The organism is Pseudomonas sp. LBUM1671 (genome assembly GCF_059695685.1).
Genome location: NZ_CP166782.1, coordinates 4,399,113 through 4,514,455 on the forward strand (window position 1 = coordinate 4,399,113; position 115,343 = coordinate 4,514,455).

Here is a 115,343-nt window from a genome sequence, read left to right on the forward strand (position 1 = left end):
GCGGCCAGCACGTCCAGCCAACTGGCCAATCCGCTGTTTTCGTAGGCAAACAGTGAGATCAGTTGAGCGTTCGGTGCGCGATCGATCCCCAGGCCTTGCAGGAATTCGCGCTGGGCTTCGGGGTTTTGCTGAAACTGCTGGCGACGTTCAAGCAATCCGTTTTCGCGCAGCAAGCCACCCGTGCCTTTCTGGAACCCCGGAAAGAAGAAGTACTTCTGCACGCTCTTGTACTTCACCGATGGCAAACCGTGACAGCCGATCACCCAGTCTTCGGCGCTCAGGTAGTCGAGGTTCATCCACAGCGGCGGCTTTTCCCGCGAGGCCATGGCGTCCATGTAGGCGCTCGGCAACTGGCAGGCGAACGCGGCGATCACCACATCAGCCGCTTCAGCGGGTTGCCATTCGGTGGGCCACTGACACACCTCCACACCCTGCTGCCATTGCTGCGTGGCGCTGATGTCGATTTCCGGACAGATGCGTTCGAAGGCCCGCAGGTCATCGACCCACAAGCGCACCTCCACGGCATGCTCGGCCACCAGTTGTCGGGCCAGGCGCCAGGTCACACCGATGTCGCCAAAGTTGTCGACCACGGTGCAAAAAATATCCCAGCGGGTTTTCACTTGAGGCATTTCAGGCATTCCAGGCTCCCGTTGGCAAAGGCGCCGATTGTCCGCATAAATTACCTCGTGCAGAAGAGCCGACGGCGATTAATCTTCGTGCGACAATCGCCACTCGCCCGCGACCACCCGCCAGGAGGCAGCCATGCCCTACCGTCCCAACCCGCGCCGTCCGTTGCCGATTCAGCTCAATGCGCTGCAATTGACCGGCAGCATTGCCCTCGGTCTGTGGCTTGGATTCCTCGCAATCGCGCTGACTTGCTGGCTCGCCTCGCGCCTGCTGTTCAGCGAGCAACTCGCGCCAGTCGCCGCCGCGGTAGAGCAACTGGCCAAGCCGCCGGTGGTGGTGCAACCGGTGCCGGACATCCCGCCGCAGAGCCCACTGTTCGAACAGTATGAAGAGAACCTGCGCAAGAACGAGCAGCAGCAACGCATGGATCAGGCCCGCAGCAGCGGCCGCAATCTGTCCAATCCGAAATGCCAGTTCTGGCTGCAACAGGACAAGACCGCGCCGAGCGAAAAAAGCCGCGCCAACGTTCTGCAATTCTGCGACTGACCATGAAGCTCTCTATGCACAAGCCAGCCGTCCACCAACTGATTATCGACAAGCTTCGGGTCGATCTCGACATCGCCGAGCGTGCCGCGCAAACCGCTTACGAAACCGCGACCCACGAAGAAAACATCGCCGAAAACAAGTACGACACCCTAGGCCTGGAGGCGTCTTATCTGGCTGCCGGACAGGCCAAACGCGTGGAAGAAATCAGGCAGTCACTGACGTTGTGCCAGAACCTGACCTTGCGTCCTTATGACGAACAACGCGGGATCGAAGTCGGCGCCCTGCTCGGCCTGGAAGACGAAAAGGGGCGTGAGCAATGGCTGTTCCTGGCCCCTGACGCGGCGGGCCTGAAAGTCGACATGGTCGGGCAGATGATCACTGTCATCACCCCTCGCTCACCGCTGGGCAAAAGCCTGCTGGGCAAGTTCGAAGGGGACGAAGTGGAGATTCTGGTGGCGGGCGCTCGGCAACAGTTTGCTGTCACCGAGGTGATTTAAGCAGATTAATGGACCGGCAGTTCGACGCCGTCGAACAGCTCTTCCAGTTCCTGCTTGTTGTGGCACTGAATGGCCTTGGCCATGACTTCGCGGGTCAGGTGCGGCGCGAACTTCTCGATGAAATCGCACATGAAACCACGCAGGAAAGTGCCGCGACGGAAACCGATTTTAGTGATGCTGGATTCGAACAAGTCGCTGGCGTCGAGCATCACGAGGTCGCTGTCGAGTTTGGCGTCGACGGCCATTTTCGCCACGATGCCCACGCCCAGACCCAGGCGAACGTAAGTCTTGATCACGTCGGCGTCGGCGGCGGTGAACACCACTTTCGGTGTCAGGCCGCGATGGCTGAAGGCTTCGTCGAGTTTTGAACGACCGGTAAAACCGAACACGTACGTCACGATCGGGTATTCGGCCAGGGCTTCCAGGGACAGCTTCGACAGCTTGGTCAGCGGGTGGCCCTGAGGCACGACCACGCAACGGTTCCAGCGGTAGCACGGCATCATCACCAGGTCACCGAACAGTTCCAGCGCTTCGGTGGCGATGGCGAAATCCACGGTGCCGTCTGCGGCCATTTCGGCGATTTGCATCGGCGAACCCTGATGCATGTGCAGGGCAACGTCCGGGTATTGCTTGATGAAATTGCTGATCACTGGTGGCAACGCATAACGTGCCTGAGTGTGCGTGGTGGCGATCGACAGGGTGCCTTTCTTCTCGTTGGAGAATTCCTGGGCGATCTGCTTGATGCTTTCAACCTTGCGCAGGATCTCGCCGGCGGTGGTGATGATGCGCTCGCCGGCCGGAGTGACGCGGGTCAGGTGCTTGCCGCTGCGGGCAAAAACCTCGACGCCCAATTCGTCTTCCAGCAGACGGATCTGCTTGCTGATGCCCGGTTGCGAGGTGTAAAGGCTTTGGGCTGTAGCGGAAACGTTGAGGTCGTGGTGCGCCACTTCCCAGATGTAGCGCAGTTGTTGAAGCTTCATATGAATCCCTCAAAGCAAGGTAGACGCCACGGGCATCAGCGACGGTATATAACTATATTAATGGCTTGAAGAATAAATCTAGAACTTTTTTGTCAAATTGCCACTATTCGCTTTCTAGCGATCCCCTTGGCGACGACGTTCAACGAGTGGCACCAGATAAACCGGCACCCGAGACAGTTGCAACACCCGCGCAGCGGTCCTGCCCAGAGGCGTTTCCGCGCCAGCACCATGGCTATGACTACCTACGATCAACAAATCCACGGAGAGTTTCTGCGCCTGGTCGAGAATCACCTGCGATGGGTCACCCTGCAGCACTCGCACCGCTTTGATCCGCTCCAGATCCTGCTCCCCTTCATCCCCCAACTCTTCACGAAAGCTGTCGAGCACCCGCTGCTCGATATTGGCGATCACCGTGCTCAGGCCCTGACTGTGAAACTCGTTCAAGGCCTGCTCATCGAGGTAACTCTGCAGCACTGATTCGGCAAACAATCCCATGGGCTCAACGGCGTGTACCACATACAAGTCGGCATTGAATGTCCGCGCCAGCGCCAAGGCATGCTGCATCACCAACGGTGCATACAGACCGAGGTCAGTGGCATACAGCATCGAATGAATCATATGACCTCCTCGCGTGCCAACATGGCGGAGATTTGATTCAGCTTAGCAGTGCCTTGGCGAGTACGACGGCCCGCGTAACGCGTTGAACCGCGGGCTTAAACCTTTTGCTCGTTGCTTATGCCGTGGGGCACGTGGCCGGTGGCGACCACCTCGCGGGCCAGCTCGCAATGACCGGCCTGATCGTCGAAAAACACGTCGGCGGCAAACGCTTCGAGGAATGCCGACTTGGTCAGGCCACCCAGAAACAGCGACTCGTCCAGACGAATGTCCCATTCGCGCAACGTGCGGATCACCCGTTCATGGGCCGGCGCCGACCGTGCCGTCACCAGGGCGGTGCGGATCGGACAGGCGTCATCAGGAAACTCGCGCTGCAACAGATTGAGGGCGGCGAGAAAACCTTTGAACGGTCCACCGCGCAAAGGCTCGCGAGCCGATTCGCGCTCGCTGGCCTGAAACGCTTCCAGGCCGCCGGACTGATAGATCCGCTCGGACTCGTCGGAAAACAGCACGGCATCACCGTCGAAGGCGATGCGCAATTCATCGCTGGCCGCACGGCTGGCACCGCCCGAAAGAATGGTCGCTGCAGCGAACCCGGCATCCAGCGCGCTGCGCACGTCTTCGGCGTGGGTGGAGAGAAACAGGTCGCAGCCAAAGGCCTTGAGGTACGGATAGGGACTGCGACCGCCGACAAACGCCGCGCGGGAAATCGCCAGGCCATAGTGATCAATCGAGTTGAATACGCGCAGGCCGGTGTCGGCGCTGTTGCGCGACACCAGGATCACCTCGACCCGGGCGCGTCCAAGACTGGCATTAAGGTTCAGGAGTTTTTGCACCAACGGAAACGCATCCCCGGGCTCGAGGATTTCGTCTTCGTGTTCAATTTGATATTGCCGGTAGGCCTCGACGCCGCTCGACAGATAGACCTTGTGACTTTCGCTCAGGTCGAACAGCGCTCGCGACGAAATCGCCAGCACCAGTTTGTCGTCAATCGTCTTTGCCATGCCCTTCCCCCTCAGGTTGATCGACTCACGTGTTGCGTCGATCGATAAAGCTCAAGCTGCGATACAAGGCTTCGATTCGCGGCAATTCGCATCCCGCCGTTTTTGCCGCCGCCAGCGGTCGCGCATAAATCGCCTGGAGTTCCAGCGGTCGTTTGTGCAGGAAATCGTGGTACATGCTCGGCCAATAGTCGGGCATTTTCTCGGTCATCATGAACAAAAAGTCCGCGTAACCGGCCGGCATTTCGTGACCGCAAGCCTTGGCGCCCTGAACCACTTCGGCCATCAAGGCCTTGATCAGTTCCCGGCTGTCGGCATCGGCCATCAACGGCGTGGTGCCCGCGCCAAGCAGTACCGACAGGCCGTTGTAAGGGATATTCCAGACCAGTTTCTGCCAGCGCGCCTGATGCAGGTTCGGCATGGCCTGTGAGTCGATGCCGGCGCGGCGGAACAACTCGGCGCCCTCCTCGACAATCGCCATGCGCGCCTGTTCATCGGTGACGGGGCCACTGTGGTAGCCGACATTCACTGCGCCAAGGGCCTGATGAATGATCGCCCCCGGACCGGTGCGATGGACGCAAATCAGGCAGAGCCCGCCGAGCAGGTGCAGCGTATCCGGGAGCAAGGCTCGCAGACTGTCTTCGACATCCAGGCCATTTTGCAGGAGCAAGACTTTGGCATTCGGCGCGGCGGCTTGAAGGATAGCGGGCGCCAGGTCTGCGTTGCTGGTGGTTTTCGCACCGACCAGCAACCAGTCGCAAGGCGGCATGTCTTCGGCCGACGAATAGGCCTGGACCGGATTCAATGTCAGCGCACCGTGTACCGCGCTGTCGACTTGCAACCCGCGTTCGGCGACCGCTGCAAATTCACTGCGCAACAAAAAGTGAACATCGAAACCGGCACGCGCCAGCATCACCCCGTAGAAACCGCCGATCGCGCCGGTTCCGATAATACCGATTGTCGGTTTGGCAACTGCCTCCATCATGGCAACTCCTCTGCATCACGACTGAGCGCCCGGCGCACGGCTTCATTGAGCCCGGTGCTGGTCAGGCGCGACTGTACTGGTCCGAAGAACTCACCGTCGCGCACCACAAACAGCGCCGGCAAATGGAAAACCTGATAACGCTCGACCAACCCGCCATTGTCCCCGGCATCGATCCAGCACAGCCGGTCGATCGCCAGTTCGAGTCGCGGCAATTGCTCCCGGGCAAACCGGCAACTGGCGCAGCCGACACTGGTAAAAATCACCAGCGACACACCGCTCATCGCCAGCAGCCGTTGGTCGGCGTCGAAATCGGTCAGTTCCGATTCGACCACTATACTGGGGGAAACAATGTCAGATGGCCGACACATGGAGTCCGTGTTCATGGGACGTTTTTTACCTCACCCTGACGATGTGCCCGTCGAATTAACGTTGCTCAAGCATGAGTGCATTTCGCGGCAACGGCTGCACACTATCAGCCTCGGCGGCATGGCTTGCAATTACCACCGCGCCTGGCGCCACGGTACGGCGCTGGAAGTGCGCATGCCAACCCTGAATCCCGATTTGCGCTACCTGGGTTATGTAGCCTGGTGCCTGCGACGCAAGCATGGGTATCTGGTGGGCATTGCGTTCGTCGACGAACAGATGCTGTTCAGTGCGCGAATGGGCGAACAGGTCTGCCAGATCGAGCGTTATTGCCGCCTGCGTGACGCACACGATGACCTGCAGGATATTCAGGCCCTGGCCCTCGACTGGGTCCAGCAGCATGCCGACGAGTTCTCCCACGACACGGTTCGCAAGGCATTTGCACAGCCAGCATTGGGTTAGGCGACGCTCTCAATTAGTGAGAAAGCCCCTAAAACCGGTGTCTGCCCATTGTCGAGCAGGCGCTTAACGCGCTAAGGTTCGGCTCCCCGACGCGCTTAATTTGCTGTGCTCCGCCGCGCGGGTTCGCTGGCGGCCGGCACCCGTGACCTGACGAGTAAACGATGGCTGATTTACCGATCAACGACCTAAACGTCGCCTCCAACGAGACCCTGATCACTCCCGATCAGCTCAAGCGTGATATCCCTCTGAGCGACGCTGCCCTGCGCACCGTCACCAAGGGTCGCGAAGTCATTCGCAACATTCTTGATGGCACCGACCACCGCCTGTTCGTCGTGATCGGGCCTTGCTCGATCCACGACATCAAGGCAGCCCACGAATACGCCGAGCGCCTGAAAGTGCTCGCCGCAGAAGTGTCCGATACCCTGTATCTGGTCATGCGCGTGTATTTCGAGAAGCCACGCACCACCGTCGGCTGGAAAGGCTTGATCAACGACCCGTACCTGGATGACTCCTTCAAGATTCAGGACGGTCTGCACATCGGTCGTCAGTTGCTGCTGGACCTGGCCGAGATGGGCCTGCCGACCGCCACTGAAGCCCTTGATCCGATCTCCCCGCAATACTTGCAGGACCTGATCAGCTGGTCGGCCATCGGCGCGCGCACCACCGAATCCCAGACTCACCGTGAAATGGCGTCCGGCCTGTCTTCAGCCGTCGGCTTCAAGAACGGCACCGATGGCGGCCTGACGGTGGCGATCAACGCCCTACAGTCGGTTTCCAGCCCGCACCGTTTCCTGGGTATCAACCAGGAAGGTGGCGTGTCGATCGTTACCACCAAGGGCAATGCCTACGGTCACGTGGTACTGCGCGGCGGCAACGGCAAGCCGAACTATGATTCGGTCAGCGTCGCACTCTGCGAGCAAGCGCTGAACAAGGCGAAGATCAAGCCGAACATCATGGTCGATTGCAGCCACGCCAACTCCAACAAGGACCCGGCCCTGCAACCGCTGGTGATGGAGAACGTCGCCAACCAGATCCTCGAAGGCAACCAGTCGATCATCGGCCTGATGGTCGAAAGTCACCTGAACTGGGGCTGCCAGGCCATCCCGAAAGACCTCGCCGACCTGCAATACGGCGTGTCGATCACCGATGCCTGCATCGATTGGTCTGCGACCGAAAACACCTTGCGCAGCATGCACGCCAAGCTCAAGGATGTGCTGCCGAAGCGCGCTCGCACCTGATCACGTTTCGCCGCACACAAAAACGCCGGGCTTAACCCGGCGTTTTTTTGTGTTCGTATTTTGCGGTTACTGGCTCAGCTTGGCAGCATGCCGCTGGTGACGCTCCATGTAGCGCTCGACGTAAGAGCACGATGGAATGACGGTGTAACCCATTTCTTCAGCGTACTGCAGCGCCTGCTCGGTCAATGCCGCCGCGATGCCGCGACCACGCAACGCGTTAGGCACGAAGGTGCGATAGATATCCAGGGTCTGTTTCCCAAGATCCATATAGGTCAGGTAGGCACGATGACCGTCCACACTGGTCTCGAACTGATGACCAGCCTGGTCATGGTGGATGGACAACGCCTCGCTCATCACTACTCCTCGCGGGTCTTGAATTCTGACCCCTACCTTACCGATGTTTTTCCGGCGAAGGAACATCTACGCCACCCCGTGCCTGAACGGACACCGAGAAGAACTGCACCGATCTCGCGCAACCGGACACCCTCAAATAGTAGGCACCATTGGCAGAAATGCTCAAGATACGCTCGTCATCGGACTCAGGTGGCGGGTGCTGCTCCGGGTGACGCAGGGACGGCTCGACCGGAGATATCCGCGGGTCGATAGCCTGTACATTGCCGGATGTTGAGACTTAAGACGAACGCGCGCTCTTAAAGTCACCATCAAGATGGATAAAGATTATGAGAGCCGCTGCGCAAAATCCGAACAAAAGTATGGACGAATCCATATAGGCAGACTTTAGCCAAGAATGAGAAAAACAGCGCTGAGTGCACGGAACTTTTTTTCGGCGGATCGCTCATCTCGGGCCTCCCAGCTGGATATTTTTTAAACAATGCAGTTAAAAGTTGCTCGAAAAAGAATCAACGCCTACAATTTTTTTTGCTTCTTGCTACACGTCAGTTTACTTACTAGAAGTAATGGGTAGTATGTACGCCGGCTATTTCCTCACTCTGAGGAGACAGCTACTTAATAGAAAGTCCTTGAAGGGGAACACGATGAACAACGTTCTGAAATTCTCTGCTCTGGCTCTGGCCGCAGTTCTGGCTACCGGTTGCAGCAGCGTATCGAAAGAAACCGAAGCACGTCTGACTGCTACTGAAGACGCAGCTGCTCGCTCCCAGGCTCGTGCAGACGAAGCTTACCGTAAAGCTGATGAAGCTCTGGCTGCTGCTCAAAAAGCACAACAGACTGCTGACGAAGCTAACGAGCGTGCTCTGCGCATGCTGGAAAAAGCTAGCCGCAAGTAATAGTCCTTCGGGATTGTTATCAAGCCGACCCATTTATGGGTCGGCTTTTTTATTGCCTGATATTTCCTGCCGGCAATAAAAAACCCACCGGCGCGGCCTGCGTCGGCGGGTTCTTTTCAAGCCTTACTGCAGCGGGTCAATCGGTGCAGTTGTCACCATCGGCGCGGAAGTGTTTGGTACTCCGATTTCCACCGGCAGGCCATCTTCAGCGGCAACCACGTCGCGGACCACGTCCCAGTTCATGCGCAGGTTATTGGTGATGTCCTCGCGCTTGAGCATCGCGTTGATCACAGCGGTGTGCTTGTCGACCACAGAAGGGTTGCCCTTGTCGTCCAGCGGCGTGTGCGCTTCCAGGTACACCTTGCCGCCACTGACGCCGAACTTGTACGGATCGCTGAGGATGCGTACCGAGGTACCGACCGGCACCATGCCCGCCATTTCCAGCACGTTGTTGTTGAACATGCGGAAGCAGCCGTGGCTGGTGCGCATGCCGATGCCGAACTTCTTGTTCGAGCCGTGGATCAGGTAGCCCGGCGTACCCAGGGTGAACTTGAACGGCCCCAGCGGGTTATCCGGGCCGGCCGGCACGACGTTCGGCAGCGGATCGCCATCAGCGGCGTGCTCGGCCTTGATCGACGCTGGAGGGGTCCAGGTCGGGTTCGGCGTCTTGGCAATGATGCTGGTGTGGGCAATCGGCGAGCCCCAGCCTTCACGACCGATACCCAGCGGGAAGGTGTAGACCACGTTCCGGCCTTTCGGGAAGTAGTAGAGGCGGTATTCAGCCAGGTTGATGACGATGCCTTCACGCGGGCCCGGCGGCAGGATGAAGCGCGTCGGCAGGACGATCTCGGTACCAGCGCCCGGCAACCATGGATCGACGCCAGGGTTGGCCGCGACCATTTCCGAATAGCCCAGATCGTAAGTGGTGCCGAGGTCGGCGAAGGTGTCTTCGTACTTGGCCTTGATTACTTGCACCTGGCCGACGATGTCTTCACCGGGCGGTGGCAGGGGCAGCTCCAGTGCGGCTACGGGGCCCGCCATACAAAGGGCGGCAAGAGACAGGCAGCGGGTAACGGCAGGAAAACGCGGCAACATCCGGAAAATCCTTCGCATGATCGACAAGGGTATAAAAACGCGATTGTACACCGGCATCCGGAATTTCGGGGAGTTGGCCGATAGCAAGCTATCTTTGCCGCTTTACAGCTCGAACCGCAACTCTGGCCAGATCGGCGAGGTGCCGCGTTTCTGCGATTCGAGGATGGCCCGGCACAGCGAACACAGGCGCTGGTCCTGGAATACCCGACGGTCGACACTCGACCAGCGCGGTTGCGCGGGCAGCAGACTGCCGCACAAGGTTCGGTCGGCCGAGCCGCCCAGCTCCAGCTGACGAGTCACCAGATGCACCCGCACTTCCTGGCAGGCGAACAGATCCAGCTGTTCGTCAGGCTCGATCAGTTGGTAGGCAAAAAGGGACCAGGCAGGACGCGGCATCGGGGGCTCCAAATCGGGGGCGCCACCTTAGCCGAAACACCGCCGCTAGAAAAGCGTCAAAGCAGCGGTTTCAGTGTCGGCCAGACATTTTCCAGCAACTTGTCCTGAGCGCCCGCAGCCGGGTGCAATCCGTCGGCCTGCATCAGGTCTGGATGACCGCCCACGCCGTCGAGAAAAAACGGTACCAGCGGGATGTTTTTCTCGTTGGCGAGTGTGCTGTAGACCTTCGCAAAGGCCTCGGTATAGCGAACGCCATAGTTGGGTGGCAGCTGCATGCCAAGCAAAAGCACCTTGGCGCCACTGTTCCTGGAGCTGTCGATCATCGACGCAAGGTTTTGTTGCAAATTAGCTGGGGGCATTCCGCGCAGGCCGTCGTTGCCGCCCAACTCAAGGATTACCAGCTCCGGCTTATGCTCTGCAAGCAGCGCGGGCAGGCGCGCCTGGCCTCCGGCGCTGGTGTCGCCACTGATGGAAGCGTTGACCACCTTATCGTCGAAACCTTCGCGCTTGAGCCGTTGCTCAAGCAACGACACCCACCCCAAGCGGGTATCCAGGCCGAAACCGGCGCTGATACTATCGCCAACGATCAGGACTGTTCCCGCCGCTGCGTTCTGGGCCATGCACATCAAGGCCAGGCCAGCACTCAAAAACCACACTCGCATCGGATTCTCCATGGGCGCAAGCATTCTCACCGCGAAGAACCTCAGCAAAGTGGTTCCCAGCGCGGAAGGTGAACTGACTATCCTGCACGAACTCAGCCTGGAACTGAACAAGGGTGACAGCCTGGCCATCGTCGGTGCCTCCGGTTCCGGCAAATCCACCCTCCTCGGCCTGCTCGCCGGCCTTGACCTGCCGAGCAGCGGTGAAGTCACCCTCGCCGGCCAGGACCTGAGCAATCTCGATGAAGACCAGCGCGCGCGCATTCGGGCCGAGCATGTGGGTTTTGTGTTTCAGTCCTTTCAACTGCTCGACAGCCTCAACGCGCTGGAAAACGTCATGCTGCCGCTGGAACTCGACGGCCGCAAAGACGCCCGCGAACGGGCCACTCAATTGCTCCAGCGGGTTGGCCTGGGCCAGCGCCTGACCCACTCGCCGCGCCAGCTCTCCGGTGGTGAACAGCAGCGCGTAGCAATTGCCCGTGCGTTTGCCGCAGAACCCGATGTGCTGTTCGCTGACGAACCCACCGGCAACCTCGACAGCCACACCGGCGAACGCATCAGTGACTTGCTGTTCGAACTCAACCAGGAACGCGGCACGACCCTGGTGCTGGTGACCCACGACGAACGCCTGGCACATCGCTGCCGGCGCCTGATCCGCCTTGAAGCCGGCCTGCTGGTCGCCCCTCTGGAGCCTTGATGGCACGCCTGCCGCTGTTGCGCCTGTTCAGCCTTGCCATCCGCCAACTCCTGCGCGACGCCCGTGCCGGTGAGCTGCGGGTGTTGTTCTTCGCCCTGGTGGTCGCCGTGGCGGCGAGTACCGCCATCGGCTACTTCGGTGCCCGCCTGAATGGCGCCATGATGCTGCGCGCCACCGAGTTTCTCGGTGCTGACTTGTTGCTCGAAGGCAGTTCACCGGCACGCCCCGAACAGATCAGAAGTGGGACGGAGCTGGGACTCGAACACGCTCAAGTGGTTGAGTTCTCCAGTGTCATCGCCACCGACAACGGCATTCAACTGTCCAGCATCAAGGCGGCCGACGACGTTTATCCGCTGCGTGGCGAACTGAAAAGCGCCCCGGCGCCCTTCGCACCGGAGGAAGCCGGTGGCGGACCGAAACCCGGTGAAGCCTGGGTTGAAGCGCGACTGCTGACCGCGCTAGACCTGAAGATCGGCGACAGCATCGATGTCGGCCTGCGCACCCTGAAACTGGCGCGGGTCCTGACCTACGAACCGGACCGTGCCGGCAATTTCTACAGCCTGACGCCGCGGGTGCTGATCAACCTCAGCGACCTCGCCGCGACCGGCGTGGTGCAACCCGGCAGCCGGGTCAGTTACCGTGAACTCTGGCGTGGTAAAGCCGAGGCGCTGGAAACCTACCGTCAACTGATCAAGCCCGGCCTCGCCGCCAACCAGCGTATACAGGATGCCCGCGACGGCAACCGGCAGATCGGCGGCGCGCTGGGCAAGGCCGAGCGTTACTTGAACATGGCCAGTCTGGTCGCGGTTCTGCTGTCCGGCGTGGCCGTGGCGTTGTCGGCGACGCGCTTCGCCACCCGCCGCTTCGACGCCAGTGCCTTGCTGCGCTGCCTGGGTCTGTCGCGCCGGGAAACCATGGTGCTGTTCAGTTTGCAGCTGACGGTACTCGGCCTGCTCGCCAGCCTTGGCGGCGCCCTCCTCGGCTGGCTCGCACAGCTTGGATTGTTCGCGCTGCTGCATGATTTGTTGCCGACCGATGTGCCACCGGGCGGTCTGTTTCCCGCCATCGCCGGGATCGGCACCGGGCTGGTGGCCTTGGCCGGTTTTGCCCTGCCGCCGCTGGCGGCACTCGGTCGAGTGCCACCGCTGCGGGTTCTGCGTCGGGACATGCTACCGATTCCGTCCAGCACCTGGATGGTCTACGGCGCCGCGTTGGGCGCCCTCGGCCTGATCATGTGGCGCCTGAGCCTCGACCTGCTGCTGACCTTCGCCCTGCTCGGCGGCGGCGTGATCGCGGCGGTCATACTCGGCGGCCTGCTGTTGCTGCTGCTCAAAAGCCTGCGTCGGATGCTGGCGCGCGCCTCGTTGCCCTGGCGCCTTGGGCTGGGCCAATTGCTGCGCCATCCTCTGGCGGCAGCGGGACAAGCCCTGGCCTTCGGTCTGATCCTGTTGTCCATGGCGCTGATCGCATTGTTGCGCGGTGAGTTGCTCGACACTTGGCAGAACCAATTGCCGAAAAACGCGCCGAACTATTTCGCTCTGAATATCCTGCCCGCCGACAAACAAGCCTTCACCGATCGCCTGATCGAACTCTCGGCCCAATCGGCGCCGCTGTACCCCGTAGTGCCCGGACGACTGATCAGCATCAACGGCGAGCCGGTGCAGGAGATCGTCAGCAAGGATTCGGCGGGTGACCGGGCGATCCAGCGCGACCTGAGCCTGACCTGGGCAGCGGACCTGCCGGCGGGCAACAAACTGACGGCGGGCAACTGGTGGAGCGAACAGCCAGCCGATGAGATTCCCGGCGTGTCGGTGGAAGGCAAGGTTGCTGAAAGCCTGAAGCTCAAGCTCGGCGATCACATGGTCTTTACCGTCGGCGGGGCTAATCGCGAAGCGAAAGTCACCAGCTTGCGGGAGATCAACTGGGACAACTTCCAGCCGAACTTCTTCATGATTTTCCAGCCTGGGACGTTGAAGGATTTGCCGGCGACCTACCTGACCAGTTTCTATCTGGCGGCGGGTCACGATCAGCAGATTGTCGACCTGTCCCGGTCGTTCCCGGCGGTGACCATCCTGCAAGTCGAAGCCTTGTTGGAGCAGCTGCGCAGCATCCTCGCTCAAGTCACTTTGGCGGTGGAATATGTGCTGTTGTTTGTCTTGGCGGCGGGGATGGCGGTGTTGTTCTCGGGCTTGCAGGCGACCCTCGATGAACGCATTCGCCAAGGAGCGCTACTGCGCGCACTGGGGGCCGAACGGCAGTTGCTGGTCAAGGCACGGCGGATCGAGTTCGGCTTGCTCGGCGCGGTCAGCGGGTTGTTGGCGGCGTTGGGTTCGGAGTTGGTGAGCCTGGTGCTTTACCGCTACGCCTTCGACCTGCCGTGGCATCCGCATCCGTGGCTTTTGGTGTTGCCGTTGATTGGCGCGGTGCTGATCGGCGGCGCCGGCGTGTTCGGTACCCGTCGTGCGCTGAACGCCAGCCCGCTGACAGTGTTGCGCGAGGGTTGATAGACTCAAGGCCTTTCCCTCACAAGAAGTTGCCATGAGCCGTTATCGCCCTCCCCGCACCGCTGGCACCGCGCTGATCACTCCTGAAGGTGAAGCGCGGATGCGGGCCGAGTTCCATGAGCTCTGGCATGTCCGTCGGCCTCAGGTCACGCAATCTGTCAGCGAGGCGGCGGCACAGGGTGATCGCTCGGAAAACGCCGAGTACACCTACGGCAAAAAGATGCTGCGCGAAATCGACAGTCGCGTGCGCTTTCTCACCAAGCGGCTCGAAGCGCTGAAAGTTGTCAGCGAAAAACCCAGCGACCCGAACAAGGTTTACTTCGGCGCCTGGGTCACCATCGAAGATGAAGACGGCAAAGAATCACGCTACCGCATCGTCGGGCCGGATGAGCTGGATTTGAAACTGGGACTGATCAGCATCGACTCGCCGCTCGCCCGGGCGCTCATTGGCAAGGCGCTGGACGCCGAGGTTCGGGTCCAGACACCGACCGGTGAGCAGTGCGTGTATATCGTGGCGATCGAGTATCTCTAAAGCCTCAGCGGCGCGTAATCAAACCTTGCCGGGCAACCCGGGTCAGTTGCTTGATTACTTCCGGCGCGTCTTCAACGCTGGGCGATTGAATGACGGCCAGATCAAAACTGTCGCTGGCAAATCGCGCCAGTGATTCACCGTCTTCGACAAACTGGATCAGGAACGCTGCGGGGCCGCCAGTACGACGTGGCCAGCCATCGAGATAACGCAGGAGCGTCGGCTGATGTTTTCCGCCAAGCAGGATTTTTGGATTGCGCTGGGTGAGGTGTGCCGTAATCGGCGCGGGGCGTACAACGGGGCTTAGTGCATTCATTGGGTCGTGTCTCTGCCTCAAAAGTCTGCATGGCAGGTGAGAGGCAACACCGAACCAGCGCTTTAGCGGTATTTCGAAGCCTGTTTCAAGCTTCTATCGGCAACTGGATGAGTCACCTGGCGCCCCGCAAGTAGCTGTTTAAATCGGCGCATGAGCAGCATCCTAGAGAAGCTGACCGGACAGTGTCAAGAATGACGCGCAACAAAAAAGGCCCGCGCAATGCGGGCCTTTTCGTTGAGCCAGAGCGGTCAGTCGGCGATCGCGCGGTCTACCGACAGTTTGCCGGCACCTTCGATCAGTACCGCAATGCTGCCGCCGAGCAAGGCCAGGGCGAACTCATAACCGTTATTGGACATGAACAGACCGTGGCTGATGTGTACGGTGAAAATGGCGACCAGCGAAAGGAAGGCCAGCCCCAGTGCTGCCGGGCGTGCCAGCAGACCGATGATCAGTGCCAGACCGCCGAAGAACTCGGTACCACCGGACAGAATCGCCATCAGGTGACCCGGTGCCAGACCCAGGCTTTCCATGTACTGCGCGGTGCCGGCAATGCCGTAACCACCAAACATGCCGAAAAGTTTCTGCGCGCCGTGAGCAGCGAAGATAATGCCGACGAAGATCCGCAGAACGGTCAAGCCGTAGCCAGCGCGGGTAAACAGTACCTTGTTGATCAGTGAGCTCATGCTGTGTCATCCATTGTGATTGTGTGTTGGTTGGCCGCTATATTAATCGATAAAACCAATGTTAAAAGCGCAATTTTTGCGACATAACAATCAGTTTAGTCGATCATTTGCGTGAGGCTACTTTCTGCCCCTGGGGCTCCAACGACTCCCTTTCACGATCGAACGCCAGGTAATACTTGTTCACGCTATTAACATAGCTGACGGCGCCCATTCCCACCTGCTCCATGGCAATGCGTTCGACCTGGAAGAACCACTGATTGGGATTCAAGCCACGCCGCCGGGCTTCGGCGCGCATGCCCTGGACCCGTTCCGGCCCCATGTTGTAGGCCGCCAGCACGAACGCCATGCGCTCGCGCTCGTTGAGTTTGGGACTGGCGAAGAACTTGCGACGGATCATCGCCAGGTACTTGGCACCGGCCTGCACATTGGCGTCGAGGTTCTGAATGTTGTTGACCCCGACGCGCTGGGCTGCGGACGGGGTGATCTGCATCAGCCCGGTGGGGCCGCTGCCGCTACGGGCGTTGGGTTGCAACGCCGACTCCTTGAAAGCCAGTGCCGCCAGGTTCAGCCAGTCCATGCCTTGGGCATCCGCGTGCTTTTGCAGCACCGGGCGAAGTTTTTCCAGACGCTGCCGATCAGCCTTGGCCAAGGGATAGTGCACTTGATACAGACGGCGATAGATGCGCAGAAACGCTGCGTCCTGGTCCGACGGTTTCTTGTAGGTGGTCAGGAAACGATCGATGCTTGCGCGCAACATCGAGGCATCGCGGCGCACGAACCAGAACTCTTCGCCCGGGTCGCTGATCGCCAGTTGCTTGTCGAAGCGCAACTTGGGCAGGATCTTGCCCCAGCGCTCGGCAATCGGCTGCTCGACGATGGTCAGGTGAAAGATCCCGCCCTGGACCATTTCCAAAACGTCTTCGACCGCCAGACTGGGGTCGACCCATTCGATTTTCACCGGCGCCAGTTTGTGCAGGGCGAGCTTTGAATTGATCTGACTGACCGCGTCGCCGGCGGCACTGCCGGTGGGCAACGCCAGGGTTTTACCCGAGAGTTGTTCGACTCGGGTGTAACGGCGTTCTCCCTTGATGCCGACCAGCACCAAGGGGATGTTGCTGGCAATCGGTTCGCTGCTGCTGACCGCGTGGCCCGGTTGCAAGTCGAGCAACTCCCCCGGCGCGACCAGGTCACCCTCCCCGCGCTGCAAGGCACCAAGCAGTTGATCCTTGGCCTTGGGAATGATCTTGAGGGTGATTTCCTGTCCGTCACGGGCGTGACCGTTGAGGTATTGCTCGAAGGCGCGCAGGCGGTGGTATTCGACGCCGATGGCCTGGCCCTGGACTTCGCCGGAGCTGTTGCGGCTCTGGTTGACCAGCACCCGCAACACACGACTGCTGCGAATCTCCGCCAGGTCACGGACCTTGGCCGCCGGCACGGCTTGCAGCGGGCCGGCCAGACGTGCGACCGCCGGCATCGGCAGCAACAACGAACAGCACAGCAGTAGCAACATCGAGGGACGTGTCATCCACTCTCCGGAAAGAATACTGGGCCGACCTCACGAATTTTCATGACATCGAACGACAGAAACAGAGCGCCTTTGAGCGCTGACAAAGTGCGAAAGACTGGCACAGTGATGGCACCTTGACCACCCCGGCGTGTCTTGCGGCATCAAGAGACAGCTTTAACTCGTTGTAGTTCTTGGCTTTTCTTATAAATCTACAGCTCTGATATGCTTTCCGGCCTTTGGTCCGAGGTAGCACCATGCAACTCATCGATATCGGCGTCAACCTGACCAACCCCAGTTTTGGTGATAAACACCAGGCCGTACTCGATCGCGCGTATACCGCGGGGGTCTGCCAACTCGTCCTGACCGGCACCAGTGTCGAAGGCAGCGAACAGGCGCTGGAACTGTGCCGGCAGCTGGACGAAACGGCTCAGCGGCTGTTCGCTACCGCAGGCATTCACCCTCATTCGGCCAGCGACTGGAACGCCGACAGCGCCCGGCAACTGCGCAGTTTGCTCAAGGAACCCAACGTTGTAGCCGTGGGTGAATGCGGGCTGGATTTCAATCGCGATTTCTCGCCACGCCCCCAGCAGGAAAAAGTCCTTGAGGAGCACCTGGCGCTGGCGGTCGATCTGCAGTTGCCGGTGTTCCTCCACGAGCGCGATGCCAGTCAGCGACTGCTGGAAATCCTCCGTGATTACCGCGACCAGCTGCCGGCTGCGGTGGTGCATTGCTTCACAGGGGAAAAGAAGGCGCTGTTCAGTTACCTCGATCTGGATTTGCACATCGGCATCACCGGCTGGATCTGCGACGAGCGCCGGGGCACGCACCTGCATCCGTTGGTGAAGGAGATCAAGCGCGGGCGCTTGATGCTGGAGAGCGATGCGCCGTACCTTCTGCCGCGCAGCTTGCGGCCCAAGCCGAAGAACGGTCGCAACGAACCCGCGTATTTGACTGAAGTGCTGCGCGAAGTGGCGTTGCATCGAGGCGAAACGGAAGAGGATCTGGCTGCCCACACCACCGCCTGCGCTCGCGCGTTCTACGGCCTGCCCTCCATCCCCCAGTAACCACAAATCCCCTGTGGGAGCGGGCTTGCTCGCGAAAGCGACGAATCAGTCGACATCTACATTGACTGTTCCACCGCCTTCGCGAGCAAGCCCACACACATTGGATGTGTGTGTGTGTGGTCCTTTGACCCACATCAAGTCCAGAATCCCTGCATAGCGGCACAATGCTGGCACCTTGCCAATGCTGTTTCCGCTATCAGAGAAAACCTCCATGGGTGCCTGGCTTAGCAATATCTCGCTGAAATACAAATTCTGGGCGGTCAATGCGGTCGCCTTTTTCACCACCCTCTTGCTGGTGCTGTACGCCGTGCAGCTTGAACAACAAGCTCGCAGCCACGCGGCTCAAGCATCGGCTCAGGCGCAGGCTCGCTTGCTCAATGCCTGGCCTGACGGGCAGCCGCTGCCCAAGGCCGAAAACCTGCTGACTTTCAGTCGCGGCCAGGCGCCGTTGCTGAACGAGCAGCCGGTGCTGGAACTGGCCGATGCCCATGGCTGGGTCGAAATCAATTCAATGCCGCTGTTCGGCGACAACCCGTTGATGGGCGCCGAGGTGCTTTCTCGTCCCGACGGTCAGCAGGTCGCGGTGATCGCTCATGGACCGAGCCTGAGCCAGGTGTTCGGCGAACGCTTCACCCATTACGCGGTGGCGGTGTTCATCCTGATGCTGGCGATGCTGGGCGCTTCGCAGTTGTTGATCCGCTTCCTGCTGAGTCAGCTCAACACCCTGAAAGACGTGATGCTTCACGTCGAGAAAACCGGCGACCTGTCAGCCCGTGTGCCGTTGGCCTGCAAAGACGAAGTCGGGCAAATGGCCAATGCCTTCAATGCGATGCAGGCCGGTTACCAGCGGGTGGTCAACACTGTCGCCAGCACTGCCCGGCAACTGGATGATGGCGCGGCGCGACTGGCCTCGAGCATGAACGAGGTGCGTCACGGCATGCTCGGCCAGCAAAGCGAAACCGATCAGGCCGCCACGGCGATCAACGAAATGACCGCCACCGTCTATCACATCGCCCAGCACGCCGGCGCCACCCGCGACCTTTCGCAAACCGCTGACACCTTGGCCGGCAGCGGGCAGGAAGTGGTCAGTCGGGTGCAGAAGTCCATCGCCGGGTTGTCCAGCGGCGTGCAGCAGACGGCCGAGATGATTCAGCGTCTGGCCGAGGACAGTCAGAAAATCAACGGCGTGGTCGGCGTGATTCACAGCATTGCCGAGCAGACCAATCTGCTGGCGCTGAATGCCGCGATTGAAGCAGCACGGGCGGGCGAAATGGGTCGCGGTTTTGCGGTGGTCGCCGATGAAGTGCGCAACCTGGCCAAGCGTGTGCAAACCTCGACCGACGAGATCACCATCATGGTCTCGGCGTTGCAGGCAGGGACCCGCGACGCGGTGGACTTCATGCAGGAAAGCTCGTTCAAGGCCGACGACTGCGTACAACAGGCCCAGGAAGCTGGCACAGCGTTGGCGCATATCACCAGCGCAGTGGCGCAGATGCGCGAAAGCAATACGCAGATTGCGGTAGCGGCCGAGCAGCAGAGTCAGGTGGCGGAAGAGATGAACCGGGCGGTGGTGAGTATTCGGGACGTGACCGAGAACACGGTTCAGCAGACGGTGGATTCGGCGACCACCAGTAATGAGCTGGCGGCGTTGGCTGGGGAATTGAACAAGGCGATAGGGCAGCTCAAGCTTTGAAGGCCCCTTCGCGAGCAAGCCCGCTCCCACAGGATTAGCGCTATTCCGACATTTGCACATTACCTGTGGGAGCGGGCTGCTCGCGAAGGCGTCAGTCCAGCCAACATCAATATCCCGCATGGCCGCTATCACTCCGATAGCCAACCTTGATTCGCCGCCCTCATAAGCCAAGCCTATTCTTCAATCATGTGTTCAACATGGATCGAGGATCAGCATCATGGGCAAACGTCATCCCAACCTACCCGCCTGGCAATGGCGAGCCTACCCGGGCAATCACCAGCACCCGACCAATCTGGTGTTGCACCTGATTGCCGTGCCGCTGTTCATCGTGGCGTTTCTGTTGATTGTTTCCGGGGTGTTCGGCCTGAACTTCGCGAACTTCGCCATCGGTGTCATAGGCGTGATCGCCGCGCTGGGCTTGCAGCGCCACGGCCACAGCCTGGAGGCGCAAGCCTCCGAGCCGTTCAGTGATCGTAAAGATGCGCTGTCACGCTTGCTGGTCGAGCAGTTCCTGACCTTCCCGCGGTTCTTCCTTAGTGGCGGCTGGTGGCGCGCCTGGCGGGAACGCCACCGTCGTCACTGATCAGGCGAAAATCGTTACCGTCTGCCGGCTCATGGCGATCAACTGACCGTCCGCGCGCCACAGTTTCGCCGCTGCGTGACCGTAGCCGTCGGCGCCATGCTCGATTTCAACCAGGTATTTACACCAGTCCAGCGTGCTTAACTCAAGCAACGGCTGGACGAATTCGATGGTCCAGGTGAGTGTGCTGCCCATCGCGGGTTTGCTCAGGTGCGGCAACAGGGCCGGTGGCCAGGCGTCCACCAGCGCCAGAATATGCGACTCGCTGACCGCCTCTTCCTTCACGTCCCCACGCAAACGCACCCAGCCGCCCATCTCGCGGGATTTGTTGCCGGTGAACGGCAGACCGCCGACACTCCAGCGCATCGCCAGATGCTGCATGAACTCCGGGAGCACGCCTTTGATGTACGGCAGTTCCTGGCACTGCTCCCAATGTTTCATTTCAGGTGCGGGCTCGGCCGCAACCGCGACTTCGGAAGGTCGCGAGGCACCGAAGCTGCCCTGGATCAACGTCACCACTTGCCCCTTCTGCATCGCCCGGCCCAGCACCTGGCTGACGGCTTTGCCTTCGCGCAGCACATCAACCTCAAAACTGACCGGCACTTCGGGTTCAACCGGCCCGACAAAGGTGATCGCCAGCGAACGCACCGGCCGATCCGCCGGGACTTTTGCGCGCATGGCTTCGTATTGCAACGCGGCCACCAGGCCACCGAAACTGGCACGCCCTTGCGCCCATTCGGCCGGGATAGACAGCTCCAGCGGCTGGCTGCGGACGGCGTCGAGCAGATCGGAAAAGCGCATGAAAACCTCGGAGCGGAAAAGGATGGAGGGATGTTAACCAGACGGCGAGGACGGCACAGCGCTTATTCCGGCCAAAGAAACTGACAGATAGGCCGTGCAGGGCTGGAACACATGATTCCATGTTCAACCCCCATCCCTGTGGGAGCGAGCTTGCTCGCGATAGGGCCGTGACATTCAACATTGATGTTGGCTGTCATGCCGTCATCGCGAGCAAGCTCGCTCCCACAGGGATTTGCGGTGGGTTCAGGATTTGAAGCAGGCAGCGCTGAGTTTGTCGAGGACGCGGTCGGCGCGTTCTTCGGCCTTGGCCATGGTGGTTTTCCAGACGGCGACACAAGGTTGCAGATCGGATTCCTGTTCAGCCTTGGCCAGCCATTGAAAACAGTCATGCCATTCACCCAGGGCACCTTGCGCAGACTTCAAGCGCGGCATCGTCGCTTCAGGTAATCGATCCAGTTCGGGATAGGCGTCGATGCCATAGCGCACGCGCTTGATCAGCAAGCGCAAGCGATGGCGATCGTGGGCAGGATCGTGCAAAGCCTGATCGAGTTTTTTCCATTGTTTGGCCAGACGCTTTTCGACGCGTTTACGCAAGCCCTTGAGCAAACCCTGACGCTGGGAGGCACGGAGAAAACGCGGAAAGGCGTCGAGGATCATCAACAACTGCGTCACCTCGGGGCTTGCTGCCACCGCCGGATACGCCGCAGCCATCTGTGCCATGCGTCGTTGCGCCGCCTCGGGTTGATCGTGCTTGAGCAGGTACGCCGCGAGCACCTCGCGATCACGCAACGGCGTGGTCAGGTCGCCCACCCGGGACGCCGCTGTTTCCAGCTGCTCGACGCCGGGAAGCCCACGCAACGGCCTCAATAGACTGCGCAAACGGCGAACCGTAGTGCGCAGGTCGTGCAAGGCTTCCGGATCGGTGCGCGCACTCAAACGCGCCTGGCACGCCAGCAGACGAACTTCCAGACCCAGAACATGAGCCACCAACCGATTAACCAAGGCAGACATCGTTTGCTCCCTGAAGCGAATTTCCTTTAGCCTAGATCATGCCTCAACGACCAGCGCGTGACTCACGAATATAGAAGCGCGCCTTCTCGGCCTTCTTGGTGCAGCCTTCAAAGCCTTCGAATTGCTGCTGGGTCTTGGCCGCGGTCAACAGCGACAGGGCCTTGGAGTAGCTGACGGTGCCGGCGAAACCTTCGGCCTTGGCCAGGTCCAGTTCATGCCACGCAGCATCGAGGTTGCTACCGCAGCTGTCACGGTAAGCGGTTTTGCCAGCACAACCGGCGAGTGCCAGGGCAATCAAGGGCACACAGATCCAGGCTTTCATCACTCACACCTCAAGAATAGGTAAACAGTCGTGCAGGTAAGACGGTCTGGCACGTGAAAAGTGCCTTGGCCCGCCGCGCAAACTTTATCGCTCGCGAGAATACCCATGTGCCGCCATGGAGTGTCGAAAAAACGACGTGTTCGCCCCACCGAGCGACCTTTGCGATTGAAGCGCGCCCCTTGATGGGTGCATTGTTGAACCTTGTCAGACGAGGGCGATTCATGAAAAAGCGTGTCGCACTGGTGCTGGGCTCAGGCGGGGCCCGGGGCTATGCCCATATCGGTGTCATTGAAGAAATCGAACGGCGCGGCTACGACATCGCCTGCATCGCGGGCTGCTCGATGGGCGCCGTGGTCGGCGGGATCTACGCCGCCGGAAAACTGGACGATTATCGCGACTGGATCGAAAGCCTGGACTACCTTGATGTCTTGCGTCTGGTGGACGTCAGTTTTCGCTTGGGCGCGATTCGCGGGGAGAAGGTGTTCGGGCAGATCCGCAAGATCGTCGGCGAGATCAACATCGAAGACCTGCGCATCCCTTACACAGCCGTGGCCACCGACCTGACCAACCAGCAGGAAATCTGGTTCCAGGAAGGTTGTTTGCACCAGGCCATGCGCGCCTCGGCGGCAATTCCCAGCCTGTTCACCCCGGTGATGCAGGGCAATCGCATGCTGGTGGATGGCGGCATTCTCAACCCTTTGCCGATCGTGCCCGTGGTGTCGAGCCATTGCGACCTGATCATCGCGGTCAACCTCAACTCCACCAACCAGCGCCACTATCAACTGCCGGTGATTCAGCGGCCGCCTGCGTTCAAGACCCGGTTCGACAGCCTGATCAACTCTCTGGGTTCAAAATTGCCGTTCCGGCGCAAACAGGCGGAACAATTGCTGCTGCTGGAAAAGGAAGCCTTGATGGCCGAAGCGGCCGATATCAACCCCTGGATCGAATCCGCCGAACCCGAAGCCCAGCAACCGGCGGCCGCCCCCGAACGCGAAGGCGCGCCAAAGTCAGCCACCGGCTCGTTCATCATCGACAACGTCGGGCCGGCGTCCTTGCTGGACCTGATCAACCAGAGTTTCGAGGTGATGCAGACGTCGTTGGCGCAGTACAAGATTGCCGGGTATCCGCCGGACATCCTGATCAACGTGCCGAAACGGGTTTGCCGGTTTTTCGAGTTTTACAAGGCGCCGGAGTTGATCGCTCTGGGGCGGGAGATTGCGCGGGATACGCTGGATCGGTATGAGAGTGAGCAGAATCGGGATTCTTGAAGTTCTCGAGGGGATGTGAAGGCCCCTTCGCGAGCAAGCCCGCTCCCACATTGGAGTGCATTCCCCTGTGGGAGCGGGCTTGCTCGCGAAGAGGCCGGCACTTTCAACACAAAAACTAGAGGCCGCCCTCACTCAACAACCGATACCCCACCCCCGCTTCGGTGACGATAAATCTGGGCTGAGTCGGATCATCCGCCAGCTTCTGCCGCAAATGCCCCACCACAATCCGCAGATAGTGACTGTCCTCGGTATGGGTCGGCCCCCAGATATCTTTCAGCAACTGCTGCTGCGTGATCACCCGCCCGGGATGCCGGGCCAGTTGCGCCAGCACCGCATACTCCTTGCGGGTCAACGCGACTTCGGTGCCGTCGAGCAATACCCGGCGATAGGCCAGGTCGACGGTCAACGGGCCGAACGTCAACGCCGCTTGCTGAGCCTCGCCAACCGGCGCCTGACGCAACAAGGCCCGCACCCGGGCAAGGAATTCCTGAATACCGAACGGTTTGGTCACGTAGTCGTTGGCCCCGCCATCGAGCGCTTCAACCTTCTGCCCTTCACTGGCACGCACCGACAGCACCAGCACCGGCACCGTCGACCATTCGCGAAACTCGCGCAGCACTTGCTGGCCGTCCATGTCTGGCAGGCCGAGGTCGAGCACCAGCAAGTCGGGTTTGTTCAACGCCGCCTGGGCCAGGCCTTCGTTGCCGGTGCCGGCCTCGAGCACTTTGTAGCCTTGGGAAGCGAGGCTGATACGCAGGAATTTGCGGATTTGCGGTTCGTCGTCGATGACCAAAATGGTTGCGGTCTGGCTCATGGTTTCCGGTCGCGGCATGGAGATGTCCAAAGGGTATCAGGCTTCACTTTCAAAACCCGGTTGTTCCTGCAATGGCAAGTGCAGCGTGATGCAGGTGCCGCGCCCTTCGATGCCGTCGGCGACGCTGATCCGACCGCCGTGGGCACCGACCATACCCTGACAAATCGCCAGCCCCAACCCCGTGCCCTGCCCACCCCGATCACCGCGGGCGGCGGTGTAGAACATGTCGAAAATCTTCGCCCGCTCCTCCTCCGGAATTCCCGGCCCTTCGTCGCAGACCGAGAAAAACAGTTCGCTGTCGTCGGCCCCGGCGCGCAATTGCAGTCGACCGTGGGGCGGAGAAAAGCGCGCGGCGTTTTCCAGCACGTTGACCAGTGCCTGTTCGATCAGCGCGGCATGCACGTACAGCAGCGGTAATTCGGCCGGCACTTCGGTACTGACCTGCAATGGCGACAGCACCGCGCGCAGACGGTTGAGTGAGCTGCCGACGATGTCGGCCGGCGACACCCAGTCCCGCGCCAGCTTCAACGCGCCGTGACCGAGGCGGGTCATGTCCAGGAGGTTTTGAATGTAACGGTCGAGGCGCTCGGCTTCATCGCGGGTGCCTTCGAGCAGTTCGCGGCGATCCTCCAGCGGGATGGCTTCGCCGAGGGCCAGCAGGCTGTCGATACTGCCGCGCATGGAGGTCAGCGGCGTGCGCAAATCGTGGGACACCGACGCCAGCAAGGCACTGCGCAATTGCTCGGTTTCGCCATGCAGGCGCGCCGCTTCCAGGTCTTCGGCCAGTTGCGCACGGGCCAAGGCCTGGGCCAGCGGCTGACTCAGCGCCGTCAACAGACGCCGACGCTGACCGCTCAAGGTCTGGCCTTCCTTGGCGCACACGCCAAGCAACGCCAACGGTCCGTCTTCCACCGATAACGGCCACCACCACCAACGCCCGAACGGCAGCGTGCCGGTGCCCGCGCCCGCCGGCTGGTCGTGTTGCCAGGCCCAATCGGCGGCGGCACGCTCGGCTTCGGAAAACTCCAGCGGGCCACCGGTCTCGACCTTCCAGCCGCCTTGGCCGTCGTGATTGAGCAGGCACAGTTGCAGATCGCTCCAGCCGTTGAGGTGCTGGGCTGCGGCGCTGACCACGGCCTGGCGATCGGTGGCGGCGGTGAGTTTGCGCGACAAATCGAGCAGTTCGGTGGTCTCTTCCTGGGTGTCGCGCAGCGCCTGCAATTGCCGCCGTTGCCGCGCCGCGAGGTTACCGGTGAGGGCTGCCATCAGCAGGAAGAACAGTAAGGTCAGCACGTCTTCTTCGCGCTGGATACTGAAGGAGAAATTCGGCGGAATGAACAGAAAGTCATAGGTCAGGAACGACAGCGCCGCACAGGCCAGCGCCGGGCCGAGGCTGCTGCGCACCGCCACCAGCAACACGGCGGCGAGGAACACCAGCGAGATATTCGGCAGCGGCAAGACACTCGCCACTGCCCAGGCCAAGGCCGTGGCCAAAACGGTTGCTACCACCGCCAACGCGTAATCGAACCAGACCAGCGAATGCGCCGAACGCTGACGCGGCTGATCCTGTTCCTGATCGCTGTCGAGGACGTTGATTTCCAGCCCGCGCGCATCGCGCAGCAAGCGTGACGCCAGACCGCCACCAAACAACCGCCGACGCAAACGCTGGCGCGACTGACCGACCAACACCAGACTCGCGCGGCGTTCGGCGGCGTGCTGGATCAGGGTTTTCGCCACCTCGCCGGCACGCAGCAACACCACTTCGCCGCCAAGACGTTCGGCCAGTTGCTGGGCACTTTGCAGGCGCAGGCGCGATTGCTCGTCGCGCACGCTGCCGTTGTCCACGTGCACCAGGCTCCACGGCAAATGACGACGTTGGGCGACGCGACTGGCGTGACGCACCAGACGCTCGGCCTGGGCATCACCATCAATGCCGACCAGCAGCCGACCGCGCACGGCGGGCGCCGCTTGGCCGAGCTGGCGATAACCCTGGGTCAGGTCATCGTCAACCTGCGCAGCGGCGGTTTGCATCGCCAGTTCGCGCAGGGCGGTGAGGTTGGTCTGAGTGAAAAAGGCATCGATAGCCGCGCGCGCTTGCTCCGGCACATAGACCTTGCCGTCGCGCAGACGCTCAAGCAGTTCGCGCGGCGGCAGGTCGATCAGCAGCAGTTCGTAGGCTTCTTGCAGCACCCAGTCCGGCAGGGTTTCGCGAACCTGCACGCCGGTGATCCCGCGCACTTGATCGTTGAGGCTTTCGAGGTGCTGGACGTTAACCGTGGTGAAGACGTCGATGCCGGCGGCGAGCAGTTCCTGGATGTCTTGCCAGCGTTTGGCGTGACGGCTGCCAGGAGCGTTGGTGTGAGCCAGTTCGTCCACCAACACCAATTTCGGCTTGGCCGCGAGCAGGCCGTCGAGGTCCATTTCTTCGAGCATCACTCCACGGTATTCCGAGCGCACCAACGGCTGTTGCGGCAAGCCGCCGAGCAGCGCTTCGGTCTCGGCGCGGCCGTGGGTTTCGACCACCCCGGCGATGACTTTCACGCCTTGGCGCAATTGGGTGTGGGCCGCTTGCAGCATGGCGTAGGTCTTGCCGACACCGGGCGCGGCACCGAGAAAAACCTTGAGCCGGCCACGGCCATCGCGGGGCAGGTCTGCTAACAGCGCGTCGGCGCGGCCGGAGTCACTCATGCTTGAAGCTCACTTTATTCAGATGTTGATGTGGTGATTATTCTGCCGCCATCGCTAGCAGGCTAGCTCCCACATTGAAATACAAACCCCTGTGGGAGCTAGCCTGCTAGCGAATGGCGGCGCCACCGATCTACAGGTTATCCAGCGCCATGTTCAACGCCAGCACATTAACCACTGGCGGGCCAACGAGCGGCTGTTCGATATGCGCATCCATCAATTGCTGAAGCGTAGACACCGGCAGATTACGCGCTGCCGCAACACGCGCCAGTTGATAGGCAATCGCCGCTGGTGGCAAGTGCGGATCGAGGCCGCTGCCGGAAGTGGTCACCATCGCCAAGGGCACTGGACCCTGGCCGGGCACCAGCAGTTTGTTGGCATCGTCAATCACCCGAGTCGCGAGCGCCGGGTTGCTTGGTGAAAGGTTGCTGGCGCTGCTCGATACGGTGGCAAACGCACCGGCGGATGGTCGAGGGTGGAACCAGGCGTCACCGACGAAATCCTGGGCTATCAGCGACGAGCCGCGGACCTTGCCGTCGGCGTCACGCACCAGACTGCCATTGGCTTGATCCGGGAACGCGACCTGGGCAACACCGGTGACGACCAAGGGGTAAGCGACGCCGGTGATCAGGGTCATCAGCACGAGCAGGCTCAGGGCCGGACGTATCATTGTGGACATTTCAGAATCCTCGAAATTGGAGAAGTAGTGGGGTGTCAGGGAAATCCACCCCTCACCCCAGCCCTCTCCCCATGGGGGAGAGGGGAAAGGGAGCCAATCTTTGTGCTGTTCAAAATCTGAGTTCGACTCGGTTTTTCAGGTCGATGTAGCTCCAAGAACACCTCGATCAGTCCCCTCTACCCCTTGGGGAGAGGGTTAGGGTGAGGGGTCGATTTCAGCCTCAAACCAAATGCAACGCCGTCAACAGCATGTCGATCGCCTTGATCCCCACGAACGGCACCAGTAACCCGCCCAGTCCGTAGATCAGCAGATTACGGCGTAGCAACGCCGCCGCACTCGCCGCCTGCACCCGCACCCCACGCAGCGCCAGCGGAATCAGCACCACAATGATCAAGGCGTTGAACACGATCGCCGACAGAATCGCGCTCTGCGGACTGGCCAGATGCATGACGTTCAGCACACCCAATTGCGGGTAGATAGAGGCGAACAACGCCGGCAGGATCGCGAAGTATTTGGCCACGTCGTTGGCGATGGAAAACGTCGTCAGCGCACCACGGGTCACCAGCAATTCCTTACCGATCTGCACCACGTCCAGCAACTTGGTCGGGTCGCTGTCGAGGTCGACCATGTTCGCCGCCTCGCGCGCGGCTTGCGTGCCATCGTTCATCGCCATGCCCACGTCTGCCTGGGCCAGGGCCGGGGCGTCGTTGGCGCCGTCGCCGCACATGGCAACCAGGCGGCCGTCGTTCTGTTCGTGGCGAATACGCGCCAGCTTTTTCTCTGGCGTGGCTTCGGCCAGCACGTCATCGACGCCCGCTTCGGCGGCAATCGCCGCAGCGGTCAGCGGATTGTCGCCAGTCACCATGACCGTGCGGATCCCCAGTTTGCGCAGCTCGGCGAAACGCTCGCGGATGCCGGGCTTGACCACGTCCTTGAGGTGAATCACGCCGAGCAATTTACCCTCGGCACACACCAGCAAGGGTGTGCCGCCGCTCTGGGCGATCTTGTCGATTTCCCGGGACAGGGCCGGTGCCAGATCAGCGCGTTTCAGGCCGACGAACGCCAGCAGCGAATCGACCGCGCCTTTGCGATACACGCGCCCTTGATAGTCGACGCCGGACAAGCGGGTTTCGGCGCTGAACGGCACAGCGGTCAACACGTCAGCGGAAGGCTCAGGTTGCGGGTGAATCCCACGCAGGTATTCGACGATGGACTTGCCTTCGGCGGTGTCATCGGCCAGCGACGCGAACAACGCACCTTCGGCCAGCTCCTTCGCGGTCACGCCAGGCGCTGCATAAACAGCGGTGCAGCGACGGTTACCGAAAGTGATGGTGCCGGTCTTGTCCAGCAGCAGGACGTGTACGTCCCCCGCCGCTTCCACGGCGCGACCGGATTTGGCAATGACGTTCAGACGCACCAGACGGTCCATCCCGGCGATACCGATGGCGGACAGCAAGCCGCCAATGGTGGTCGGAATCAGCGTGACCAACAACGCCACCAGGAACACCAGCGGCAGGCTGCCGTTGGCGAAGTGGGCGAACGGTTGCAGGGTGACGACCACCAGCAGGAAGATCAGGGTCAGGCCGATCAGCAGGATGTCGAGCGCCACTTCGTTCGGGGTTTTCTGGCGTTTGGCGCCTTCGACCAGGGCGATCATGCGGTCCAGTGTCGATTCGCCCGGGTTGGCGGTGATCTTCACCAACAGCCAGTCAGAGACCAGGCGGGTGTTGCCGGTGACGGCCGAACGGTCGCCGCCGGACTCACGAATCACTGGCGCGGATTCGCCGGTGATCGCCGCTTCGTTGACCGCTGCGATACCTTCAATCACCTCACCGTCACCGGGGATCATTTCCCCGGCTTCGACGCGCACCACATCGCCCTTGCGCAGGCTGGTGGCGGGCACCACTTGAAAGGTACCGTTGCTGGTTTTGCGGCGGGCGCTCAAGCCTTCGCTGCCGGCCTTGAGGCTGTCGGCACGGGCCTTGCCGCGACCTTCGGCCAGGGCTTCGGCGAAGTTGGCGAAGAGCACGGTGAACCACAACCACAGCGCAATTTGCGCAGCGACGAAGGTCGGCACGGTGCTGTCGGGAATGAAGCACAGCACGGTGGTCAGGATCGCGGTCAGTTCGACCACCAGCATCACCGGCGCACGCTGCAATTGCCGTGGGTCGAGCTTGACGAAAGCTTGCACCAGCGCCGGGCGCCACAGGGCCGAGATCGCGGTTTTTGGCTGTTCCGTCGCCTTGACGGCCGCCGGTTTATTTACAGGCATATTCATCATTGACTCCTTAGAAGCCCATGCTCAGGTGTTCAGCGATAGGACCCAGCGCCAACGCCGGCAGGAAGGTCAAACCACCCACCAACAAGATGGTCACGGTCAGCAGGACCACGAACATCGGACCATGGGTCGGAAAGCTGTTCTGGCCGATTGGTGCGGTTTTCTTCATCGCAAGGCTGCCGGCCAACGCCAACACCGGAAGGATGTAACCGAAGCGACCGATCAACATGCCCAGTCCCAGCATCAGGTTGTGGAACGCTGTGTTGGCACCGAAGCCGCCGAAGGCCGAACCGTTGTTGGCACCGGCCGAGGTGTAGGCGTACAGCAACTGGCTGAAACCGTGGGCACCGGGGTTGCTCACCGCCGCTACCGGACCGGGCAGGCTCGCGGCAATCGCGCCAAGCACCAGCACGCCGAGCGGCATCACCAGCAAGGTCACCACCAGCAACTGGACTTCCCTGGCTTGCAGTTTCTTGCCGAGGTATTCCGGCGTGCGGCCGATCATCAGGCCGGCTAGGAACACCGCGATCAACACGTTAAGCAACATGCCGTAGAGCCCGGCACCGACGCCGCCGAAGATCACTTCGCCAACCATCATGTTGACCAATGCGACCATGCCACTGAGCGGGTTGAGGCTGTCGTGCATGCCGTTGACCGAACCATTGGACGCCGCCGTGGTGGTCACCGACCACAGCACGGTGGCGGTGGTGCCGAAGCGCGCTTCCTTGCCTTCCAGCGGCGCGGTCTGTTCGACGGCGACATTGTTCAGGGTCGGATTGGGTTGGTATTCAGCCCACAACGAGGTCGCGCCGCCGATCAGGAACAGCGCCAGCATGCAGGCGATGATCGCGCGACTCTGACGCAGGTCTTTCACGTAGTGGCCGAAGGTGAACACCAGCGCGGCCGGGATCAGAATGATCGAGCCAACTTCAAACAAGTTGCTCCACGCCGTCGGGTTCTCGAACGGGTGCGCCGAGTTGACGCCGAAGAAGCCACCGCCGTTGGTGCCCAGTTGTTTGATCGCAATCTGGCTGGCAGCCGGACCGAGCGGGATCACCTGATCGACGCCTTGCATCGTCACGGCATTCACGTACTGCGCGAAGGTTTGCGGCACACCCTGCCAGACCAGGTACAGCGCCAGCAGCAGGCACAGCGGCAACAGGCCGTAGAGGGTGGCGCGGGTCATGTCGACCCAGAAGTTGCCCAGGGTCTTGGTCGATTTGCGACCGATACCGCGACACAGCGCAACCAATACCGCCAGGCCGGTGGCGGCGCTGACGAAGTTCTGCACAGTGAGGCCGACCATCTGGCTCAGGTAGCTCAGCGAGGCTTCACCGCTGTAGGCCTGCCAGTTGGTGTTGGTCATGAAGCTGACGGCGGTGTTGAACGCCAATGTCCACTCTTGACCCGGCAGGTTCTGCGGATTGAGCGGCAGGTGATCCTGAAACATCAGAATTGTGAACAACAGCAAAAAGCCCGCAAGGTTGAAGGCGAGTAAGGCCAGGGTGTATTTCTGCCAGCTCTGTTCGGCCTGCGGATCAACGCCGGCCACCCGATAACAACCACGTTCGACCGGTCCGAGGATCGGCGAAAGCCAGGTGCGCTGGCCTTCCATGACCTTGTAGTAGAACCGCCCAAGGAACGGTGCCGGGATCAGCACCACGGCGAAGAAGGCCAGGATCAGCCAATAGTCATAACTGTGCATAGCCGCTCCTAGTTCCGGTCCGCGCGCAACAGCGCAACCAACAGATAAATGAACAGCCCCACTGCCAATAGCAGTGACACCCCGTCCAGAACGCTCATGGAAGTTCTCCGTGTTACGGCGTATTGCCGCGTGTGGAGTCATTGTCGGCAGGGTGGCTGTAAAGGAACGAGACCGAGGGTGTTGGCTGTGCATAAAGAAAGCGTAAAGAGTGGGTTTATGCGGGCGTTACAGTCAGCGTTTTGGGGTGTCTGGGCGGGCCTCTTCGCGAGCAAGCCCGCTCCCACAGGGGAATGCATTCTAAATGTGGGAGCGGGCTTGCTCGCGAAGGCGGCATAACAGGCAACAACGCCCCTAACTGATGCACAAAATCCGCCCATTGCGCAGCGAACATCCCCGATACGACACCTTTTTACGCTTTACGACTGCCATCACAACACTGGCACGCCCACTGCAAACGCCCTCCCCGAAGCTGTCCAAACCGTTCAGGGAGCAAACGCATGAACACACAACTCAAACCCACGCTGGGCACGTTGCACCTGTGGGGCATTGCGGTCGGGCTGGTGATTTCCGGTGAGTATTTCGGCTGGAGTTACGGCTGGGGCGTGGCCGGGACACTCGGGTTCCTGGTGACCTCGTTCATGGTCGCCACGATGTACACCTGCTTTATCTTCAGTTTCACCGAGCTGACGACGGCTATTCCCCATGCCGGCGGCCCCTTTGCCTACAGCCGCCGCGCCTTTGGCGAAAAAGGCGGATTGATCGCCGGGCTGGCGACGCTGATCGAGTTCGTCTTCGCCCCGCCGGCGATTGCCTTGGCTATCGGTGCTTACCTGAATGTGCAATTCCCCGCCCTCGACCCGAAACACGCAGCGGTCGGCGCCTACATCGTGTTCATGGGCCTGAACATTCTCGGCGTGAAACTGGCCGCGACCTTCGAGTTGGTTGTCTGCGTATTGGCCGTGGCGGAACTTCTGGTGTTCATGGGCGTGGTCGCGCCGGCGTTCAGCTTCAGCAACTTTGCCCTGAATGGCTGGGCCGGCTCCGATGTGTTCGGGGCACCAGCGATTGCCGGGATGTTCGCGGCGATTCCATTCGCCATCTGGTTCTTTCTCGCCATCGAGGGCGCAGCGATGGCGGCCGAAGAAGCCAAGGACCCGAAACGTACGATCCCGAAGGCCTACATCAGCGGCATTTTGACCCTGGTATTGCTGGCCATGGGCGTGATGTTCTTCGCCGGCGGCGTCGGCGACTGGCGCACCCTGTCGAACATCAACGACCCGCTGCCACAGGCCATGAAAACCGTGGTCGGCGAAAGCTCGGGCTGGTTGCACATGCTGGTGTGGATCGGCCTGTTCGGCCTGGTGGCGAGTTTCCACGGAATCATCCTCGGCTACTCGCGGCAGTTCTTCGCCCTCGCCCGCGCCGGTTACCTGCCGGCGTCGCTGGCCAAACTGTCGCGCTTCCACACACCCCATCGGGCGATCATTGCCGGCGGCGTAATCGGTATCGCGGCGATCTACAGCGATGGTTTGATCAATCTCGGTGGCATGACGCTGACCGCGGCGATGATCACCATGGCGGTGTTCGGCGCAATCGTGATGTACATCATGAGCATGCTCAGCCTGTTCAAGCTGCGTAAGACCGAGCCGAACCTAGAGCGCACCTTCCGCGCACCGTGTTATCCGTTGGTGCCGATGATTGCGTTGGTTCTGGCGATGGTGTGCCTGGTGGCGATGGCCTGGTTCAACACCTTGATCGGGTTGATCTTCGTCGGCTTCATGGCGGTGGGTTTCGTGTACTTCATGCTCACGGCGCAATTGCGTGCCGATGCGCCGGCAGACGCGATGTTGACCGGCCTGTAATCAGCCAAGTGCGGCAGTCATATCAGGCATAGAATTGAACCACTGCGAAATGAAATCGCTCAAAGTGGTATGCACGATCGATTGGCGAAACCCGCCAATCGGCCTGCCCTCAAGGAGAGCCCTATGCCCTGGTATGCCTGGTTGATTCTGGTCGTTGCAATCGGCTCGATCGTTGGTGGATTGATGATGCTGCGTGATACCGCCAACAAGGTCGAACTGACCGAAGAGCAACGTAAACGCGTCGCTGAACGCAACGCGGAAGCGGACGCCAAGGATGCGCAGGACCGCTAAAAAACTGCTGAACAGCTTCTGTAGGAGCGAGGCTTGCCCGCGAAGGCGATCTCAGGGACGCCTTCGCGGGCAAGCCTCGCTCCTACGTCCGATTATTTTTCCCAGTCGGCCTTGGCGATATGCAAGCCATGCAGCCCTTTGTACGCCGCACGTTCGGGCTGGCTCCAGCCCTCGAGCAACGCATCCTCCAACCGATAAATCTCCACCCCCAGCGGGCGACAGACGCTCAGCGGATCCTGCGCATCCGGTCCCCACATCGCCAGCGAGAGATCCCCTCCCGGACAGGTCGACAGCGCACACAGCAAATCGATCTCGGCAAAGAACTCCAGGTAATCGCCCTTCTGCGCCGGACAGGCTTTCATGAAATACATGTCGTCATGGTTCAGGCCGGTGCACTGAAAAATGTTCAGCACGTCATGCACGTCGAACTCAGTCAGGCCATGAGGCAACACGGCGCGCGTCAGGTTGGAGTGGCAGTGATGATGAAAATCCTCGCCGGTGAGCATTTTGTTTACGTAGGGATCGCAGCGAGTGCCGAGCAAATCGTGCAAGCGCCCGCCATGTTCGTCGATGCCGTAACCGGCCAGGCTGTCGTCGGTGATGGTCACCAGCGGCCGCAAGAAAGGCAGGTTCGACCAGAGCCGGTCATGGGTGCTGACATGGGCGCCCTGCAACTGCCGGGTGCGCGCCGCCCACAGACGCTCGCGCGGGTCGTTGGCATTCCAGACATTGAAGTCGCCCACTTGCGGGCCGACCGGCGTGGTCACGCGAAACACATGCCCGGCCGGCACGTTCCACGCGCGCCCGGTACGGATCGGCACCTCAAATGACTCGATCAGCGTCCGGCCGTCCTTGTTGTCGCGGATCCGTTCATAGAAGGCTTTGTCCACCTGCAAGGCCGAGCCTTTGCTGACTTGATAGGCCGCCGGATAGTCTTTGTACATGGCACAAATCCTCAATCAGTGATGGGGTGTTGGGGCAAGCATTTGCAACAGAAGGTGTTCAGAGTCATCGAGATAAACACTCATGGCGTCTGCAGCGGCGCGCTTGTCGCCCTCGACGAGGAAGTCATGGATCTGCCGGTCGCGAGCCAGCCAGGGCGCCTGGAAACGTGATTCATCCGGCGCATTGCAGAACGCCAGGCGCAGTTGCGCGACAACGTTGGTGAAAAACTCATCGAACAACGGGCTGCGCAGCAACCCGACGATGTGTTGATGAAACGCCAGACTGTGGGAGCCAACGGCGCGCCAGTCCTCGCGTTCCCGGGCCAGCTCGGTGGCCTCCAGCGCCTCGAGCATCCGGCCGGACTGATCGTCGCTTGGCGGTTGGCTCACGCTGATGGCCTGCAACTCCAGAGTGCGCCGAACTTTGAACAGATCCCGTACGTCATCGATGCCCAGCCTGCGCACCATCACACCCTTGTTGCGCACGTAACGGGTCAGACCGTCCTGGCCCAGACGGTGCAACGCTTCACGAATGGTGTTGCGGGAAGCGTTGTAGGCCGACACCAGATCGTTCTCTACCAGCGCCATGCCAGGCAGCAGGCGACCGCCAATGATGTCGGCGCGTAACTCCAATGTGATGTGATCGGCCAGGGACAGTCCGCTGTGCATGCTCATCGCCTCGTGATTGTTCAACAATCGTCAGCTGACAAGTAATCACTATTCGTGCCAGATGATTCGATGCGGCAGGACGAAGTTGGACGCATCTGCATGCTTTTTAGAAGTAGAAGTACAGTCACCATCCCATTTTCATTGGTTAAGATGGCGCATTGTTGCGGAGATTCCAGATGCGTTACTCGCAGGACCATAAAGCCCAGACCCATCAACGCATCATCAAGGAAGCCTCAGCGCGATTTCGCCGTGACGGTATTGGCGCGACCGGCTTGCAACCTCTGATGAAAGCATTGGGCTTGACCCACGGCGGTTTCTACTCGCATTTCAAGTCCAAGGACGAACTGGTGGAAAAAGCCCTGCAGGCTGCCGCCGATCAGTGCGACGCTACCTGTGCCGAGCTTTTCGCTCAGGATCGCCCTCTGGAAACGTTCATCGATACCTATCTGTCCGAATGGCACCAGACTTCACCTGATGAGGGTTGCCCTCTTCCGACGATGTCCTCGGAGCTGGGTTTGCGCGGACAACCCAGCCCGACCTCAGACGTGGTGCTCAATTCAAGGCTTGAACAAGTGCAAGGCACGCTTGAAGGCGAAGATGCCGCCGACCGCAGCATCTTCATCATGTCCGCACTGGTCGGGGCGTTGTTGCTGTCGCGCAGTGTCGAGAACCCGGAGCTGGCGCAGCGGATTCTCGACGTGACACGCGAGTTTCTCAAACAACCCCTGGTCTAATCCTGCCAGCGCTTGAACAATACGCTGGCATTGACCCCACCGAACCCGAAGCCATTGGACAGCGCGTACTCGATGGCCATCGGCCGCGCCTGACCGTGGACGATGTCCACACCTTGCGCCGCCGGATCCGGGTTTTCGAAATTGAGAGTGGGTGGCACGATCTGATCGCGGATCGCCAACAGCGTGAAGATTGCCTCAATCCCGCCCGCCGCGCCCAGTAAATGCCCGGTGGCGGATTTGGTCGACGTCACCGCAATCTTGTTGTCGGAACCGAACAATGACTTGATGGCGGCCAATTCACCAAGGTCCCCGACCGGCGTCGAGGTGGCGTGAGCGTTGAGATGCTGCACCTGTGCGGCAGAAATGCCCGCCTGGGCCAAGGCCAGCGACATTGCCCGACGCGCACCGCTGCCATCTTCGGGGCCGGCAGTCAGGTGATAGGCGTCGGCGCTGGTGCCGTATCCGACCAGTTCGGCCAAGGGTTGAGCGCCGCGGGCAAGGGCATGTTCCAGTGATTCGATCACCAGAAGACCCGCGCCCTCGCCCATCACAAAGCCATCCCGGCCACTGTCGAACGGCCGTGAGGCGCGCTCCGGGGTGTCGTTGTATCCGCTGGACAAGGCACGCGCCGCCGCGAACCCGGCGAGACTGACTCGATCGATCGCCGCCTCCGCGCCACCGCACACAGCAATATCCGCCTCGCCACAACGAATCAGCCGCGCCGCGTCACCAATCGCCTGAACCCCGGCCGCGCACGCCGTCACCGGCGCACCCAGCGGCCCTTTGAAACCATGCTGGATCGACACATGACCGGCCGCGAGGTTGACCAGAAAGGAAGGAATCGTGAAGGGCGACAAACGTCGCGGGCCGCGGCTGTCGGTGGTGCGGACCGCATCGGCAATCGCGCCAAAACCACCCACGCCCGAGCCGATAATCGTCGCGGTGCGCTCTTGGGTCTTGGCGTCCAGCGCTTGCCAGCCGGCCTGCTCCAGCGCCTGGCGCGCAGCCTCCATGGCAAACATAATGAAGCGGTCCATTTTTTTCTGCTCTTTGGGCGGTGTCGCCCGATCCGGGTCAAAACCCGCTTCGGGATCTTCCGTCATGGAGAGCACCGCGCCGCCGACCTTGGCCGGCAGATCGGCGACCACTTCATCAGGCAAATTACGCAGCCCGGAGCGCCCGGCCAGCAGACGCTCCCAGACCGCCTCAATACCGCTACCCAGCGGAGACACCAGGCCCATACCCGTTACAACCACTCGACGATCACTCATACCGCAATTACCTCAAGCCGATTAAGGGCGCCTCACTTGTAGCGCGTGGCGGCCGTACTTTTCGAAAGATTCGGGGCCATGACCAGGCGGGCTTTTACAAAGTCGTCCCAGTCGGAGGCGTTCGGTAACGAGGGAATGGTGATCAGCTCACCCTGGTCCAGACCGGACAATGCTGCGTCCACCATCTCCCCGGCTTCCATGACCATATCCGCAGGAATCTGAGTCGCGTCAATACCGGAGCGCTCCCAGATTTCAGTGCGTGTTACGCCTGGCAACACGGCCTGGACCTTGACACCGGTGCCGTCCAGTTCGGCATTCAACGACTGAGTCAGACTTAACACATAAGCCTTGCTTGCGCTGTACGTCGCATTGAATCGCTCAGGAAACAACGCCACCACCGAGGCAATGTTGATGATCGTGCCACGGCCTGCCTTGGCAAAACTGGCGGCGGCTGCCGATGCCAGGCGTGTGACGGTGGTGACGTTGAGCTGAATCAGTTTTTCCATTTGGTCCATGTCGGAATTGGCCAACAGACCATCGGCGGCAACACCGGCGTTGTTCAGCAGCAGGCTGATACTCGAGTCACTGCGCAGACGCTGTTCAATCTTCAGAACGTCATCTTTTTGTGTGAGGTCTGCCTTCAGTACTTCGACCTGGACACCATGCTCGGCGCGCAAATTGCTCGCCGCTGCCTGCAAGCGTTCCTCGTCGCGAGCGACCAGCAACAGATCGAAACCTCGGGCAGCCAACCGCTCGGCGTAAATGGCGCCGATTCCGGAGGAGGCTCCGGTGACGAGGGCGGTTCCTTGGGTCTGGACAGAATTCATGAGCGTGCTCCTCGGGGAATGCATTTGGAAGATGAGCGCCTGAGCGCTTCGGCTGGTCGAGAAATTATTATAGGCATAATTTTCAGGCAATATGATAGTCGTAATTTTTCATATGCCGACCGAAGGCATGACACTGCCCTTTACGCCAAAATGAAAAAAAAGGCCGGTCAATGACCGGCCTCTTCGGCGTTGATCTAAAAGCTTAGTTCACTTCCAGCTTATCGCGGTTCTTATCCAGGATCGCTTTGCCTATCCCCTTCACTTCCAGCAACTCGTCCACGGACGAAAACGGTCCATTACTGTCACGATAAGCAACAATCGCCTTGGCTTTGGCCTCCCCAATACCGGATAGCTCACGCTGCAGCGTCGGTGCATCAGCTCCATTGAGGTCGACTTTGCCAGACAGCGCCTTAGGCGCGACTTCCAGCACCATAGGTGCGTTGCCAGCCTCCGGCTTTGCCGCAGGCGCGGCGATGGCGGCAATAGAGGCGCTAGTCAGCAGGGCGAAAACCAGAGAGTAGAAATAGCCAGTACGCATAAATGAAGCTCCATAACATCGATTGAGAAAGCAGCTTTTCCGAAGCTGCTCTCCAAACTTAGGCGATGTGGTGGAGCTGTCAAAAGTGTGTCTGTTGCAGGATGTGAAACAATCAGGGTTCGAGGCGACGTTGCTGGTAGATCCAGTCGACGATTTCGCCATCGGGGCTGTAACCGCTGACGGTTTCGCGCAGGAGCTGGCGAACGCGCGAGTAGTCGTCCTGTTCAACGGCGACCAGCAATTCCGTCAAGCGCCCCTTCAGAACGTCCCAAACGAGGTGATCTTCATTCGCGCTCATGATCATTGGATGCTGGGTGGCCGATACGTTGTCACCGATCAGCAACTCCTCATAGAGTTTTTCTCCTGGACGCAATCCAGTGAACTCGATGGAAATGTCACCGTGTGGATTCTTGTCTGAACGAATGCTCAAGCCGGACAAATGAATCATCTTCTCCGCAAGTTCGACGATCTTGACCGGTTCGCCCATGTCCAGAACAAACACATCGCCGCCCTGGCCCATGGAACCCGCCTGGATTACCAATTGCGCCGCTTCAGGGATGGTCATGAAATAGCGGGTGATCTTCGGATGGGTAACCGTTAGAGGGCCGCCCGATTTGATCTGGTTGTGGAAAAGCGGAATTACGGAACCTGAAGAACCCAATACATTGCCAAAACGAACCATCGTAAAACGAGTTTTGTTGACGCGTGAGACGTTCGCTTTGTCGCCAAACAGTACGGGCGCAATCTCGCGGCTGAGCGCTTGAAGCGTCAACTCGGCGAGACGCTTGGTGCTGCCCATTACATTGGTTGGGCGGACCGCCTTGTCGGTAGAGATCAGCACGAAATTAGCGACCCCCATCTGTAAAGCCGCCTGTGCCGTGTTAAGCGTCCCGATGACGTTATTCAAGACGCCTTCAGCAATATTGTGCTCGACCATAGGCACATGCTTGTAAGCGGCTGCGTGGTAGACAGTGTCGACACGCCAGGTTTTCATCACGTCCAGGAGTTTGTCCTTATGACGGATAGACCCGAGAATCGGCAATAGCTGTACAGCTGACGATTCCCGACAGCTACGTTGCTCGAGTTCGGACAGAATACTGTAGAGATTGAACTCACTGTGCTCGAACAAAATCAGCGTAGTGGGTTCCAGAGCAAAAATCTGCCGACACAGTTCCGACCCGATTGAACCGCCCGCGCCTGTGACCATTACGGTTTTGCCGCGGATACAGCGCTCAAGCAACTCAGGTTGCGCAGGCACTGAGTCGCGCCCGAGCAGGTCGGCGATGTCAACTTCCCGAATATCCTCGACCTTGACGCGGCCGCTGGCCAAATCCGTAAAGTTGGGCACGCTACGCACGTGAAGCGGAAACCTTTCCAGCACATTAAGAATTTCCCGGCGACGAGCGCGGGTCGAGGACGGCAGCGCAAGAAGGATTTCCTGCGCACCGGTGACGTCGATCATCTGCTGGATGTGCTTGGGTTTGTAGACGTGCAAGCCGGAGATGGAACGATCAGCAATGCTGGAGTCGTCGTCGATGAACGCCACCGGCCGCATGACACGCCCCATGCGCAATGCAGCAACCAGTTGGTTACCCGCCACACCGGCGCCGTAGATGGCGACTTTGGTCAAACCGTCATCGCGGTTGGTAAAAGGCACATGTTGGGCCGCCGTGAACCAGTCGCCCATGAAATACTGGCGCATGCAGAGGCGCAGGCCGCCAATGATCACTAGGCTCAACCACCAATAGTTGAAAATGACGGACCGCGGAACGACAGCCTCGTGATTGCTATACCAGTAGACAACCAAAGCTAGGATGAGCGATGAGAGGCTGACAGCCTTGATAATGGCAACGAGCGCATCGTTACCAAAATAACGCATTACGGCACGGTACATGCCGAATCGTATGAACAAGGGAATCGCGACAAGTGGAGCGCAAACAAATAGCCATATATGAATTTTGAAAGGATTGATCATCTCGTCAATACCCAAGCGCACGATGAATGCCATCCACAGCGCTATCCAAACGAGAATCACGTCCGTGAAAACTTGGATCAATCGCTTCTGCCGACGCGGAAGCCCTAGCAAAAACATCCTCAGCCTATCCATATAGCCTTGCCCCAAAGTACCCTACTCCCTTGCCTGAACTCATTGAAGTTCATTGTACGTAGGTAGTCATCGTCATAACAGAAAAAATCTGCTTTTGCGGGTGTCGCTGCCAGCATTTCTGAGCCGCAGCAGGCAAATCCCGGCGAGATCGGCTTGCACTGCATCAATCTTCCGACAGGCGCCGCAGGGACAGGTTCCCGCGCGGATCCATTGCCCGACAGAGTGAATCGTTCGCGGCATTTACAACAGGCGGGGTTGCGATGCTGGAAAAAAAATGGAAGCGCTGCATGTTTTCTAGGAAACTACGCCGATCAACCTTGTATGGATCGAACGAAACATGAGTGAGCCCAAAGACTATTTCGTGCACTCCCACGCCCTGTGCGAATCTTCCAACATAGGCAAAGGCTCTCGAATCTGGGCTTTTACACACGTGTTGCCGCAAGCGAAAATTGGTCAGGATTGCAACGTATGCGATCACGTTTTCATCGAGAACGATGTCGTCATTGGCGACAGGGTAACGATTAAATGTGGCGTTCAAATCTGGGACGGGATTTCCATCGCGGATGACGTGTTCATCGGCCCTAACGCCACCTTTACCAACGATAGATTTCCAAGAAGCAAAGTCTATCCTGACAGCTTCGATAGAACCGTCATCGGCAAAGGTGCGTCTTTAGGCGCCAACTGCACCATCCTTCCCGGCATCACCATTGGTGAAAATGCAATGATCGGTGCTGGCGCGGTGGTCACTCGCTCTGTACCTGCCAACGTTACCGTTGTAGGCAATCCGGCAAGAATTCTGAAATCCCACGAATAACAAAACGTTTGGCGGCAATGCGCAGAAGATCGCGCATCGCCGCCCAGTGCTTATTTCAGTGGAGGGAAAGATGCTGCAACCTGGTCCTTCGCCCGCTTCTGCAACAATACCGCCACAGCGATAAAGCCCAGCGCCAGGATCAAGCCGATTTGATAAACGGTCATGGACATCCATGGCCCGTGTCGGCCGAAATAAAATTGCCACTGGTAGCTTTGAAAACTCAATCCGGCTGTCGCTGCCATTCCCACATAGCCCTTGATCCACAAAGACGGTGCGAACACTACGGCCGAAATCACAAGGCACCACACTCGTGTCAACCAGGCGAAGTCTGAAACGGCAAAAATAAGGACCGCGATTGGCAGGACACCGATCCACTGCCGGGTTTCAGACCCATAAGCCAGCAACGGCAGGAAGGCAAAGCAGATAACGATTAATGCCTTGGGGATCGAGTGTCGCCCCCCGAACGCCCAGGCCAGGCAAGCAAATATGGCTAGTAAGGTAACCGGCCCGAAACTGATGAAGTGGGCAATGATCGGTTTAAATGGAGCAGCAAGCGACTGATAAAACAGATAGTCGAGTAGCGGCGGTCCATTGAAGCCACCGCTCCAGTCAATACAAGTCTTGATCAGAATTGCGGACGCAACAAAGGACAAACCTGCCGCAAAAAGGCCGCTGAAGCTTATCGAGCGCCAAGTGACGGGATCCAGTAACAACCTGACACCCAGCCAGATAATCAACAACAACGAAACCAGCATCGCGGTGACCGACAACAGTATCATGTCGAGGCTGGCGGTTTTGCCGATAACGCTGGCGGCGTGCGAAACCACGGCTGATAGCGGCACTTTATAAATCATGAACAGCATCACAGCAGAAGCTGGCAAAGCAACCAATGCAAATAACCAAAGTGACAGCTTAGACCTGACAAGCCTGCTTTCTGCCGTCAAAGAATGTTCATGAGGGAACGTGGCCAGTATCAAGGGAATCAGAAACAGGCCAGGCATTAACCACGTGAAATAGGCACAAAAAGCGTACACAGCCCAACGATATGAACGAACCCAGCACCACAAACAGATGCAAACCATGGCTAACGCCACGTTATCGCTGAGGATCGGATAGAACATCGGCATGCACAAAAACACCCAACTGCAGGTCAATATCGCTACGGATATTGTGGCAACCGATTTTTTAACGTTGAGCCTTAACATGGTGTCGTGGAGCAATGCTGCGCCTACCGACAGCATGACGACGTTAAGGAAAAGCTGAATCCAGATCAATCCGGCCTTGGACACGCCCAAAGCGGATGCCAATATCAGAGGCAAGAATCCCGACATACGAACAGACCGGTAAGGGTCATCCAGAATAGGATTTCCCTGGCCCAGGGTTTGGATATATTGAACATAAAGTCCACCGTCCCACCCTGCACCGTCGCCGACTGGCACAAAGCCAACCACCAGATGGACCAGCAGAAGCAAACCTGCAACTGCCAATCCGTTAATTATAGAAACCCTGTTCAAGTTATCGCTCCAGGCAATTTATATTTTCCGAGTAAATATCTTTCTCGAAAGTAAAAAGTTAACAGGAACCATCAATACGATAGCTACAAGCAAAGCTAATCGCTCGTCCACACCAAGCTGGACAACGAGGATCCAAAGCACGCTACTCGTCAACAGATACTGGACGACATATACAAGCGGAAACAACAAAAGCGATCGTAAACCACGATGACTTCTAAAAACCACCATCCTGTTCAGGTAATACGCTAAAACCACACCTAGACAATAAGAAATCGTATAACTAATCTGATAAGAGAAGAAAACCAACAGCAACAGATATAGCAAATACGTGACTAGCGTATTAAAACCACCGGATAGCAGAAACCGCCCGAATACGCCTGAGCCAACTATCAACTTATGCACCACCGCCTTCCATACGCAACTTTATGTGCGCCAGAAACTCTTCATAGCTTGTCACATAATCTTCGTTATCGTAATGATCAGAAGCCAGCACTAACAGTACCGCATCCGAAGAATACTTATATTGACAGCCCCACGTCATGGGCGGGATATGAATCCCCATGTTGGCTTTATCCAATATGAATTCTTCCTTGTTTACCCCATCATCGGCAGTCACATGGATGGTGCCTTTCGCTGCTATGAGAAATTGATGGCATCGAAAGTGAGCATGATCACCGCGCACGCCATCCTCAGGAACACCGTAAACAAGAAAATAGCGCGAAACCAAGAAGGGCACGGTACGACCGAATTCACCCACCGACAAACTACCCCGTGGATCATTGACCTCGGGCAATTTATGCAGCGTAACACCCGCTACCGTAGTCTGCTGTACATCCAAGTCACTCATGTCCTTCTCCAAATTTATCAACTCGCATGGGGATCGCAAGCGGCCTGTTTTTTGTATTTTCGTACGTACGCCATGCGTATGACCCAACAACCCCCAAGCCCATCAGGTTCAAGCTACCCAGCAAAGTGATCATCAGCATGGTTACGGCATAACCAGGAACGGTAATATCACCTTCAAGTTTCGCCAGAACAACAACCATCCCGAACAACAATGCCAAAATTGACCCTGCTGCGCCTACGCGTATCAACAGACGTATTGGCAAATCAGTGAAAGCGAATACGCTGTCCATCATGTAATTTATTTTCTTGCGCAACGTCCAGGCAGACACGCCATGCTCTCGTTTTTGGCGCGTGTACTTTACCGTAGTCCGTCGAAATCCCAGCCAGAAAATTTGCGCAATCAGCGAGCTATGCCGCTCCTCGAGCGTCAGTAACATGTCACGAAAAGGCTTGTTGCAGGCGAACATATCGACGCCCCCAAGCGGTATTTCAGGCACCACGTAGCGACGATACAGTCCCCAGAACGTTTTTGAAGCCATTCGGCTGAGAAGCGGATCGTCTCGCCCTTCGCGAACGCCCACAACGACGTCAACGTCCTGGGTCATCAGGACGGAATTCATCTCAAATACCAGTTCGGGTGGTTCTTGCAGATCCGCGGCCATGACCGCAAATCGTTGGCCCGAGCCGAACTGGAAGCCGGTGCGGATCGCCATGAACGATCCGAAATTTCGAGACAGTAGAATCAACTGGGAGCGAAAAGCTCTCTTGGGCAGATCGAGCCTTAAAAGCTCATAACAGTTATCTGGACTGCCATCGACGACAAAAACAACCTCCAGGTCGTTTTTCAAACGATCGTTCAGCTGGTCAACTGCCGACAGTAACTGCGGAATTGAACCTTCATTGCGATAAACGGGAATAACCAAGGTCAGCAAAACAGACGCCCCTAAAAATGACAGAAAGCCCTGAAAAGGGGCGAAGATATAAGACCTACACTAACACTTTTTTTCGTGCCTTTGAGGTGCCAGTGGACAGTGCAACCGCCTTGGAAATCGACCTTTCTCACGCCCACGCAATAAGGTTCGACTGCAATTAGCTGGCACTATCGATAGCGCTGAGGATCAGCGAACCTCCAAATCCCCGGCGCGAAATTTTAATGCCAGCAACACCAAAGGTACATACGCGATCAGCAGCCCTATTAATCCTTCCAGCTTGCCTTCGACGACCAGCCAGGCAATTGGAAACAACCATGCAATGTTAAGAGCACCTGTCGCCAACGTCACCGGTAGATGCCTTTTGTACTGGCGGGAAGCAAATTGGTAGGCATGGCTGCGATGAGCTTCGTATACCTTGTCACCTCTCACCAGCCGACGGATCAGCGTAACAGTGGCATCAACGATGAAGACACCCAGGAGGATCAACCACCCCCAGAACAAATTCGTCGATACCCATGCCGACTGCAGTGCCAGTATGCCTAGGGTAACGCCAAGAAAACCGCTACCAGCATCACCCATAAAAATCTTCGCCGGAGGAAAATTCCAGCAAAGAAAACCTAGTACGGAACATGCGAGCAATAACGGCGCCGCTGTGGAGATGCCGTCCTGCAGCCAGTACAAAACAGCGGCACCAACGCAAACCGTAACGGCCTCAACACTGGCGATTCCATCGATGCCGTCCATGAAGTTGTAAAGATTCAGCATCCAGACAAGAAACATGGCTGCCACGGCGTAGCCGAATACTCCTAAGTCAATCGTTGCTCCGAAAATAGAAATGGGCGCGAGTCCACCTATCCAGTACAAAGCCCAAAACGCTGCGAAAAAGTGTCCCAAGAGACGCCATCTGGCGGCGATATGCCCATGATCATCAAGAAAGCCAAGGATCGCTACCGCTGCACCGGCCCCAAGCAACGCCAGGGAATCGCTGAATGAAATCATCTCCAGGACATTCATGACCACGACAGCTGCAATAAAGCTCAACACAATGGCAACACCGCCACCTCGTGGGGTCGGTATCGTATGGGAACTACGGGCATTAGGAACATCGATCAAGCTACGAGACAACGCGTACCAACGAAATACCCAGGTCAGGCCAAAAGAAGAAATTGCAATGACCAGCAAAAATAACCACAACATGAAGAATGCTCCCTACTCGGACTTCGCCGATTTTAAACTACGTGCTTCACTGGACATTTTGTAGTCATGAGCCGCTTTAAGGAGCTCTTCACGTGACGAAAATGGCGGCGTCCAATCCAGGCAGGCTCGTGCTTTAGTCGAGTTCAATACAAATGAACCGCATAACTGCGTCAGCAGCGCGCTCTTACCCAGAATCTTACTTAGCGTGAACATTACTGAAACTGGAAAGTAAAACAGCCGCGACTTACGTCCCATTCCTGAAGCCAGCCCCCGAATAATTTCAGGCAGTGACAGATCGTCTCCATCCGAAACCAGGAATAACTGCCCGCGAGCACCAGGATGGACTGCACACGTCTTCAGGAAATCAGTAAGATTATTCAGCGAAATCATACTTCTTTTATTGTTGACCCCGGAAAAAGGTAATGGCACGCCGAGATCGACAAGTTTTAGCAATCGCTGAAAATTGCCAGGTGCGTTCCCTGCATACACCAAGGGAGGGCGCACTATGACCAACTCCATTGTGCTTTCACTTGATGTGTATCGTTCGACGAGCCCAAGTTCCGCTTGATACTTGGATACCGCATAATCCTTTACCGGGTTGACTTCCGAAAGCTCGTCGACGGGAGTTGCACCGGTTTCGACGCCATTCACACCTATAGAACTGACAAAAACAAAACGCTTGACCCCAGCCTTCGCCGCGGATGACGCCAGTTCGAGCGTAAGCCGCCTGTTAACATTGAGCATGGCCTCCAAATTATTGGACGCCTGCCCAAACTGATGCGCACGCCCAGCCAAATGAATGACGACATCAATCCCCTCCAGCATTTTGAGGATAAAGGTCTCGTCGTCCAACGCCCCATAACAGCACTCATATTCGCCGGCACCCGAAGACGTCTGCCGCATCACTGCGCGTACAGAAAACCCACTGGCTTGGAGATCCAGACATAAAGCTCGACCGATAAATCCGCTGGCCCCAGTTACCAGTATCTTCATTTTGAGTTCACCGAATTGATAATCTCTTCGACCCAGCCTACCAGACTATATTTGCGGTAAACCTGAGGTTCAACTTGCTTGTAAGGCTTGTCAAAAAATGCGAGTGGAATACTCGGGGCAGCGCGATCAATAACGCAGATATTTTCTTCATTATAAAAGTCATACGATTTTACGCTCGAATTGGTTGTCACCAATTTCTTGCGCGCGCCCAATGTTTCCAAAGTCCGCATTGTGAGACCGGTCTGATGAGGATGCTCAATATCAAGTATGACTTTAGATAGATTAAATACGCGCTGGACTTCGGACTTGGAAATCGAATCAAATTGAAAATCGTTGCGCTTGGCCTTTCGGAATGAAGTGTTCGTCAACCGATATAACCAGTAAACCCAATTAGCTTGCAAAAAGAGATACCAATATCTTTTTACGGACGCACCCAACTGACGATCAATTTTCTTAACTATAGAAAACCGATCAGTATGCGCGGTACCAATGAAGCTTATATCAAATTCGGCATCTACTTGCTCAGTCGCCTCGAATCCCTTGGAAAAGAAAAGAGGCCGAAAATGTACGCCAAATTTCTGAGCATCATTTTTATCGAAAGAAAACACACTATCAAAAAACTCCAGATTATCTACCGTGTGCTGTCGATTTGAAAACGAATCCCACATATAAAGAATAAACTTCGCAGAGGGAAACTGTTGACGCCAACCCCTGAGAGTCTCTTTAGAAAGGGTTTGGCCATTCACTACAAACACATAGTCAAACTCAGCGCTAATCGATTCGAGTCTTTGTTTGTAATAACGATCCGCCGCACCAATCACCCATTCACGTCGTGCACGAGTGAGCGCTTTGAGAAACGCCGAATTAAACGGACGATCTAAAAGGAAAGTAACCTCCGCTCCCTGTCGCTCCAGTTCTCCTTTGATTTCATTCTCGTAACCAAAAAAGATCGGAGCAACGTATAACACTTTCTTGTTTTCAAGCAGATCATTCACGACTACATCGTCCGTTCTTTAACAATTTTTGCAGGCATACCGGCCACAATGACATCGCCAGGAACACTCATCAGCAACACGGAATTCGCGCCGACTGTTACGTTATTGCCCAAAACCAGCCCTCCCAGAATTTTTGCTCCCGCGCCAATAACAACGTTATCACCGACGACGGGCCTGTGATCGCTATCATAGGTAAAATCCAGGTCCTTGGCGCCGAGCGTCACGCCTTGATAGATGATTGCATTGCTGCCGATGCTCACCGCCCCGATCACTGTTCCCTGGGTATGAGGGAAAAACAACCCGGGACCAATCTTGCACACGACGGCAATCTCAATGCCGAATATGGTGAAATTCAGCAATGAAAAAAATCGAGCCAGGACTCTCAAGCCTTTAGCATTGGATTTAAAGGCGAGTCGATAAAGCAGCACGGGGGCGAATCGTGGCGAAAACATGCTCAAGACGAGTTTCAATTTTGATGCGACGGGAGGCGCATTGAATAGAGCTCTCTGTCGCTCTAAATCCGCTCGCAGTAAAGCTCTCAACCCGGTGTCGTGCTGCTCCATAGACATAATCCTTAATTCATCAATTTACGGGCGCGCAACTCTTGATTCGCTTTTTCGAGCTGATCTTCAGGTAGAGGCTGCGCAAGAACCCACTCCGCAAATCGCTTCAAGCCTTCCTTTAACGACACTTTTGGGTAGATGCCCAACAAATTATTAAGGCGCGTAACATCTGCGTAATTATGACGAATGTCACCCACCCGGAACTGGCCTGTTACAGTTACATTAGGTTCTTTGCCGAATGCCCGGGTCAGCTCCTCCGCAACCTCCTTGACAGAAGTCGCAATACCGCTACCCACGTTCACCACGGTATTTGGCGATTTTTCGACAAGCAAGCCAGCCAGCAAAGCATCAGTGACGTCATCAACGTGCACAAAATCCCGACTTTCCAACCCGTCTTCAAAAAGTGGAAGTACGCTATCGCGGCGTATCTTAGTGGAAAAAATGGACAATATGCCGGTGTAGGGGTTGTTTAGCGACTGACGCTCGCCATACACATTCTGCAAACGGAAAATCGTGTAATCAATACCCATCGACTGACACCCAATACGAACCAGATCCTCTTGCGCATATTTAGTAGCCGCATAAAACGAGGACGGCGCAATCAGGTCTGTCTCCGATGTAGGCACTAGCTGCAGCGGAGCGCCAGTTGAAGGGCACAATGGCTCCCACATCGACTGGCTCAAAGCCTCTGCCGAACGCGCTAGAGGTGAAACTCGCTGGTTGGTGACGGGATTGATATAGGCACCTTCACCGTAAACCGATCGGCTAGAGGAAAGCACAATTCGCGCGACGTGATGGTTCGGCAGTTTACCCAACACATCAAACATCAACGCAGTCCCTTGCGAATTCACCTCATTATAACGGGCAATCTCATACATCGATTGGCCGGTGCCTGTCTCGGCAGCCAGGTGGACGATACCGTCGATACCGTCCAGCGCCCTTACCCAGTCTTCTCTGGATGTGACACTTCCCCGGATAAATTCAACACCGTCAAGACTGAGCCAATCGAGATCAGCGGGGACTTGGCCATGCACCTGAACAGTCAAAGGATCAAGAATCCTGACAGTGTGATTGGTGCTAAGCAACTTTGGAACAAGGTGTGAACCTATGAATCCTGCGCCGCCGGTGATGAGAATTTTTTTCATGATGGTACCTTTAGAAATCGACAGTGAAACAGCTTCCTACGCTCGTATCCCACCTACACACTGAATTATGCGCCTTGCGTCGCGTCCTTTGTTTGATGGATGAGCCGCAGATTTGCAAAAACATAAAGCGAAAAACAAATGAACAACTGAAACAGCGTGGGAAGCAAGAAAAACATGTCGTAGAATATTGAAAAAACCAGAATCTGGAAAGCAACCGAATAAGCAAAAATCCCCCAAGGCTTGCCCTTTAGCGACGCATTGTAAATGCAGCAACACACCAACTGGATCACGGCAACGAAGATAAAACCGCCCATTGCACCCACATCCGACACGAAGCCGGCATAAATGGTTGAGGTATTCAAATTTCGATCAACGAACGTAAACAGGTCGTTTCTGGCATCCAGACCAAAAAAATCTTTTACTATCGATGGCAACATGTTGGACATTGAGTACGAAAACGACCAAGCCGGCGTTACGATATCGATATTATGAAAGAAATTACTTAATCCGGCGGTCAAGTAGACATAAAACCAAAGAAAGCCGCTGGGCAGAGCATCGAAAACCGCTGCTGACCTACCGGAAACCAGATATGAAAACGGGTTCGATGTTTGCCGCATATCTCCCAAATAGCCGAACACGACGACAACCGAGAGTGCCACTACCACCAGGCTTAATATCTTTTTATAAGAGACCTTGGTCAGCAAAAGAGAGACACATACAATCTGGATCAATCCACTTAGCAGAATCCCACGCCCTAACATGAGCACGGGCCAAAGCAACAACAGCGCGATAAAAAACGCTATCCATTTTGACTTGGTTTTAATTGAAAGATAAGTTGCCATAGACAAAATTTGCAAATAACAGGCATTCATCACACCATGGAGTGATGGCACGCCAAATTCCGTATACAACTTATTGATACCGACAAGTCGCCAATAAAGAGGTACACCACCAGAATAATAAATTTCGAAAACGGTTCCCACCACCCATATAGCAATTAGCATACGAAAAAAACGACGGACTACCTTAATATTGAACTCTGTCCGCTCCAGACTAATTGGCTCCGATTTTTTTCGACTCTTTAACAACACATACAGTAAAAAAATACTTACCATATTCATCAATATAACCATTAATCCCACCACTGACGGGGTGACCAAATTACTGGTCAACCCAAAAAAATACAGTAGCAGGACCAAAGACCACATGGATATATAAACAAATGCGGGATTTAGCATAATTATACGTTCCGCTTTATAGCATTCTTCAGCTTGGGAAGAAGCTCGGAAACAAACTTAAAGACCAAGGAAATACTCAACACTTTAAACATGACATTGGTCAGAAATTTCTTTTTACCGGACGAGTACTTCAAAAACGAGGGATGGAGAGCGTCTACATTTGCTTTATTTTTTTTGACCACTTGCCGGAAGAGTTCACCCAAGAGATAACGGTAACCTCCCTGTTGACATGCCTCATGAAGAAGCGGATCACCTGGATAGCGTTGCGAAATAACATCCAATGTCAACAAAGATTCGGCGAGTAGTTCAAAGGTTCTGTCACTCGCACCCAAGCCATGTTTACGATACTTTCCATATACGCCTGGAAGTTCGCGAACTTCACCACGTAGCGCAACTTCGATATTGAAGATCCAATCCGAGACCATAGGAATGAGAGGATCGAAACCATGTGCTGGACATGCGGTACGTCTCACCATTACAGACGACGCACCGGGTATCCCGCCCTTGGCGATCAAATCGTAAGCATTATGGATCTTTTCTTTTTCGGTCGTGTTGGTTCGGAAAATAATCGTCCCGTCAGCATGATTGAAGATATCAACGGGATGGTAGGAAAGAACTACTTTCGGATCCTCAAACTGTGCCACCTGAGCGGTTATTTTTCCAGGCAGAAATAGATCATCGCCACCAAGGATCGCCACCAGATCACCAGTACAAGCAAAAAAAGCAGCGTTTGAGTTACCGGTGATCCCGATATTTCTTTCATTCAGAACGGGTACTACCGTATCAGGGTACCTGCGTTGGAAATCTAATATAACGTCCCGCGTTCCATCGGTCGACGCATCGTCAGCAACGACAATTTCAAGATTTTTATAGTCTTGTGAAAGAACGCTTTCAATAGTCTCTGCAATCAAGTGACGTTGATTGTAGGTTATGATCATCACAGAAACTTTTGGATTATAAATATTCAACTCGGCGCCTCAATAAGCAAAAAAAATCAAGCATCCAATTACTGCAAGCCAGTTAACGTCTCAGGCCTCATCCTTTTGAGGGCGCTAGTAACAAAAAATATCATCATCACCCAGTAAATTGCATAATTCAAAGCATGGGCAAGCGACACGCCCTCCAGCCCCACATACTTCGTCAATATCACCGTTAATACATAAAAACTTATAGCAGAGAAAATTTCAGAGACAATGAATAGCTTGAACATCGCTTTACCAAGCATCACGTACGCCAATATCCAACTACCGATCTTCAGCGTATCGCCAACGATTTGCCAAGCAAACAGAATTCTCATGGGCAGGAAGTCAGCGGTGAATAACACCTGAATAATAAAATCACGCAGCACATACATCAGAAGTCCGCACACGGCCGCGCAAGGCAGTATAAACCTGTAGCCCTGAAGTATTTCTTTCCTGATTTCCGACTGATGAGTTAATTCGGACAGTTTAGGTAGGTAGTAGACACTTAAAGTGGTCGTCACCAGCATTAGATAAGCTGCGCTAAGTCGCCACATCGCCTCCCAATAACCTGCGGCCTCCCAGCCCAAAGTGGATCCTAAGTGGTTGCGAACCAAAATATGACTGATTGGAACGCAAACCGCTGAAGTAAGGGCCATTGCAGTAAACTTAAAGAAGTTTTTTGCTACTTCTTTGTCCACCCGGCCATACATGTACCCCAAACGAAACCAGGGAGCCTTGCAACAAATCACCAGCGTCACAAAAAAGCTAATTGACTGATAAATGGCCAATGCTATCAATGCGCCATAAAGCCCCGCAAATATTGACAGGGCCGTGGTCACGACGAATGCGAACAAACTGCCGGCAATGTTTGCAGCCACGTAGCGAATAAGGTCCTTCTTACCATTAAGTATGGCGAGCAAAAGAGTATTCAGGGTGAAAAACACCAACGTGGCTGCAAACCACCTGAGAACGCCTGCGAAGTCCTTGTTCTTCAGTATCCATTCCGCAAGATCTTCGCTGAAAATCAATATAACAACACTGGATAATAACGAGCCGATAATGGCGATAGTGCCTGCACTGCGCCAGACGGCTTGCTGCTTTTCCTCACTATAATGATACTCTGCTGTGTACTTGGTAACGCCTGTATTGATCGCACCACTGGCAAAAGTCGTTATCATCTGTATCGCATTCTGAAACTGACCAAGCGCCGCGTAACCGACAGGGCCAACATAAATCGCCAATACTTTATTGATGCCAAGCAAAGTGAGCATTTTAACGAGAACAGCAATCCCGTTCAGCAGACTCGTTTTTATCAGTGTCATTATCCTTCAACCATTACCGTTGAAGCTATTACAAGCACTAATCACTTTCGCTGCATCATCCAGAGACATTGTTGGCCCGATTGGCAGACTCAACACTTGGTCATGGATCGCTTCGGTAACGGGAAAGGACATTTCGTTCCAATCTTTATATGCTTGCTGCTTGTGAGGCGGAATCGGGTAATGGATAAGTGTTTGAATACCAAGTGCGGCCAAATGCTTCTGCAACTGGTCACGCTTTTCCGAACGAACTACGAAAAGGTGCCAAACGTGACTCTGCAGGCTCAGCGGTGATACTTCTTCGCTGAGAGGCAACCGAATCAGATCGTTGTTAATGCCAGTCATGTAAAGTTCTGCAATAGCTCTGCGTTTCTGAATATCTTCTGACAGATACTTCAGCTTTACACTTAACATCGCTGCCTGGATTTCATCCAGTCGGCTATTCACACCCTGAAAGATATTTTTATATTTCTCGTGCGACCCATAATTTCTTAGCGCTTTTACAACTCGCGCCAACTCCGGATCGTTAGTTGTAATGGCGCCTGCATCTCCGAGCGCCCCCAGGTTCTTTCCTGGATAAAAACTGAATCCGGATGCATCGCCCCAATTACCGGCAATTTTCCCGCCAATACTGGCACCATGTGCCTGAGCGGAGTCTTCCAGCACCAACAAACCATGTTCTTTTGCGATTCTCATGATCGCTGGCATATCAGCCAATTGCCCATATAAGTGGACTGGAATAATTGCTTTCGTTTTAGGACCGATCGCAGCTTTAATGAGAGCCGGAGAAATATTCAACGATTCATCAGGCTCAACCAAAACGGGTATCAGGCCATTTTCAGTGACGGCCAGAATGCTGGCTATGTAGGTGTTGGCAGGTACGATCACTTCGTCGCCAACACTCAGTTTACCGAGGATTTTCCAAGCTCTTAAGGTTAGTGTGAGTGCATCCAGGCCATTGGCCACACCGAGGCAGAACTTTGAGCCACACGCGGCAGCAAAGTCTGTTTCGAACTGTTCCAACTCTTTACCTTGGATGTACCAACCAGAATCAATGACTCGCGCGCAGGCAGCCTTGAGTTCATCAGCGTGGGCTGCGTTCACATCTTTCAAACTTAAAAACTCAATCATCTGGTCACCTGTTATTTCGTCTTACTAAACCCATGGCAATGTTGCCATAGCCTGGATTCCGATCAATGCGCGCCAACGGATGCCGTATGGTTGGCGACAACACTTAAAAAATCGTCATAGTTGCGTATATAGTCCGACTCGTCGTATTCCTGGCTGGCAAATACGACCAATACGCAGTCCTCACTAAAGTCATGCATTTCTCGCCAAATGAGGTTATTAATAAGAACCCCTTTGGTTGGCGAATCCAGCCAGACTTCTTCTTTAGAGACACCGTTATCCATCAACATGCGGCATTTTCCCGCTACGCATACGGCCAGCTGTCGCAACTGTTTGTGAGCATGAAATCCACGACTGACTCCTGGCAACGTTCCGAAAATATAATAGACGCGCTTTATTTCGAACGGGACTTGTCCGCCTTTCTCCAGAGCAATCAAGCTGCCACGATTGTCTCCAATCACGTCCAGTTCGATCAGCTGCGTGGTGCCTGCTTCGTAGAGTGTCGGCAGATCCGCTTTTTTCAGAGCGGTCGCCTGCTTGTCTTTTTCACTCACAATGAAGTCGATGCCTTCCGGCCACGTTATGCCGATATCAGGATCGTCCCACCGGATACTGCGCTCGAGGTCCTTGGAGTAGACATCAGTGGTTTTGTAAAGAAAGTGAGTGTCATCTTCAAGCGCTACGAACCCGTGAGCAAACCCCTCAGGAATCCACAACATTTTATGATTATCTGCACTCAGTTCAACGCCTACCCATTGACCATAGGTAGGGGACCCCTTTCGAATATCGACTGCAACGTCGTAGGCAGCGCCGGAAACAACTCTGACAAGCTTCCCTTGGGCGTGAGGTGACAACTGATAGTGCAAGCCTCTCAGTACACCCTTTTGAGAGCAAGAATGATTATCCTGAATAAAGCTTCTCGGCACGGGTAATCCCGATTGAGACAGCGCTTCATGAAAACGCGGCTCGTTAAAACTTTCAGCAAACCAGCCGCGATCATCTCTAAAAACCGTTGGCTCTATTATAACTACTTCCTGTAAATCGGTTTTTAGCAATTTCATGTAGTTACACCTTAAACGACAGTGAAACTTCCTGCCGACAATGACTTTTAAACACCTTGAAGGCACCGTTTCCCGGCGCCTCTGCAACGCTTATGAAACGTAGCGCTCCTGCGATTCTATATCAGGAAAGCATATTTTTTCGTGACACATCCAAACGATAAAGAGTAAAGGCAAACAGTACGCCAAGCATCAATCCCAGCACCAGAGCCAGAGAAATGACTAACGTTTTCTTTGGTTTGACAGCACTTTGCGGTGTTTCGACATTACCGTCATAGCGGAACAAACTGAAGTCTTTCGATACGACCGCCAACTTTTCGTAGAAGCTCTTCTTGGCTTGCAGCTCACGCAACTCTTCGATAAAGGCGTCGTTGGACGACCTGCTTTCAAGATTCTTTATCTCGGCATTGAGTGCTTCGACACCTCTCAGAAAGCTTTCGCCACCGTCCATTTTCCCAGCCACTGCAGTCTGCGCCGCGCCAAACGTCACTGTTGGCTTTTGCACGCCAGCCGCCTTGGCGACACTGAGTGCAGCACGTAATTTGACAATGGCATCCCCGCGAGAGGACTCACCTGTTTCACGTCTGGTATCTATTTCCTGGCTAATGCTCCTGGAACGAACTTTAGCCTCATAAGATACGTTCTTTGTAATTTCGTCAGCGGCCAAGGTGGCCGCTTGTTCGACGTAGCTCTTCACCCATTCAACGGCTTGTTGGGGGCTAGTAGTCTGGACAATCACAGAATAACGACCTGCCTCATCGGCTGTGACTGGATTAACCTGGAGCTTTTTTGAGAACTCCGCGTATAACGCGTCTTGCGGCCGAGCCTTCTGCTCATCGCTCAGCGAAGGCAAATATTCTTTAGCAAAAAAATCCTGGCGCAACGACTCGGACTGCAGGTTTCGCAAAAACAAACGGTACACATCCTCAATCGAATAGGGGGTGAGTTCGTTTCTACTAGTGCGTCCAGTATTCAGATCTGCAATATCACTTTGAGTAGGAGGGACCAAATAGGCTCTGGCTTCATAAACACGCTCACTCAAGAACGCATACATCAAACCCAGGACGCCCGCGATCAAGGTGACGGTAATGATTACCCACACGCGACTCCAGAGCGCTCGCGCTATCGAAAAAATGTCAATGTCATCGGAGTATTGACTATTTGTTGCATCACTTCGCATGGTCTTTGAGCCTTGTTTTAATCTGTCTCGATCTATCAGGAGATCGTAGCATGACGGTCTTTTGCCCAATTCTGTAGCACCGACTCTTCGAGATCACTCGATGCCATTACTCAGCAATTTAGCTAAATACTGGCCATACCCCGTTTTCTTAAGGCGATCGGCTTGCTCTGCCAACTGTGCCCTGTCGATCCAGCCATTGGTAAAGGCAATCTCCTCCAGACAAGCCACTTTAAGCCCCTGACGTTGCTCAATGGTATGAACGAAGTGACTGGCTTCCAGTAGCGAATCGTGGGTACCGGTGTCCAGCCAGGCGAAACCGCGACCCAGCATTTCGACATTCAGGCTCTTACGCGCAAGGTAAGCACGGTTTACGTCAGTTATTTCCAGCTCACCACGCTCGGACGGCTTGATGCACTTGGCAATTTCGACAACATCATTGTCATAAAAGTACAGGCCGGTTACGGCGTAGTTGGATTTAGGCTGCAACGGTTTCTCTTCAATACTCAACGCGCGACCGCTTGCATCGAACTCGACTACGCCGAACCGCTCAGGATCAGAAACGTGATAGCCGAAAACAGTAGCCCCCACTTGTTGAGAGCTAGCGGAACGCAAGTTATCCGAGAAGTGCTGACCGTAGAAAATATTGTCGCCCAGGATCAAACAGCACGGGTCCTTGCCAATGAACTCTTCACCAATAATAAATGCTTGCGCCAGGCCATCAGGGCTTGGCTGCTCGGCGTAGGTCAACTTGATTCCGTAGACGCTGCCATCACCCAACAGCTTGCGAAAACAAGGCAAGTCTTCAGGTGTGGAAATGATCAGGATTTCGCGCATCCCTGCCAGCATCAATACTGACAGCGGATAGAAGATCATCGGCTTGTCGTAGATGGGCAGCATCTGTTTGGACACGCCGAGAGTCAACGGGTGCAAACGAGTGCCCGAGCCGCCGGCGAGGATGATACCTTTACGATTTGTCGTGGTCATTTATTCAGGACTTCCCTAAGCATTCGAGTTACACCACTTTGCCAATCCGGCAAGTGTAGAGAAAAATTGTCACGCAACTTCTGAGTATTCAAGCGTGAATTCAGAGGTCGACGTGCAGGTGTTGGATAAGCGGTCGTAGCAATGGGATTGATCGCAGTGACGGCCAACGATTCGCCGTTGGACCTGGCAAATTCAATGACATGACTGGCATAGCCATGCCACGACACTTCGCCACCAGCCGCCAGATGATACAAGCCGCCCAGTTCAGGACGTTGCATGATTTGCTGGATCGCCAAAGCTGTCACGTCGGCAATCAGATCTGCACCCGTCGGTGCACCAACCTGATCAGCAATGACGTTCAGCGTTTCGCGATCCGCAGCCAATCGCAACATCGTCTTGGCAAAGTTGTTGCCACGAGCGCCATAGACCCAACTGGTACGAAAGATCAAATGCTTGCATCCGGACGCAATGATCGCCTGCTCACCGGACAGTTTGCTGGCGCCGTAGTGATTCACGGGCGCGACCAAATCCGTTTCTTGCCAAGGCAACGAACCCTGACCACTGAAGACGTAATCGGTCGAGTAATGGATCAACCACGCGCCCAAGGCAGCGGCTTCCTCGGCCAAGACCTGGCTAGCCTGACTGTTCACACGGTCCGCCAGTTCGGTATCGGACTCCGCTTTATCGACAGCCGTGTAAGCCGCGGCATTGACGATAACGTCAGGTTTGACCTGGCGAATCGTTGCGCGCAATGCTTCCGGGTCAGATAAATCACCGCACAAACCGTCAGCCACATGACGATCCAGCGCAATCAAGTCACCGAGCGGCGCCAAGGAGCGTTGTAATTCCCAGCCTACCTGGCCATTTTTTCCCAGCAGTAGGATCTTCATGCCTTGCTCGAAGAACGGTCCGCGTAATTCTGGTCGATCCACTGCTGGTAGCTGCCGCTTTTCACATGGGCTACCCATTCAGTGTTGTCGAGGTACCACTCGACGGTCTTGCGAATACCGGTTTCAAATGTTTCTGCCGGCGTCCAGCCAAGCTCGCGCTGAATTTTGCTCGCATCGATTGCGTAACGCTGGTCGTGGCCTGGGCGATCCTGCACATAGGTGATCAGGCTGGCGTGCGGACGATGGGCAGAGTCCGGGCGCAATTCGTCGAGAAGCGCGCAAAGTGTGTGCACGACTTCAATGTTTTGCTTTTCGTTATGGCCACCGATGTTGTACGTCTCGCCAATAACACCCTCGGTCACAACTTTGTACAAAGCACGGGCATGGTCTTCAACATACAGCCAATCGCGAACCTGGTTGCCTTTGCCGTAAACCGGCAGCGGCTTCCCTTCCAGCGCATTGAGGATGATCAGCGGGATCAGCTTCTCAGGGAAGTGGCACGGGCCATAGTTGTTTGAGCAGTTGGTCACCAAGGTTGGCAAGCCGTAGGTACGGCTCCAGGCGCGAACCAGGTGATCGGAGCTGGCCTTGCTCGCCGAGTACGGCGAGCTTGGCTGATAGGGGGTGGTTTCGGTGAAGAGGTCTTCCGGGCCTTCAAGATCCCCATAGACTTCGTCAGTCGAAATATGATGGAAGCGGAAATTGGCTTTACGCCCATCCTCCAGTGCAGCCCAATAGTGACGGGCCGCTTCCAACAGGGTGTAAGTGCCGATGATGTTCGTCTGGATAAATTCAGATGGGCCGGAAATCGAGCGGTCAACGTGGGACTCTGCGGCCAGGTGCATGATGGCATCTGGTTGATGCTCACGCAGGACACGGTCGATTTGATCACGGTCGCAAATATCAACGCGCTCGAACACGTAGCGTGAGCTCTGGCTAACTTCAGCCAATGACTCAAGGTTACCGGCGTACGTCAGCTTATCGACGTTAACAACGGAGTCGGCTGTGTTGGAGATGATATGACGGATGACTGCCGAGCCGATGAACCCGGCGCCGCCGGTTACTAGAATTTTCACGCGAAAACACACCCTTTGAGTTACTGACAGGGCCGCCAAACCGAGCGCTGTCTAATCCATGAATGCAAAAGCCGTCATCTAAGCTGAGGCTTCTGACAGAACCAGTCTGAACCGACGCAGGAACGTACCGTTATCGGACAAGCGCAGCATTTTACAGCTTAATGACGCTTTTACTAATGGATATAGACAAGCTGTGACGCAAATCGAGACGCACCTTATCTTTTCGTGATCAGACAAGACGCTTGCGGGAAGATCTGGACGCCCGTCCGAGAAACCACCCTAGAATCGGCCCAATCAACATACCGAACAGCAACGCAAGAACTATGACCAGCGATACTGGTAATTGCGGACCGGACCAGCCAAGGAACAGCAGCGAAACCGACTGTCGATTCTCAAGCACAAAAGCCAGCACTGCCAGAACCAACAACAGGACAACTATACCGAGGAGTACACGCTTGAAGTTACGCATGCATGACCCCTTTAGCTATGGAGGTCAAGGCCTTCCTCCTCTTCCTCATTGACCCTATCGCGCAATTCCTTACCCGGCTTGAAATGAGGAACAAACTTGCCATCGAGGCTAACCGACTGACCCGTCTTCGGATTACGACCAACCCGCGGCGCACGATAGTGCAGTGAAAAGCTGCCAAAACCACGGATTTCGATACGATCGCCAGTGGCCAGGCATTGGGACATTTGCTCGAGCATAGTCTTGATAGCCAGCTCCACATCCTTGGATGAGAGCAGCCCTTGATGGGTGACAATTCGTTCGATCAACTCCGACTTCGTCATATTTTTCCCTTCTTTTTCAAGCAGCTAGGAAAAGCGCTTCAAAGGTTTTAGCATGCCCGGAGGAATTTGAACAGCCCGAGTTTTCACATATCTCCATCAGCAATGACCACCCAATTACGACGAACTACGACCCGATCTGCCTCAGCGACAAATCACCAGCATGGTACGCGTCAGATAACCCGCAGGATTGAAGCCGAAAGGGTATTCATCCTCATCCTTGGCATCATCAGACCTTGCGACAACTTTATATCCCGCCGCCTTACATTCTTTGTCCGCGCGCTTACGACACTTCTCCCACCCAGAACCCAATCCCGAACAATCTATCTCTACGCCACTGACTCCACGCACGGCATGGGTCCTGGCATTCGTGCCACAACCCGCCAACGTCAGTAGTGCCATTGCGACAATGAGCTTGTTCATTCATTTCCTTATGGCAGGCGCCCTGCCCGGCTTTCTTTCGCTTGAGCTAAAGACTAGCTGCAAATAAGCGATTGATCCGATTAAAGAAAGAGACAGCTCAGAAGGGTCATTGGTTTCAACGGCCGACAACACGGCATGATCCCATCGACAGGCTCACCAAATCCCAGGCACAAAAAAGGGCGACCGAAGTCGCCCTTTTTCTATGGTCTGACAGAACTTAGTTCTGTTTTTCCATTTGTGCACGCAACAGGTCGCCCAGAGTGGTAGGACCAGCAGCGATGCTATCCGAAGGCTTGTCTTTCAAGCTTTGGATGGCTTCTTTCTCTTCAGCATCGTCTTTCGACTTGATGGAGAGCTGGATTACACGGCTCTTGCGGTCAACGCTGATGATCTTGGCTTCTACTTCCTGGCCTTCTTTCAGAACGTTGCGCGCGTCTTCAACGCGGTCACGGCTGATTTCGGAGGCTTTCAGAGTCGCTTCGATATCGTCGGCCAAAGTGATGATGGCGCCTTTAGCGTCAACTTCTTTCACGATGCCTTTAACGATTGCGCCTTTGTCGTTCTCTTGAACGTACTCGGAGAACGGATCGCTTTCCAGTTGCTTGATACCCAGGGAGATGCGCTCGCGCTCTGGGTCAACCGACAGGATAACGGTGTCCAGCTCGTCGCCCTTCTTGAAGCGGCGAACGGCTTCTTCGCCCACTTCGTTCCAGGAGATGTCGGACAGGTGAACCAGACCGTCGATGCCGCCATCCAGACCAATGAAGATACCGAAATCGGTGATCGACTTGATGGTGCCGGAGATTTTATCGCCCTTGTTGAACTGGCCAGAGAAATCTTCCCATGGGTTAGATTTGCACTGCTTGATGCCGAGGGAGATACGACGACGCTCTTCGTCGATGTCCAGAACCATAACTTCCACTTCGTCGCCGACTTGTACGACTTTCGAAGGGTGGATGTTTTTGTTGGTCCAGTCCATTTCGGAAACGTGTACCAGGCCTTCAACGCCTTCTTCCAGCTCAGCGAAGCAGCCGTAGTCGGTCAGGTTGGTTACACGAGCGGTAACGCGAGTGCTTTCTGGGTAACGGGCTTTGATAGCAACCCATGGATCTTCGCCCAGTTGCTTGAGGCCCAGGGAAACACGATTGCGTTCGCGATCGTACTTCAGAACCTTGACATCGATCTCGTCGCCAACGTTGACGATTTCGGAAGGATGCTTGATACGCTTCCAAGCCATGTCGGTAATGTGCAGCAGGCCATCGACGCCACCCAGATCGACGAATGCGCCGTAATCGGTGAGGTTCTTGACGATACCTTTGACTTGTTGGCCTTCCTGCAGGGATTCCAGCAGAGCTTCACGCTCGGCGGAGTTCTCGGCTTCGAGGACGCTACGACGGGAAACGACAACGTTGTTGCGTTTCTGGTCAAGCTTGATGACCTTGAATTCCAGCTCTTTGCCTTCCAGGTGCGTGGTGTCGCGCACAGGACGGACGTCAACCAGAGAACCTGGCAGGAACGCACGGATGCCGTTAACGTCGACAGTGAAGCCGCCTTTAACCTTACCGTTGATAACGCCCTTGACCACTTCTTCGGCTGCGAAGGCTGCTTCCAGAACAATCCAGCATTCAGCGCGCTTGGCTTTTTCACGGGACAGCTTGGTTTCGCCAAAGCCGTCTTCAACCGAGTCCAGAGCAACGTGAACTTCGTCACCGACGTTGATAGTCAGTTCGCCAGCATCGTTGTAGAACTGCTCAAGCGGGATGAGTGCTTCAGACTTCAGGCCAGCGTGAACGGTTACCCAGCGAGCTTGGTAATCGATATCAACGATAACACCGGTGATGATGGAGCCTGCCTGAAGGTTCAGGGTTTTTAGGCTTTCTTCAAAGAGTTCCGCAAAGCTTTCGCTCATTTTAATTCCTGTGAATGAGGGCGAAGGATACGCCCATCTCCACACCCCAGACGGTGTGGGTTAGTTTCATTTAGAAGAAGCGCCACAGGACTATGACTGGTCCCCTGCGGCCTTCTTGGTCACCCGGCGATATCGCGAATGGCGATCTCGCTCATGATGCGTTCCAGCACCTGATCGATGGATAACTCCGTGGAATCCAGCTGTATGGCGTCAGCCGCCGGCTTGAGCGGGGCTACCGCTCGCTGGGTGTCACGCTCATCGCGTGCACGTATCTCATCTAGCAGACTCGACAGACTAACACCATCGACTTTGCCCTTCAACTGCAAGTATCGACGGCGCGCACGCTCCTCGGCACTGGCAGTGAGGAATATCTTCAGCGGCGCGTCCGGAAAAACCACCGTGCCCATGTCACGGCCATCGGCTACAAGACCCGGTGCTTCCTGAAAGGCACGCTGGCGCTGCAGCAGCGCCTCACGCACGGCGGGCAACGCAGCAACTTGGGAGGCACCAGAACCGACACTCTCGGTGCGGATGACATCGCTGACTTCGTCACCTTCCAGAATGATGCGCTGCAGCTGACCTTCGGTCGCCGCGATGAACTGCACATCCAGATGAGCGGCAAGTTTTTTCAGCAGTTCTTCATTGGTCAGGTCAACGCCATGGTTATGCGCAGCGAACGCCAAAAGACGGTAAAGCGCACCGGAATCCAGCAAATTCCAGCCGAGACGCTTAGCCAGTATCCCGGCGACAGTGCCTTTGCCAGAGCCACTTGGCCCATCAATGGTGATGACCGGTGCGATGATTTTCACGACTGAGCCTCTTGTGCAACACGGATGCCGACCTGCGCGCACAGCGCGAGGAAGTTCGGGAACGACGTCGCGACGTTGGCACAGTCATGGATGCGAATCGGTGCAGTGGCGCGCAGCGAAGCAACGCTGAAGGCCATGGCAATGCGGTGATCGCCGTGACCGTGCACTTCGCCGCCGCCGATCAGGCCGCCGTCGATGATGATGCCGTCCGGGGTCGGTTCGCATTTGACGCCCAGCGCCAGCAAGCCATCGGCCATGACCTGGATCCGGTCCGATTCCTTGACCCGCAGCTCTTCAGCGCCGCGCAGGATAGTGCGCCCTTCGGCACAGGCCGCCGCCACGAACAGCACAGGGAATTCGTCGATCGCCAGTGGAACCAGCGCTTCCGGAATCTCGATACCCTTGAGTTTAGCTGCACGTACGCGCAGGTCCGCTACCGGTTCGCCGCCAACTTCACGCTGGTTTTCCAAGGTGATGTCAGCGCCCATCAGGCGCAGGATGTCGATCACGCCGGTACGAGTCGGGTTAATGCCGACATGCTCAAGCACCAGCTCCGATCCTTCGGCGATTGACGCAGCGACCAGGAAGAACGCGGACGAGGAGATATCACCCGGCACTTCAATGTGAGTGGCCGTCAGTTTGTGGCCGGACTCGACCGAAGCGGTAGCGCCGTTGACACCGACCGGATAGCCGAAGCCACGCAGCATACGCTCGGTGTGATCGCGGGTCGGAGCCGGCTCGGTGACCGTGGTCTTGCCTTCGGCGTACAGGCCGGCCAGCAGCAGGCAGGATTTAACCTGGGCACTGGCCATTGGCATGGTGTAAGCCAGGCCTTTGAGCTTGTTGCCACCACGAATGGTCATCGGCGGACGACCTTCGGCGGCGGTCTCGATCACCGCGCCCATTTCGCGCAGTGGATTGGCCACGCGATTCATCGGACGCTTGGACAGCGACGCATCGCCTGTCAGCGTGCTGTCGAAGTCCTGCGCAGCCAGCAGGCCCGACAGCAGACGCATCGAGGTGCCGGAGTTGCCCAGATAGATCGGGCCTGGTGCAGGCTTCAAGCCATGCAGGCCGACGCCGTGAATGGTCACGCGACCGTGGTGCGGACCTTCAATCACGACGCCCATGTCGCGGAAGGCTTGCAAGGTCGCCAGGGCGTCTTCGCCCTCAAGGAAGCCTTCCACTTCGGTGACGCCTTCGGCCAGAGAGCCAAGCATGATCGAACGGTGGGAAATCGATTTATCGCCCGGTACACGAATCCGCCCAGTCAGGCGGCCACCAGGTTGTGCCAGGAAAATCAGGTCGTTGGAGTTCATAGCGTCCACATAAGCCCGGCGGGCCAGGATTTTACTGAAATGTTCGCGGGCAACCCGGGCGCGTGTGAACACGCCCAACAATTGGTGCCCATCCCCTGCATCGACCGCGTCGCGCAAGGCGTCGAGGTCGCTGCGAAATGTATCGAGTGTGCGCAAGACAGCTTCGCGGTTGGCGAGGAAGATGTCGTGCCACATGACCGGGTCGCTCCCCGCGATTCTTGTGAAATCGCGAAAACCGCCGGCAGCGTAACGGAAGATCTCAAGGTTTTCATTGCGTTTGGCCAGTGAATCGACCAGACCGAACGCCAACAAGTGCGGCAAATGGCTGGTCGCCGCCAACACTTCGTCGTGACGTTCAACCTGCATGTGCTCGACATCGGCGCCCAATTCGCGCCACAAACGGTCGACCACTGCCAGCGCAGCCGGATCGGTTTGATCCAGCGGCGTCAAAATCACTTTATGACGACGGAACAGCTCGGCATTGGAGGCTTCCACCCCGCTCTGCTCGGAACCGGCAATCGGATGGCCCGGCACGAAACGCGCCGGCATGCCGCCAAACGCTTCGGTCGCGGCACGCACGACATTGCCTTTGGCGCTGCCGACGTCGGTCAGAATCGCTTTCCCCAGGTCCATGCCGGCCAATCGGCCGAGCATTTTTTCCATGGCGAGGATCGGTACGGCGAGCTGAATCACGTCCGCCCCCTGGCAAGCAACCGCCAGGTCTTCTTCGCAACGATCCACCACGCCCAATTCAACCGCGAGCTTGCGCGACTGCGGGTCGAGATCGACTCCGACCACTTCGCGGCACAGGCCACTTTCGCGCAAACCCTTGGCAAACGAACCGCCGATCAACCCCAGACCGACCACCACCAGGCGACCGATCATAGGGGCAGCAGATTGCAGTGCAGTGACATCAACCACGAGCCAGAACCTTGGTCAGCGCCTCGAGGAAGCGGCTGTTTTCAGTTGGCAAACCGATGGTGATGCGCAGGTGGTTCGGCATGCCGTAGTTGGCGACCGGACGCACAATCACGCCTTCGCGCAGCAACCCCTGGAAGATCGGCGCAGCCACTTGCCCCATATCGACGCAGATGAAGTTGCCTTTGGACGGAATCCAGCTCAGCCCCAACTCACGGAAACCTGCTTCCAGTTGCTGCATGCCGGATTCATTCAGGCGACGGCTTTCAGCCAGGTAATCGGCGTCTTGCAGCGCAGCGCACGCAGCGGCCAGGGCCAGGCTGTTGACGTTGAACGGCTGACGCACGCGGTTCAGCACATCGGCAACCACGGCAGTGGACAAGCCGTAACCGACCCGCAACGCCGCCAGGCCATAAGCCTTGGAGAACGTGCGCGAAACCAGCAGGTTCGGGTACGCCGCCAGGAAGTCCAGACCATCCGGCAAGTCGCTGCCTTCGGCGTATTCGATGTAGGCCTCGTCCAGCACCACCAGAACGTGTTCCGGAACGTCCTGCAGGAATTCGTCCAGCGCCTCGGCATCGAACCAGGTCCCGGTCGGGTTGTTCGGGTTGGCGATGAACACCACGCGGGTGTCGGCATCGATCGCAGCCAGCATGGCGGGCAGATCATGGCCCCAGTCTTTGGCCGGGATCACTTTGGCCGTAGCGCCAGCGGCTTGCGTGACGATCGGATAGACCGCAAACGCATGCTCACTGAACACCGCGTTCAGGCCTGGCGCCAGATAGGCACGCGCGACCAGCTCCAGAATGTCGTTGGAACCGTTGCCCAGCGTCACCTGATTCAGATCGACACGGCACTGTTCAGCCAGCAGGGTCTTGAGCGCAAAACCGTTGCCGTCCGGATAACGGGTCAGCTCGGCCAGTTCTTCGCGAATGGCCGCCAGCGCCTTTGGACTGGCGCCCAACGGGTTTTCATTGCTGGCCAGCTTGATGATCTTCGCTGGATCGATATTCAGCTCGCGCGCCAGTTCGTCCACGGGTTTGCCCGGAACGTAAGGCGAAAGTTGTTGCACGCCTGGCTGTGCCAGAGCGAGGAAGTCACCACTCATTTGCTACCCCTTAGAGAACTGCTTTCGGGTAGGAACCCAGCACTTTGAGTGCTACTGCTTCCTGACTGATCTTTTCCAATACGCCCTTGATCAACGGATCACGGTGGTGGCCAACGAAGTCGATGAAGAACACGTAGGTCCATTTACCGCTGCGCGAAGGGCGCGTCTCGATCCGCGTCAGGTCGATGCCATTGTCGTGGAACGGCACCAGCAACTCATGGAGCGCACCGGGCTTGTTGCTCATGGAGACGATGATCGAAGTCTTGTCGTCGCCGGTCGGCGGTACTTCCTGGTTGCCGATCATCAGGAATCGCGTGGAGTTGTCCGGGCGATCCTCGATTTTCTCGGCCAGACGGGTCAAGCCGTACAAGCCTGCCGCCATGTCGCCGGCAATCGCCGCCGAGTTCCACTCGCCCTTGACCCGCTTGGCCGCTTCGGCGTTGCTGGAAACCGCCACGCGCTCTACGTTCGGGTAGTGTGCGTCCAGCCACTTGCGGCACTGGGCCAGCGACTGGGCGTGGGAGTAGATGCGGCTGATGCTGTCGGTCTTGGTGTTTTCACCGACCAGCAAGTGATGGTGAATCCGCAACTCGACTTCGCCACAGATGACCATGTCGTGTTCGAGGAAGCTGTCGAGGGTGTGGTTGACCGCGCCTTCGGTGGAGTTTTCCACCGGGACCACGCCAAAATTCACCGCACCGGCCGCCACTTCACGGAACACTTCATCGATCGCCGCCATCGGCTTGCTGATCACGGCGTGACCGAAGTGCTTCATGGCGGCGGCTTGGGTGAAGGTGCCTTCAGGGCCGAGGTAAGCCACTTTCAGCGGTTGCTCGAGGGCCAGACACGAGGACATGATCTCGCGAAACAATCGCGCCATCTCTTCGTTGCCCAGCGGCCCCTGATTGCGCTCCATCACGCGCTTGAGCACCTGAGCTTCGCGCTCAGGACGATAGAACACCGGCACTTCGCCTTCGGCCAGCGAGGCCATCTTTACTCGCGCAACTTCCTGGGCGCAGCGTGCACGCTCGCTGATCAGCTCCAGGACTTTGGTGTCCAGGGCATCAATGCGAACGCGCAGTGCCTTGAGTTCTTGCTCAGACATTAACCGTGTTCCTTCTCGAACTCTGCCATGTACGAAACCAGTGCGTTGACCGCAACGATATCGACGGCGTTATAGATGGAGGCACGCATACCGCCCACGGAGCGGTGACCCTTGAGGTTCAGCAGGCCACGCTCGTCGGCACCGACCAGGAATGGCTTGTCGAGACGGTCGTCAGCCAGGCGAAACGGCACGTTCATCCACGAGCGATCCGATTTGTTGATCGGGTTGCTGTACAAGCCGCTGGCATCAATGAAGTCGTACAGCGTGCGCTGCTTCACTTCGTTGAGCTTGCCGATGGCTTCAACACCACCCTGCTCTTTCAGCCACTCGAATACCAGACCCGACAAGTACCAGGCCAGGGTTGGCGGAGTGTTGTACATCGAGCCGTTGTCGGCCGCGACCTTGTAGTTGAGCATGGTCGGGCACAGGGAACGGGCATGACCCAACAGGTCTTCGCGAATGATGTTCACGACGATGCCGCTCGGGCCGATGTTTTTCTGGGCTCCGGCGTAGATCATGCCGAACCGTGAAACATCGATTGGACGCGAGAGGATGTCCGAAGACATGTCGGCCACCAGCGGAACATCGCCGGCTTCCGGGACCCAGTTGAATTCCAGGCCGCCAATGGTTTCGTTCGGCGCGTAGTGAACGTAGGCCGCGTCTTTCGACAGGCTCCACTCGTTCTGACCAGGAATTGCGAAATAGTCGTAAGGCTTGGCAGTAGCGGCAACGTTGACGCGGCCGTAGCGCGAGGCTTCTTCGATGGCTTTCTGCGACCAGATACCGGTGTCGATATAGTCGGCAGTGCCGTTTTCCGGCAACAGGTTCAGCGGAATCTGGGCAAATTGCTGGCTGGCGCCACCTTGCAGAAACAGCACTTTATAGTTCGAAGGGATATTCAGCAGATCACGCAGATCCTGCTCGGCCTTGGTGGCGATGGACACGAACTCATCACTGCGATGGCTCATTTCCATGACCGAGAGGCCCTTGCCGTGCCAATCAAGGAGTTCACCCTGGGCGCGCTGCAGGACAGCTTCGGGAAGTGCCGCAGGACCGGCACAGAAGTTATAGGCTCTCTTGCTCACATCCAATCTCGCTCTGATTTGGTGGGTCACGCAAACGTATCAGTCGACACCAGACCCAATGTGGGAGCGGGCTTGCTCGCGAAAGCGGTGTAACAGGCGACATCTGTGCTGAATGTCAGTCCGTCTTCGCGAGCAAGCCCGCTCCCACAAGGGATCTCCATGGGCGTCGATATTTCATCAGGGACAAACAACAAGGGGGCGAATTTTCATCCGCCCCCTGTTTGTCCACTTACTCTTGTGGCTCTTCGTCAGCAGCGGCGTCGAGTTGCTGATCTTCAACCACGTCGTCGATCACGACTTCGCCGTCGAACACCGCACCCTCTTCACCTTCAATCTCTTCGCCTTCGACTTCCGATGGCTCCTGAACCCGCTCCAGACCTACCAGCGTTTCATCGCTGGCCAGTTTGATCAGGGTCACGCCCTGGGTGTTACGACCCAGGCTGGAGACTTCGTCGACTCGGGTACGAACCAGGGTGCCCTGGTCGGAGATCAACATGATCTCCTCGCCGTCGAGCACCTGGACCGCGCCGACCAGACGGCCGTTACGGTCGTTGCTGACCATGGCGATAACGCCCTGACCGCCACGCTTGTACTCAGGGAACTCGGTGATCGCCGTGCGCTTGCCAAAACCACGGGCCGAAGCGGTGAGGATCTGGCTGCCTTCTTCAGGGATCAGCATGGAAATCAGCTTCTGGCCTTCCGGCAGACGCATGCCGCGCACACCACGAGCGGTACGGCCCATGGCGCGAACGTCGGTTTCCTTGAAGCGAGTGACCTTGCCGCCGTCAGAGAACAGCATGACTTCGCGGCTGCCATCTGTAATGGAAGCTGAAATCAGTACGTCACCTTCGTCCAGCTCCAGCGCGATCAGGCCGACGCTGCGTTGACGGCTGAAGGATTCCAGCGGGGTCTTCTTCACGGTGCCTTTGGCGGTAGCCATGAAGATAAAGTGACCTTCGGTGTACTCTTCGACCGGCAACATGGTGGTGATGTATTCATCACTGTCCAGCGGCAGCAGGTTGACCAGCGGACGGCCACGGGCCGCACGGGACGCTTCCGGAATTTCGTAGGTTTTCAGCCAGTACACTTTGCCTTTGCTGGAGAACAGCAGCAGCGTGGTGTGGCTGTTGGCGACCAGCAGGTGAGCGATGTAGTCCTCATCCTTCACGCCAGTCGCCGATTTGCCTTTACCGCCACGACGCTGAGCCTGGTACGCAGCCAAAGGCTGGGTCTTGGCGTAGCCACCGTGGGAGATGGTCACGACGCGCTCTTCTTCCGGGATCATGTCACCCAGGGTCAGGTCGAGACGGGCATCGAGAATTTCGGTGCGGCGCACGTCGCCGTACTCGGCGCGGATCACTTCCAGCTCTTCGCGGATCACTTCCATCAGGCGCGTGGCGCTGCTGAGGATGCGGATCAGCTCGCCGATCTGGTTGAGGATCTCTTGATACTCGGCCAGCAGCTTTTCATGTTCCAGACCGGTCAGACGGTGCAGACGCAGTTCCAGAATGGCTTGTGCCTGTTCCGGCGACAGGAAGTACTTGCCTTCGCGCAGACCGTATTGCGGGTCCAGGGTCTCTGGACGGCACGAATCAGCACCGGCACGTTCAACCATCGCGACCACGGCGGAAGATTCCCACGCGGTCTTGATCAGCGCTTCCTTGGCTTCCGACGGGGTCGGCGAAGCCTTGATCAGGGCGATGACCGGGTCGATGTTCGACAGGGCAACCGCTTGACCTTCCAGGATGTGACCACGCTCGCGCGCTTTACGCAGTTCGAACACGGTACGACGGGTAACCACTTCGCGACGGTGACGAACGAAGGCTTCCAGCAGGTCCTTGAGGTTCAGGATCCGTGGACGGCCGTCGATCAGCGCAACGATGTTGATACCGAATACAGCTTGCAGCTGGGTCTGGGCGTAGAGGTTGTTGAGGATCACCTCAGGCACTTCGCCGCGACGCAGTTCGATCACGACGCGCATACCGTCCTTATCGGACTCGTCGCGCAGTTCGGTGATGCCTTCGAGCTTCTTCTCTTTTACCAGCTCGGCGATCTTCTCGATCAGACGGGCCTTGTTCAGCTGGTAAGGGAGTTCGGTGATGACGATCTGCTGACGGCCACCGACCTTGTCGATGTCTTCGATCATCGAGCGGGCGCGCATGTAAATGCGGCCGCGACCCGTGCGATAGGCTTCGATGATGCCGGCGCGACCGTTGATGATCGCGGCGGTCGGGAAGTCCGGACCAGGGATGTATTGCATCAGCTCATCGATGGTCAACTCAGGGTTGTCGATGAGCGCCAGGCAACCGTCGATGACTTCACCGAGGTTGTGCGGCGGGATGTTGGTCGCCATGCCCACGGCGATACCGCTGGAGCCGTTGACCAACAGGTTGGGAATACGGGTCGGCATGACCGCCGGGATCATTTCGGTGCCGTCGTAGTTCGGCACCCAGTCCACGGTTTCTTTGTGCAGGTCAGCCAGCAGCTCGTGCGCCAGCTTGGTCATGCGCACTTCGGTGTATCGCATGGCGGCGGCGTTGTCGCCGTCCACGGAACCGAAGTTGCCCTGACCGTCTACCAGCAGGTAGCGCAGCGAAAATGGCTGCGCCATCCGAACGATGGTGTCGTACACCGCGGTATCACCGTGCGGGTGATACTTACCGATTACGTCACCGACAACACGGGCAGATTTCTTGTACGGCTTGTTGAAGTCGTTGCCCAGCTCGCTCATCGCGAACAGCACACGCCGGTGCACGGGCTTCAAGCCATCGCGCGCATCCGGCAGGGCCCGCCCGACGATTACGCTCATCGCGTAGTCGAGGTAGGACTGCTTCAGCTCGTCTTCGATATTGACCGGGAGGATTTCTTTGGCCAGTTCGCCCATGAGAAGCTCGATTCCTTTTTCTGGTGAAACTTCGTCACATCCATATGGGACGAACGAAGCTCGCCGCTGCAGGCTGAGTGCCATGCACCGACTTACGACAAATCAACAAGTTGAACCATGGATTTGCGCAGTAAAGACAACCCCGTGGGACTGCCTCGGAAAACGCCGGATGTTATCACAAGAGCCGCCACGCACCTATCCCCCAGATGCGCATGGAGTGTAGTTAGTTGACTGGTGGCAGGCTGAAAGGGGACGAGAGAGGCTTAGAGCCGCTCCGAATGCAGAATTGGCAGGTGATTTACGGATGTTTGTTGACTTTTCGGGCCTCATCACCAGCAGGCTGGCTCCCACAGGATCGGTGTCGATCATAAATCCTGTGGGAGCCAGCCTGCTGGCGATGTCGATTTACAAGGCGCCGGACGCTCTCAATGCAGACGCTTGCGGCACATCAACTGCGCCATTTTCGCGGTGTCGGGGCGTTCGACGATGCCTTTTTCGGTAACGATCGCATCGATCAGGTCCGCCGGGGTCACGTCGAATACCGGGTTGAACGCATCAACCTCCGCCCCCACCCGCTTGCCGCCGACTTCCAGCAATTCGCGACCCTCACGCTCTTCGATAGGAATCTCGTCGCCGCTGGCCAGGTTCATGTCGATGGTCGAACTCGGTGCCACCACCATGAAGCGCACGCCGTGGTGCATGGCGTTGACCGCCAGCTGATACGTGCCGATCTTGTTGGCCACGTCACCATTGGCGGTGATCCGGTCGGCGCCGACGATCACCCAGGTCACGCCCTTGGTTTTCATGATGTGCGCGGCGGCCGAGTCGGCGTTGACGGTCACGGGAATGCCTTCATTGGCCAATTCCCACGCGGTCAATCGCGAACCTTGCAGCCACGGGCGGGTTTCATCGGCGTAGACGCGTTCGACCATACCTTCGATAAAGGCCCCGCGAATTACCCCCAACGCCGTGCCGAAGCCGCCAGTGGCCAGTGCGCCAGTATTGCAGTGGGTCAGGATTGCCTGGGCATTGCCCTGGTGTTTGCGGATCAGGTCCACACCGAGTTGCGCCATGGTCAGGTTGGCTTCGCGATCGCTTTCATGAATGGCGATGGCTTCCGCTTCAAGCACCGACAACGGATCGGCGTGATGCTTCAAGCGCTCTAGCCGATCACGCATGCGACCCAAGGCCCAGAACAGATTGACTGCGGTCGGACGGGAGTCGGCGAGCAGCGCGAAATCTTCTTCCAGCGCCGCCTGCCAGTCGCCCCCCTCCGCAAACCGTGTACGGGCTGCCAACACCACGCCATACGCGGCGCTGATGCCGATGGCCGGCGCACCACGCACCACCATCGAGCGAATGGCCTCGGCCACGCCCGCGGCGCCGGTGTAGGCGATCCACGTTTCCTCGAACGGCAAAATACGCTGATCCAGCAGGTACAGGGCGCCATCACGCCAATCGATGGCCTTCACCTTCTCCGCAGCCAACAGTCGATCGCGCATCCCACACCCCGCACTCATGAACAAAAGCCGCCGATTATAGCGATCCCCCCGCGAAGACGCTCGGGTATACTTCGCCATCCTTTACAAAAGCACTGGAACCGACCCTCGATGCCGAACACTGCCGCTGCGCTCGACCTGTTATTGCTGCCGACCTGGCTGGTACCCGTCGAACCCGCTGGTGTTGTCCTCAAAGAGCACGGCCTGGGCATCCGCGACGGTCGTATCGTGTTTATCGGCCCAAGGTCGGCTGCGCTGAAGCTTAACGCAACCGAAGTGCGCGAGTTACCGGACATGTTGCTCAGCCCCGGCTTGATCAATGCCCACGGGCATGCGGCGATGACGCTGTTCCGGGGACTGGCCGACGATCTGCCACTGATGACCTGGCTGGAAAACCACATCTGGCCCGCCGAGGCCAAGTGGGTCGACGAAGACTTTGTACGCGATGGCACTGACCTGGCCATCGCCGAGCAGATAAAAGGTGGCATCACCTGCTTCTCTGACATGTATTTCTTCCCGAAGGTTGCCAGCGAACGCGTGCATAACAGTGGCATTCGTGCACAAATCGCCATTCCGATCCTCGACTTCCCGATTCCAGGGGCCAGCTCAGCGGACGAGGCCATTCGTCAGGGCGTCGAACTGTTCGGCGATCTCAAGCACCACGAGCGCATTAAAGTCACCTTCGGTCCTCATGCGCCTTACACCGTGGGCGACGAAAACCTGGAGAAAATCCGGGTGATCGCCGAAGAGCTGGACGCCTCGATTCACATGCACGTCCATGAAACCGCATTCGAAGTACAGCAAGCGGTCGAGCAGCGTGGTGAACGCCCGCTGGCTCGACTCGGGCGCCTGGGCTTGCTCGGCCCGCGCTTCCAGGCCGTGCACATGACCCAGATCAGCGATGAAGACTTGGTGCTGCTGGTAGAAAGCAACACCAATGTGATTCATTGCCCGGAGTCCAACCTCAAGCTGGCGAGCGGTTTCTGCCCGGTCGAGCGTCTGTGGCAGGCCGGCGTCAATGTCGCGATCGGAACCGATGGCGCGGCCAGCAACAATGACCTCGATTTGCTTGGCGAAACCCGCACTGCCGCGTTGCTGGCCAAGGCTGTCGCCGGCTCCGCTACCGCGCTGGACGCCCATCGTGCGCTGCGAATGGCCACACTCAACGGCGCCCGTGCGCTGGGGATCGAGACTGAAGTCGGCTCGCTGGAAGTCGGCAAAGCCGCGGACATCGTCGCGTTCGACCTTTCAGGCCTGGCGCAGCAACCGGTCTACGATCCGGTTTCGCAGCTTATATATGCCACCGGCCGCGACTGCGTGAAACACCTGTGGGTCGCCGGCAAGCAACTGCTCGACGACCGTCGCCTGACCCGCCTGGACGAAGCGCAGCTCTGCGCCACCGCCAAGGCCTGGGGCCAGCGCATCAGTGGCCACACCGAATTGTAAGCACCCCGGCCTGAACATCGGGGCAACAGGATTTTTCAAGTTTTAGAGGACTTAAACCATGAGTAACGTCGACTACGCCGAAATCGCCAAATTCGAAGCCCTGGCCCATCGTTGGTGGGACCGCGAAAGCGAGTTCAAACCGCTGCACGACATCAACCCGCTGCGGGTCAACTGGATTGACGAACGGGTCAATCTGGCCGGCAAGAAAGTCCTCGATGTGGGCTGCGGCGGCGGCATCCTCAGTGAAGCCATGGCCCAGCGCGGCGCGACTGTCATGGGCATCGACATGGGCGAAGCGCCGTTGGCTGTCGCACAATTGCACCAGCTGGAATCCGGTGTGAGCGTTGAATACCGGCAGATCACCGCCGAAGCGCTGGCCGAAGAAATGCCCGAGCAGTTCGACGTGGTTACCTGCCTGGAGATGCTGGAGCACGTGCCAGATCCGTCCTCGGTGATCCGCGCCTGCTTCAAAATGGTCAAACCGGGCGGCCAGGTGTTCTTCTCCACCATCAACCGCAATCCGAAGGCGTACTTGTTCGCCATCGTCGGCGCCGAATACATCATGAAGTTGCTGCCGCGCGGCACCCACGACTTCAAGAAATTCATCCGCCCTTCCGAGCTGGGCGCCTGGAGCCGCATGGCCGGCCTGACCGTCAAGGACATCATCGGGCTGACTTACAACCCGCTGACCAAGCACTACAAACTGGCGGCCGATGTCGACGTCAATTACATGATCCAGACCCTGCGCGAGGAGTAAGCCGATGCGTATCAGAGCGGTCCTTTTCGACATGGACGGCACGCTGCTCGACACCGCGCCGGACTTCATTGCCATCTGCCAGGCGATGCGCGCCGATCGCGGCTTGCCGCCGGTCAACGACAAGCACATCCGCGACGAGATTTCCGGCGGCGCCAAGGCGATGGTCGCCGTGACCTTCTCCATGGACCCGGAATCCCCGGGCTTCGAAGAACTGCGCCTGGAATTTCTCGAGCGTTATCTCAAGGATTGCGCAGTCCACAGCAAGCTGTTCGACGGCATGGGCGAATTGCTGGCCGACATCGAGAAGGCCAACCTGATCTGGGGCGTGGTGACCAACAAACCTGTGCGCTTCGCCGAGCCGATCATGCAACGGCTGGGGTTGGCTGAGCGCTCGGCGCTGCTGATCTGCCCGGACCATGTAAAGAACAGTAAGCCGGACCCTGAACCGTTGATCCTGGCGTGCAAGATGCTCGACCTGGACCCGGCCAGCGTGCTGTTTGTGGGCGATGATCTGCGCGATATCGAGTCTGGCCGCGATGCCGGCACCAAAACGGCTGCCGTGACCTACGGGTACATTCACCCGGACGACAACCCGCGGCATTGGGGGGCGGATGTGGTGGTGGATCATCCGCTGGAGTTGCGCAAGGTACTCGATAGCGCTCTTTGCAGCTGCTGACCCGCTTGGCCGCTGGATGCTTTTGTGGTGAGGGGATTTATCCCCGTTGGGCTGCGAAGCGGCCCCATAACATTCGCCTCAGTTGCGTCAGGTAGATCGAGTCGGCAGATTCTGGGGCCGCTGCGCAGCCCAACGGGGATAAATCCCCTCGCCACAAAGCCCTCTAGCCACAGGTGTGATGCCTGCCAATTGAATTGTTGTGAGGTTTCTTATGTTTGATTATTCCGCCCGCCCTGAATTGCTCAAGGACCGGGTCATCCTGGTCACCGGCGCAGGTCGCGGCATTGGCGCTGCGGCGGCGAAAACCTACGCCGCCTATGGTGCAACCGTACTGCTGCTGGGCAAGACCGAAGCCAACCTGACTCAGGTCTATGACGAAATCGAAGCCGCCGGACACCCGCAACCCGCCGTGATCCCGTTCAACCTGGAAACCGCGCTGCCTCACCAGTACGACGAGCTGGCCGCGATGATCGAAACCGAGTTCGGCCACCTCGACGGTTTGCTGCACAACGCGTCGATCATTGGTCCGCGCACGCCGATCGAGCAGCTGTCCGGCGAGAACTTCATGCGCGTCATGCAAGTCAACGTCAACGCCATGTTCATGCTCACCAGCACCCTGCTCCCGCTGCTGAAGCTGTCCCAGGACGCTTCGGTGGTGTTCACCTCCAGCAGCGTCGGTCGCAAGGGCCGCGCGTACTGGGGCGCTTATGGGGTGTCCAAGTTCGCCACCGAAGGCCTGATGCAAACCCTGGCCGACGAAGTCGACACCGTCGCGCCGGTGCGGTCCAACAGCATCAACCCGGGCGCCACCCGCACAAGCATGCGTGCCCAGGCTTATCCGGGTGAAAACCCGCTGAACAACCCGACACCCGAGGAGATCATGCCGGTCTACCTCTATTTGATGGGTCCGGACAGCACGGGCATCAACGGCCAGGCTTTCAACGCCCAATAACAACCGCACGTCGCTTTTCGTGTCGTGCCGAATTCCCGGCGCGGCACTTAAAGCGCCTCGCAAATACAGCGACCTTAGTCAAATGGCCGTCGCTTGCCAATTCAAAAAACTCGCTAAGATCTCACAAGACATTGATTTTGAACGCTTTTTATTCGAAGGAACTCATTGGCATGACTTTCGCTCTAAATTTGCTCAGACACGCCGTGTGAAAGCAATCGGGCAGACGCCTCAGTCGATAGGTTACTAATATTCGGCAAAGCGGACTAAACTTGCGCCAAATGTCCTACGGGACTGATGGACCAGTATGACGCGCAGCCCAAAGCCGCTCTCACCCAGCCTGTAAGACAGCCTTACTGCTTAGGGGCTCACGCCATATGAAATCACCATCCCAGACCAACGCAATTGACTTCGACAGCGCCAAATTGCAACGCCTGGGCTTTGGTCAGCAACCTCCCATTCTGGAGCGGCCATTCAGCCTTGCACAATTGCGCCAGCAACTTGGCCAACAGCTGCAAACCAGTCTTGAACCACAACGCATTCTCGGACTTTTCTTCCGAGAAATTCAGCGCCTGGTGCCGCTGGATGCGCTGACTTATCAGCACCCGGCCAGTGATTTGCGTCTGGAGCTCGGTCATCGCGGCCATCATTCCGTCAGCTATAGCCTCAGTCATGAAGGCGAGAACCTCGGCGAACTGGTGTTCCGCCGTAATCAGCGATTCAGCGAGTACGAACAGGGCAACCTGGAATCGTTGCTGTCCACTCTGCTGTTCCCGATGCGTAACGCCCTGCTCTACCGGGCCGCGACGCAAAGTGCATTGCGCGACCCCTTGACCGACACCGGCAATCGCATCGCCATGGATCAGACCTTGCAGCGTGAAATCGAGATGTCGCGACGTCACTTGATGCCGTTGTCGCTGCTGATGCTGGACATCGATCACTTCAAGAACGTTAACGATAACTACGGTCACAGTGCGGGCGATGACGTACTCAAGGCTGTCGCCGCCGCGATCAAGAACCAGCTGCGCAATGTGGACATGGTGTTCCGGTTTGGCGGCGAGGAGTTTCTGATCCTGCTGTCCAACACCAGCCGGGAAGCCGCTGCCATGGTCGGCGAACGACTGCGGTTTGCGGCGCAGGCGCAGAATTACAAGGCCGACGGCAATATGGTCGAGCTGACGGTCAGCCTGGGTTGTTCGACCCTGCTGCCCGGTGAGTCTGCCGAGAGCTTGTTGCGCAGGGCCGATAGCGCGCTGTATGTCGCCAAGCGCGAAGGGCGTAACCGGCTGGCCATGGCGGGTTAAAACATTTAGCTGCGCCACATAACCAATGTGGGAGCGGGCTTGCTCGCGAATACTGACTGACATTCAACGTTGATGTTGACTGACAATCCGCATTCGCGAGCAAGCCCGCTCCCACATTTTTTTTGGCTGGAATTGCCTATGGATCAGCTTTCGGCCAATGCCATGCGCTCACGCGCGACCGGAGCCTTTTCCGAGTGCTCCAACTGCATACAACGCTCCAGAAACAGGTGCATGTAGTCGTAGCTCTTGCACACCGCCTCGCGCAATTCCACTTGCAGGGATTTGCTCGGGTTCATGCCCGCCAGCGTGCAGATGATTTCCAGCGCTTCCCAGGGATGGGCATCGTCGTACTGGGCATGCATCTTCAACCATTTCATGGCCCGCTTGCGCTCTTCCTCCGGGAACGCTGCCGCGTAGACACCATTGGAACAGACCAGCGCCGACCACTCCCCGGTCGCGCCTTCGATGGCGTAGTTGGTCGCGGCTATGGCGACAATCAATGAATCCGCCGAACTGGTGTGCCAGCACCAGTGACTCAACGCGTGCAATTCGGGAGCAACGTGTTGCGCTTGCAGATCTTCCAGGCTGACACCATGGGCTCGACTCCAGTTTACCCAGTAATCGGCATGGTTCAGTTCGACACGAATATTGCGCATCAACCAACGACGCGCCATGTCTTCACCTGGGTGGCGAGCAAAACGAGTCTTGGTCAGGTTTTGTGCCATGTATAACGCGAACTGTTCAACGACCGGCCAGCCACCAATAAGGTACTGACGCATGGTTTTTGCGCTGAGTTTATTGTCTCGCATGCGCTGATACAGTTCGTGTTCGACAACCCGGCGCTTACTCTCGCTGCAATCCTTGATGAGCTGTTGTGCCCATGCCGGGTAACTTGCGGCTTCCATGAGTGGTCCGGTTCGGTTGAATGTGTCGATCACTGTCGGGCTCCTTTTGATTGTGATTGTTAGGATCAGCAAGAGATTTCAACGGAACGTGCCGGGCGCCTTGAATAACAAAGGTTGAGGCCTGGCAGGACGACTTTGCAAACTATCGCAGGTAAACAGATGCGGGCGTTCAATGACATACCCTTGAGCGAAATCGACCCCGATCTCCAGCAATGCCTGCTCGATCTGGGGTGTTTCTACAAACTCGGCAATCGTGCGCTTACCCATGACATGGCCGATGTGATTGATCACTTCTACCATGGCGCGGTTAATCGGGTCGTCCAGCATATCCTTTACGAAACTTCCATCGATCTTCAAGAAGTCTACAGGTAAATGTTTCAAGTAGGCGAATGAGGACATCCCGGCGCAGAAGTCATCCAATGAAAAGTGGCAACCTAAACCTTTGAGTTCATTGATAAATCTAATTGCACTTCCCAAATTTGAAATTGCGCTGGTTTCTGTAATTTCAAAACAAATCATTTCAGGTGGAATAGACCAAGTAACAAACTGTTCCCTCAGGAAGTCCAGAAACGCGTCATCTCCGATAGTAGTGCCTGACAGATTAATCGCACACATGGCCAAAGGACCTTCGCGCTCTTCGGCTATACATTGAGCAATGATCTTGAAGACGTTCTGCACTACCCAACGATCAAGTGCGGTCATCAGGCCATAACGCTCGGCAGCCGGAATAAAACTGTCGGGCAATATCATGCGCCCGGCTTCATCATGTAGACGCAACAGGATTTCTATATGTCCGCCGCCGCGTTCAGTATGGCCAAGGGGAGCAATTTCCTGGGAGTAGAGGCAAAAGCGGTCTTCCTCCAGCGCCATGTGCAGGCGCTGTACCCACGCCATCTCACCGAAACGCAGGGACAGTTCCGAATCATCGGCGTTGTACACCTGAACCCGGTTACGGCCCTTTTCCTTGGCCATGTAACAGGCCATATCGGCAGCACGCAGCGAAGCTTCGAGGGTGGTCGGGGTTTGCGCGATATGAACCATCCCGATGCTCACCGTGGTGACGAAAGGCCGGCCTTTCCAGACAAAGTGCAGGTTTTGCACGGTATGGCGCAGGCTCTCGGCAATTTTCTCGGCGACTTCCGGCGGACAGTTTTCCAGCAGAATCCCGAACTCGTCACCGCCCAGCCGGGCCAGGGTGTCGCCTTCGCGCAGGCCCGATTGCAACAGTGCGCAGATATGCCGCAGCAGTTCGTCACCCGCCGCATGGCCACAGGTGTCGTTGACCAGTTTGAACTGGTCCAGATCGAGGAACATCAAGGCGTGGCGCCCGGCGTATCGCGTCAGGTTGTGCAGCGCCTGCTCCAGGCGATATTCGAACTCGCGACGATTGGCCAGCCCGGTCAAGGCGTCATGGGTCGCCTGCCAGGACAGGTTGGCGATGTACTGCCGCTCCTGAGTCATGTCATGCAACACCAGCACCGCGCCACTGACCTTGTCGGCGTTGCGGATCGGCGCCCCGACCAGGGTGACCGAGACGGTGCTGCCATCCAGGCGCTGGATCAGCTTGGAATGCTCACTGCCGCCGCTGAGCTGACCGCTCAAGATGTGCTCGATCAAGGTAAAACCATCGGCCTGAGCGTTGTCATCCAGCAGATTGAACAGGGCCGCCAGCGGCAAGCCGATGGCCTGCTCGCCTTTCCAGTGAGTCAACGCTTCGGCCGCCGGGTTCATATAGGCGATTGCACCGTCGACATCCGTGGTGATCACCCCGTCGCCAATCGATTGCAGGGTGATCTGCGCCCGGTCTTTCTCCAGCTGCAAGGCCTCGGCAAAGGCGTGGCGCTGCTTGAGAAGCTTGTGTGTGCGCATCAAGGCCAATGCAATCAGGCCCAGGGCCGTGGCCAGGTTCGTCACCAGCAGCAGGCGCAGAATCAAGCGCGAGCCCTCGCCCAAGGCATCGCTGAAGGCTTTGGCGGCAGGCGTCACACCATCGTTGATCGCAAATATCTGCTCCTTCCAGCGCTTGATGTCGGCGTCCGACGCCTGATTTTCGGTAATGCGCTGGTGCATCTCTTGCGCGACGTCATCGAGTTGCACCAGGTACGCGTCACCCACCGTCCAGCGGTCGATGGCTTTTTCCAGGTAACTGAAATGCCTGAAATTGAGGTACAGCCAGATTACGCTGGAGACGTCGTCGGGGTGATTGCCACCCTTGAGAATCGCCACCCGTGCGGCTTCGATATTCGGTGGCTGGTGATCCAGCGCCACGCGCAACTCGTGGCCACCCTGCGGTACGGCAATGGCGTTCTGGTACTTGAGGAAAATGGCCCCATCGCGACTGTCCGCGTAGAGATTGAGGTAATAGATGGCGTCTTTCTGGCCCTTCGACCACAGGCTCTCCCCGGCCACATAGCCGCGGACCGCCGAAAGCACATAGAGACTGACCCCGCCCAACAGCGCTTGAAATAGCACTACGGCAATAAATGGCCAGACGATGCCCAACAACCTGGGGGTTCCGAGAGTCCGCTTTTGCTTCATGAGGTCCCTTGCATTAGCACTGCCAGATCATCATCCAACGTGATCGCTACAGCTAGACTAGGGTGCGTATTCGATCCCGGCAAGCCAGTGGCCATATTTTGCGTACTCTTGCCGTCAACCTGGCGCGAACTGTCACTAATGCTGCTGCAAATGGCCATAAAGCTTGGCGTATAAACCACCTTCGGCAATCAGCTGCTGATGGTCGCCATCCTCGGCAATTTGCCCGCCGTCGAACACCAGCACCCGATCGGCCTGTTTAACCGCCGACAACCGATGCGCAATGATCAGCGTGGTGCGGTTGCTCAGGAACCGCGCCAGCGCCTGGTGCAGGTTGTATTCGGTGGCCGCGTCCAGCGCCGAGGTGGCCTCATCGAGGATCACGACCTTGGGTTCGGCCAGCACCATTCGCGCAATCGCCAGCCGTTGCCGCTGGCCACCGGACAACCGCACGCCAGAGCGTCCGACGATGCTGTCCAGACCATCAGGCAACTCTCGAACAGTTTGGTTCAGCTGGGCAATTTCCAGGGCCTGCCAGCAGGCTTCGTCGCTGCGCACACGGCCCATCGTCAGGTTGGCGCGCACAGTGTCGTTGAACAGCGCGGGGTGTTGCAGGACCACGGCGACGTTTTCGCGCACGGTCTCCAGGCCGATCTCTTGCTGGGTCGAGCCACCGAAGCGGATGGTCCCGGCAAGGGGCGTGTACAACCCCAGCAGCAACTGCACCAAGGTGCTTTTACCGCCACCGCTGGCACCGACGATTGCCACTTTTTCACCGGGGGCGATGGACAGGTCCATCTGGTTCAACACCAACTCATCGCCGTATCCGAAACTCAGGCCCTGGACTTCGATGCCCACGGTGTCCCGTCCCTGAAACGGATCGACACCGCCGGGGTATTGCGGCTCATCGGCACGGGCCAGCAGCTCGTTGATTCGCGACAGCGCACCACCGGCGGCGTAATAGGCGTACTGCAAATTGAGCAACTGCTCCACTGGACCGATCATGAACCACAGGTAGCTGAACACCGCCAGCATCTGGCCGATGGACAAGTCGGAGAACAACACGGTGAGCATCGCCGCGGCACGAAAAATATCGATGCCGAACTGGAACAACAAACCACTGGCGCGGTTCGATGCATCGGTTTTCCACTGCGAGTTCACCGCGTAATCGCGCACTTCCCGGGCCCGCTGCCCCAGGCGCCCGAGGAAAAAGCCCTGACGGTTGCCGGCGCGCACTTCCTGAATCGAGTCGAGGGTTTCGGTCAGGGCCTGGGTGAACCGCGAGGTGCTGTCGTTCTCGAGCTTCTTCAGGTGCTTGACCCGCTTGCCCAGTTGCACCGTGGCGTAGATCACCAGCGGGTTGAACAACATGATCAGCAATGCCAGCTTCCAGTGCATCCAGATCAGAATGCTCGCGGTACCGACCAGCGTCAGCATCGCCACCAGGAATCGACTGAGGGTCTCGCCGACAAACTTGTCCAGCGTGTCCAGGTCCGTGACCAGATGCGTGGTCACCGTGCCGCTGCCCAGGCTTTCGTATTCGCCCAGGGAAATGCGCTTGAGCCGTTCGATCAGCCGGATGCGGATGCGATACACGATGTCTTTGGCCAGCGCCGCGAACAACTTCGCCTGCACCACGTTGAACAGCAAGGCGCCACAGCGCAGCAACAAAGTCACCAGCAGCATCAGGCCGATGTAGCCTGCCGCTTTCTGCCAGCCTTGCGGCAACGCGTGGTTCATGATTTTCAGCGCAGAATCGCCGTGCCCCAGCAGCACTTCGTCCACCAGCAATGGCAGCAGCAGAGGAATCGGCACGCTGCACAGAGTGGCCAGTACCGCTACGCCATTGGCGATCCACAGGGATTTTTTATGGTGAAGGGCCTGCCGCCGGATTTCAGCCCAACTCAGCCGATCGACACGCTTGGGAGCGGGCGTGTCATCGGGCAGGTCATGCACAGGCCGCGCGCTCCAGCCAACGGCCGAGCAATGGCGACAATTCACTCAAGGGTTGATAGCCATTGGTCAACAGCGCCAGTTGCCCATTACGTTCAGCCAGCAACGTAGGGAAGCCGGCAATGCCGAGGTCCTGGACCCAGGTGAAATCAGCAGCGGTGGCGGCGTGCTGATCGGCACGGTCGAACGCGGCCGCAAATTCGATGCGCGGCAGGCCGGCCTGCTCGGCCAACTCAACCAGGACACTGGCGTGAGTGACGTCTCGACCTTCGGCGTAGAACGCGTGTTGAATCAACCCGAGCAGTTTCCACGCGCAATCCGGCGCCAGATTGCGCGCCGTCACCAGCGCCCGGCACGCCGGCTCGGTGTCGTAGACAAAACCGTCAGGCAACGCGCCTTCGGTCTTGAACGGTTGGCCGGTGGCCTGGGTGACGGCCTGCCAATGCTCAAGGATGTAGCGCCGGGTGGTCGGCTCCAAGGCGGAGCCGCTGCCGGTGCGCAAGCCGCCCACCACCAGATGCACGTCCACCCCTGCCGCCTGCGCCTGCTCGACCAACGCGTTGGCGACGGGCGCAAAGCCCCAGCACCAGGAACACATCGGGTCCATCACGTAGAGCAGGCGTTGGGCAGACATGGTTCAAGCCTCTGAAGGAGTTTGCTTGTAGTTGTAGCCGATCGGGTGAGGCAGGTTGCGCGCTTTGGCCAGCTCGATCTGCTTCTGCCGATCAATGGCGCTGCGACGGGTCTTCTCGCTCAGCGTATCCCAGCAATGCGGGCAACTGATGCCAGCCACGTAATGCTCGGACGCGCGGTCTTCGACGCTTACCGGCGTACGACAGGCATGACATTGATCGTAGTCGCCTTCGCTGAGGTCATGGCGCACGGTCACGCGGTTGTCGAACACGAAACAGTCGCCCTGCCACTTGGTTTCTTCCTGCGGCACCTCTTCGAGGTACTTCAGAATGCCGCCCTTGAGGTGATAGACCTCGTCAAAACCCTGGCTGAGCATGTAGCTCGAAGCCTTCTCACAACGAATGCCGCCGGTGCAGAACATCGCGACTTTCTTGTGCACGGCCGGGTCGAAGTGGGCTTTGATGTAGTCAGGGAACTCGCGAAAACTGGTGGTTTTCGGGTCGATGGCGCCTTCGAAGGTGCCGATCGAGACCTCGTAGTCGTTGCGGGTGTCGATCAACAGCACTTCAGGATCGCTGATCAGCGCATTCCAGTTCTGTGGATCGACGTAGGTGCCGACCTTTTTGTTCGGGTCCACGCCTTCGACGCCGAGGGTGACGATTTCTTTCTTGAGTTTGACCTTGGTGCGGTAGAACGGCTGGTCGTCGCAGTACGACTCTTTGTGGTCGATGTCGTCCATGCGCGGATCGTTCTTGAGCCAGGCCATCAGCCCGTCAATGCCTTCGCGGCTGCCGGACACAGTGCCGTTGATGCCTTCTTCGGCGATCAGCAGCGTGCCTTTGATGCCGTTGTCGACCATGGCTTGCAGCAATGGCTCGCGCAGGGCGACGTAATCTTCCAGAGTGACGAACTTATACAGTGCCGCCACGACAATCTGTTGTGTCATGGGTGATTCTCCAGGTGGCTACCCTCGTAAGGGGTGAACCGGATTCAAAAAAAACGCGCCGGGTGAGCGGCGCGTTGCGGATTCTAGCAAAAAAGGTGTGGGTTCAGGACTGCGAGATGCCTTTGTGGCGAGGGAGCTTGCTCCCGCTCGGCTGCGAAGCAGTCGTAATGCTGGCGACTGCACTCTTTCAGACAGAACGCTGTTGCAGGTTCCGGGACTGCTTCGCAGTCCAGCGGGAGCAAGCTCCCTCGCCACAACAGCCCATCAGTCCTTCAGCCCATCACATCAATGCTTGCTGCCGCCAGCACAAGTCGGTGAGGCCGGGGCCGCGTCGATCTGTGCCCATTCTTCAGGCGTGTAGGTATGCAGCGCCAACGCATGGAACTCGCCCATCAGCTCGCCGAGCGTGCCGTAGACTTTCTGGTGACGCTTGACGCGGTTGAGCCCTTCGAACTGCTGGCTGACCACCACGGCCTTGTAATGGGTTTGCAACCCACGACTGTGCATATGGCTTTCATCCAGCACTTGCAGATGCTCAGGCTGTAACAGGCCCAGCGTCGATTCGATGCGTTGTTGCATGGTCATACCCGACTCCGCTTAAGGCTTTTTCTTGGCTGGAGCGGCGGCGCCTTTAGGCTCCAGCTCGGCAGTCATGTCAGCCAGCAGTTTGTTGACCACAGGCACCGCGCTTTCCAGCTTGGCTTGAGTCATCTGGGCCGATTGCTGAGTCAGCTGCGGCATTTTTTCCAGGACTTTCTTGCCCAGTGGCGACTTGTAGAACGCAACCAGGTCTTTCAGCTCGGATTCGCTGAAGTTGGTGGTGTAGAGCTTGACCATGTCCGGCTTGAGCTTGTTCCAGCCAATGGCTTGGTCCAGCGCGGCATTGGCTTTGGCCTGGTAAGTTTCCAGCAAGGCTTTTTTCGATTCAGGGGCTTTGGTCTGTTCAAAACGCTGAGCGAACATTTGCTGCACTTGCATGTACACCGGAGTGCCCAATTTGTCAGCGTGCGCCAGGGTCAGGAAAGCTTCGGCACTGGCGTTGTGGCTGGCGGTATCGGCAAAAACAGGGCCGCTGGCGCAAACCAGTGCAACCGCGGTACAGATGGCACGAAGACGAGTCATCGAGTTTCCTTTTCTAGCAGGCGAGGTAAAACCCCAAGGGCGTCCATTCTGCGCCTAAAAAAGTGTGTCACTCAACCCCAAGCCTTGTCGGGCCTGAATTAGAGGGGTTGAACGGTCAAAAACCAGACTGATGGAACCACGGCCGGCGATCACGGCCTAAACTGCGCTATCGACCTACAGGAGTGTGCAAGATGAGCCGTATCGAAACCGACAGCCTTGGCCAGGTGGAAGTCCCGGATGAGGCCTACTGGGGCGCTCAGACGCAACGCTCGCTGATCAATTTCGCCATTGGCAACGAACGCATGCCGCTGGCCGTGCTGCACGCACTGGCCCTGATCAAAAAAGCCGCGGCGCGGGTCAATGACCGCAACGGCGACCTGCCCGCCGATATCGCCCGCCTGATCGAACAGGCCGCCGACGAAGTGCTCGACGGCAGCCACGACGACCAGTTCCCGCTGGTGGTCTGGCAGACCGGCAGCGGCACCCAGAGCAACATGAACGTCAACGAAGTGATCGCTGGTCGCGCCAACGAACTGGCCGGTAATCCTCGCGGCGGCAAGACCCCGGTTCACCCCAACGATCACGTCAACCGCTCCCAAAGCTCCAACGACTGCTTCCCGACCGCCATGCACATTGCCGCCGCCCAAGCGGTGCAGCAGCATTTGCTGCCGGCGATCAGTGAACTCTCCGGTGGCTTGGCCGAGTTGTCGGCGCGGCACATGAAACTGGTCAAGACCGGCCGTACCCACATGATGGACGCCACGCCGATCACCTTCGGCCAGGAACTCTCTGCGTTTATCGCTCAACTGGATTACGCCGAACGGGCGATCCGCAGCGCGCTGCCGGCGGTGTGTGAACTGGCCCAGGGCGGCACCGCCGTCGGCACCGGGCTGAATTCGCCCCACGGTTTTGGTGAAGCGATCGCCGCAGAGCTGGCCGCCCTCTCCGGCCTGCCGTTTGTCACCGCGCCGAACAAGTTCGCCGCACTGGCCGGCCATGAGCCGCTGACCACGTTGTCGGGCGCGCTGAAAACCCTCGCCGTGACCCTGATGAAAATCGCTAACGACCTGCGTCTGCTGGGTTCCGGGCCGCGCGCCGGTTTTGCCGAAGTGAAACTGCCAGCCAACGAGCCGGGCAGCTCGATCATGCCGGGCAAGGTCAATCCGACCCAGTGCGAAGCGCTGTCGATGCTCGCATGTCAGGTTCTGGGCAACGATGTCGCCATTGGTTTTGCGGCAAGTCAGGGGCACTTGCAGCTGAACGTGTTCAAACCGGTGATCATCCACAACCTGCTGCAATCGATCCGCCTGCTGGGCGACGGCTGCAGCAACTTCCAGCAGCATTGCATCACCGGGCTTGAACCCGATGCAGCGAAAATGGCTGAGCACCTGGAGCGTGGGTTGATGCTGGTGACGGCGCTGAATCCGCATATCGGCTACGACAAATCGGCGGAGATTGCCAAGAAGGCTTACAGCGAAGGGCTGACCTTGCGTGAGGCAGCGTTGCAGCTGGGGTATCTGACGGATGAAGAGTTTGATGCGTGGGTAAGGCCGGAGAATATGTTGGAAGCGGGTGCCAAGGGTTAAGATTTTCGGCGCCTGACAGTCAGTCTTCGCGAGCAAGCCCGCTCCCACAGGGTTTTGTGTCGATCCTGAATATAGTGATCGACGCATAACCTGTGGGAGCGGGCTTGCTCGCGATGAACGATAACGCGGTCTAACTGGCCGCCATCCGCACCTTGCGCGCCTTGAGCCCGGCAATCAACGACGGCCCAAGGGCCACCAACGCCGACCCCACCACCACCAACACCGCCCCGCCGTACCCCAGACCATTGATCGTCTCGGCATGCACATATTCCGGCCACGCCCACGCCGCCACGGCCACCGCGCCAAACGTCACCAACGGTGTTATCGCCAGCGTCGCACTGACCCGCGAAGCTTCCCAATGGGCCAGCGCTTCGGCAAATGCACCGTAGGCAATCAAGGTGTTCATGCAGCACGCCAGCAGCAACCAGCCTTGCAGCGGGCTCAATTGCAATGCCTCCAGCGGATGCACCCACGGCGTCAGCAACAGCGCGCAGAACAGGTAGATCACCATCATCACCTGCAACGAATTCCACACCGTCAGCAATTGCTTCTGCCCCAAGGCATAGAAGGTCCAGACCGTGGACGCCAGCAGCACCAGCAACACGCCGGCGGTGTAGTCGGTCAGCGACGTCAACAACTCGGCCAGGCGTTGATTAAAGAACAGCGCGAAACCGATCAGCAGCACCAGCAGGCCAGTCCCCTGCCCCACACTGAAACGTTCCTTGAACACAAACAAACTGGCGATCAGCAACATGATCGGGCCCATCTGCACCACCAGTTGCGCGGTGCCGGGGCTGAGCAGGTTCAGGCCCATCAGGTACAGCACGTAGTTGCCGACCAGACCAAGCACCGCCATCAACACCAGCCAGCCGCCGCGCGGGCCGAGGACTTTGCGGCTGGGCAGGCGTTTGGTCGCTGCCAGATAAATGAACAGGCAACCACCGGACACCGTCAGGCGAAACCAGGTCACCGTCACCGGGTCCATCACCAGCAGGACTTGTTTGAGTTTGATCGGCAGGATTCCCCACAGAACCGCGGTCAACAAGGCCAGGAACAGACCGTAAACCCAGCGACCGGATGAAATGTGCATGCGAACCCCAAAGCCAGATAGCAAGAAACACCATTCTAGGCGCAGACCCGAGCGCGACACAGGGACAGTTGGCGACGGGCCGCGAATGAAACTGTGCAGGTCGCACCATTAATCTGGCGAAGTGCCGTCGATCAGTTGGTCAGGCACCGCAAGTGGTTCATGCATAAGCTCATTGGATCCGCCAACCGGAACATCCTTCAGGAGATTGCCATGTACGGCATGCGCGCCCAAGACAACGCCCCCGCCACGCACTTTCGCTGCGACCGGGTGTGTCGGGTGAATGGGGAACTGTTTTTCAGCACCCGGGAAAATACGCTGGAGGGACCGTTTGAGAACCCGAAGGTGGTGGCGCGGGAGATTCAGGCCTACATCGAGCGGATGCAGAGGTTGGGCACCAGACGTTAGACCGAGGCGTCTGCATCGCGGGCAAGCCCGCTCCCACAGGTTTTGTGGCGTACGCAACATTTGCAATCGCCGCCAATCACTGTGGGAGCGGGCTTGCCCGCGATGGCTATTTCACAATCGCTACAAATCCTGAGGCATTTAACGCACAGCCTCAAACAACCCGGTAGCCCCCATCCCGCCACCCACGCACATGGTAACCACCCCATACCGCAAATTACGCCGCTGCAACTCCCGCACAATGTGCCCGACCTGACGCGAACCCGTCATGCCGAACGGGTGGCCGATGGAAATCGAACCGCCATTGACGTTGTACTTGTCGTTATCGATTTCCAGGCGGTTGCGGCTGTACAGGCACTGCGAAGCAAACGCTTCGTTGAGTTCCCACAGATCAATGTCGGCCACCTGCAGACCCTTGGACTTGAGCAATTTCGGCACCGAGAACACCGGACCGATGCCCATCTCGTCCGGCGCGCACCCTGCCACCGCAAAACCACGGAAGAACGCCTTGGGCTTGAGCCCCAGTTCCAGGGCTTTTTCAAGGCTCATGACCAGGGTCATCGAAGCGCCATCGGACAATTGCGAAGAGTTGCCCGCCGTCACCGAACCGTCCTCGGCAAACACCGGTTTCAACCCGGCCAGGCTTTCCAGGGTAGTGTCCGGGCGGTTGCAGTCGTCGCGATCGACGATCCCGTCGAGGATCTGGATCTGACCGGTGGCCTTGTCTTCAACCCGGTACTTCACCGCCATCGGCACGATTTCATCATCGAACAAACCGTCGGTCTGAGCCTTGGCCGTGCGTTGCTGACTTTGCAGCGCGTACAGATCCTGCTCTTCGCGGCTGACTCCGTATCGGCGCGCAACGATTTCGGCGGTCTGGCCCATGGGGAAATAGATGCCCGGCACCTGCTCTTTCAGTAGCGGGTTGATCAAGTTGTCGGTGTTGACGCTTTTCATGGTCAGACTGATGGATTCGACGCCACCGGCCACGATGATTTCGCTGCAGCCCGACGCGATCTGATTGGCGGCGATGGCGATGGCCTGCAAGCCCGAGGAGCAGAAACGGTTGAGGGTCATGCCCGCAGTGCCGATGCCCAGACGCGACAACACCGCGACGTTGCGACCGATGTTGTACCCCTGGGCGCCTTCGTTGGAGCCCGCACCGACGATGCAATCCTCAACGCTGGCCGGGTCGATCCCGGTTCGCGCCAACAGGGCATCGACACAATGCGCCGCCATGTCATCCGGACGGGTCTGGTTGAACTTGCCGCGAAAGGATTTGGCCAGGCCGGTCCGCACGCTATCGACGATCACCACTTCACGCATGGCATACCTCATTGTTGTTGTCGGTTGAGAGTGGACCGAGCATAAGTCCACCTCATAACCAACCGCGACAATCATTCACCCCGCGTATGCGCAGCCATTGGCTCACGGCTTGTGTTTTTTGGCCTTTTTGCTGTGCTTGTCTGACTTCGCGAACGCTTCTTCCAGCGCCTGGTTGATCGTGCGCAGGACCTTGACCCGAGCCCAACGCTTGTCATTGGCCTCCACCAGCGTCCACGGCGAGACTTCGGTGCTGGTGCGGTCAACCATATCGCCAACGGCCGCGCGGTAAGCGTCCCATTTGTCACGGTTGCGCCAGTCGTCTTCGGTGATCTTGAAACGCTTGAAGGGAATGTCTTCCCGCGCTTCGAAACGCTCCAGCTGAGTCTCCTTGTCGATAGCCAGCCAGAACTTGACGACGATGACGCCCGATTCGGAAATCTGCTCTTCGAAATCGTTGATCTCGCTGTAGGCCCGCAGCCAGTCCGCAGGTGGACAGAAGCCTTCAACGCGCTCGACCAATACCCGGCCATACCACGAGCGGTCGAATACGGTGAACTTGCCCTTGGCCGGAATGTGCCGCCAGAAGCGCCACAAATACGGCTGCGCCCGTTCCTCCTCAGTGGGTGCGGCAATCGGCACGATGTCGTATTGGCGTGGATCGAGCGCCGCGGCAACTCGCCGAATCGCACCGCCCTTGCCCGCTGCATCATTGCCTTCAAACACCGCGATCAAGGCGTGTTGACGCATGCGTTTGTCGCGCATCAAACCCGAGAATCGCGCCTGTTCGGTAATCAGTTGTTCTTCGTAATCGTCCTTTTCCAGGCGCTGGCTCAGGTCCAGGCTGTCGAGCAGGTTGAGCTGATCGACATGGATCGGCAGCGGCGCAGCGTTGACCTTGGAGGGATGGATTCTGGATCGCTTCAAGGCACTTTGCAGGCCTTCGAGCAGGATCTTGCCCACCGCCAGACTGCGGTAATGCGCATCCACGCCTTCAATCACATGCCAGGGCGCGTAGTCACGGCTGGTACGGCGCAATACGCGCTCGCCGTACTTCACGAACTTGTCGTAGGTCTGCGATTGTTGCCAGTCCAGCGGACTGATGCGCCAGCTGTGCAAGGGGTCGTCGGCGAGTGCCTTGAGGCGCGCTTTCATTTGTTTCTTGGAGAGGTGAAACCAGAATTTGAAAATCAGCGCGCCTTCGTCGCAGAGCATTTTTTCAAAGCGCTCCGACTGGTTGATCGCCTGATCCAGCACCGCGTCCTTGAACAGACCATGGACCCGGCCCTGGAGCATCTGGCTGTACCAGTTGCCGAAGAAGATCCCCATGCGGCCCTTGGCCGGGAGCATCCGCCAGTACCGCCAGGCCGGGGGTCGCGCCAGCTCTTCATCGGTCTGCTGATCGAAGGTGCGGACCTCGATCAGGCGCGGGTCCATCCACTCGTTGAGCAACTTGACCGTCTCGCCCTTGCCGGCGCCTTCGATGCCGTTGATCAGGATGATCACCGGAAAGCGCTTTTGCTGCTGAAGTTCGAACTGCGCTTCGAGCAACGCTTCACGCAGCGCCGGTTCTTCAGCTTCGTAGGTTTCTTTGTCGATGGCGTGACCGATTTCAGCAGATTCGAACATGAATGGCTCCCTTTCCAGATTGAGCAAGACTAGCGGATTGAGTTGTTTTGCGTGGGAGAATCCATTTCTTCACCGCAACCACTGTTCCCTGTAGCAGCTGCCGAGACACGAGGCTGCGTTGGGCTGCGCAGCGGCCCTCTAGGGCGGTCCTGCGGACACGCAACGCAGCCTCGTGCCTCGGCAGCTGCTACAGGATTTTCTGCGAGTCGGCGGTCGTGCAAGCATCGCCACGTCGATCAGCTAGAATGGCCGCCTTGCCGTTGCCGAGTCTGCCATGAAACCTGTATTGCCTCACGCCCAACTCGACTGGGACGACCAGGGTCGCCCGTATTCGCGAGTGTTCGACGACGTCTACTTTTCGGACAAGTCAGGCCTTGAAGAAACCCGCTACGTATTCCTCGAACAAAACGGTTTGCGTGAACGCTTTGCCGAGTTGCCGGATGGCGGTCGGCTGGTCATTGGCGAAACCGGTTTTGGCACCGGACTCAACTTCCTCTGCACCTGGCAGTTGTTCGAACAGCACGCTGTGGCCGGTGCGCGGCTGCATTTTGTCAGCGTGGAAAAATACCCGCTGAGCCAGCCAGACTTGCAGCGAGCCTTGGCGTTGTGGCCGGAGCTCAAGCCGTTTGCCGATCAATTGCTGGCGCAGTACGTGGCGATTCATCAAGGCTTCCAGCGCCTGGTTCTGGACAACGGTCGCGTCACTCTGACCTTGTTGATCGGCGATGCGCTGGAACAACTGCCGCAACTGGACGCACAGATTGACGCTTGGTTTCTCGACGGTTTCGCCCCGGCGAAAAACCCCGACATGTGGACCGCCGAACTGTTTGCCGAACTGGCGCGGCTGGCGGCGCCCGGCTCGACCATCAGCACCTTCACCAGCACAGGTTGGGTACGCCGTTTGCTGAACGCGGCGGGCTTCAAGATGAAGCGCACGCCCGGCATCGGTCACAAATGGGAAATCCTGCGCGGGGTGTTTCTTGGCTGGCCTGAAGAAACACCTGCGCCTGTCGTGGCGAAACCCTGGTTTGCGCGTCCGGCCCCGCTCTCTGGCGAGCGTCGAGCCTTGGTGATCGGCGCCGGTCTGGCCGGTTGCGCCACGGCCGCCAGTCTCGCCATGCGGGGTTGGCAGGTGAGTCTGCTGGAACGACAAGACGGTATCGCGCAGGAAGCTTCGGGCAATCCGCAAGGCGTGTTGTACCTCAAGCTGTCGGCCCATGGCACCGCATTGTCACAGCTGATTGTCAGTGGTTTCGGCCACACCCGGCGCCTGCTGGAGCATTTGCAACGCAGCGTCGACTGGGACGATTGCGGCGTGCTGCAACTGGCCTTCAACGCCAAGGAAGCCGAACGTCAGGCACAACTGGCGGCGGCATTTCCCGAGGACTTGCTGCACACCCTCGATCGGGAACACGCCGAGATTCGCGCCGGTATCGCACTGCAGTCAGGTGGCCTGTTTTACCCCGACGGCGGTTGGGTGCACCCGCCCGCCCTGTGCGCATGGCAAGCAACGCATCCGAATATCCAACTCTTGACCCATCACGATGTCCTGGAACTGCGTCGCGTGGAGGGTCAATGGCAAGCGTGGGATGGCGACCGGTTGCTGGCCGACGCACCGGTGGTGGTGCTGGCCGGCGCTGCCGAGATCAAGCGTTTCGACTTCAGCAGCGATCTGCCGCTCAAACGTATTCGCGGACAGATCACTCGCCTGCCGCAGACTCCTGCAAGCCAGAGCCTGAGCACCGTGGTGTGTGCCGAAGGTTATGTCGCGCCGGCCCGTCTGGGTGAGCACACCCTGGGCGCAAGTTTCGATTTCAACAACGATGACCTGACGCCCACCGCTGCCGAGCATGCGGGCAACCTGCAAATGCTCGAAGAAATCTCGGTGGACCTGGTCGCTCGACTCGGCGCAGACGCCTTGCGGCCCGAGGCACTCGAAGGTCGCGCGGCGTTTCGCTGCACCAGCCCTGATTACCTGCCGATTGTCGGCCCCTTGGCTGACAGCCGGGCATTCGCCGACGCCTACATCGCCTTGAGCAAGGACGCCCGGCAAACACCGGACATCCCTTGTCCATGGCTGGACGGTCTGTACGTCAACAGCGGCCACGGTTCGCGAGGACTGATCACCGCGCCGTTGTCAGGCGAGTTGCTGGCAGCCTGGCTCGACAACGAACCGCTGCCATTGCCCAGAGCCGTGGCCGAGGCGTGCCATCCCAACCGTTTCAGGTTGCGTCGTTTGATACGCGGCAAGGCCTGAGGCGTTCAATCCAGTGCAAAGCAAGTCCTTGCTTCGTCAGCCTTCATGGCCGCCTCGGTGAGACGCTTCAACAAATCGGTCTCGGCCTTATTCAGTTCATCGGCGATGCCATCGACCACTGAGCGGTATTGCACGCCAAGCGTTGCCTGGCTTTCAAAGGCCGTCGCCATCCGCACGTGGAAAGGCGCAACCAGGTCGGTGAATTGCTTTTGATGACGTTGTCGCAAAAATTCGACCCAGAACGATCGTCTACTCAGGTCATCGAGCAATTCATGCGAAAGCTCCGCGGCTAAGACCTTGTTGATTGCCGTATTCAGGTTTCCCGGCGTCACGCCTCCAAGCGCTGCATAGCGCATATGCCTGGGCTGGCCGACAAGATTGAGTTTTTCAGCCAGACCGGTGCGGTAGGCCAGTTCGACTTCCACCGGATCAAGCTTGATTTTGGCATTTACAACATGTTCTTCAGCGAGCTTCGCAAGATAATCCTGGCGGAACAGGCGCCGCGCCAGACTTAATAACCGGGCGGCCTCATCATGGGAATTCCCCGCCTGCCGAACCAACGTATCAAGCTCGACTGCTACCTCAAGATTTCCGAAAATCGTCGCTGCGGCATCATCGCAATTGCCTTTTACCGCCATCGTCAGCAATCGAGCGCGCAACTCAGAATCCCTCTCAGCCGCCTGAATGACGTCCCAGACCCGCCGGGTCATGTCCTCGCGCACAAAGCGGCTATCCGCCGTGTCTCCGACGGCTGCCAGCAATTCAAAGAACTCTTTCGAATCGGGTTCGTTCTTCAGTGCCAACCATGCACGGTTACGACAGGCATAGCTCCCTTCGAGCGGAGTGGGCATCCACAGGTCTCGAGCCCTTAGCTCAGTGAGCACCGCGGTTTCATCTTCCAGCAGGCCCATGCCAGTGCCCATATTGTCACGGTAAGCCTTCAGCTTGGTCAGACTCGCCTCGGAGACAGGGTTATTCGTTAGATTCATCGTTCGCGCGAATCGTCGAGGGGCCTGGAACAACCAATCTGGCAACTCGCGAATCTGGTTACCTTTCAGGTCCACCAACTCAAGATACGGCGGACGGTAAAGACCGACAGGCAGTTCGGTTGCATGAGTATCGCGCAACAGCAGCGTTTGCAGATCAAGCATTTTGCTGACATCGATTGTGGCCCCCAAACGATTGCCGCTGAGCCCCAGCGTGCGCAGATTGCGCATGTCCGCCAGTTTGCGCAATGTGTGCTCGGTCAGCTGTATCTGATTACCGTCCAACCGCAAGTGCTCGAGCCTGGGCATATGCGACAACACCTCAGGCAATCGTGTGAGTTGATTGCGCTCCAGTTCCAGCGTGACCAGCCCTTTGAACGGTTTGAGGAAATACACCAGCTCGTCTCCGGCCTGCATATCCTTGATTGAAAGGCTGCGCACATGTGCGACATCCTGTTCTGTCAGTGTCGGCAACGGGCCCACCGGGCTGCGCTCCAGTGTGAGCGCTGTAACGGGCTGATCTTGAGGCCAACGCGGATGCGAGATCCGACGCCAGCAGTTTTCGATGGTATTGGCCACCTGACGACGACTCACACGGATATCGTTGAGTTGGCCCGGCAACGTCTTCATTTGCACTTCATCGTCACGCCAGGTGTGCAGCACGCCGCGTAGTTTCTTCAGTTGTTGCTCCAGTTCCCTTATTCGATTCACCCGCTCCATTTGGGTATTTCCGGCATCATCGAGAAACGACGAAATCTGGGCGTCCGTGAACAGCGGATAGAGTTTTTTGACTTTACGAATCAGGCCCCTTGCATAAGGGTTCGTAATGGGAGGATCCGCCTGGACACAGGCAGAAAGGTATTTCGGCGTCTCGCTGTGTTCCCCCCGTAGCACCCGCCCGGTCAGCGCCGGATCGCCGATGGCAACCCTCAGCAGCCGTGAGCGCAGTGTGGGGATATCCAATGATTCGTTGTTCGTGAAACCCATGCGGTTGCGTTGGGTGGCAGGCAATACGTCAAGTATCGACTCAAGCAGCGTGTCGCTCGTCACGGTGGAGGGCTCATTGCCGTTGTTGTGGGTGACCTGATAGCCAGCGGTCTTCTTGACGATGACCCCGCGCGTCGGCGCGTCAGTTTCGCCCACACTGTCCAGCAAGGTACCGGTCACTGAGCCCTGTCGTACTTCAAGTCGATAGCCGTCGTCCCAGCCTTGCACCCGATTCATCAGCCCGAGCGCCAGTTTGTCGGTGTCGGCACTGGCCAGTAGCGGACGGTGCAACCCCATGAGTGCCCGGTCCTGCCGTATTGCTGCCTGTGCCTCGCTGACCTGCCGGGCGAGATCCACGCCGGGGATCTTGCGGTCATGCAGAAAGCTGCGATCTCTGCCAGAGGCGTTTTCAAGCAACTCCTGACACATGCGAGTGGGAAGATCAGTGGCGTGTTCGCGCAGTGTCGCAACGTCACCGGGAGCCGTGCCGTCATAGGATTTATAGAGCCATTCATAGAGCGGCTGCCGATTGCTCCTGAGGCTTGTCGCGATCTCCTTGGCCAACAGCGACGCTTTCGACCCCGTTGTCGTGCGACCGATGATGCCTTCGACTTCACTTGGGTAAAGCCCATCGATGACGGTATCGAGCAGTTGCCCCGCATCCAGTTGCGCCTGGCTGATGGGCACACTGTTGACGCCATCATCATCGTGCGGGGCGGTCTCGGGGAAGCGGGACACGATCAGGTTTTCGTCGTCGCTCACTTCAATGAAGCGCTCTGCCGGCCAGCCTTGCAACCTGGGCAAGGTATGCAGTTGCTCCTGGACAAACGCTGTGTTCGCGGTCTCTGCCCGCTCCATCGCGGTGACCATCCTGGTGATGCGCTGGTCTATCTTGAAGCGCTCGACACAGTCATTCAGACGCTGCGGTAACTTGAAATTGCGTTCATGCAAATGGTGCAACTTGTCAGGCGTCATGCCGGTGATTTCGGCAATCGCGTCAAGGTCACTGCCGAGCTCGCTCAACCGTTGATCCGTGCGTACCAATGAATAAGCACCGTCGCGCCACTCGTGCGCGTATTCATAGACATGCCGCCAGCCACCCTCAACGTTTCGTTCGACGGCAGGCTGAAATGCGTCATTGCGTAAGGGATGCTTGATGGTCCAGGCCGCCCCCTCAGCATTGCGGGTGACTTGATAGCGAGCCCCGTCCATGACGATCGAAGTCTGCCCGGCATGCCGGTACAACCCTTGCGAATCTGGCTGCACGTCGCCAGCCAGTGTGGTGGATTGTTTGTAAGGTTCGAGGTCGGTCCTCCATAGTCTTGCTTTGCCATCAGGGCGATTCACCGCCTCGAAACCGTCGAAGAATGCCGCCTGTTCTTTCACGCCCCTGCTGACGGCTTGCGAGATGATTTTGCTGCCCGCCGCAAACGCCGCCATTTGTGCGACGTTTTCGACAACATTCAGCAAGTGCGTCAACGCCTTGGTTCGTTCACCACGCGTCCAGTCAGCCACACCTTCGTACACCTCGCTGACGATGTCGACCACGGCCGTCACCAGCATCAATTGGCCGATCACGGGTACGAAAAAAGCGGCCGCGTTCAACAGCAGAAGGCCTCCATCCTGCAACATCTGAATGGTTTTTTCCCGTTGCTGCTCATCGACATCTTCGGTCGGGATCGCCAGGATTCGCGCATCTTGCTGGGTCTTGCTGACGAATGAACCGAAGAAAAAATCGGCGAGGCACGTATCGGCGGGAGCGGCAACGAGGGTGCCTAATGTCCTGTTTTTGTCGAATTGGGCAAAAAAACCGGTTTTATCGTGACCGTACAGGTACTGCCCGACGAAAAACTTCCTGTAGCTTGTACTTTGCAATTTGAGGGTGAGGTAGACCTTGAAGTCCTCCAGCGAGGCGTATTCATACACGGGTCGCCGGGGTTCATTCGGCATATAAACCACGCATCGGGCCTTAGACTCGGTATCGATGGATACCCTGGTAAAGACCAGCACCCCGCAGATGCAGGCGTCATGAATCGTCAAACCCTGCCAAAGCACCGGCCCGCCATCAAACGATGCGTCGCTGGTTTGCGCCGCCGGGACATCCTGTTCGACCACACTCAGCAGCATCGTATAAGCCGCGTGGGTGATGTCCTTTTTCAGGTAGGCCATGTGAAGGGCGACTTGCATGTCCAGCACCTTCAACCGCCGGATATCGGCAGTGGAGGCACGATCATCGACAGGCAAACCTTTTTCGGGCCTGGCCGGCAATGCCAACGCGTCGCTGACATGGCGCTGATAGCGGGCACCGAGGTCGAGATCGCGGCACAGTGCAGCGAATTTCGCAGGGGTTATTTCCGGGCTTGGCTTAGAAATCTTGTTGATGTGTATCGATGAGTCCTTGAAAACACCCTGGCTCAGGGTTTCTTCCTGGGTGAAGTTTTCCATGGCCATGTGCAGCAGATTGCGTGAGGGTGTGTGTGTTTGATTCTGATAGCCGATCGGCAGCAGTCCTGTCGACACGTACCTTATATGGGTGACCTCCAGCGTGTCCCGCTCGACGTCGAAATCGATTGTCCATCTGCGCTTGAGGAGATCGGTCAGTTGCCCTTTGCAAAACTCGTCCAACGGCTTGAGCGCCTCAAGCGCCGCTGTGGCCTTGCCTTGAACGACGAAGGATTGCTCGAACGCGGCTCTCAAAGCCTGCACCACGGTCAGATCTGCAGTAGCCAACCATTCAGGAATAGACGCTTGCAGCACTTGCGCCTTGTCCAGATCTGCGGTGTGCTCCAGCAGCGCCTCAAGACGTTGCGCGGGTGTTATTGGCACGGCCGCCGTAGCGGCTTTTGAGGGTGTGGCTGACATGAGCAATATCCTTATTGCGGTAAGAGATGCTCAGTCTATGAAGTGCAACAGGCAATTGATAATTCGAATACTGGGTCGAATCGCCGTGTTTCCAAGCAGCTACTCGTATGCATCACATCAATAATTACCACCCCTTCAATGCACACCTGTGCTGCAGCCGCCATTCGTCCGGCAACCCCGGCTTATAACTTATCGTTCTAAAACTCCTATTACCGTGCGGAGTCAGTTTCTGAGTACCCGCCGTTTTGGCGCGTACCGATTGACCCTCCCCAACGGAAAAACCGGTAAGGACTTTATGTGCGGATTAGCTGGCGAGTTACGCTTTGATCAACAACCTGCGGACCTTGCAGCCGTTGAACGAATCACCCATCACTTGGCGCCTCGCGGCCCTGACGCGTGGGGCTTTCACAGCCAGGGGCCAATTGCCCTGGGCCACCGTCGCCTGAAAATCATGGACTTGTCGGACGGCTCGGCGCAGCCGATGGTCGACAACCAATTGGGCTTGTCCCTGGCCTTCAACGGCGCGATCTACAACTTCCCGGAGCTGCGCACCGAGCTTGAAAGCCTCGGTTATGCCTTCTATTCCGGTGGCGACACCGAAGTGCTGCTCAAGGGCTACCACGCCTGGGGCGAAGCGCTGCTGCCGAAACTCAATGGCATGTTCGCCTTCGCCATTTGGGAGCGCGACGCCAAGCGCCTGTTCATCGCCCGTGACCGTCTCGGCGTGAAGCCGCTGTACCTGTCGCGCACCGGCCAGCGCCTGCGTTTTGCCTCGGCGTTGCCAGCACTGCTCAAGGGCGGCGACATCAACCCGATCCTTGATCCGGTGGCGCTCAATCACTACCTGAATTTCCATGCGGTGGTTCCCGCTCCGCGCACCCTGCTGGCCGGCATTGAAAAACTGCCGCCCGCGACCTGGATGCGCGTAGAAGCGGATGGCACCACCGAACAGAAAACATGGTGGACCCTGCCCTACGGCCCACACGCCGACGAGATAAATCTGACGCTCGAAGACTGGCGTGACCGTGTACTCGACAGCACCCGCGACGCGGTGGCGATTCGTCAACGTGCAGCCGTGGACGTCGGCGTGCTGCTTTCGGGCGGTGTCGATTCGAGCATGCTCGTGGGCTTGTTGCGTGAAGTCGGCGTGGAAAACCTGTCGACCTTCTCCATCGGTTTCCAGGATGCCGGCGGCGAACGGGGCGACGAGTTCCAGTATTCGGACTTGATCGCCAAGCACTACAACACCCAGCACCATCAACTGCGCATCAATGAGAGCGAGATCATCGAGCAACTGCCCGCAGCGTTCCGCGCCATGAGCGAGCCGATGGTCAGCCATGACTGCATCGCCTTTTATCTGCTGTCCAGGGAAGTGGCCAAGCATTGCAAAGTGGTGCAGAGCGGCCAGGGCGCGGATGAGTTGTTTGCCGGTTATCACTGGTATCCGCAAGTCGATGGCGCTGCCGATCCGTACACGGCCTATCGCGATGCATTTTTCGACCGCAGCTACGAGGATTACGCCGCCACCGTGCAACCGAAATGGCTGACGGCGAATGACGCTGCCGGTGACTTCGTAAAGGAACATTTCGCACAGCCCGGCGCCGATGCGGCGGTGGACAAAGCCCTGCGTCTGGACAGCACGATCATGTTGGTGGACGACCCGGTCAAACGCGTCGACAACATGACCATGGCCTGGGGCCTGGAAGCGCGTACGCCGTTTCTCGACTATCGCCTGGTGGAATTGTCAGCCCGGGTCCCGGGCAAATTCAAACTGCCGGATGGCGGCAAGCAAGTGTTGAAAGAAGCCGCGCGACTGGTGATTCCGAGTGAAGTGATCGACCGTAAGAAAGGTTACTTTCCGGTGCCGGGCCTGAAGCATTTGCAAGGCGATACGCTGAACTGGGTGCGCGAACTGCTGCTCGATCCAAGCCAGGATCGCGGCCTGTTCAACCCGGCCATGCTCGACCGCCTGCTGACCGATCCGCAAGGCCAGTTGACCCCGTTGCGCGGCTCCAAGCTGTGGCAATTGGCGGCCCTGAACCTGTGGCTCAGTGAACAAGGAATCTGATCGATGAAACCTCACGCCACGGCGTATAGCCAACGCTTGTTGCGCGGTCAGGCGCCCTCGTACGAACGCTTGCAGGCGCGGCTGGCCGAAGACGGCAGTGAACTGGGCGCCGCGCCGATTGCCGTGCATTGCGGCTGGGGCCGATTGCTGATCGGTCATACCTTTCCGGATGCGGCGAGCCTGGCCCAGGAACTGCTCAACGAGCAGACCGGTGAACGCGACATCGCCTTGTACGTCGCCGCGCCCCAACAAGTGTTGGGGCTGGAACCGGCGCAGCTGTTTCTCGACCCCTCCGACACCTTGCGGTTGTGGTTCAGCGATTACCGTCAGTCAACCCGGGTGTTCCGCGGCTTTCGTATTCGCCGGGCCCAAAGCGAGACGGACTGGCAGGCGATCAATCAGCTGTATCAGGCGCGCGGCATGTTGCCGATCGATTCCAATCTGCTGACCCCGCGACATCAGGGCGGCCCGGTGTATTGGCTGGCCGAAGATGAAGACAGCGGCGCCATCATTGGCAGCGTCATGGGCCTCAATCATCACAAGGCGTTCAACGATCCGGAGAACGGCAGCAGCCTGTGGTGCCTGGCCGTCGATCCGCACTGCTCCCGACCCGGCGTCGGTGAAGTGCTGGTGCGGCATTTGATCGAGCACTTCATGAGCCGAGGGCTGAGTTACCTCGACCTGTCGGTGTTGCACGACAACCGGCAGGCGAAAAGTCTTTACGCCAAGCTCGGCTTTCGCAACCTGTCGACCTTTGCCATCAAGCGCAAAAACGGCATCAATCAGCCGCTGTTCCTTGGCCCCGGCCCGGAAGCAGATTTCAACCCGTATGCGCGGATCATTGTCGAGGAAGCCCATCGACGCGGGATTGATGTGCACATCGATGACGCCGACGCCGGGATGTTCACCCTCAGCCATGGTGGACGCCGGGTGCGTTGCCGCGAATCCCTGAGCGACCTGACCAGCGCCATCAGCATGAGCCTGTGCCAAGACAAAAGCCTGACGCACAAGGTGCTCAAAGCCGCTGGTCTGAACCTGCCCTCGCAGCAACTGGCCGGCAACGCTGATGACAATCTGGCGTTTCTCGACGAGCACGAGCGGGTGGTGGTCAAGCCACTGGATGGCGAACAGGGTCAAGGCGTCGCGGTGGATTTGCGGAGTATCGAAGAGGTCCAGCAAGCCATCGAGTCAGCCCGTCAGTTCGACAGCCGCGTGCTGCTGGAAAGCTTCCACGAAGGTCTCGATCTGCGGATTGTGGTGATCGGTTTCGAGGTGGTCGCCGCGGCGATCCGTCGCCCCGCCGAAGTGGTGGGCGATGGTCAGCATTCCATCGGCGCACTGATCGAAGCGCAAAGCCGACGTCGGCAGGCCGCCACCAGCGGCGAAAGCAAAATCCCGCTGGACCATGAGACCGAACGCACGCTTCAGGCGGCGGGTTATGACTACAACAGCATTTTGCCGGCCGGTGAGCATCTGTTCGTACGGCGCACGGCGAACCTTCATACCGGTGGCGTTCTGGAGGATGTCACGGCGATCTTGCATCCGACCCTGGTCGATGCCGCCGTACGGGCTGCGCGGGCGCTGGATATTCCCATGGTCGGGCTCGACCTGATGGTGCCTGCCGCGGATCAACCGGAGTATGTGTTTATCGAAGCCAACGAACGCGCCGGGCTGGCCAACCATGAACCTCAGCCGACGGCGGAGCGGTTTGTGGACTTGTTGTTTCCGCACAGTCAGCCGGCTGTTTCCTAGTCATGTGTCGTCTGGGCAGACGCCATCGCTAGCAGGCTAGCTCCCACATTTGACCGCATTCCAACTGTGGGAGCTAGCCTGCTAGCGATGGCTGCCTGACAGGCAACAAAAATTCTTCCTCATCGAAACCATCGATGCGCTCAACTCATCAGGAGTTTCCATGACCAGCAAAATCCCGGAACCAGATCTCAACTACCTGCAAAAAGTCCTGCTGGAAATGCTCGCCATTCCCAGCCCGACCGGGTTTACCGACACCATCGTGCGTTACGTCGCCGAACGCTTGGAAGAGCTGGGTATACCCTTCGAAATGACCCGGCGCGGCACGATCCGCGCCACGCTCAAGGGCAAAAAAAACAGCCCGGACCGTGCCGTTTCCGCTCACCTCGACACCATCGGCGCCGCGGTTCGCGCAGTGAAAGACAACGGCCGCCTGACCCTCGCCCCCGTCGGTTGCTGGTCCAGCCGTTTTGCCGAGGGCAGCCGCGTCAGCCTGTTCACCGACAACGGTGTGATTCGCGGCAGCGTGCTGCCTCTGATGGCTTCCGGGCACGCGTTCAACACCGCCGTGGATGAAATGCCGATCAGCTGGGATCACGTCGAATTGCGCCTGGACGCTTACTGCGCCACCCGCGCCGACTGCGATTCCCTGGGGATCAGCGTGGGCGATTTCGTCGCCTTCGACCCGTTGCCGGAGTTCACTGAAAGCGGCCATATCAGCGCTCGTCACCTCGATGACAAGGCCGGCGTTGCGGCGCTGTTGGCGGCGATGAAAGCGATCATCGACAGCGGTGAAGAATTGATGATCGATTGTCACCCGCTGTTCACCATCACAGAGGAAACCGGCAGCGGCGCGGCGGCTGCCCTGCCTTGGGACGTCAGCGAGTTCGTCGGCATCGACATTGCGCCAGTTGCGCCTGGTCAGCACTCCAGTGAACACGCAGTGAGCGTGGCGATGCAGGATTCCGGCGGGCCGTACGACTATCACCTGTCGAGGCATTTGCTGAGGCTGGCCAGTGAAAACGAGTTGCCGGTGCGCCGCGACCTGTTTCGCTATTACTTCAGCGATGCGCATTCGGCGGTCACCGCCGGGCACGACATCCGCACCGCCCTGCTCGCGTTCGGTTGCGACGCGACTCACGGTTATGAACGTACGCACATCGACAGCCTGGCTGCGCTGAGTCGCCTGCTCGGTGCCTACATTCTGAGCCCGCCGGTATTTGCCAGTGATGCTCAGCCGGCGAAGGGTTCGCTGGACCGGTTCAGTCATCAGATCGAGCATGACACGCAGATGGAAAGCGATACGCGGGTGCCGTCGGTGGATAGTCTGGTTGGGCAGCGGACAGACAGCTGATTCACGTATTGCGTCGCTTGGGCGATCGCCATCACGGGCAAGCCCGGTCCCACAGGTTTTGCGTCAATTTGGACATAGTGATCGACGCAAAACCTGTGGGAGCGTGGCTTGCCCGCGATGGCGTCAGATCAGGCACCCATGAGGCCACGGGCTAGCCGCAACCGATCATTCGCCGTAGCATCGCGCCATTGTTTAGCCGAGGTGCCTATGCTGATTCCCTACGACCAACTTGAAGTCGACACCCTCACCCGCCTGATCGAGGATTTCGTGACCCGCGACGGTACGGACAACGGTGACGACACGCCGTTGGAAACCCGTGTTCTGCGCGTTCGCCAGGCTTTGACCAAGGGTCAGGCGCTGATTGTTTTCGATCCAGACAGCGAGCAATGCCAGTTGATGCTCAAGCACGATGTGCCCAAGCACCTGTTCGACTGAGGCGCTCAGCGTCCTTTGGTTTTGGCCAGTTTGATCTGGATGCGCTCGTAGACCTCGGCCCGATGCACATTGACGTTCTGTGGCGCTTCGACACCGAAGCGCACACTGCCTCCGTTGACAGCGATGATGCGCACTGAAATGTTGTCACCGATGGAAATCATCTCGCCCACAACGCGACTGAGTACAAGCATGGCATTCATCCTTCAGGGTTACCGGCCCTTGAAGATGCCCGTCGCAACGCCGCTCTTCAATGCAACGACGGCAATTCAGTCTTGCCCTACAGCACAGGACCATCCCCCCTTACGGAAGCGTCTTACAAATCCTTTGATGTCGCTTCAAGAAGCGGAGAAACGCGGGCCGAATAGAATGACGCTGGCCCCGATCACGCACAGTGCCACGCCCAACCAATCCGACCCCAGGGGACGAATCCGCTCGACCACCGCCAGCCAGCCGATCGAGGCGACGATATAAATGCCGCCATAGGCGGCATAGGCGCGACCGGCGTAAGTCGCCTCGACACGGGTCAGTAGCAGCGCGAATAACGTCAGGCTGAGCAGTGCCGGCATCACCCACCAAATGCTTTTACCTTGGCGCAGCCACATCCAGAACGCGAAGCAGCCGCCGATTTCGAACAGCGCCGCGAGGAAAAACCACAAGTAATTGAGCATGCAGACGTCTCGTGAGGATGGCCGGTTGCGGCCACCCTAACGACGGTGTTGCGCATGGGCAAGTTCAGCCTGCGTTTTGTTTGGCCTTGGCGCGCATTTTGTCGGCCATGGTGGTCATTTCGTTGTAGAGCAATTGCGGGTTTTTCTGCTTCAGAGCCCAGGCCATGCGGCCCTGTTCGTGTGGCAGGATCATGAATTCACCGGCGGCGACGTGCTCGTAGATGTAATCGGCAATGTCAGTCGCGGTGATCGGCGAACTTTCCAGTAACTTGCCGACCTGGGCTTTCATGGCCGGGGTCGGGCCACGGAAGGAGTCCAGCAGATTGGTCTGGAAGAACGACGGGCAAACCACGTGCACGCCCACTTCCTGTTGCGCCAGTTCGACCAGCAGACTTTCGGACAAGGCCACGACGCCGGCCTTGGCCACGTTGTAGTTGCTCATCGCAGGGCCTTGCATCAGCGCGGCCATCGAAGCGATGTTGATGATCTTGCCTTTGCTTTTTTCCAGCAGCGGCAGGAAGGCCTTGCAGCCCTTGACCACGCCCATCAGGTTGATTGCGATCTGCCAGTCCCAGTCTTCCAGGGACAGTTCACTGAAGAACCCGCCCGACGCCACGCCGGCGTTATTGACGATGACATCGATGCCACCCAGTTTCTCTTCACAGGCCTGGGCGAAGGCCGTCAGCTGGCTGTAATCACGCACATCGCAACGCTGGATAAAACCGTCACCGCCCACTTCACGAACCTGTTTCAGGGTTTCTTGCAAACCGGGCTCGCTGACATCCGACAAGGCCAGCTGCCAGCCTTCACGCGCCCAGCGCAGCGCGATTTCGCGACCCAGGCCTGAGCCCGCGCCAGTGATCATCATGCGATTTTGCATAGCAAACAGCCTTGTTGTTCCGGGGAAGATGCCCTGAGTGTAGCGAAGGACATTGCGCGACCCACGCTCCATCAGATTGCTGAATGGTCCGAGCAAACCGCTGGAGGGTGTGAATCAACTAACGCCGCCAAAAACGAAATAAGGCTTTCTTCGAAAAACATTAAAAAAACTTGGAATTTTCCGACACCCGCAACAGTCGGATTTTGTAAGCAGCTCGGGTTTATTGCAGTCCAGCTGACAGTTAAAAGCTAAAGTCATTCCAGAACACTTCCAACAAGGAAATAGACATGGGCACAATTCTTATCGTAATTCTGATTCTCCTGCTGGTAGGTGGTTTGCCGGTCTTTCCACACTCAAGAAGTTGGGGTTATGGCCCGTCGGGTATCATCGGCGTGGTGTTGGTGGTGCTGTTGATTCTGCTGTTACTTGGCAAAATATAAAGTTTTAAAAGGCAAAAAAAGAGGCCCTCGAAGGGCCTCTTTTTTATTGCGCCGAAAACTAGTCCGGCTTGCCGTCAACGACACCGGCGGTGTTGTCGATCAGGCTCTTGGTGGCTGTCTGGATGAACGACTCGAGTTTCTGCTTGAGGGCCGCTTCGTCAGCCGACGCCGGAATCACTTCGCCTTTCGAATTGGCGCCCAATTCGTACTGATACAGCTTGGGCGGCATTTCTTTCGGCAGCACCAGCACGCGATCCGCCGTCAGCAACGCGACGGTCTGATCGCTGCCCGAAGGCTTGATCACGCCAAAGCCCTTGTCGCCTTCCGGCAAATTCAGCAAGTCACGACCCCAGCACTGGTGAATCACGTCGCCGCCGATGCGACCCATGATGGTCGGCACGATATCGATCTGTGTGCCCACGGTGTGGTCAACCTGGCCGAACTTGTCCTGCACGCCCGGCCCGATCAGCAGCATCGGTACGTTGAAGCGGCCCAGGTCCATTTCGGTGATCTGCTGCTCGTTGCCAAAACCGTGGTCGCCGACCACTACGAACAGGGTTTCCTTGAAGTACGGCTCTTTACGCGCCTGTTCGAAGAATTGACCCAGCGCCCAGTCGGAGTAGCGCATGGCGGTCAAATGTTCGTTGAGGCTGCCACGGTCAGTCACGCGCTCGACCGGCAAAGGCGTCGGCAAGGCGTACGGCGTGTGGTTGGACAGGGTTTGCAGCAAGGCATAGAACGGTTTTTTGTCTTTGCCATCGCGAGCTTTCAACTCTTCCAGACCACGGTTGAACATGTCCTGGTCGGACACACCCCAGGTTGGGTCGGAGAACACCGGGTTAACGAAGTCGTTACGTCCGATGAAGTTGGTCATGCCCTGGTTGCTGAAAAAGCCCGACTGATTGTCCCAAGCGAAATCGCCGTTATAGACGTACACATCGTCATAGTCACGGGCGCTGAGCAACTGCGGCAGGCCAGACAGTTTGTGGCTGCCTTCCGGGGTCTGCATCAGGTATTCGAAACCCGGCAGGTTCGGGAAGCAGGCCATGGTGGCGAACATGCCCTGGTGGGTGTGAGTGCCGTTGGAGAAGAAGCGGTCGAACAGCAGGCCTTCTTTCGCCAGCTTGTCGAAGTACGGCGTGACGTTACCCGGACGACCCAGCGCGCCCACCGAATGACCAGCGAAGCTTTCCATCAGGATCACAACCACGTTCTTGATCGGCAGGGTTTTGTCAGCGGCCGGGGAGAAGTTACGACGCACGGCGGCGATTTCGCCATCCACCAGTTTGTCGCTCGGGGTCAGCAACATATCGCGGACGGTCTGCTGAGCCACTGGCTGATCCAGTGTGGCTTTCCAGATGTTGTCGCGTTCTTCGGACATCCGGCTCTTGGCCGCCGCGATCAGCGACAGCGTGCCGTTGAGGCCCAACTGGTTGGCGAAGTTCGAGTCGGTGGTGTAGACGTCACCCCAACGCAATGGCGGGCCTTGACGCAGGGTGCCACGAGCCGCGACCACGCAGACCAGCAGGCAAACCACGAATACGACGCCTCGTGCATACCACGGGGCAACCTGACGCGTGCCGATGCTGCCGCCGCTGAACGGACCACGAGGACGGGTCGCCCGATCGGCGCCCTTGAACGCCAGGGTCAGGATCAGCGTGCCGAAAGCCCAGGCCAGCAGGTAGCGAACCACAGGAAAACCGTACCAGAGCATGCTCATCACGGTTTTCGGGTCTTCCTTAACGTACTGGAAGACCAGGCCGTTAAGGCGTTGGTGGAACTCGCGATAGAAATCCATCTCCATCAGGCCGAGGAACAGCGCGATGCTCGAGGCTATGGTCAGCCAGAAACGGAAGAACCCGCGAGCGGCCATGGCCCGGGAGCTGAACAGCGCCAGAATCAGCGGAATGCTGAGGTAGACCACCAGGCGCAGGTCGAAACGCAGGCCATTGGCGAACGCCTCGAAAAAGGTCGAGGCCGGTGTATCGAGGATCATTTCGCGGTTATAGACCAGCAGCGCGACGCGCAGCAGGCTGAACATGACCATCATGACCAAGGCACACAGCAGCGTGTAGGCCAGATGCGATTTGACGGTCGGTTGCAGCAGGCGACTAGAAGCTCGCTGCTGACTCAGGGCGTCCGGGTTTGCCATGTCGTTTTAGGACCCATTGGAAGTTGAAGTTTCAAAAATAAAGCGGCGCCCTGCCCTCTGTTGGCCAGTTCTCGACCCCGGGGCTTGCGCGGTGCGCAAATGTTGCACGATCACCCGCAGCATTGCCATTGATTACTGTTTGGCAGGCTGACGCGGGCGAATTGTCTTGGAGGCATTGTGAAAATTTCGTGCAACGTATATCCGGAAACAAAATAACCGCAAAAACAAACGCCCCGAAAGGTCGGGGCGTTTGATGAAACAGCGCGCACTTACTTCTCTGCGCGTTCCTTCAGGGCTTTGAGGGTGTTGAACGGTGCATCAACCACGAACTTGTTGGCGACCATCGGCGGGATGCTGCCGCCTGGCTCGGTGTGCACCTGATAGGTCACTTCGATCTGGTCACCCTTGGGGACGAACTTCCAGAAACCGTCAATTTTGGTGACACGGACGAAGCCCTTTTCCTCAGGAATGTACTTCGGCACGCCTTCGAGTTTGCGGGTCAGGCTGCCGTCGGCGCCTTCGGTGGTGGTGATATGCAGCACCGAATCACGCGGGGTCACCGGCCATGGGGTATTGAATTGGCTGTAGGTCCAACTCTGATCGCCTTCGTGCTTGAGCAGCTTCTGGGCCTTGCACTCGTGAATCCAGGCGCAGGCGCCAGAGACGTCTTCCTGCAGCGCGCGCAATTTGGCCATGGTGGTCTTCATCAGGGTCACGCCCTGGTAGGCCTTGTAGTCGGAACCGGCCACTTCACTCAGGGACACCTTGATGCCGTCTTGATTCTTGGCGACTTTCCAGTCCTCGGCCTGGGCGGCCGTGGTGGTCAGCAACACTGTCAAACCACACAGCACAGCCATACGATGCAGCGAACCCATAGTCATATTCCTTATTGTTGAAGTTCCGTTCGTAGAACACATCATGCAGCCGTCATTTGCTCCCACCATCCGAGCAGCTTGATCGCTTCGTCGCTGCTGCTTCCGCAGACTTCGACGTCGGCTTCAAACGCCGAACACACGGCAGGACGTTTCGGATCGCCGAAAATGCTGCACAGGTTATCGACAGACAGTTGTACGCAACGTTCGCCAGCGGCTTTGCCATTAGGCATGCCGGGAATCGGTGAACTGATGGAAGGGGCAATGCAACATGCGCCACAGCCTTCACGGCATTTCATGACGACAAGCTCCTCGCGACGGGTGATGTGTTAATGGACGGCGCACAGAGTAACCGCTAAAACAGCTGTTTAAAATTACCAAAACCGGGGTTTTTGCGCTCAAACGAATGTGACTGACCAGTCTCCGACAAAGCGTCTGGGTCGCGGGTCACGAATCAGAGCAGATTTACTGCTTGAACTCGAAATCCAGCGCTGCGCCTTCGACGTCCCGACGTTCCTCATTGCGCAGTTGTAACTGCATTTCGTTGCTGAGCAGCCGGCCGTTGAGCTGAAACTGACTGTTCTTGTCACCGAACATTTGCGGCAACACGGCGTCGCGTCGCGGCAATGGGACCGTCCCGACCGGTTTCAGCTCTTCGACCATGTCTTTAGGCAGGCTCAAGTCCAGATCGGCGGACGGGAGTTGGGTCTTCGCCACTTCACGGGCCGATTTGGACTTGGAGGCAATCGGCGGTCGTTTTTTCAGCGCTGCCGGTTTCTTTTTGACCGGGGCGGCGTTCTTTTTCACCGCAGCGGCTTTCTTGACGGTCGCTGGTTTTTTCGAGGTTGCGCTGGCTACCGGTTTTTCCTGGGTCGAAGCCGCCATGACGCCTTGGGCATGAACGGTCATGAAGAGACAGATCGATAGGCAGACGGCAGGAAAAATCGGCTTCATGGAACCAACGACGCTAACGACAGAGGGCCATATGCTCGCCTGTTGTACGCAACATGACAAGCACGTGTACGAAACGACCGGTGTTCTTGTCAGAAACCGCTGGCCGTCTCCTGGCATAGCTGCGTGGCCAACATCCCCAACGTCATCAATGCCCGCTCGGCTTCACGATTCCAGGGCGTGCCACAGTTCAGGCGAATGCAGTGATTGAACTGCTCGGTGTTACTGAAAATCAGCCCCGGTGCGATGCTGATGCCCTGCTGCAACGCACGCACATGCAGCTCCTGAGTGTTGACCCGTCCTGGCAGGCTGACCCACAGAATGAAGCCGCCCGTGGGCCGGGTCATCTGCGTGCCTTCCGGAAAGTACTGCTGCACCGCCAACTGGAAGGCGCTGAGGTTCTTGCGGTATTCCTGACGGATGTAGCGCAAGTGACGGTCGTAACCGCCATTCTCCAGGTACGCGGCGATGCCCATTTGCGTGACGCTGCACGCCGAATGCGTGCTGAACGTCTGCAAACGCTGAATCTCTTGCTGGTATTTGCCGGCGATCATCCAGCCAATCCGCACGCCCGGTGACAGGGTCTTGGAGAAGCTCGAGCAATAGATCACTCGATCCAGCCGGTCGTAGGCCTTAAGCGATTTGGTCCGACCTTGCTCGAACATCAACTCGCCGTAGATATCGTCTTCAACGATCTGGATATCGAAATCCGAGGCCAGGCGCAGCAGTTGCTTCTGCCGCTCTTCGGGCATGGTGCCGCCCAGTGGATTACTCAGACGCGTGGTCAGCACCAGCGCCTTGATCGACCACTGGTTGGCTGCCAGTTGCAGGGCTTCGAGGCTCATGCCGGTCGCCGGGTCGCTCGGGATCTCGATGACTTTGAGGCCCAGCAGGTCGGCTAGTTGCAACAAACCATAATAAGTCGGTGACTCGGCGGCGATCAGGTCGCCCGGCCGGGTCAGTACGCGCAGTGACATCTGCAACGCATCGACGCAGCCGTGGGTGATCACCACTTCGGAAGGATCAACCACCACGCCGGCATCACGCATGCGGATCGCCACCTGCCGGCGCAACGGTTCAAAACCGGGGCTGAACATGTAACTGAAGGCACGCGGGCTATGGAAACGGGTGACTTTGGCCAATTGCTGGTGCAAAGCGCGGACCGGCAAATAATCGACGCTCGGTACTGCCGCGCCCAAGGGGAAAACACCCTCGCGACGGGATTCGACCAGCACTTGCTGAATGATGCTGCTGCGGGTGACCAGACCGGGCCGCTCGACCCGGGCGATGTCCGGCGTTGGCGCTGTCAGGGCTGGTGTCTGGTGCACGTAATAGCCCGACTGCGGCCGGGCGCGGATCAGCCCCTGATCCTCGAGATTGGCGTAAGCCTGCAAAACGGTCGCATGGCTGACGTTGAGCTGCGAGCTCATCTTGCGCACCGAAGGCACGCGTTCCCCCGGTTGATAGACACCACGGCGGATGTCTTCGGCCAGTTGCTGAGCAATACGTTGGTAGAGCAAAAGATTGGTCATGACGCAGCACTCGATTTCACGGGCATTTTATTCTTGTGTGAAACAATACCGGAACAGTTTAGAAGTGTACTGGGACAGTTGCCACAATAGTCGACCGTACAGTGCAGTGTCAGCAAAAACTGTACTGTTTTGAGAGGCATTTGGCAGGCGCAAAAAAACCCGGCGCTGTCGGGCAGGCCGGGTTTTCCAGAAACGCAGCCCTTAGCGAGCGGCGCCGAGCTGGCCTTTTTCGTCGGAGAACACAATTTCCACCCGACGGTTCTGCGCGCGACCACGCTCGGAAGCGTTCACGTCCACCGGATACTCATCGCCGTAGCCTTCGACCTTGATGCGTTTATCGTCGATACCCAGGTCCATCAGCACGTCCGCCACCGATTGCGCACGGTCACGGGACAGTTTGAGGTTGTCCTGCTTGCCGCCGGTGCTGTCGGTGTAGCCCTCGATGCGGACCACACGCTTGGGGTTGAGCTGCAGGAACTGCACGATTTTCAGGACCACGCGGTTCGCCGAATTCTTCAGCTCCGCCTCGCCGGTGTCGAACAGCACATCGCCCAGGGTCATCACCAGACCACGGTCGGTCTGCGTGGTGGCCAGGGCAACAATCTGTTCTTCGAGCCATTTGCCCTGCTGCTGCACACTGAGCAACTTGGACTCACGCAGGGCCAGCTGCAGGCGCTGACGTTCCAGCTCGAGCTTCGCCGCGCGCTCTTCGTTGAGCACCTGATTGGTGTGCTCACGGGCGATTTCGCTGTAGCGCTGGCTCAGGTAGGCGTAATGCACCACGTCCGAACCGCTGCCCCAATAGCTGGAAAGACGATCGGCGCGGGCCAGGGATTCACCGGCACGGATCACATCCTTGGGCGCGATTCGCAGCACGTTGGAATCTTCCTTGACCTTCTGGAAGTCACTTCCGGCCTGCTGCAATGCGCTCTCGCTGTGTTGGCCGGCGCAACCGTAAAGGCTCGCGCAACCGGCCAGGATCAAACCGCCGAGTGCTTTGGACTTGAGGCTCATTGGGCATCTCCCAGTTGCTTGCGCAGGCGAGTGATGCGGGTATTAAGCACGTTCAGCTGCTCCTCGCTCTTGAGGGTCAGCACCTTGGCTTCGGCCAGGCGCGCGTCCAGTTCGGCCTGTTCGGCCCGCATGCGCGCATGCCTGTAGGACTGATCCGTCATGTCGCCCTGGGCACGGGAAAACTTGTCTTCGGCCAGTTTGAGCTCTGGCACGTCGTCGACAGTGGCCCCCACGGCTTTGGCTTGTACGAGCGCCTGTTCGGTCAGGCGTATTTGTTCATTCGGCGCCGGATCGGCTGCACAACCCGCCAGAGCCAGAACGGCCAGGGCAGCGAAAAGAGGTCGAATACTCACTAAAAATCCCTACTGTTTTGGGGTACTGACGGGTTGTTGCGGTGGCTGCTGTTGCTGCTGCGCTTTCCAGCGTTCGATATTGCGTTGCAGCACGGCCTCCGTCAGTCCGGACGCGGGCAATTCTGTCATCTTTTTGGCCAGCTGTCCGCGCAACCACGGATCGTTGCAGGCGGAGTTATGGGAAACCGCGAGGAACAGGCCGGGTTTGTCGATCGGGTTCGGGCGAGCGACCAGGTCGTTGGCCATGCTCAGGGTTTGCGCGGCGGCCATGCCCGAGTAGCGTCCGGCGAGGACAAATTCCACCTCACCCAGGAGCAGTTTCTGCAAGGCCTGGGTCAGGTTTGGAGTACGCACGAGGGTCAATTGCTGCTCGGCGAAAGTGCCGAATGCCTGGGTCATTCGAGACTTTTCCGACACGGCGCCTGGATGACCGTGCAGGTCTTGCGCTTCGTTGTAGGCCAATGCCGAGTCTTTGCGGGTCCAGACCAGGTAATCGTTTTCCAGAAGCGGCGGGTGGATGAAATCCAGGCTTTCCAACTCGCCGACCGTCAACGGCGCGTCGGCCAGCATGTCCATGCGCCCGCTGCGCACTTCGTCCAGCGCCTGGGCACGTTTGCCGGCGTAAAGCAGTTCGACCTTGATACCCAGTTCCCCCGCCACGTGCTGCAATAAATCAGCACTGGCGCCGATCAAGTGCTTGGGGTTTTGTGGGTCTTGCCACAAGTACGGTGGCGCGTCCGGGCTGCCGGTCACCACCA

General features: G+C 57.8%; 108 protein-coding genes and 1 pseudogene (2 of these 109 cut by a window edge). 29 read left to right on the forward strand and 80 right to left on the reverse strand.

All coding sequences use genetic code 11. The features are described 5' to 3' along the window. Positions 1–629 carry the 5' portion of an elongation factor P maturation arginine rhamnosyltransferase EarP gene (gene earP / locus ACA060_RS20260; RefSeq protein WP_497318315.1) on the reverse strand. The gene continues 514 nt to the left of window position 1, outside the view, so the window shows 629 of its 1,143 coding nt (coding positions 1–629); it begins with the start codon at positions 627–629; the stop codon falls past the left edge of the window. 133 nt (positions 630–762) lie between these two features. On the opposite strand from earP, the gene ACA060_RS20265 reads away from it, so the two are divergent. Both ACA060_RS20265 and ACA060_RS20270 read left to right on the forward strand, forming a co-directional pair. Beyond that, positions 763–1,173, forward strand: coding sequence for a hypothetical protein (locus ACA060_RS20265; RefSeq protein ID WP_497312791.1), 411 nt, complete (start codon positions 763–765; stop codon positions 1,171–1,173). Between the two features lie 14 nt (positions 1,174–1,187). Continuing rightward, positions 1,188–1,670: a GreA/GreB family elongation factor gene (locus tag ACA060_RS20270; protein WP_497312793.1), complete on the forward strand. Its 483-nt coding sequence runs from the start codon at positions 1,188–1,190 to the stop codon at positions 1,668–1,670. Between the two features lie 5 nt (positions 1,671–1,675). On the opposite strand, the gene cysB is transcribed toward ACA060_RS20270, so the two are convergent. The 5 genes from cysB to ACA060_RS20295 form a co-directional block, all read right to left on the reverse strand. Further along, positions 1,676–2,650: an HTH-type transcriptional regulator CysB gene (gene cysB, locus ACA060_RS20275; RefSeq protein WP_109633635.1), complete on the reverse strand. Its 975-nt coding sequence runs from the start codon at positions 2,648–2,650 to the stop codon at positions 1,676–1,678. Between the two features lie 114 nt (positions 2,651–2,764). Continuing rightward, positions 2,765–3,268, reverse strand: a complete 504-nt coding sequence (locus ACA060_RS20280) for a universal stress protein (protein ID WP_094468374.1) — start codon at positions 3,266–3,268, stop codon at positions 2,765–2,767. A gap of 95 nt (positions 3,269–3,363) precedes the next feature. Further along, the gene (locus tag ACA060_RS20285) at positions 3,364–4,269 is read right to left on the reverse strand and encodes a 5'-nucleotidase (RefSeq protein WP_109633637.1); all 906 of its coding nucleotides are present in this window, start codon (positions 4,267–4,269) and stop codon (positions 3,364–3,366) included. A 25-nt stretch (positions 4,270–4,294) separates the two neighbouring features. Continuing rightward, entirely contained in the window at positions 4,295–5,251 is a 957-nt protein-coding gene (locus tag ACA060_RS20290) for a putative 2-dehydropantoate 2-reductase (protein ID WP_497312795.1), read from the reverse strand. After that, positions 5,248–5,634: a thioredoxin family protein gene (locus tag ACA060_RS20295; protein ID WP_109633641.1), complete on the reverse strand. Its 387-nt coding sequence runs from the start codon at positions 5,632–5,634 to the stop codon at positions 5,248–5,250. Before ACA060_RS20295 ends, ACA060_RS20290 begins: the two co-directional genes overlap by 4 nt. Between ACA060_RS20295 and ACA060_RS20300 the strand changes: the two genes are divergently transcribed. Together ACA060_RS20300 and ACA060_RS20305 are read left to right on the forward strand one after the other, a co-directional pair. Continuing rightward, positions 5,633–6,076 (forward strand): PilZ domain-containing protein, encoded by a 444-nt coding sequence (locus ACA060_RS20300; protein ID WP_109633643.1) that lies wholly within the window; start codon positions 5,633–5,635, stop codon positions 6,074–6,076. The genes ACA060_RS20295 and ACA060_RS20300 overlap by 2 nt on opposite strands. Positions 6,077–6,237: 161 nt before the next feature. Next, positions 6,238–7,314, forward strand: a complete 1,077-nt coding sequence (locus ACA060_RS20305; RefSeq protein ID WP_017339811.1) for a 3-deoxy-7-phosphoheptulonate synthase — start codon at positions 6,238–6,240, stop codon at positions 7,312–7,314. Between the two features lie 66 nt (positions 7,315–7,380). Here the strand turns inward: ACA060_RS20305 and ACA060_RS20310 are convergent, their stop codons facing one another. Continuing rightward, positions 7,381–7,668: a GNAT family N-acetyltransferase gene (locus tag ACA060_RS20310; protein WP_109633645.1), complete on the reverse strand. Its 288-nt coding sequence runs from the start codon at positions 7,666–7,668 to the stop codon at positions 7,381–7,383. A 641-nt stretch (positions 7,669–8,309) separates the two neighbouring features. On the opposite strand from ACA060_RS20310, the gene oprI reads away from it, so the two are divergent. Beyond that, positions 8,310–8,561: an outer membrane lipoprotei OprI gene (gene oprI / locus ACA060_RS20315; protein ID WP_003172710.1), complete on the forward strand. Its 252-nt coding sequence runs from the start codon at positions 8,310–8,312 to the stop codon at positions 8,559–8,561. Positions 8,562–8,684: 123 nt separating this feature from the next. On the opposite strand, the gene ACA060_RS20320 is transcribed toward oprI, so the two are convergent. From ACA060_RS20320 to ACA060_RS20330, 3 genes are all read right to left on the reverse strand, one after another. After that, positions 8,685–9,656 carry a L,D-transpeptidase family protein gene (locus ACA060_RS20320; protein WP_109633646.1) on the reverse strand — a complete coding sequence of 324 codons (972 nt, stop codon included), beginning with the start codon at positions 9,654–9,656 and terminating at the stop codon, positions 8,685–8,687. 102 nt (positions 9,657–9,758) lie between these two features. Next, the gene (locus tag ACA060_RS20325; protein WP_003226812.1) at positions 9,759–10,052 is read right to left on the reverse strand and encodes a hypothetical protein; all 294 of its coding nucleotides are present in this window, start codon (positions 10,050–10,052) and stop codon (positions 9,759–9,761) included. Between the two features lie 56 nt (positions 10,053–10,108). After that, positions 10,109–10,714 carry an arylesterase gene (locus ACA060_RS20330; protein ID WP_497312798.1) on the reverse strand — a complete coding sequence of 202 codons (606 nt, stop codon included), beginning with the start codon at positions 10,712–10,714 and terminating at the stop codon, positions 10,109–10,111. A gap of 10 nt (positions 10,715–10,724) precedes the next feature. Between ACA060_RS20330 and ACA060_RS20335 the strand changes: the two genes are divergently transcribed. Genes ACA060_RS20335 through greB form a run of 3 tightly spaced genes read left to right on the forward strand, consistent with a single transcriptional unit; the run spans position 10,725 to position 14,444 of the window. Beyond that, on the forward strand, positions 10,725–11,408 hold the full coding sequence (locus tag ACA060_RS20335; RefSeq protein ID WP_411960610.1) for an ABC transporter ATP-binding protein: 684 nt from the start codon (positions 10,725–10,727) through the stop codon (positions 11,406–11,408). Further along, positions 11,408–13,912, forward strand: a complete 2,505-nt coding sequence (locus ACA060_RS20340) for an ABC transporter permease (RefSeq protein WP_497312800.1) — start codon at positions 11,408–11,410, stop codon at positions 13,910–13,912. The genes ACA060_RS20335 and ACA060_RS20340 overlap by 1 nt, the downstream gene beginning before the upstream one ends. Positions 13,913–13,946: 34 nt before the next feature. Next, a complete protein-coding gene (gene greB / locus ACA060_RS20345; RefSeq protein WP_033057207.1) occupies positions 13,947–14,444 on the forward strand; it encodes a transcription elongation factor GreB in 498 nt (165 codons plus the stop codon). Positions 14,445–14,448: 4 nt separating this feature from the next. On the opposite strand, the gene ACA060_RS20350 is transcribed toward greB, so the two are convergent. From ACA060_RS20350 to ACA060_RS20360, 3 genes are all read right to left on the reverse strand, one after another. Next, the gene (locus tag ACA060_RS20350; RefSeq protein ID WP_109633660.1) at positions 14,449–14,757 is read right to left on the reverse strand and encodes a hypothetical protein; all 309 of its coding nucleotides are present in this window, start codon (positions 14,755–14,757) and stop codon (positions 14,449–14,451) included. A gap of 248 nt (positions 14,758–15,005) precedes the next feature. After that, the gene (locus ACA060_RS20355) at positions 15,006–15,440 is read right to left on the reverse strand and encodes a DoxX family protein (RefSeq protein ID WP_109633662.1); all 435 of its coding nucleotides are present in this window, start codon (positions 15,438–15,440) and stop codon (positions 15,006–15,008) included. A gap of 103 nt (positions 15,441–15,543) precedes the next feature. After that, positions 15,544–16,965, reverse strand: a complete 1,422-nt coding sequence (locus ACA060_RS20360) for an MltF family protein (protein ID WP_109633663.1) — start codon at positions 16,963–16,965, stop codon at positions 15,544–15,546. Between the two features lie 236 nt (positions 16,966–17,201). Here ACA060_RS20360 and ACA060_RS20365 point away from each other — a divergent pair, with 236 nt between their 5' ends. The 3 genes from ACA060_RS20365 (at position 17,202) to ACA060_RS20375 (ending at position 20,287) form a co-directional block, all read left to right on the forward strand. Next, positions 17,202–18,011: a TatD family hydrolase gene (locus ACA060_RS20365; protein ID WP_497312803.1), complete on the forward strand. Its 810-nt coding sequence runs from the start codon at positions 17,202–17,204 to the stop codon at positions 18,009–18,011. Positions 18,012–18,222: 211 nt separating this feature from the next. After that, the gene (locus ACA060_RS20370; protein WP_497312805.1) at positions 18,223–19,704 is read left to right on the forward strand and encodes a methyl-accepting chemotaxis protein; all 1,482 of its coding nucleotides are present in this window, start codon (positions 18,223–18,225) and stop codon (positions 19,702–19,704) included. A gap of 217 nt (positions 19,705–19,921) precedes the next feature. Then, positions 19,922–20,287 carry a terminase gene (locus tag ACA060_RS20375; protein ID WP_109633668.1) on the forward strand — a complete coding sequence of 122 codons (366 nt, stop codon included), beginning with the start codon at positions 19,922–19,924 and terminating at the stop codon, positions 20,285–20,287. Here ACA060_RS20375 and ACA060_RS20380 read toward each other — a convergent pair whose 3' ends face one another. The 3 genes from ACA060_RS20380 to ACA060_RS20390 form a co-directional block, all read right to left on the reverse strand. Beyond that, complete coding sequence (locus tag ACA060_RS20380) at positions 20,288–21,085, reverse strand: acyl-CoA thioesterase (RefSeq protein ID WP_109633669.1); 798 nt, start codon at positions 21,083–21,085, stop codon at positions 20,288–20,290. It lies immediately after the preceding gene. 243 nt (positions 21,086–21,328) lie between these two features. Further along, the gene (locus ACA060_RS20385) at positions 21,329–22,096 is read right to left on the reverse strand and encodes a CHAD domain-containing protein (protein ID WP_497312808.1); all 768 of its coding nucleotides are present in this window, start codon (positions 22,094–22,096) and stop codon (positions 21,329–21,331) included. 43 nt (positions 22,097–22,139) lie between these two features. Beyond that, a complete protein-coding gene (locus ACA060_RS20390) occupies positions 22,140–22,418 on the reverse strand; it encodes a hypothetical protein (RefSeq protein ID WP_034150181.1) in 279 nt (92 codons plus the stop codon). A gap of 221 nt (positions 22,419–22,639) precedes the next feature. Here ACA060_RS20390 and ACA060_RS20395 point away from each other — a divergent pair, with 221 nt between their 5' ends. Further along, complete coding sequence (locus ACA060_RS20395; protein WP_109633674.1) at positions 22,640–23,686, forward strand: patatin-like phospholipase family protein; 1,047 nt, start codon at positions 22,640–22,642, stop codon at positions 23,684–23,686. Between the two features lie 115 nt (positions 23,687–23,801). On the opposite strand, the gene ACA060_RS20400 is transcribed toward ACA060_RS20395, so the two are convergent. From ACA060_RS20400 to kdpF, 6 genes are all read right to left on the reverse strand, one after another. Beyond that, a complete protein-coding gene (locus ACA060_RS20400; protein WP_109636169.1) occupies positions 23,802–24,500 on the reverse strand; it encodes a response regulator in 699 nt (232 codons plus the stop codon). 36 nt (positions 24,501–24,536) lie between these two features. Further along, entirely contained in the window at positions 24,537–27,188 is a 2,652-nt protein-coding gene (locus tag ACA060_RS20405) for a DUF4118 domain-containing protein (RefSeq protein ID WP_109633676.1), read from the reverse strand. A 130-nt stretch (positions 27,189–27,318) separates the two neighbouring features. Beyond that, positions 27,319–27,864 (reverse strand): potassium-transporting ATPase subunit KdpC, encoded by a 546-nt coding sequence (gene kdpC, locus ACA060_RS20410; protein WP_497312811.1) that lies wholly within the window; start codon positions 27,862–27,864, stop codon positions 27,319–27,321. A gap of 220 nt (positions 27,865–28,084) precedes the next feature. Continuing rightward, positions 28,085–30,142: a potassium-transporting ATPase subunit KdpB gene (gene kdpB / locus ACA060_RS20415; protein WP_497312813.1), complete on the reverse strand. Its 2,058-nt coding sequence runs from the start codon at positions 30,140–30,142 to the stop codon at positions 28,085–28,087. Between the two features lie 10 nt (positions 30,143–30,152). Beyond that, on the reverse strand, positions 30,153–31,847 hold the full coding sequence (gene kdpA, locus ACA060_RS20420) for a potassium-transporting ATPase subunit KdpA (protein WP_497312815.1): 1,695 nt from the start codon (positions 31,845–31,847) through the stop codon (positions 30,153–30,155). 8 nt (positions 31,848–31,855) lie between these two features. Then, positions 31,856–31,945, reverse strand: coding sequence for a K(+)-transporting ATPase subunit F (kdpF, locus tag ACA060_RS20425; RefSeq protein WP_007899818.1), 90 nt, complete (start codon positions 31,943–31,945; stop codon positions 31,856–31,858). Positions 31,946–32,344: 399 nt separating this feature from the next. Here kdpF and eat point away from each other — a divergent pair, with 399 nt between their 5' ends. Then, positions 32,345–33,709 carry an ethanolamine permease gene (gene eat, locus ACA060_RS20430; RefSeq protein ID WP_497312817.1) on the forward strand — a complete coding sequence of 455 codons (1,365 nt, stop codon included), beginning with the start codon at positions 32,345–32,347 and terminating at the stop codon, positions 33,707–33,709. Between the two features lie 123 nt (positions 33,710–33,832). Beyond that, positions 33,833–34,000: a DUF2897 family protein gene (locus ACA060_RS20435; protein ID WP_010461642.1), complete on the forward strand. Its 168-nt coding sequence runs from the start codon at positions 33,833–33,835 to the stop codon at positions 33,998–34,000. 92 nt (positions 34,001–34,092) lie between these two features. On the opposite strand, the gene ACA060_RS20440 is transcribed toward ACA060_RS20435, so the two are convergent. Both ACA060_RS20440 and ACA060_RS20445 read right to left on the reverse strand, forming a co-directional pair. After that, positions 34,093–34,944 (reverse strand): urea carboxylase-associated family protein, encoded by an 852-nt coding sequence (locus ACA060_RS20440; protein ID WP_109633684.1) that lies wholly within the window; start codon positions 34,942–34,944, stop codon positions 34,093–34,095. Between the two features lie 15 nt (positions 34,945–34,959). Beyond that, the gene (locus tag ACA060_RS20445) at positions 34,960–35,613 is read right to left on the reverse strand and encodes a GntR family transcriptional regulator (protein WP_497312819.1); all 654 of its coding nucleotides are present in this window, start codon (positions 35,611–35,613) and stop codon (positions 34,960–34,962) included. 176 nt (positions 35,614–35,789) lie between these two features. Here ACA060_RS20445 and ACA060_RS20450 point away from each other — a divergent pair, with 176 nt between their 5' ends. Continuing rightward, positions 35,790–36,347, forward strand: a complete 558-nt coding sequence (locus ACA060_RS20450; RefSeq protein ID WP_497304403.1) for a TetR/AcrR family transcriptional regulator — start codon at positions 35,790–35,792, stop codon at positions 36,345–36,347. Here ACA060_RS20450 and fabF read toward each other — a convergent pair. From fabF to ACA060_RS20470, 4 genes are all read right to left on the reverse strand, one after another. Then, positions 36,344–37,618, reverse strand: coding sequence for a beta-ketoacyl-ACP synthase II (gene fabF / locus ACA060_RS20455; RefSeq protein ID WP_497312821.1), 1,275 nt, complete (start codon positions 37,616–37,618; stop codon positions 36,344–36,346). The two genes, ACA060_RS20450 and fabF, sit on opposite strands and share 4 nt — an antisense overlap. Positions 37,619–37,650: 32 nt before the next feature. Next, positions 37,651–38,445, reverse strand: coding sequence for an SDR family NAD(P)-dependent oxidoreductase (locus tag ACA060_RS20460; protein ID WP_497312823.1), 795 nt, complete (start codon positions 38,443–38,445; stop codon positions 37,651–37,653). A 202-nt stretch (positions 38,446–38,647) separates the two neighbouring features. Continuing rightward, entirely contained in the window at positions 38,648–38,983 is a 336-nt protein-coding gene (locus ACA060_RS20465; protein WP_497312825.1) for a ComEA family DNA-binding protein, read from the reverse strand. 112 nt (positions 38,984–39,095) lie between these two features. Next, a complete protein-coding gene (locus tag ACA060_RS20470; protein ID WP_497318316.1) occupies positions 39,096–41,090 on the reverse strand; it encodes a polysaccharide biosynthesis protein in 1,995 nt (664 codons plus the stop codon). A gap of 337 nt (positions 41,091–41,427) precedes the next feature. Here ACA060_RS20470 and ACA060_RS20475 point away from each other — a divergent pair, with 337 nt between their 5' ends. Continuing rightward, entirely contained in the window at positions 41,428–41,904 is a 477-nt protein-coding gene (locus ACA060_RS20475; RefSeq protein ID WP_497312827.1) for an acyltransferase, read from the forward strand. A gap of 50 nt (positions 41,905–41,954) precedes the next feature. On the opposite strand, the gene ACA060_RS20480 is transcribed toward ACA060_RS20475, so the two are convergent. The 30 genes and pseudogenes from ACA060_RS20480 to mtnA form a co-directional block, all read right to left on the reverse strand. Continuing rightward, positions 41,955–43,418, reverse strand: a complete 1,464-nt coding sequence (locus ACA060_RS20480) for a hypothetical protein (protein WP_497312829.1) — start codon at positions 43,416–43,418, stop codon at positions 41,955–41,957. 18 nt (positions 43,419–43,436) lie between these two features. Continuing rightward, on the reverse strand, positions 43,437–43,823 hold the full coding sequence (locus ACA060_RS20485; RefSeq protein WP_497312831.1) for a GtrA family protein: 387 nt from the start codon (positions 43,821–43,823) through the stop codon (positions 43,437–43,439). Then, the gene (locus tag ACA060_RS20490) at positions 43,813–44,265 is read right to left on the reverse strand and encodes a sugar 3,4-ketoisomerase (protein ID WP_497312833.1); all 453 of its coding nucleotides are present in this window, start codon (positions 44,263–44,265) and stop codon (positions 43,813–43,815) included. Before ACA060_RS20490 ends, ACA060_RS20485 begins: the two co-directional genes overlap by 11 nt. Continuing rightward, positions 44,258–45,196 carry a glycosyltransferase family 2 protein gene (locus ACA060_RS20495; RefSeq protein ID WP_497312835.1) on the reverse strand — a complete coding sequence of 313 codons (939 nt, stop codon included), beginning with the start codon at positions 45,194–45,196 and terminating at the stop codon, positions 44,258–44,260. Before ACA060_RS20495 ends, ACA060_RS20490 begins: the two co-directional genes overlap by 8 nt. Positions 45,197–45,382: 186 nt before the next feature. After that, positions 45,383–46,393, reverse strand: coding sequence for an MraY family glycosyltransferase (locus ACA060_RS20500; protein ID WP_497312837.1), 1,011 nt, complete (start codon positions 46,391–46,393; stop codon positions 45,383–45,385). A gap of 12 nt (positions 46,394–46,405) precedes the next feature. Continuing rightward, positions 46,406–47,386 carry an NAD-dependent epimerase/dehydratase family protein gene (locus tag ACA060_RS20505; RefSeq protein ID WP_497312839.1) on the reverse strand — a complete coding sequence of 327 codons (981 nt, stop codon included), beginning with the start codon at positions 47,384–47,386 and terminating at the stop codon, positions 46,406–46,408. Next, positions 47,383–48,381, reverse strand: coding sequence for a WaaS/CpsH family glycosyltransferase (locus tag ACA060_RS20510; protein ID WP_497312841.1), 999 nt, complete (start codon positions 48,379–48,381; stop codon positions 47,383–47,385). The genes ACA060_RS20505 and ACA060_RS20510 overlap by 4 nt, the downstream gene beginning before the upstream one ends. A gap of 2 nt (positions 48,382–48,383) precedes the next feature. Then, a complete protein-coding gene (locus ACA060_RS20515) occupies positions 48,384–48,944 on the reverse strand; it encodes a serine O-acetyltransferase (protein ID WP_497312843.1) in 561 nt (186 codons plus the stop codon). An 11-nt stretch (positions 48,945–48,955) separates the two neighbouring features. Beyond that, positions 48,956–50,089 (reverse strand): NAD-dependent epimerase/dehydratase family protein, encoded by a 1,134-nt coding sequence (locus ACA060_RS20520; RefSeq protein WP_497312845.1) that lies wholly within the window; start codon positions 50,087–50,089, stop codon positions 48,956–48,958. 65 nt (positions 50,090–50,154) lie between these two features. Beyond that, complete coding sequence (locus tag ACA060_RS20525) at positions 50,155–51,327, reverse strand: O-antigen polymerase (protein ID WP_497312847.1); 1,173 nt, start codon at positions 51,325–51,327, stop codon at positions 50,155–50,157. A 2-nt stretch (positions 51,328–51,329) separates the two neighbouring features. Continuing rightward, the gene (locus tag ACA060_RS20530) at positions 51,330–52,268 is read right to left on the reverse strand and encodes a glycosyltransferase family 2 protein (protein WP_497318318.1); all 939 of its coding nucleotides are present in this window, start codon (positions 52,266–52,268) and stop codon (positions 51,330–51,332) included. 65 nt (positions 52,269–52,333) lie between these two features. After that, positions 52,334–53,611: an O-antigen translocase gene (locus tag ACA060_RS20535; RefSeq protein WP_497312849.1), complete on the reverse strand. Its 1,278-nt coding sequence runs from the start codon at positions 53,609–53,611 to the stop codon at positions 52,334–52,336. 6 nt (positions 53,612–53,617) lie between these two features. After that, entirely contained in the window at positions 53,618–54,739 is a 1,122-nt protein-coding gene (locus tag ACA060_RS20540) for a DegT/DnrJ/EryC1/StrS family aminotransferase (RefSeq protein ID WP_497312850.1), read from the reverse strand. A gap of 62 nt (positions 54,740–54,801) precedes the next feature. Then, the gene (locus ACA060_RS20545) at positions 54,802–55,260 is read right to left on the reverse strand and encodes a sugar 3,4-ketoisomerase (protein WP_497318320.1); all 459 of its coding nucleotides are present in this window, start codon (positions 55,258–55,260) and stop codon (positions 54,802–54,804) included. Then, a pseudogene (gene rfbC / locus ACA060_RS20550) lies at positions 55,255–55,797 on the reverse strand (dTDP-4-dehydrorhamnose 3,5-epimerase); the annotation flags it as partial. The pseudogene rfbC and the gene ACA060_RS20545, both read right to left, overlap by 6 nt. A 121-nt stretch (positions 55,798–55,918) precedes the next feature. Next, complete coding sequence (locus tag ACA060_RS20555) at positions 55,919–56,974, reverse strand: LPS O-antigen chain length determinant protein WzzB (RefSeq protein ID WP_497312852.1); 1,056 nt, start codon at positions 56,972–56,974, stop codon at positions 55,919–55,921. A gap of 93 nt (positions 56,975–57,067) precedes the next feature. After that, positions 57,068–57,958, reverse strand: a complete 891-nt coding sequence (gene rfbA, locus ACA060_RS20560; protein WP_497312854.1) for a glucose-1-phosphate thymidylyltransferase RfbA — start codon at positions 57,956–57,958, stop codon at positions 57,068–57,070. Beyond that, positions 57,955–58,848, reverse strand: a complete 894-nt coding sequence (rfbD, locus tag ACA060_RS20565) for a dTDP-4-dehydrorhamnose reductase (RefSeq protein ID WP_497312856.1) — start codon at positions 58,846–58,848, stop codon at positions 57,955–57,957. Before rfbD ends, rfbA begins: the two co-directional genes overlap by 4 nt. After that, on the reverse strand, positions 58,845–59,924 hold the full coding sequence (rfbB, locus tag ACA060_RS20570) for a dTDP-glucose 4,6-dehydratase (protein ID WP_497312858.1): 1,080 nt from the start codon (positions 59,922–59,924) through the stop codon (positions 58,845–58,847). The genes rfbD and rfbB overlap by 4 nt, the downstream gene beginning before the upstream one ends. A gap of 229 nt (positions 59,925–60,153) precedes the next feature. Beyond that, positions 60,154–60,393, reverse strand: a complete 240-nt coding sequence (locus tag ACA060_RS20575; RefSeq protein ID WP_497312860.1) for a LapA family protein — start codon at positions 60,391–60,393, stop codon at positions 60,154–60,156. Positions 60,394–60,404: 11 nt separating this feature from the next. Beyond that, on the reverse strand, positions 60,405–60,713 hold the full coding sequence (gene ihfB / locus ACA060_RS20580) for an integration host factor subunit beta (protein ID WP_311098855.1): 309 nt from the start codon (positions 60,711–60,713) through the stop codon (positions 60,405–60,407). Between the two features lie 141 nt (positions 60,714–60,854). Beyond that, on the reverse strand, positions 60,855–61,133 hold the full coding sequence (locus tag ACA060_RS20585) for a hypothetical protein (protein WP_497312862.1): 279 nt from the start codon (positions 61,131–61,133) through the stop codon (positions 60,855–60,857). A gap of 217 nt (positions 61,134–61,350) precedes the next feature. Further along, complete coding sequence (gene rpsA, locus ACA060_RS20590) at positions 61,351–63,042, reverse strand: 30S ribosomal protein S1 (RefSeq protein ID WP_008148721.1); 1,692 nt, start codon at positions 63,040–63,042, stop codon at positions 61,351–61,353. Between the two features lie 119 nt (positions 63,043–63,161). Beyond that, on the reverse strand, positions 63,162–63,851 hold the full coding sequence (cmk, locus tag ACA060_RS20595; RefSeq protein ID WP_497312864.1) for a (d)CMP kinase: 690 nt from the start codon (positions 63,849–63,851) through the stop codon (positions 63,162–63,164). Continuing rightward, a complete protein-coding gene (locus ACA060_RS20600) occupies positions 63,848–66,055 on the reverse strand; it encodes a bifunctional prephenate dehydrogenase/3-phosphoshikimate 1-carboxyvinyltransferase (RefSeq protein WP_497318322.1) in 2,208 nt (735 codons plus the stop codon). Before ACA060_RS20600 ends, cmk begins: the two co-directional genes overlap by 4 nt. 28 nt (positions 66,056–66,083) lie before the next feature. Next, positions 66,084–67,196 (reverse strand): histidinol-phosphate transaminase, encoded by a 1,113-nt coding sequence (hisC, locus tag ACA060_RS20605; protein ID WP_497312866.1) that lies wholly within the window; start codon positions 67,194–67,196, stop codon positions 66,084–66,086. A 10-nt stretch (positions 67,197–67,206) separates the two neighbouring features. Then, on the reverse strand, positions 67,207–68,301 hold the full coding sequence (pheA, locus tag ACA060_RS20610; protein ID WP_016770924.1) for a prephenate dehydratase: 1,095 nt from the start codon (positions 68,299–68,301) through the stop codon (positions 67,207–67,209). Further along, a complete protein-coding gene (gene serC / locus ACA060_RS20615) occupies positions 68,301–69,386 on the reverse strand; it encodes a 3-phosphoserine/phosphohydroxythreonine transaminase (protein ID WP_497312868.1) in 1,086 nt (361 codons plus the stop codon). Before serC ends, pheA begins: the two co-directional genes overlap by 1 nt. Positions 69,387–69,615: 229 nt before the next feature. Beyond that, the gene (gene gyrA, locus ACA060_RS20620; RefSeq protein WP_497312870.1) at positions 69,616–72,270 is read right to left on the reverse strand and encodes a DNA gyrase subunit A; all 2,655 of its coding nucleotides are present in this window, start codon (positions 72,268–72,270) and stop codon (positions 69,616–69,618) included. A gap of 425 nt (positions 72,271–72,695) precedes the next feature. Continuing rightward, on the reverse strand, positions 72,696–73,772 hold the full coding sequence (mtnA, locus tag ACA060_RS20625) for an S-methyl-5-thioribose-1-phosphate isomerase (RefSeq protein WP_109633734.1): 1,077 nt from the start codon (positions 73,770–73,772) through the stop codon (positions 72,696–72,698). Positions 73,773–73,880: 108 nt separating this feature from the next. On the opposite strand from mtnA, the gene ACA060_RS20630 reads away from it, so the two are divergent. From ACA060_RS20630 to ACA060_RS20650, 5 genes are all read left to right on the forward strand, one after another. Next, positions 73,881–75,215, forward strand: coding sequence for a TRZ/ATZ family hydrolase (locus ACA060_RS20630; RefSeq protein ID WP_497312872.1), 1,335 nt, complete (start codon positions 73,881–73,883; stop codon positions 75,213–75,215). A 58-nt stretch (positions 75,216–75,273) separates the two neighbouring features. Continuing rightward, on the forward strand, positions 75,274–75,972 hold the full coding sequence (gene ubiG / locus ACA060_RS20635) for a bifunctional 2-polyprenyl-6-hydroxyphenol methylase/3-demethylubiquinol 3-O-methyltransferase UbiG (protein ID WP_109633737.1): 699 nt from the start codon (positions 75,274–75,276) through the stop codon (positions 75,970–75,972). Positions 75,973–75,976: 4 nt separating this feature from the next. Then, positions 75,977–76,648, forward strand: a complete 672-nt coding sequence (gene mupP / locus ACA060_RS20640) for an N-acetylmuramic acid 6-phosphate phosphatase MupP (RefSeq protein WP_461975582.1) — start codon at positions 75,977–75,979, stop codon at positions 76,646–76,648. 211 nt (positions 76,649–76,859) lie between these two features. Then, a complete protein-coding gene (locus tag ACA060_RS20645) occupies positions 76,860–77,600 on the forward strand; it encodes a YciK family oxidoreductase (RefSeq protein WP_109633741.1) in 741 nt (246 codons plus the stop codon). Positions 77,601–77,974: 374 nt separating this feature from the next. Further along, on the forward strand, positions 77,975–78,901 hold the full coding sequence (locus ACA060_RS20650; RefSeq protein WP_497312875.1) for a GGDEF domain-containing protein: 927 nt from the start codon (positions 77,975–77,977) through the stop codon (positions 78,899–78,901). A 143-nt stretch (positions 78,902–79,044) separates the two neighbouring features. Here the strand turns inward: ACA060_RS20650 and ACA060_RS20655 are convergent, their stop codons facing one another. From ACA060_RS20655 to ACA060_RS20685, 7 genes are all read right to left on the reverse strand, one after another. Then, the gene (locus tag ACA060_RS20655; RefSeq protein WP_497312877.1) at positions 79,045–79,806 is read right to left on the reverse strand and encodes an iron-containing redox enzyme family protein; all 762 of its coding nucleotides are present in this window, start codon (positions 79,804–79,806) and stop codon (positions 79,045–79,047) included. A 78-nt stretch (positions 79,807–79,884) separates the two neighbouring features. Further along, positions 79,885–82,344 carry an EAL domain-containing protein gene (locus ACA060_RS20660; RefSeq protein ID WP_497312879.1) on the reverse strand — a complete coding sequence of 820 codons (2,460 nt, stop codon included), beginning with the start codon at positions 82,342–82,344 and terminating at the stop codon, positions 79,885–79,887. Between the two features lie 135 nt (positions 82,345–82,479). Next, positions 82,480–84,297 carry an ABC transporter ATP-binding protein gene (locus tag ACA060_RS20665; RefSeq protein ID WP_497312881.1) on the reverse strand — a complete coding sequence of 606 codons (1,818 nt, stop codon included), beginning with the start codon at positions 84,295–84,297 and terminating at the stop codon, positions 82,480–82,482. After that, positions 84,290–84,892: a DsbA family protein gene (locus ACA060_RS20670; RefSeq protein ID WP_178082354.1), complete on the reverse strand. Its 603-nt coding sequence runs from the start codon at positions 84,890–84,892 to the stop codon at positions 84,290–84,292. Before ACA060_RS20670 ends, ACA060_RS20665 begins: the two co-directional genes overlap by 8 nt. Before the next feature lie 39 nt (positions 84,893–84,931). Further along, entirely contained in the window at positions 84,932–85,873 is a 942-nt protein-coding gene (gene trhO, locus ACA060_RS20675; RefSeq protein WP_109633750.1) for an oxygen-dependent tRNA uridine(34) hydroxylase TrhO, read from the reverse strand. 285 nt (positions 85,874–86,158) lie between these two features. After that, positions 86,159–86,458, reverse strand: a complete 300-nt coding sequence (locus ACA060_RS20680) for a BolA family protein (RefSeq protein ID WP_017340055.1) — start codon at positions 86,456–86,458, stop codon at positions 86,159–86,161. Positions 86,459–86,470: 12 nt separating this feature from the next. Beyond that, entirely contained in the window at positions 86,471–86,995 is a 525-nt protein-coding gene (locus ACA060_RS20685) for a DUF2059 domain-containing protein (RefSeq protein WP_109633752.1), read from the reverse strand. A 191-nt stretch (positions 86,996–87,186) separates the two neighbouring features. Here ACA060_RS20685 and ACA060_RS20690 point away from each other — a divergent pair, with 191 nt between their 5' ends. Then, positions 87,187–88,581, forward strand: a complete 1,395-nt coding sequence (locus ACA060_RS20690) for a class II fumarate hydratase (protein WP_109633754.1) — start codon at positions 87,187–87,189, stop codon at positions 88,579–88,581. A 130-nt stretch (positions 88,582–88,711) separates the two neighbouring features. Here the strand turns inward: ACA060_RS20690 and ACA060_RS20695 are convergent, their stop codons facing one another. Continuing rightward, positions 88,712–89,671, reverse strand: coding sequence for a DMT family transporter (locus ACA060_RS20695; protein WP_497312884.1), 960 nt, complete (start codon positions 89,669–89,671; stop codon positions 88,712–88,714). A 210-nt stretch (positions 89,672–89,881) separates the two neighbouring features. Between ACA060_RS20695 and ACA060_RS20700 the strand changes: the two genes are divergently transcribed. Then, positions 89,882–90,076, forward strand: a complete 195-nt coding sequence (locus ACA060_RS20700) for a DUF6316 family protein (RefSeq protein WP_497318324.1) — start codon at positions 89,882–89,884, stop codon at positions 90,074–90,076. Between the two features lie 138 nt (positions 90,077–90,214). On the opposite strand, the gene ACA060_RS20705 is transcribed toward ACA060_RS20700, so the two are convergent. Further along, positions 90,215–91,399, reverse strand: a complete 1,185-nt coding sequence (locus ACA060_RS20705; protein ID WP_497312886.1) for a thiolase family protein — start codon at positions 91,397–91,399, stop codon at positions 90,215–90,217. A 102-nt stretch (positions 91,400–91,501) separates the two neighbouring features. Next, positions 91,502–93,025 (reverse strand): polyphosphate:AMP phosphotransferase, encoded by a 1,524-nt coding sequence (gene pap / locus ACA060_RS20710; RefSeq protein WP_497312888.1) that lies wholly within the window; start codon positions 93,023–93,025, stop codon positions 91,502–91,504. Positions 93,026–93,299: 274 nt separating this feature from the next. On the opposite strand from pap, the gene mnmC reads away from it, so the two are divergent. After that, entirely contained in the window at positions 93,300–95,282 is a 1,983-nt protein-coding gene (gene mnmC, locus ACA060_RS20715; protein ID WP_497312890.1) for a bifunctional tRNA (5-methylaminomethyl-2-thiouridine)(34)-methyltransferase MnmC2/FAD-dependent 5-carboxymethylaminomethyl-2-thiouridine(34) oxidoreductase MnmC1, read from the forward strand. A 5-nt stretch (positions 95,283–95,287) separates the two neighbouring features. Here mnmC and ACA060_RS20720 read toward each other — a convergent pair whose 3' ends face one another. After that, complete coding sequence (locus tag ACA060_RS20720; RefSeq protein ID WP_497312892.1) at positions 95,288–100,117, reverse strand: NEL-type E3 ubiquitin ligase domain-containing protein; 4,830 nt, start codon at positions 100,115–100,117, stop codon at positions 95,288–95,290. 295 nt (positions 100,118–100,412) lie between these two features. Here ACA060_RS20720 and ACA060_RS20725 point away from each other — a divergent pair, with 295 nt between their 5' ends. The 4 genes from ACA060_RS20725 to ACA060_RS20740 all read left to right on the forward strand — a co-directional run bounded on the left by ACA060_RS20725 (position 100,413) and on the right by ACA060_RS20740 (position 105,723). Beyond that, positions 100,413–102,185, forward strand: a complete 1,773-nt coding sequence (locus ACA060_RS20725; RefSeq protein ID WP_497312894.1) for an N-acetylglutaminylglutamine amidotransferase — start codon at positions 100,413–100,415, stop codon at positions 102,183–102,185. Positions 102,186–102,188: 3 nt separating this feature from the next. Continuing rightward, positions 102,189–103,937, forward strand: coding sequence for an N-acetylglutaminylglutamine synthetase (gene ngg / locus ACA060_RS20730; protein WP_497312896.1), 1,749 nt, complete (start codon positions 102,189–102,191; stop codon positions 103,935–103,937). Between the two features lie 160 nt (positions 103,938–104,097). After that, positions 104,098–105,288 carry an osmoprotectant NAGGN system M42 family peptidase gene (locus ACA060_RS20735; protein ID WP_109633769.1) on the forward strand — a complete coding sequence of 397 codons (1,191 nt, stop codon included), beginning with the start codon at positions 104,098–104,100 and terminating at the stop codon, positions 105,286–105,288. A gap of 207 nt (positions 105,289–105,495) precedes the next feature. Beyond that, positions 105,496–105,723 (forward strand): YheU family protein, encoded by a 228-nt coding sequence (locus ACA060_RS20740; RefSeq protein ID WP_010461751.1) that lies wholly within the window; start codon positions 105,496–105,498, stop codon positions 105,721–105,723. Positions 105,724–105,728: 5 nt separating this feature from the next. On the opposite strand, the gene csrA is transcribed toward ACA060_RS20740, so the two are convergent. The 3 genes from csrA to ACA060_RS20755 all read right to left on the reverse strand — a co-directional run bounded on the left by csrA (position 105,729) and on the right by ACA060_RS20755 (position 107,271). Further along, the gene (gene csrA / locus ACA060_RS20745; protein WP_109633771.1) at positions 105,729–105,914 is read right to left on the reverse strand and encodes a carbon storage regulator CsrA; all 186 of its coding nucleotides are present in this window, start codon (positions 105,912–105,914) and stop codon (positions 105,729–105,731) included. A gap of 144 nt (positions 105,915–106,058) precedes the next feature. Beyond that, positions 106,059–106,391: a YnfA family protein gene (locus ACA060_RS20750; protein WP_109633773.1), complete on the reverse strand. Its 333-nt coding sequence runs from the start codon at positions 106,389–106,391 to the stop codon at positions 106,059–106,061. Between the two features lie 64 nt (positions 106,392–106,455). Then, positions 106,456–107,271, reverse strand: coding sequence for an SDR family oxidoreductase (locus tag ACA060_RS20755; RefSeq protein WP_497312899.1), 816 nt, complete (start codon positions 107,269–107,271; stop codon positions 106,456–106,458). A gap of 281 nt (positions 107,272–107,552) precedes the next feature. Between ACA060_RS20755 and ACA060_RS20760 the strand changes: the two genes are divergently transcribed. After that, a complete protein-coding gene (locus tag ACA060_RS20760) occupies positions 107,553–107,711 on the forward strand; it encodes a DUF3309 family protein (RefSeq protein WP_169858239.1) in 159 nt (52 codons plus the stop codon). 58 nt (positions 107,712–107,769) lie between these two features. Here the strand turns inward: ACA060_RS20760 and ACA060_RS20765 are convergent, their stop codons facing one another. From ACA060_RS20765 to ACA060_RS20800, 8 genes are all read right to left on the reverse strand, one after another. Then, positions 107,770–109,863: an LTA synthase family protein gene (locus ACA060_RS20765; RefSeq protein ID WP_497312901.1), complete on the reverse strand. Its 2,094-nt coding sequence runs from the start codon at positions 109,861–109,863 to the stop codon at positions 107,770–107,772. Positions 109,864–110,132: 269 nt separating this feature from the next. Then, on the reverse strand, positions 110,133–110,738 hold the full coding sequence (locus ACA060_RS20770) for an START domain-containing protein (protein ID WP_497312903.1): 606 nt from the start codon (positions 110,736–110,738) through the stop codon (positions 110,133–110,135). A 41-nt stretch (positions 110,739–110,779) separates the two neighbouring features. Then, positions 110,780–111,034: a YkgJ family cysteine cluster protein gene (locus ACA060_RS20775; protein ID WP_109633779.1), complete on the reverse strand. Its 255-nt coding sequence runs from the start codon at positions 111,032–111,034 to the stop codon at positions 110,780–110,782. 166 nt (positions 111,035–111,200) lie between these two features. Next, positions 111,201–111,689: a translation initiation factor 2 gene (locus ACA060_RS20780; RefSeq protein WP_497312905.1), complete on the reverse strand. Its 489-nt coding sequence runs from the start codon at positions 111,687–111,689 to the stop codon at positions 111,201–111,203. An 89-nt stretch (positions 111,690–111,778) separates the two neighbouring features. After that, entirely contained in the window at positions 111,779–113,218 is a 1,440-nt protein-coding gene (locus tag ACA060_RS20785) for an aminotransferase-like domain-containing protein (RefSeq protein ID WP_109633782.1), read from the reverse strand. A gap of 201 nt (positions 113,219–113,419) precedes the next feature. Beyond that, on the reverse strand, positions 113,420–114,232 hold the full coding sequence (locus ACA060_RS20790) for an OmpA family protein (RefSeq protein ID WP_497312907.1): 813 nt from the start codon (positions 114,230–114,232) through the stop codon (positions 113,420–113,422). Continuing rightward, positions 114,229–114,585, reverse strand: a complete 357-nt coding sequence (locus ACA060_RS20795; RefSeq protein WP_109633786.1) for a DUF4398 domain-containing protein — start codon at positions 114,583–114,585, stop codon at positions 114,229–114,231. The genes ACA060_RS20790 and ACA060_RS20795 overlap by 4 nt, the downstream gene beginning before the upstream one ends. A gap of 9 nt (positions 114,586–114,594) precedes the next feature. Beyond that, a protein-coding gene (locus ACA060_RS20800) for a substrate-binding periplasmic protein (protein WP_497312909.1) crosses the window boundary here: on the reverse strand, positions 114,595–115,343 show its 3' portion. It continues 91 nt past the right edge of the window; only the last 749 of its 840 coding nucleotides appear in the window; the start codon falls outside the window, past its right edge; it ends in the stop codon at positions 114,595–114,597.

Bases quoted from the DNA above. Each gene is read 5' to 3' on its own strand.
- ACA060_RS20265 (WP_497312791.1), top strand. From the start codon at position 763: ATGCCCTACCGTCCCAACCCGCGCCGTCCGTTGCCGATTCAGCTCAAT.
- ACA060_RS20270 (WP_497312793.1), top strand. From the start codon at position 1,188: ATGCACAAGCCAGCCGTCCACCAACTGATTATCGACAAGCTTCGGGTC.
- cysB (WP_109633635.1), bottom strand. From the start codon at position 2,650: ATGAAGCTTCAACAACTGCGCTACATCTGGGAAGTGGCGCACCACGAC.
- ACA060_RS20280 (WP_094468374.1), bottom strand. From the start codon at position 3,268: ATGATTCATTCGATGCTGTATGCCACTGACCTCGGTCTGTATGCACCG.
- ACA060_RS20285 (WP_109633637.1), bottom strand. From the start codon at position 4,269: ATGGCAAAGACGATTGACGACAAACTGGTGCTGGCGATTTCGTCGCGA.
- ACA060_RS20290 (WP_497312795.1), bottom strand. From the start codon at position 5,251: ATGATGGAGGCAGTTGCCAAACCGACAATCGGTATTATCGGAACCGGC.
- ACA060_RS20300 (WP_109633643.1), top strand. From the start codon at position 5,633: ATGGGACGTTTTTTACCTCACCCTGACGATGTGCCCGTCGAATTAACG.
- ACA060_RS20295 (WP_109633641.1), bottom strand. From the start codon at position 5,634: ATGAACACGGACTCCATGTGTCGGCCATCTGACATTGTTTCCCCCAGT.
- ACA060_RS20305 (WP_017339811.1), top strand. From the start codon at position 6,238: ATGGCTGATTTACCGATCAACGACCTAAACGTCGCCTCCAACGAGACC.
- ACA060_RS20310 (WP_109633645.1), bottom strand. From the start codon at position 7,668: ATGAGCGAGGCGTTGTCCATCCACCATGACCAGGCTGGTCATCAGTTC.
- oprI (WP_003172710.1), top strand. From the start codon at position 8,310: ATGAACAACGTTCTGAAATTCTCTGCTCTGGCTCTGGCCGCAGTTCTG.
- ACA060_RS20320 (WP_109633646.1), bottom strand. From the start codon at position 9,656: ATGTTGCCGCGTTTTCCTGCCGTTACCCGCTGCCTGTCTCTTGCCGCC.
- ACA060_RS20325 (WP_003226812.1), bottom strand. From the start codon at position 10,052: ATGCCGCGTCCTGCCTGGTCCCTTTTTGCCTACCAACTGATCGAGCCT.
- ACA060_RS20330 (WP_497312798.1), bottom strand. From the start codon at position 10,714: ATGCGAGTGTGGTTTTTGAGTGCTGGCCTGGCCTTGATGTGCATGGCC.
- ACA060_RS20335 (WP_411960610.1), top strand. From the start codon at position 10,725: ATGGGCGCAAGCATTCTCACCGCGAAGAACCTCAGCAAAGTGGTTCCC.
- ACA060_RS20340 (WP_497312800.1), top strand. From the start codon at position 11,408: ATGGCACGCCTGCCGCTGTTGCGCCTGTTCAGCCTTGCCATCCGCCAA.
- greB (WP_033057207.1), top strand. From the start codon at position 13,947: ATGAGCCGTTATCGCCCTCCCCGCACCGCTGGCACCGCGCTGATCACT.
- ACA060_RS20350 (WP_109633660.1), bottom strand. From the start codon at position 14,757: ATGAATGCACTAAGCCCCGTTGTACGCCCCGCGCCGATTACGGCACAC.
- ACA060_RS20355 (WP_109633662.1), bottom strand. From the start codon at position 15,440: ATGAGCTCACTGATCAACAAGGTACTGTTTACCCGCGCTGGCTACGGC.
- ACA060_RS20360 (WP_109633663.1), bottom strand. From the start codon at position 16,965: ATGACACGTCCCTCGATGTTGCTACTGCTGTGCTGTTCGTTGTTGCTG.
- ACA060_RS20365 (WP_497312803.1), top strand. From the start codon at position 17,202: ATGCAACTCATCGATATCGGCGTCAACCTGACCAACCCCAGTTTTGGT.
- ACA060_RS20370 (WP_497312805.1), top strand. From the start codon at position 18,223: ATGGGTGCCTGGCTTAGCAATATCTCGCTGAAATACAAATTCTGGGCG.
- ACA060_RS20375 (WP_109633668.1), top strand. From the start codon at position 19,922: ATGGGCAAACGTCATCCCAACCTACCCGCCTGGCAATGGCGAGCCTAC.
- ACA060_RS20380 (WP_109633669.1), bottom strand. From the start codon at position 21,085: ATGCGCTTTTCCGATCTGCTCGACGCCGTCCGCAGCCAGCCGCTGGAG.
- ACA060_RS20385 (WP_497312808.1), bottom strand. From the start codon at position 22,096: ATGTCTGCCTTGGTTAATCGGTTGGTGGCTCATGTTCTGGGTCTGGAA.
- ACA060_RS20390 (WP_034150181.1), bottom strand. From the start codon at position 22,418: ATGAAAGCCTGGATCTGTGTGCCCTTGATTGCCCTGGCACTCGCCGGT.
- ACA060_RS20395 (WP_109633674.1), top strand. From the start codon at position 22,640: ATGAAAAAGCGTGTCGCACTGGTGCTGGGCTCAGGCGGGGCCCGGGGC.
- ACA060_RS20400 (WP_109636169.1), bottom strand. From the start codon at position 24,500: ATGAGCCAGACCGCAACCATTTTGGTCATCGACGACGAACCGCAAATC.
- ACA060_RS20405 (WP_109633676.1), bottom strand. From the start codon at position 27,188: ATGAGTGACTCCGGCCGCGCCGACGCGCTGTTAGCAGACCTGCCCCGC.
- kdpC (WP_497312811.1), bottom strand. From the start codon at position 27,864: ATGTCCACAATGATACGTCCGGCCCTGAGCCTGCTCGTGCTGATGACC.
- kdpB (WP_497312813.1), bottom strand. From the start codon at position 30,142: ATGAATATGCCTGTAAATAAACCGGCGGCCGTCAAGGCGACGGAACAG.
- kdpA (WP_497312815.1), bottom strand. From the start codon at position 31,847: ATGCACAGTTATGACTATTGGCTGATCCTGGCCTTCTTCGCCGTGGTG.
- kdpF (WP_007899818.1), bottom strand. From the start codon at position 31,945: ATGAGCGTTCTGGACGGGGTGTCACTGCTATTGGCAGTGGGGCTGTTC.
- eat (WP_497312817.1), top strand. From the start codon at position 32,345: ATGAACACACAACTCAAACCCACGCTGGGCACGTTGCACCTGTGGGGC.
- ACA060_RS20435 (WP_010461642.1), top strand. From the start codon at position 33,833: ATGCCCTGGTATGCCTGGTTGATTCTGGTCGTTGCAATCGGCTCGATC.
- ACA060_RS20440 (WP_109633684.1), bottom strand. From the start codon at position 34,944: ATGTACAAAGACTATCCGGCGGCCTATCAAGTCAGCAAAGGCTCGGCC.
- ACA060_RS20445 (WP_497312819.1), bottom strand. From the start codon at position 35,613: ATGCACAGCGGACTGTCCCTGGCCGATCACATCACATTGGAGTTACGC.
- ACA060_RS20450 (WP_497304403.1), top strand. From the start codon at position 35,790: ATGCGTTACTCGCAGGACCATAAAGCCCAGACCCATCAACGCATCATC.
- fabF (WP_497312821.1), bottom strand. From the start codon at position 37,618: ATGAGTGATCGTCGAGTGGTTGTAACGGGTATGGGCCTGGTGTCTCCG.
- ACA060_RS20460 (WP_497312823.1), bottom strand. From the start codon at position 38,445: ATGAATTCTGTCCAGACCCAAGGAACCGCCCTCGTCACCGGAGCCTCC.
- ACA060_RS20465 (WP_497312825.1), bottom strand. From the start codon at position 38,983: ATGCGTACTGGCTATTTCTACTCTCTGGTTTTCGCCCTGCTGACTAGC.
- ACA060_RS20470 (WP_497318316.1), bottom strand. From the start codon at position 41,090: ATGGATAGGCTGAGGATGTTTTTGCTAGGGCTTCCGCGTCGGCAGAAG.
- ACA060_RS20475 (WP_497312827.1), top strand. From the start codon at position 41,428: ATGAGTGAGCCCAAAGACTATTTCGTGCACTCCCACGCCCTGTGCGAA.
- ACA060_RS20490 (WP_497312833.1), bottom strand. From the start codon at position 44,265: ATGAGTGACTTGGATGTACAGCAGACTACGGTAGCGGGTGTTACGCTG.
- ACA060_RS20500 (WP_497312837.1), bottom strand. From the start codon at position 46,393: ATGTTGTGGTTATTTTTGCTGGTCATTGCAATTTCTTCTTTTGGCCTG.
- ACA060_RS20505 (WP_497312839.1), bottom strand. From the start codon at position 47,386: ATGAAGATACTGGTAACTGGGGCCAGCGGATTTATCGGTCGAGCTTTA.
- ACA060_RS20515 (WP_497312843.1), bottom strand. From the start codon at position 48,944: ATGGAGCAGCACGACACCGGGTTGAGAGCTTTACTGCGAGCGGATTTA.
- ACA060_RS20520 (WP_497312845.1), bottom strand. From the start codon at position 50,089: ATGAAAAAAATTCTCATCACCGGCGGCGCAGGATTCATAGGTTCACAC.
- ACA060_RS20525 (WP_497312847.1), bottom strand. From the start codon at position 51,327: ATGCTAAATCCCGCATTTGTTTATATATCCATGTGGTCTTTGGTCCTG.
- ACA060_RS20535 (WP_497312849.1), bottom strand. From the start codon at position 53,611: ATGACACTGATAAAAACGAGTCTGCTGAACGGGATTGCTGTTCTCGTT.
- ACA060_RS20540 (WP_497312850.1), bottom strand. From the start codon at position 54,739: ATGATTGAGTTTTTAAGTTTGAAAGATGTGAACGCAGCCCACGCTGAT.
- ACA060_RS20555 (WP_497312852.1), bottom strand. From the start codon at position 56,974: ATGCGAAGTGATGCAACAAATAGTCAATACTCCGATGACATTGACATT.
- rfbA (WP_497312854.1), bottom strand. From the start codon at position 57,958: ATGACCACGACAAATCGTAAAGGTATCATCCTCGCCGGCGGCTCGGGC.
- rfbD (WP_497312856.1), bottom strand. From the start codon at position 58,848: ATGAAGATCCTACTGCTGGGAAAAAATGGCCAGGTAGGCTGGGAATTA.
- ACA060_RS20575 (WP_497312860.1), bottom strand. From the start codon at position 60,393: ATGCGTAACTTCAAGCGTGTACTCCTCGGTATAGTTGTCCTGTTGTTG.
- ihfB (WP_311098855.1), bottom strand. From the start codon at position 60,713: ATGACGAAGTCGGAGTTGATCGAACGAATTGTCACCCATCAAGGGCTG.
- ACA060_RS20585 (WP_497312862.1), bottom strand. From the start codon at position 61,133: ATGAACAAGCTCATTGTCGCAATGGCACTACTGACGTTGGCGGGTTGT.
- rpsA (WP_008148721.1), bottom strand. From the start codon at position 63,042: ATGAGCGAAAGCTTTGCGGAACTCTTTGAAGAAAGCCTAAAAACCCTG.
- ACA060_RS20600 (WP_497318322.1), bottom strand. From the start codon at position 66,055: ATGATCGGTCGCCTGGTGGTGGTCGGTCTGGGGTTGATCGGCGGTTCG.
- hisC (WP_497312866.1), bottom strand. From the start codon at position 67,196: ATGAGTGGTGACTTCCTCGCTCTGGCACAGCCAGGCGTGCAACAACTT.
- pheA (WP_016770924.1), bottom strand. From the start codon at position 68,301: ATGTCTGAGCAAGAACTCAAGGCACTGCGCGTTCGCATTGATGCCCTG.
- gyrA (WP_497312870.1), bottom strand. From the start codon at position 72,270: ATGGGCGAACTGGCCAAAGAAATCCTCCCGGTCAATATCGAAGACGAG.
- mtnA (WP_109633734.1), bottom strand. From the start codon at position 73,772: ATGCGCGATCGACTGTTGGCTGCGGAGAAGGTGAAGGCCATCGATTGG.
- ACA060_RS20630 (WP_497312872.1), top strand. From the start codon at position 73,881: ATGCCGAACACTGCCGCTGCGCTCGACCTGTTATTGCTGCCGACCTGG.
- ubiG (WP_109633737.1), top strand. From the start codon at position 75,274: ATGAGTAACGTCGACTACGCCGAAATCGCCAAATTCGAAGCCCTGGCC.
- mupP (WP_461975582.1), top strand. From the start codon at position 75,977: ATGCGTATCAGAGCGGTCCTTTTCGACATGGACGGCACGCTGCTCGAC.
- ACA060_RS20645 (WP_109633741.1), top strand. From the start codon at position 76,860: ATGTTTGATTATTCCGCCCGCCCTGAATTGCTCAAGGACCGGGTCATC.
- ACA060_RS20650 (WP_497312875.1), top strand. From the start codon at position 77,975: ATGAAATCACCATCCCAGACCAACGCAATTGACTTCGACAGCGCCAAA.
- ACA060_RS20655 (WP_497312877.1), bottom strand. From the start codon at position 79,806: ATGGAAGCCGCAAGTTACCCGGCATGGGCACAACAGCTCATCAAGGAT.
- ACA060_RS20660 (WP_497312879.1), bottom strand. From the start codon at position 82,344: ATGAAGCAAAAGCGGACTCTCGGAACCCCCAGGTTGTTGGGCATCGTC.
- ACA060_RS20670 (WP_178082354.1), bottom strand. From the start codon at position 84,892: ATGTGTTCCTGGTGCTGGGGCTTTGCGCCCGTCGCCAACGCGTTGGTC.
- trhO (WP_109633750.1), bottom strand. From the start codon at position 85,873: ATGACACAACAGATTGTCGTGGCGGCACTGTATAAGTTCGTCACTCTG.
- ACA060_RS20680 (WP_017340055.1), bottom strand. From the start codon at position 86,458: ATGACCATGCAACAACGCATCGAATCGACGCTGGGCCTGTTACAGCCT.
- ACA060_RS20685 (WP_109633752.1), bottom strand. From the start codon at position 86,995: ATGACTCGTCTTCGTGCCATCTGTACCGCGGTTGCACTGGTTTGCGCC.
- ACA060_RS20690 (WP_109633754.1), top strand. From the start codon at position 87,187: ATGAGCCGTATCGAAACCGACAGCCTTGGCCAGGTGGAAGTCCCGGAT.
- ACA060_RS20695 (WP_497312884.1), bottom strand. From the start codon at position 89,671: ATGCACATTTCATCCGGTCGCTGGGTTTACGGTCTGTTCCTGGCCTTG.
- ACA060_RS20700 (WP_497318324.1), top strand. From the start codon at position 89,882: ATGTACGGCATGCGCGCCCAAGACAACGCCCCCGCCACGCACTTTCGC.
- ACA060_RS20705 (WP_497312886.1), bottom strand. From the start codon at position 91,399: ATGCGTGAAGTGGTGATCGTCGATAGCGTGCGGACCGGCCTGGCCAAA.
- pap (WP_497312888.1), bottom strand. From the start codon at position 93,025: ATGTTCGAATCTGCTGAAATCGGTCACGCCATCGACAAAGAAACCTAC.
- mnmC (WP_497312890.1), top strand. From the start codon at position 93,300: ATGAAACCTGTATTGCCTCACGCCCAACTCGACTGGGACGACCAGGGT.
- ACA060_RS20720 (WP_497312892.1), bottom strand. From the start codon at position 100,117: ATGTCAGCCACACCCTCAAAAGCCGCTACGGCGGCCGTGCCAATAACA.
- ACA060_RS20725 (WP_497312894.1), top strand. From the start codon at position 100,413: ATGTGCGGATTAGCTGGCGAGTTACGCTTTGATCAACAACCTGCGGAC.
- ngg (WP_497312896.1), top strand. From the start codon at position 102,189: ATGAAACCTCACGCCACGGCGTATAGCCAACGCTTGTTGCGCGGTCAG.
- ACA060_RS20735 (WP_109633769.1), top strand. From the start codon at position 104,098: ATGACCAGCAAAATCCCGGAACCAGATCTCAACTACCTGCAAAAAGTC.
- ACA060_RS20740 (WP_010461751.1), top strand. From the start codon at position 105,496: ATGCTGATTCCCTACGACCAACTTGAAGTCGACACCCTCACCCGCCTG.
- csrA (WP_109633771.1), bottom strand. From the start codon at position 105,914: ATGCTTGTACTCAGTCGCGTTGTGGGCGAGATGATTTCCATCGGTGAC.
- ACA060_RS20750 (WP_109633773.1), bottom strand. From the start codon at position 106,391: ATGCTCAATTACTTGTGGTTTTTCCTCGCGGCGCTGTTCGAAATCGGC.
- ACA060_RS20755 (WP_497312899.1), bottom strand. From the start codon at position 107,271: ATGCAAAATCGCATGATGATCACTGGCGCGGGCTCAGGCCTGGGTCGC.
- ACA060_RS20765 (WP_497312901.1), bottom strand. From the start codon at position 109,863: ATGGCAAACCCGGACGCCCTGAGTCAGCAGCGAGCTTCTAGTCGCCTG.
- ACA060_RS20770 (WP_497312903.1), bottom strand. From the start codon at position 110,738: ATGGGTTCGCTGCATCGTATGGCTGTGCTGTGTGGTTTGACAGTGTTG.
- ACA060_RS20775 (WP_109633779.1), bottom strand. From the start codon at position 111,034: ATGAAATGCCGTGAAGGCTGTGGCGCATGTTGCATTGCCCCTTCCATC.
- ACA060_RS20780 (WP_497312905.1), bottom strand. From the start codon at position 111,689: ATGAAGCCGATTTTTCCTGCCGTCTGCCTATCGATCTGTCTCTTCATG.
- ACA060_RS20785 (WP_109633782.1), bottom strand. From the start codon at position 113,218: ATGACCAATCTTTTGCTCTACCAACGTATTGCTCAGCAACTGGCCGAA.
- ACA060_RS20790 (WP_497312907.1), bottom strand. From the start codon at position 114,232: ATGAGCCTCAAGTCCAAAGCACTCGGCGGTTTGATCCTGGCCGGTTGC.